We start from the raw sequence: 115,343 nt of genomic DNA on the forward strand, positions 1-115,343 counted from the left end.
GGACTTGGCGTGAACTTTTGAGGATTTGCTACACTTCGTTGAAGCTGCGCCCAAGCAAGTGAACAGTATTCCATGGAATCCTCGAGTAATCTTGGTAACAACTCTGTCCCTTTACTCTGACCCCGGCCATCACGGCCATCATCCCAACCAGAGCCATGAAAAAAGAAAACCGCGGCAGCTGCCATCCATGGCGGCTACAGCGGTAAGCTTCGATGACACCTGTTCATCGGCTTCGCCGGCGCGTCCTTTAGCCGGCAGGAGTGTTTTGGTTCGAATATCGTTCGACACCCATGCGGTGCCGATGGCGACTAGCCCAGCACCAGGCTGGCCGGCCACTGAACCTCGTCGCTCAGAAAATTCATGAGCGACTCGGCCTGCATGGGCATGGCGTAGCCAAAACCCTGCCCCCAGCGAAAACCCAGGGTCTTGAGCGTCTGCTCCTGGTCGATGGTTTCAATGCCTTCAGCGATGACCTCGAGACCCAGCCGGGACGCCAGCGCCAGTACACCTTCGAGCATGCCGAGGCGGACCTCGGATCGACCCGTGTCCTGTAGCACCAGCCGGTCGATCTTGATGGCGCTGAACGGCAGATCGCGCAGTGACGCCGCGCAGGCGTAGCCGACACCAAAGTCGTCCAGAACGACTCTCGAGCCTCGGCTGGCCAGCTTGACCAGCTGGCTCGCGCCTGGGCTTGCTGCTGAAAAGCCCTGGCGTTCGGTCAACTCAAACTCGATGTCACCGTGCTCCAGGCCGTGCTTGTTGAGCTCCGCCGTGACGTAGTCGGCCAGCGTGCAGTCCAGATTAAGCTGATTTGCTGCGAGGTTCACAGCAACACGGATGCCGGGCAGCTGACGGCCGCGTAAGGTTTTCAGGTCTTCGCAGGCTCGCGCAATCACGGCCCGTCCGAATTCGACGATCAGGTTGTGGTGCTCCAGCTCCTCGATAAACCGATCTGGATAGACCAGCTCGTCGTTGCGATCGCGAAGCCTCGCCAATGCCTCGGCGGCGACCGTACGGCCGCTGTTCAGACAGTACTGAGGCTGGTAGTGAAGCTCCATGCGGCCCTCCCTCAGCGCCGCACGGACCTCCTCAACGCTGTACCGGTTCGCACTGTCAGGCTTGGCCTGGCGGATCGGTACGACTTTGTTTGCATCTCTCATGGCTACGCTCCTTGTAGCTAGCCCGACCTATTCCTGCTCGACCCAGCTGTTGACGCTGGTGGTCTCGGTCAGGCCGTTTGCCCACAGGTAGCCATTCGCCCAGAGGTAGCCGTTGGCCCAAAGGTAGCCGTTGGCCCACAGATAGCCGTTGGCCCAGAGGTAGCCGTTGGCTTCCGCTTCGCTGTTGGCCCACAGGTAGCCGTTCGCCCAGAGATAGCCATTGGCCCAGAGGTAGCCATCCACGCCTTCGATATAGAAGTCGCCGTCTTCGTTCTGGCGAGCCAGGCCACCGAAGTGGGCGGTGCCCGCCAGATCAGCCGAGACGTCGAGGCCGACGTTGGCGCAGCCGGTTTCCGTGCTCAGGACTGCCTCGGCTGCATTCACCATGCCGCTACCCTGCTGAAAGATGCTGTACGCCAGGTCGCCGTTCGGCTCCCGCGCCGCCTGGGCGCTGGCCATCAGCCGGCACTTCACGTCGTCCGGCGAGAGGCTCGGGTCATAGTCAAGCATCAGCGCGACGACGCCTGAGACGACCGCCGCCGACTGAGACGTACCGGACATGGTGAAGTAGCCAGACTCTCCGGATCTAAACTCCGGATAGGAGGTGGCCAGGTAAGAATTGCGACCCATCTGTCCGAGCATGTGACCACCAGGCGCAACGATGTCCGGCTTCACAAAGCCTTCGTAGGTCGGGCCCGCAGCGGAAAAGCTCGCCAGCAGGTCGTCAGACCCATTATCGGGGCTGTAGTTGTCGGTCATCGCGCCGACCGTGATCACATAGGGCACGTTGCCCGGAACGCCGATAGTCATCGCATCCGGACCGTCATTGCCGGCGGAGGCCACCACCACAATGCCGGCTTCCCAGGCCGCCATCACCGCCTGGTTCAGCGGATCGTCCCAGTAGTGTGAGCGGGGCTCGGCCGAGAACGACAGGTTCAGGACGCGGATGTCGTGCGCCTGCTGGTTCTGAACGATCCAGTCGATCCCGCGAATCACGTCGGCGTAGGTGCCGGTGCCGTCGTCACCGAAGGCTTTGACCATCACCAGGTTTGACTCCGGCGCGATCCCGTTGGACCATTCGCCGTCTTCCTCGCCCGAGCCGCTGCCCATCACTGTGGCGACGTGGCTGCCATGGCCGTAGGAGTCGCTGACCACGTCCAGAGAGCCAGCCGTATCGGTGATAGCGTTGTAGCCGACCGTGACTCTTCGGCGTCCGTCCTCACCTGGGCCCCAGCGCAGTGAATCCAGCTTTTTAGTACCCGTGTCGATCATCGCCACGGTGACACCGCGACCGGTAACGCCGGAGCTGTGCAGGGCGCTGGCATCTACCACGCGTGGGGCGCCAGCTGGCTTGCCCTCGTATTCATTTCGGTCGGCGACTTCGACCTTGTTGTCGTGCATCAAACGCACGCCGGGGAAGCGGGTCTTCAGCTCCGCGATTTCCGAATCGGTCATCTCAGCGCCGACGCTCTTGATGATCCCCAACTCGTGGGTGATCTCACCGCCGACGGTGGTAACCGCGGTCACCACGTGCTCCAGCGACGCGCCCTGGACGATGACGTCGCGGGCCACCTCCGGTGCAGCCGTGGGCTGTTGGGTCATGATGATGCCAGCGGTGGCGATCCCTGCCAGGGCGGTGGCGGCCAGCGCTTTCTTGATGCTTGTGCTCAGTGATTTCATGTCAAACAGTCCGTTGTGTGAATCGATGGCCCCTATGGAGCAAGCACTGTGCCAACATGAGTTTTTGGGGAAGAGGTTTGCGAAAAACTTTTAATATCAATGCTTTAGAGAAAAGCAAATCGTCTTGCGTGCGGCCCGCCTCGCGATTTGTTGAACGCAACAATCGGGGCTACGCGAAAAAAACGGTGTGCATTCGCAAAATTTTGGTGTGGAAACGTCGTTAATAGACTTTTAGCGGTATTAACGAGGTATCGAGTAGCGTATCCTCGCTGCCCAGAAAATCGCCACCAACCGAGAATTCAAGCCTAAGCTCACGATTTATATGATCTCGCCGACCCACAGCAGCCCCACAAAACAACCAGCGAGATGGACTCCTGGGTTGTCTGCTTTGGCGCTCACTATGCTTTTCGGCGCAGGAACATCTCTCGCCAAACCCCAAAACGACGCGACCAGCGCCGTAGACGGTACGAACGTACTTCAGGGGCAGCAGGTGTGCGACGGCGCTTCGTGTACGGTGACCTACCAGGCCGGGTTCTTTACGCGCTATGCCCCGGTGACAGCGCTGGATATGGTCCAGAACGTCCCGGGATTTTCGCTGGACGACGGCGACGGCTCACGAGGCTTCGCCGGCAGCGCCGGCAATGTCTTGCTCGACGGGAAACGTGTTTCGTCTAAGAGCGAAGAGCCCTCTGACGTTCTGCTGCGCATCCCGGCCTCCCGGATCGAGCGGATCGAGGTCATCCGGGGGCAGACCGGCGGGACCGATCTACGAGGACAGACCGTCATTGCCAACGTTATTCGACGGCGGGGCGGGACGTCAGGCGCGTGGACCCTCGGCGGCAACGCGTATGAAAACGACAACGTTGGCTTTCCCTTCGGGCGCGTTTCAGCAGCGACTGAGCTAGGCCGGGCCAGCGTTAATGTCGGCCTGGAGGCAGATCACTATCTGCGCGTGCGCAACCGAGATGAGCGGGTACTCGGACCGGTCGGCGATCTGCTGGAGACCCGCGATGAGGTTTTCCGCGAGACAGGAACCCGCGGCACGTTTACGCTCCAAAGCCGGATGCCTGTCGGGGACGCAACGCTCCGCTTCAACGCCAGCTACTTCGCGTTTGACGAAGACGGCGGCGAGACATCGGTGAGAACACCTGAGGGCGGCTCAAGCTTTGTCCTGTTCCAGGGGGATACCGACGAAGGAGACACGCTCGAACTTGGCCTCGACGGCGAGCGCCCGCTGAGCGCCTCGCTCGACGGAAAAGTCATTGGCATCTACCGCCGGACCAACTTTACCGAAACGGGCTCGCTCGTCCTCCGCGATCAGAATCTCACCAACACAGCCACCTTGTTTGACTCCGTCGAAACCGAATCGATCTTGCGCCTCGAATTTGACTACGCGGGCCTGGACGGGCATCTGATTGAGGCGGCGGTTGAAGGCGCCGTCAATCGCCTGGAAAGTGAGTTTGAGCTGCGCCGCAACGTGGACGGGTCGCTGGTTCTCCAGGACGTGCCAGGCGCGGTGACGGAAATTGAGGAGGAACGGACGGATTTGACTCTATCCGACAGTTTTGCGGTGGGACCCGTGGCAGTAGATCTGATCCTGGCGGCCGAGTTTTCGACCATCACCCAAACCGGCGGCTTTGCCGATGAGCGGGATTTCACCTTCTTCAAACCCGGATTGATTCTGACCTACGCACCCACGGAAGCGCTGCAGTATCGGTTTAACGCTCAGCGCGAAATCGGTCAGCTCAACTTCAATGACTTTGCCAGCGCGGCCGATCTCGGTGACGTTGAGCTGTCGCTCGGCAACCCAGCGTTGTCTCCCGAGACCACCGTCGCGCTGCAGGCGTCGCTCGAGCGACGTTTTGGAGAGTTGGGGGTGATGACGCTGACGGCGTTTCACGACGATATCTCCGACGTGCAGGACCTGCTGCCGCTGGAGGGGGTGCTGGAGGTTCCGGGCAACATCGGCGACGGGACCCGGTCGGGATTGAACGCTACCGCAACACTGCCTCTCGACGCGGTTGGCGTATCCAACGGCCGCCTCGATCTTTCGGGAGAGTGGCAAACGTCTTCGGTTACCGATCCGCTCACCAGCGAGGATCGGCGTCTTTCTGGAGAGCGTCGCTGGCGGGCTGACATCGCCTTTCGTCAGGACCTCACGGCCCGAAAATTCGCCTGGGGCGGCGACATATCTTTTTTTGACGACGCGCCTGAATTTGGCCTGGATGAGCGCGACAACTTCCAAAACGGCGTTGACCTCGACGCGTTTATTGAAACGCGTGCCATCGGCGCGCTGCGCATACGCCTGGGTTTTGAGAATATCCTGGGAAACGGGTCGGAACGCCGGCGCGAAGTGTTCGACGGCCCCAGAAGCGACGGGGTCCGGGCCTTTACCGAGGTACGCGACGGCACCAGCCCGCGCCAGGTATTTCTGGACATCAGCGGCACCTTTTAGGGGAGTTCGGCAACCCGTTGACGCTTACTCAGCGGCGAGCGCGGCGGGCGAAAACAACACCCCAAAAAGCTGGCACCAGATCACGACGCTGCCGTAGTCACTGACGTCGACTTCGGGTGGCACCTCATAATTCTGGTTGCCGACATTACCCTTCAGCTCACCCAGACTGACGTACCCTCCGTCCTCGACGTCCGCGGCCGTCGTCGGGTTGGGGTGCTTCGCCAGATAGACATATAGCGCCGGCCCGTTGGTGGTGCGGAAATCTTCAAAACGAACGATGTGACGCTCGTCGGGCAAAGCATAAAGCTTGGCCGTTCCCTCGCCTTTGTGAATGGCGTCCGCGTCGATAAACGAACCGGTTGCAACGAGACGCGGCGTCTCCGGGGGCATCGTTTCGGCGGTAGACCGGTCGGCCATGCCGGCGGCTGCGGCCATGATGTCGTCCTTCATCGCTGTTCGCTTTTGTTCCGGCATCGACATGACGCTATCCATATCGAATGAGCCGTCCTCCAGTACAAAGGTGAGCGGCTCGTCGACCGCCTCGTCGATGAACAGCGGTGAGACAAAGAACCAGCCGGCGGCAAAGCCAGCGATTACAACAATGGCGACAACGGCATTTTTCACTATGGTTTCCTTTAGAAAGCGACGACCTGCGTGCAGCTCAGTGAATCTCAGACGGCATGGGGAAACAGGCTATTGGTGTAAGGCATAAGCGCGAGAACCAGGGTGTCAGCATACACACCCTCACGGGTTAAGCGCCCGTCTGTCAAAAGACCAAACGCGCCCCCACCCTGCTTGCTGTTGAGGGTCGAAAACACCCGGTCGTTTGCCTCACCCAGCTCCAGACCCTCGTCGATCATCGCTGCAATGGCAGGAGGCAGCGGCAGGCTCGCGCTGCGCGCCTGGCTCGACATGCCGTCCGGGCCTTCAATATGCATCCACGCAATCGCCAGGAGCTGCGCCCCGATTGTGTCGATCCCGCCCTCGAGACCCACCCAAAAATCCGCCTCAGGGCGAGCTTCCCGGGCCGCCGCTGCGCGGCCGGCCGCGCCCGCGCGGGTCTCCTCGTCGCCGATTGGTTGTTCAGCAACACCCGACGGCACGCTGACGCCGACAACCTCGATCGCAGCGTCGGGAAACAGCGCCTCAAAAGCGGCGCGCGCCGCGGCAACCTTGACCGGATTTTTGGATGCGACAATCACGCGCATATCTCGAAACTCCTTGCAGAAGCGCCGATTGTATCGCTTGACGGACAGGTCCAAAGCCAGCGAGTTAATGATGTGCAAAGATGCTGGCCATTAACCTTCGACGGTGAGGTATTCGGGGTGACAAAGCGAACCTGGCTCTGGTGGAGCAGCGGTAAAGACAGTGCTTGGACGCTGCACACCTTGAATAAGGATCCAGCGTTTCAGGTGGAAGCACTGGTCACGTCGGTCAACGCGGACGCCGATCGCGTCGCAATGCACGCGGTGCGGCGCACGCTGCTGGAGGCGCAGGGTGTTGCCCTGGATTTGCCTGTTTTGATCGCTGAGATTCCCTATCCCTGCCCGAACGGCGCCTATGAGGCAGCGGCGGCGCGGGTGATTGCCAAGGCGGAGGCTGCGGGCGTGACCCACATGGCGTTTGGTGATCTATTCCTGGAAGACATCCGCGCCTATCGGGAGAACCTGCTGGCCGAGTCGCGTATCGAGCCGATTTTCCCGCTTTGGCAACGCAACACCAAAGAACTGGCCGTCGAGATGATCGAGGGCGGACTCGACGCTTTTCTCACTTGTGTTGACCCCAAAGCACTGGACCCACAGCTGGTCGGCCGGCGCTTTGATCGCCAGCTGCTGGACGCGCTTCCGACAAGCGTTGACCCCTGCGGCGAAAACGGGGAGTTCCACACATTCGTAACCCGATCCCCAGATTTCTCTGTCGACGTGGAGGTCCGCGTCGGGGAACGGGTTGAGCGCGATGGATTCTGGTTTGCCGATCTATTGGCAACGGATGGCCAGCGATAAGACCGGCGCATTAGTTGTGCGCAGCTAGGAGCGCACCGGCAGCAGATCGGTCGCTCGGCGAGCGTAACGCTTGGCCAGCGTCGGTGAAAACCCCACAACGCAGTTGCGCCCGTCCGACTTGGCCTGATAAAGCGCGCGATCGGCGGCGTCAAAAAACGCGGCCGCGGTGGTGAAGCGATCGTCTTGCATCGAGACTACGCCGACGCTTACCGAGAGTCGCTCGCCGCGCATGTCCGCTTCGCTGACGCTGATTCGCAGCTGCTCGGCGACGTCGACTGCGGCCGCTCGATCGGCTCCGGGCATAATGACCGCAAACTCTTCGCCGCCGTAGCGGCAAACGTGATCCTGCGGCCTCGCGTTGTCCTGCAGGACCGCCCCGACCATCTTGAGCGCCTCGTCACCCCAGGCGTGGCCAAAGCGGTCGTTAAAATTCTTAAAGTGGTCGATGTCCACCATCAGCAGCGCAAGCGCCTGGCCTTGGCCGCCGGCTCGCTCAAACTCTGCCAGGAGCTTTTCATCGAAGAAGCGCCGATTTGCCAGGCTGGTCAGCGGATCGGTCAGGCTCTGGCGCTGCAGCGTGTCCACCCGGCTGGCGAGCCCGAGCGAGAGGAGCACCATTTCGATCAGCGAACCGATTTGCTGCCCGTGTTCCGTGACCACGTTATGGGGCAGCAAGCCAAAGGTCTTCAGCATGTAGGCCATGACGCCGAGCAGCAGCGCTCCCCAGGCGAGCATAAAGTAGCGCGCCGGGCGATACCCTTTCAGCAGGGTCACGGTGCCGCAGAGGATAATCTGCGAGACCACCACGACCGTGAGCCCTGACAGCGGCACAATGATCGATCGATAGGGCAAAAACGACCCGACGACGAGCACCACCGCAATCACCCCCTGAAGGTAGATCGAAACCGTGTCGAGCCGCGGCGCGTTTTCCGAAAGCCGCAGGAAAACGCGAGTAAAGTGCATGGCAAAAAACAGCGACAATGTCAGCATGACGACGAGCGACTGGTTGGCCCACCAGGGCATGTCGGGCCAGAAGTACTGAAACGCAAAACCGTTGTTGACTGCAAAATAAATGCCGTAGCTGGCCACGTACAGCAGGTAGTAAAGGAACGCTTTGTCCTTGACCGTTAGCCACATCAAAAGGTTGTACAGAACCAGCACAACAAAACCGCCGTAGTAAATCCCAAACGCCAGCTGCTGACGGCTGATCGTTGCGAGCATCGACGTCTGCTGGCTGGCGGTCAGGCTGATATTGACCGAGCCGCGAGTGTAGTACCGGAAGTAAAAATCGACCTCCGCACCAGCCGGAAGCACCACCGGGAATATGTAGTCCTTGTGCGCAATATCCCGGGAAGCAAAAGGCAGACGATCGCCGGTCTGTCGATGAATCCAGTCTCTGGATCCCTGGGAGTCCCGATACCAGAGATCCAGGTGGTCCAGCAGCGGATACGACTCGCGGAGCAACAGCGCCTGATCGATCTCGCTGTCGTTGGCAAAGCTAACCCGAACCCACCAAGCCGACGAGCTGAAGCCATAGTTGGGTGATCCGTCAACGCCCTTGAAGCGCTCGGCGTAGGATGCCGCGCTGATCTCGTCGATCGTTAGCGCCGCCTCCGTGTCCTCGAATACGCCGATGTGCGGCGTCAGATCCAGCACCTCGGAGGTCAGCGTTACGGAAATGGAGTTTGGCCGATAAGCCGCTGGAATTGCGCCTCGACTGTCTGTGTTGGCCACTGAGTCGGATGTTGGTTGGGAACCAGCTGACGGCAGAGGCTCTGGCTGCTGAGCCAGAGCCATTACAGGCAACAACAAAAGAAGCCCGATAGATTTCAGTTGCCGGACCCCCAAAGCTTCGCACCTGAATCGTTTACTTCAACACTCGATCCTACAAACAGAGGGACTTTTGTCAAATTTGTTCAAAAATTCCCGTTGCTTTCCAGACAATCTCACGCCATGGTGGGCCTGCGTGATTCATTGGGGGATGTATGCGCAAGTTGATGCTAATCGCGTCGGTGGTGACCCTGCTTACCCTAGCGGCATGGTTCACACTCTCGCGGGAGCGGGCCCAGCTGGGGCCGGCCATAAAAACCGGCGACGCCGTGACCGGCTCGCCCGACGTCGTTTCGCTGGAACAGGGTTGGACCGCGGCCACGCGTAGCTGGCTTTATTCGGCCAGCTTCGGCTCTCGGCTGATGCCATATGCCTGGATCACCGCGCTGGAGCAGGCCGCAAGCGATAAGCGATGGCTCGAGTCAACGAACGTCGAAGCGCTTGGCCTCCTGCCGCAGCAGGCGGCCGCCCACAATCCTGACGCACTGCCGGTCGGCTTCACCCGTGATGTTGACGAGCAGGGTGACGCATGGGTGGGACTCGGCTGCGCTGCCTGTCACGTTGGGGAGCTGCATTTCAGCGGCACCCGAATGCGGATCGACGGCGGCCCCGCCATGCTCAACCTCACCGCCTTTGAGCAGTCCCTGCTGGATGCGCTGGACGCCACCCTCAAACAGCCGCAGAAATTCGCACGCTTCGCCAATGCGCAGGGGCAGTCTCCAGACGTCAACGGCCCGCTTGGTACTCAGCTAAAGCGCATCAAAGAAAACCTGAGCACCCGCCATCAAATGAATCAAACCGAGGTTCAGTATGGCTTCGGTCGACTGGACGCTTTCGGTCAAATCTTTAATGCCGCCACCGTGACGTTTACCGCCCAGCCCGGCAACGGGCAACCGCCGGACGCGCCCGTCAGCTTTCCAATGCTTTGGAGCGCCCCCCATCTGGATTTGGTGCAGTGGAACGGCTCGGCACCCAACACGGCGCCCGGCCCGCTGATCCAGAACGTGACCACGGCGATCGCGGTTTATGGGAGCGTCGAGTTGGACGCACCGGCGTCGGGTCTCGCCTCGGCGCGCGGCTACCGATCCAGCGTCAACTTCGACAATCTCGGCAAGATACAAAACGACCTCTTCGAGCTGACCGCACCGGCCTGGCCTGAGGACATTCTTGGGGCCATCGATCGCCAGGCGGCAACGCGCGGCGGCGCGCTCTACGACAGCCTGTGCCAGGGATGTCACGAGCGTGTCGATCGGACTGACCCGAAGCGCAAACTGCGAGCGGTGTTAACGCCGGTGGAAGAAATCGGTACTGACCCCAAGGCTGCGGCCAATTTCATCAACGCGACGGCTGCCACCGGACCGTTACAGGGTGAACATCAGGCGGTGGTGGCAGGCGAACGGTTTGGCGAGTCGTCCAGAGCCATCCTGATGGTGGTCAACCTTGCCCTCGGCGCGACGCTCCGGCATCCGGTTGAGGCGCTGCACGCAACCCTGACCGGCTATCACGCCGTGCTCAAGGCGAAGCTGGACGACCGGCCGAATTTTTATAAGGCGCGAGCCCTCGACGGGATCTGGGCGTCACCCCCCTATCTTCATAACGGATCGGTACCGAGCCTGTACGAGCTTCTGCTGCCGGCCGAGCAGCGGAGCAAGCGGTTTTACGTGGGTTCACGCGAGTATCAACCCAAGTTTTTGGGCCTCGAAACCGATAAGAGCTTGCATAGCAGTCTGTTCGACACGGCGTTGCCGGGCAACAGCAACAGCGGCCATGAGTACGGTGCCGAGCTGACCGAAGCACAGCGGATGGATCTGCTGGAACACCTGAAGACACTGTAGGGGGAACGAATGACTGACGGACGACCAGGCGCCGTTCGCCGGCTAATCGGCAGCGTGGCGGGCCTTACGCTCGGGCGAATCATCAAGTGGGTGCTGGTGATCGGCGTGGTGCTGGGGCTAGTGGCTGGCGTTGGCTTCGCGGTGTTTGTCCTGGCGCCGGTCTCGTCCATCCCGGCCTACGAGCCGGTCGATGAGATCGTCTACCTGGGCCAGGGATGGGGTCGTGAGCGTGGCTCGCAGCCACGTCAGACCTATTACTACACGCCGCAGGGCACGAGCCTGCCTCAGGGCGAGACGGTCAATCCGCTGCGCTACCAGTGGTTCGTCAATCTCGAGCTGCCGTTCAGCCGGGAACGGTTTGCCGACCCGGACCATCTGAGGCGCTATCGATTTTTGGTCGACAGCGAGCCAACGCCGGCCAATCCGGATCTTCTGCCGGTGGGGTTCACGCGTCATTTCAGTCCGCTGCTCGGCGAGGACGTGCTCGACCTGACCTGCGCCGCATGTCACTCCGGGGAGATCCATTACGCCAAAGACGGCAAGCGCTACGCCCTGCGCATCGACGGTGGTCAGGCCATGCATGCGTTTACCGATATGAGCCGGGGAAACTTCGGTCCGGTGCTGCTGGCGTCCCTAATCGCCACCTACACCAACCCGTTTAAGTTCAGCCGTTTTGCCGAAGCGGTAATTGGCCCGAACTACCCGGAAGGCAAACGTCAGCTTCGCTCGCAGCTGAGCCGGACGATCGGCGCCTTCCTGAAACAGGGTCAGAACAACCCGCTGCGACATCTTTACCCGATGACCGAGGGATTTGGCCGCACCGATGCACTGGGACGGATTGCCAACACGGTTTTTGGCGATCACCTGGTGCCGGCCAACTACGAAGTCTCAGATGCCCCGGTGAGCTTCCCCTACGTCTGGAATATCTGGAAGTTCGACTGGGTGCAGTACACCGGATCGGTGAACCAACCGCTCGCTCGGAATGTCGGCGAAGCGCTAGGCGTTGGCGCCATGATCAATCTGACCAACAGCTACGGGAGTCCGGTTCCGGAGAAAGACCGCTTTACCAGCTCGGTGGACATCCGCGACCTGGTCAAGATCGAGCGAACCCTGCAGCAGCTGACGCCGCCTGAGTGGCCCGAGAACATCCTGGGCCCGGTCAACCAGACGTTGGCGGAAGACGGCAAAAGGCTCTTCCAGGACCTCTGCCAGCATTGCCACGGCCCTCATGTCGCCAGCCAGGCTCGACAGGAGGCGCGCGCGCCTGGCAAGCCGGGGCCGTCAACCGAGTGGCAGATTCCGGTCATTCCGGTATCGGAAATCGGAACCGATGCCGCCTCCGCGAATGGATTTGTCGAGCGTCGCTACGACCTAACCGCCGCGGGTATCACCAATCAGCAGGTGGCAAACCTGGTCGGCCCGCTGCTCGATGAGAGCCTGCGCCGGAATGGCCGCTATCGGCTACGCGAGGTGCTGGCCCGACGGGAGCAGGCCGAGCTCGCTGTAGGCGAGCTCCCAGCGCTGGTTGCGGCCTATCCGCTGCTCAAGGAGACGCCGCCCGGTGAAGTAGATCAGTTTTTCACCCAGATCGCCGCAGCGTTCGACGAGCTGTTGCCAACACCTCCTGAGACGCGTGCCGATCAGCCGCCGCCCGATACCGTCGCGTGCGAACTCGATTGCCAAACCGAGCATCTCTACTGGCTCACAACGCAGGGGCGTCAGCACGCTAACGCCACGCTTGCGGCTGTCGATACCTCTCAGGTCAGTCTGGGCCAGGGCCTCAACATCGTTGGGCTCATGATCAAAAACCGCTTTTTTGAGGCTTATGGCGTCACTGCCGAGGAGAAAGCCTGTATCCAGGGCTTCGGTATTCTGGATCTGCCCCAGGTGGTCGACGGGTACAAACCCCGCCCGCTGGAAGGTGTGTGGTCCACCCCACCCTTTTTGCACAACGGCTCGGTGCCCAGCCTGTACCACATGCTGCTGCCGCCGGAAGATCGTCCATCACGCTTCTTCGTCGGCCGGCAGGAATACGATCCGCGCCACGCCGGCTACGTCAGCGAGCCGCTGGCAGGCACCGAAGATCACGGGTTTTGGTTTGACGCGAGCCTGCCGGGCAACCGGAACCTAGGGCACGGCTTCACCGCGAGCCCCGACGTTTGGGAGGCCCACCAGCAGGACCCCGATGCCAACCCGCTGCCCGGCGGCGTGATAGGCCCACTGCTGTCGGACGAGCAGCGGTGGGCCCTGGTCGAATACCTCAAGATTCACAGGGACGAGCCGGGCACGCCGGCGGACTTTGAGCCCAAAGCCTGCGGACCCTGGCATTGACAGACGGCAACTACACCAAAGACTTTGACCAGGTGCTGCACGATGAGCAGGCCTGGCTCCGACAGCGGCGGCTAGCCGCGGGTCAACCCGAAGACGAAGAGCAGCTGGCGGTGTGTTTTTCTGGCGGGGGAATCCGCTCAGCGGTCTTCAACCTAGGCGTGCTCCAGGGATTGGAGTCGATGGGGCTGCTCAAACGGGTGGATTACCTGTCCTCCGTCTCTGGCGGTGGCTATATCGCCTCGTGTCTCACCTGGCTGCGACACCGGCTGGGACCCGAGGCGTCCGAGACCTTTTATGCGCCGCTGGCGAACGAGTCTGGAACGGTGGTCGACTGGCTTCGCAACAACGGCAGCTACCTGATCAGCCCTCGCGGTTTTTCCATCTGGACGCTGCTGGCGGCGATCCTCGCCGGCACGCTGCTGAACCTTGCGGTCATGGTCCCACCGATGCTGCTGCTGGTGACGCTGGCCGCGCAAGACTGGCTGCCGCTGAACTTTCCATCCTGGCTGCTCATTCCCGGCGGCGCGCCGCTTCAGGGCCATGACGGTTTTGCCCTGTCGCTCTATCTGGCCGGCACCGCCGCGCTCACCTATCTCTTGATGGTGCTGGCCTTCGCCGCGATAAGCGCGGCGCCATTCGCTCGGTCAGGCGTGGGTCTGGTCGACGTGCGCAGGCTGATGGGCAACCTGATGTTTGGGTCGATCGCGCTGTTTGCGGTCGGCATGGTGCCGGTGCTTCACAGCCTGGACGACCTGGCCATGCGGCACCTGAGCTCAGAGCTGGCGGCGGCGACCACCCGAAGCCTGACGTACATGATCCCGATTGTTACCGGGCTAATCACCATGATCCGCAAACAGTCCGCCAAAACCGGCAACGGCCCGGCGATTGGCCTCGGGCTATTTCTCTACGGCTGTCTGGTCCTGACCTATCATCTGGTTGCTCACGTCAACCTGCTGGACAGCCTGGTTTTCGTTTCGATGCTGGGACTCTCGGTGCTGCTGGCGCTGGGTTGTGACGTCAACCTGATCTCCATGCACCACTACTATCGAGCCCGCATGGCGCACGCCTTCATGCCGAGAACCCTGAAGGGCGACAGCAGCGAGGGTGGCGATCGCCAGGCGATGGCCTTCCGACTAGAGCAGGTGACCCCTGAGTCCGGTGGACCCTTTCATGTTCTCAACGCCAACATGAACACCACGTCATCCAAATCGGTGAAGCTGCGCGGGCGTGGCGGAGATAACTTTACGTTCTCACCGCTTTACTGCGGCGCAACCTCAACGGGCTTTCGACGCACCCCCAATTTTCTTAACGGCGCGATGGAGCTGTCGACCGCGTTGACCATCTCCGGCGCGGCGCTCGACCCGAATACCCCGGCAACCCGGGCGCGACCAATCGCGTTCCTGATGGCACTGCTGAACATTCGCCTGGGCTATTGGATCCGAAGCCCGCGAACCACCGGCCGGCGACCGCTGGCGGCGTGGCTGGCGTTTATGACCCGCGAGATGCTGGGCGTCGGGCTAAACGAAAAGGCGGGGCACTTGCACCTCTCAGATGGCGCTCATTTTGAGAACCTTGGGCTGTACGAACTGCTCCGGCGGCGCTGCCGGTTCATCATCGCTTCCGACGCCGGCTCCGACCCCAAGCTCACCATGGACGAGATGGGCAAGGCCATCCAGCGAGCCCGCGTGGATTTTCGGGCCAGCGTATCGCTGAATGTGGATGAGCTGTACGACGAAATGGACAAGCCGTTGGCGGACTGCGCCCACGCCCTGGGCAGCGTGACGTATGCGGACGGCACCACCGGCCAGATCCTTTATCTTCGACCGATGATGTGCCGGGAAATGACCGCCGACCTTTACGCCTTCTGGCGCAAAGACCCAGCATTCCCCAATGACCCGACGGCCGATCAGTTTTACGACGAAGAACACTTTGAAGCCTATCGCGAGCTGGGCCTGCAGATCATCAAGAGCGTCGGGCTCGGCGCAGGGTCCCTGGCCAACGTGCCGCTCGAGCAGCTCTTCACGAATGTCAAAGAAGGGCTGGACGTAGGGGAGACCGATTCGGAGAGCGGCACGACTTAGCGGCCCCGTCCTGCGCTTGTATCGTGTCGGCCAGGCCTCTAGCATGAATTGGGAATGTCATTCCCCGCATGAGAGGAAGCTGAGCCATGAAACATCGCCCCTCCTTTGCCCTCGCTTTACTGCTGGTCTCCTCTGCGGCGGCCGCCCAAAGCGGAATCACCAGCGGCTACGGTGCCATTGCTGATATCGGCTTTTTCGACAGCTGCGCAACGATCTGTTTACGCCCCGGCGGCCTCGACGATCAACAGGTCGACGGTGGCGAATTTTTTGAAAACGCTGCGGCGAGCCTCTTTAACAGTGGCACAGAAAACGGTTTTGGCTCAGCGACGTTTACCGGTGATGCGTTTAGCCCGCTGCTGCGGGCGCGTGCCCGCTCGACTTTGGATGACAACAACGCGGTCGACGCAATCGTGACGGCCATCCAGGGTTATACGTTTATGGGCGCGTCACCGGAGACCTTTATGGTTCTGGCTTCGCTGACCGGCACGGTCGATCAACCTGACAATCAGGCCGAAGGGGTCATCCGAGGTCGGATTGCGGTGTATGTGTATGAAAACGCTACCTTCAGCACCGACTTTGCCACCTTCATCTTTGAGGAAGTTGCGGGCGAGGGGGAGGTGCTCGATCAAGCCCAGCTGTTTCTGCTGCCGACGCTGGACCTCTCGGAAGACACGCTGGAGTTTACGCTCAATCCGGGTGATGAGGTCTACGTGTTTATGCAGCTGGAAAGTAAGAGTGAACGCGGTGCCGTTGTCGATGCGACCAACACGTTTGGCGTATCGTTTATCGCCGGTGACGCGGCGATGCTGAGCCCCACTATCGAACCACTTCCAGAGCTGGTGTTTGCCAGCGGCTTTGAAGTGGATGGCTAACGCGTGGCCGGAACCTCGGCTTTCACGCTGATCGGAATAATCGAAAACTCAAGCTCGGTGATGGAATACTGCTCGCGACCAAAACGGTCTCGACCCCAGTAGCCCTCGCTCGCCGCCGTTTGCCGAAACTGAAACAGCACACCCGCGGTGCCGTCAAACGACATTCGATTCAGGACTTCGGCCTCGGCGTTATCCAGCAGCTCGGTACCCAGCAGCCGCGACAAGCGCTCCGGCGGCAACGCCATGCCGCCGCCGTTCCGGGGTGGGCGGCTGAAGTATTCGTTGCCGACGGACCGTTGTCGCGACGCGTCGACAATCGCCTGCGGACCGCTCAGCGAAAAGCGATCACCCGCCGAAAAGACCGAGTGTTTAAGGTTCTCTCCGGCGAAGCGTTCCGTGCCCGAACTCAGCTCGGCACTCCGCGCATCCAGTACCGTGACATCCCCGTAACCGACAACCCGAGCCTCAGCCGTCGCAACATCCACAACCACCGCCGTATCCTCGTCGATCCCGATGCCCAGCCGACGTTCTGCCGGCGCCCCGGCCAGCGCGACCGCTAGCCGGCCCAGGCGGGCGCGCTCGCCGAAGTGCTGGTCGACAACCGCACGGTCCAGAAACCCCAACCCGGCATCCAGCCTCCGCGCCTCGCCGGCCTTATCTGCCCCCCGATCGAGCAACGCGGTCAGGCTGTCGCCGCCGGTGATCATCGGATCCGACATCACCGCAGCGCCCGCGCTGCTTCCGCCGATAACGGCCCCCGACGCCAAGCGCTCCAACATGGCCGTCAGCATGACCGTGGGCTGACCGTTTTGGTCGAGCAAAACCTCGGACAGCCGGCGCTGGTCCCCGCCCGTAAACCAGATACCACCCACCTCTTCCAGTCTGGCGGCTTCCTCGAGGCTGCTGCCGTTGCCTGCCCAGGTGCTCTCATCCACATCGGGCGTTGCGGGATCATCTCGCGAGGCGAGCGCGATCGGCCGCAGCCTAGCCGACGCAACGCCAAAGTCAGCGAGATCCCCAGTGAACCTTTCAGCGGCACGGACGGGTTCCGCGGACGCTGCGGCGATGACCGCAATGGTGTCGGTTTGAGGATTCGGGAGCGCATCGATAAAAGACTCGAAGACGGCGTCGTTGGTGCTGCTCAGGCCGCCACCCACAATTACCAGCGTGCCCGCCTGCGCGACAACAGCCACCGCCCCCCAGGCGACATCCGCCAGGGCGGGCAGACTTTTGACAAACAAGTTGTTGAAGCGCGTTAGCGTCATTGCGTGAGCGGCAGGACCAACCCGGTTAACGTCGAGCGCGAATCATGCGGGAAACGACGGTGGATGGAAAGATCCCGTCTCTGGGTCGTGCGCTCAGGCGGAGCCGGGGATTGAAAAGACGCGGTTCTTGCCGCTGTCTTTTCCGGCCAGCAGACACGCGTCCGCTCGATTGATGGTATGCATCGGCGGTTCGCCGGGCGCCGTCTGGGCGAGGCCGATGGTGATTGAAACCGGGGTTTCCGCCAGGTTGCCACCCGGCTGGCGATGGAGCACCGCAAGTCGGACCTGCTCCATAGCTTCGTGGGCGGCTTCCATGTCGGTCGCGCGAAACTGAATCACAAACTCTTCGCCGCCCCAGCGGGCCACCAGCGCGTTGGCGGGTGAAGCATCCCGCAAGACGTCCGCCACGTGACGCAGCACGTTGTCGCCGACCTCGTGGCCATGCAGATCGTTGACCTGCTTGAAGTTATCCGCGTCGAGCAGGGCGAAATAGCGCTGCGAGTCGGCTGCTTCCGACTCCACCTGTTTGAGAAATCCTCGACGGTTGGCGAGCTTTGTCAGATGATCCGTAGCAGCGGATTTCGCGAGCGAATGATTTGCCTCGCGCAAGGCTCGGGTCTGACGTTCGACCTCGGCCGTCAAGACCCGATTGCGACCCCGAATCCGCTGCGTATTCCAGAAGCTTAGGAGAAAAACGGTCAGCAGCAACGCACCGACCGCTGTCGCCCTGCCCGGCAGGGTCTGCCACCACGCGGGCTGCACCACAATCGGGAGCACCGTGGATTCCCGATTCCAGATGCCGTTGGCGTTAGCACCCTGAAGCTCGAAGCGATAGTCGCCCGGGGCCAGCCCCGTCAGCAGCGTCTCCGGGGCGCCGGTCGCTTCAGACCAGTCGTCATCATCACCGAGCAGGCGCCAGCGGAATCGATTGGCTGAGGGATTCCGAAAATCTGAAGCCAGATAGCGCACCCGAACGGTGGACTGGCCCGGGGTCAGAACCATGGGCTGCTGCGTCGATACCGGCTGACCGTCAATCCAGGCTCTCGTGATCGCCAGCCGCGGCGGCTGGGGATTGAGCAGCACCTGATCAGGCAGGAAACTGACGAACCCTCCGAGACCGCCAAAATAGACCCGATTACTTTTGCCGACATAGCCGGCGCGCGCAAAAAACTCTTCGACGGTCAGTCCGTCAGCGGTGGTAAACCGGGTCACATCAAGCGACGCGGGGTCGATAGCAACAACTCCACGGGTCGTTCCGGCCCAGATGCGGCCCGCCCCCTCGGCCAGACGCTGCACCGCCGTGTTGGGGAACTCGCGAATGAGATTGACCGACAAGCTCTCGCCGGTCACAGGATCAAACCGGCTTAAGCCAAAGCTGGTGGCAACCCACAAGGCCTCGTCGGTTGGCAGCAGATCATGAATCAGTCCTTCGATGGCCAGTGAGTCACGCTCAAATGACGAGATCGCGCCTTGCTGATCAATCATTGCAATCCCTGCGTCCCAAAGACCGAGCCAGGTGCGCCCGAGGCTATCCACTTCGATATCGCTGACGGCTACACCCGGGATCGGATTGACGCCGCTCCGCACCAGCTGCTCAACCTCGCCGTCCGGCCGAAACCGGAAAAGCCCGTCGGTAAACGTGCCGACATCCGTGGTCCCGTCGGGTGCCACGTTGACCGCTGTGACCATCATGCCTTTGACGGCAGCAAACTCAGGCGTGGAACTTAAAAGTCCGCTGACCGGGTCAAAACTCAGCAAACCGTCATACGTGCCCAGCAGCACGCCGTCCTCGGTCCGCGCCAGCCGATTGATCGACAGGCCTTCGCTGCCCGGGATCTGTTCCAGCGGGCTAGACCCCTGCGCTTTTCTCAGTCGCCAGAGGCCCCGTCGGGAGCCGATCAGCACGTCGTCGACATCCAGCTCGATCAGCGTATCGGCCGTATCCAGCCTGGAATCCAGCGAGAACCCGTCAAATCCCTGGGCCGTCGGAAGTGCGAGGATGACGCCAGCTTCCCGGGTGGCAATCCAGCCGACACCGGTTTCGTCAAAATAGACCCGCCGAATGTTGCGATCAGGAAAAAGGCTGAGCTCCGCACGCCCGAAGGGGGCAACACGCTGACCGTCGGCGTCGAAGGCCACCAGGCCGGCAAGCGTTCCCACCAACACGTCGCCCGACGGCGAGCGAGCCAGCGTATTGATCAGCGGCAGTCCCGTTTGCAGCACCGTGAGTTGATCATCCTGCCAGCGAAAAACCGCCTGGCTGTCAGCCACCCACAAAGACTCCCCGTCGTGGAGCACCGCGCGAGGATGCCCGGTCCAGCCGTTTTTGGGGCGCACCTCGGTGCCGCGCAGATCGAAAAGCCCTCGATCGGTTGCCGCCCAGAGCCTGCCAGACGGATCTTCGGTCAACGACCATACCCGTCCAAACCCCTCGCCATCAGGCCGAAATACCGGCTCCAGGTCGGCGCCGGAGGCGTTCTCCAAGCGATAGAGGCCGTCATCCGCGGAGCCCACCCAGATCCGACTCTCGCGGTCTTCGAACAGCACCTGGATTCGCTGGGGTGGTTTCTCCGGATTCAGCCGTTCAAAGCGACCGTCAGCGTCGAGCATACGGTTGAGACCGCCGCCCCAGGTTCCGATGAGCACGGCGCCGCTGCGGGTGGCCAGCACCTCACCAGCCGCAGAATGGGAGAGCGATGATGGGGTGGCCGGATCGTGCAGAAAGGCTTCTACCCGATAGCCGTCGTAGCGGTTGGCCCCGCCGGCCGCAAGACCGAACCACATCTGTCCCTGGCTATCTCGGGAGACGCTGTAGACGGTTGAATCCGACAGGCCATCCGCCAAGGTCAGGACGTCAAAATGAACGGCGCTGGGGCTGGACCAAACCGGCGCTTCAGCCGCGTGCGGCAGCCGCGCACCACAAACCAGCAGAAGCAGACTGGTGATTCCGAGACGAGCAGCATGTTGAAAGCGGCTGGTCGGCAATGTCGGGACGCCAGGTGGTATAAATCCAGAGTGTAGCAGCCCTTGTCCGCTGGCTATGTGAAATCAGGTGACGTCGCCAAAGATCCTTCTGGGAAGCAATCACCGCCCGAAGCCGGATTCTCGTGGGACAATAGCGCGACAGCATTAGCCGGAGGCATCCATGCAAATCCAGAAACTCATGATCGTTCTGATTCTGCTGTACCTGGCACCCGTACAGGCGCAGGAGAAAAACCAAGCCGAGGATTCAAACGGCGATCGAACCGTTGCGGTTGCCGCCAGCCAGGGCGCCCGGGACTTCCAGGCAAGCTGGGGCTATGCGCCGGCCGTTCGCACCGGAGACTATATCCATATGTCAGGCGTCATCGCCGGCCCGCCGGGCTCCGAACCGATCGGTGCTGAGGCGTTCAAAGAAAGCCTTCGACGCTCCTTTGCTGATCTGGAGACAACCCTGCAGTCGCTCGACGCATCGCTGAAGGACGTTGTAAGGATCAACAGCTATCACGTGTTTTCCAGTCCGTATTTCACCGAGGGCAAACTCGCGCACATGGCCGCGATACGTGACGTCAAACGCGAGTTCATGGGAACGGAGACCCCCGCCTGGACCGCCATCGGCGTCAGCGAACTGTTTACCGACACCGGGCTTGTGGAGCTGGAGCTCACGGTCTACGCGCCCCAATAAGGTCAGCGCGGACCAACCAAACGCTGATGGACTCCCCCTTCGTTGAGTACCGTTTGGTTGACGGTGTAGCCACCATCGTCATGGATGACGGCAAGCGAAACGCCCTCTCGCCGTCCCTGCTCCATGCGCTCCGCAAGGCCATTGACCGCGCTGAGCAAGATCGAGCGCTCATCATTCTCACGGGTCGCGAGGACGTTTTTTCGGCCGGCTTTGACCTGAAGGTGATGAGGCGTGGGGGCGCCCAAGCCCTGGGGATGCTTCGCGCCGGCTATGGCATGACCGCGCGGGTGATGTCCTATCCCTATCCGGTCATTGCCGCCTGCAGCGGCCACGCCATGGCCATGGGCGTCTTTCTGATGCTCTCCGCCGACCACGTGATCGGAAGCCGCGGCGACTTCAAGATTTCCGCCAACGAGGTTGCCCTCGGGCTGACCATGCCACGGGTGGCGGCACTCACTCTGAAACACCGCCTGACGCCAGCCGCCTATCAGCGGGCCGTCACGCTGTCGGCGTTCTTTGACGTCGAAGAGGCGCTGGTGGCGGGCTTCTTTGACCAGCTCGCCGATCCATCGGAGCTGCAGAAGGAAGCCCAGCGGGCCGCTGAGGACTATAAGGCACTCGATCCCTATGCCCATCGAAGGTCCAAACGACGTATCCGGGCCGCAACGTTGCGCAAGATCCGGCTCGGTTTGCCGCTGGATCTGCTCGACGCCGTATGGCTGGGCATCCGGGGTACACGCCCCCGCTGAATGTGTTTCGATGCAATGACGAAGGCTTGACGAGCAGTTTCTTACCGTAGCTGGAGTTGATAAAGGACGATGTGATGAACGTTTCGATTCAAAGCTATCTGCTGCTCGGACTGCTCAGCGTGCTGACGTTTTACGTAGGCGCGCTGGTCTTCGGTTCCGGCGCCGTCGCACCCCTGGTAATCCGGGTTCTGGGCGAGCAAACCGGCGGACCGCTGCTGCGGGCCTACTGGCCTCGATACCATGCATTTGCGGTCGCGGGCGGGGTCGTGATTACCATCGGGGCTGCCGTGATCAGCTTCACCGGCAGTCTGACGACAACGCTGGCGTTGGGGTATCTGATCCCTGCTGCGGTGATGACGATCCTGTTTGCGATCGGATGGCGCCTGATCCCAGCCATCAACGCCGCACGAGACAAGGGCGAAAACGCCCGCTTTGATCGGCTGCATAAGCTGGACGTCATGCTCGTCAGTGTCGGTATGCTCCTTGGTCTCGGACTGGCCGTTGCGATGCTGCTGACCTTACCCGGCCTGCTGGGCTGAGCCGCCCTCGCTCCGATGATTCGATCGCCGCAGGTTCAATCACAGGTGACGACGGTTCGGGTACTTCCGCGATTTCAGCGTTGGCCGATCGGGGCACGAGGCGGCTAGGTGCCAAAGCTGGTCGCCGATTCGCTGCCCCTTCAATGGCTGAGTTGGCTTCCCCTGCTGGTGTTTGTTCTGCCGGTGCTCGCAGTGAACCTGGCGTGGTGGATTTCCACCGAAGCCGAAGCGATCCCCGCCTGTATTCCCTATCTGCAAGGCTGCGCCAGCATCAGTGCCGCCGGGCGCGGCGAGCCGGCCATCTTCATGTTCCGCGGTGCCATGATCGCGAATGCGGTGCTGACCATGTTGTTTTGGACGCTGGCCGCCGTCTGGCTCCGCCTGCTATCGGTACCGACCAGCCTGCGGCTTCGCGCCATGACTTGGCTGGGAATCGGGGGCAGTCTGTTTCTGATTGTCTACGTGGTTTATCTCGGCAGCAGCGGTGAGGGCTACCGGCTGATGCGGCGCTACGGCATCAACTGCTACTTCGGCCTCTCCTACCTTGCCCAGCTCATCCTGGCCGGTTTCGTCTCGCGGCACGGCGAGTCCTGGGGCCTTTCACGCAGACTGTCGCGTGCCATGCTCACCTCGTGTGTGCTACTGCTGTTGATGGGCCTGGCCAGCGTGCCGGCCAAAGAATGGGCGCTTGATCGAAAGGCGCTTAGCAACATCCTCGAATGGAACCTATCTTTGCTGCTGGTCGGCTTTTATGGGCTATGCCAGCTCGCATTTCGCAAGACCGCCATCCGCGTTGACGTCCGGCTTTCCCCCGGCTCGGACTCGCCTCCCAGCCCCTGATACCCCGCAGCAATACGACCTTTTACGAATAAACGGCAGCATTCCTGGCTGCTAGTGTTGCAAGGCAGCACGCCACGCGACCTCATTCCGAAGATGAACTGCGACCTGCTGCTGGTCCCTCATCCAGGTGCCAGCTGGGTACCGCCAGGCCCATAGGCTCAACAAACCAAGCAGGATCGATAAGCAGGGCTGGCGGCTTCAGGATGCCTTGCAGAATTTTGCGCCACTCTGGCTGAGCCCATCGTATTGCCGCAGCCAAACGAGATAGTCCTCATGGGGCATGGGCTTGGCAATCAAGAAGCCCTGCGCGTAGTCGCAGCCCATGCTCGCCAGCAGGCGAAACGTTTCCGCATCCTCGACGCCCTCAGCGGTAATCGACATGTTGAAGGCATGGGCCAACTCGATCACCAGCCGAGCGATTTTTCGGACTGCCTCGTTGGAAACCATCCGCTGGACAAACATCTTGTCGAGCTTGACCTCATCGGCCGGGATGTCGCGGAAGTAGGCTAGCGAGGAGTAGCCGGTGCCGAAGTCATCCAGCGAGATCTGGACACCGAGGTCCGCCAGCTCCTTAAACTTCTGAAAGTTCTTCTCAGGGTCGGACAGCGCGGAGCTTTCCGTGATCTCGAGCAACAGGGCATCTCGCGGCACTTCCCATACGCCGAGACAGTTGCTCACCATGTCCAGGAGATCCGGGTCAGCCATCACGGTGGGTGACAGGTTGATGGCAATCGTCTGGGCGCCAAAACGATCCGGCCACTTGGCCGCCAGCTGAAGCGACACGTTGAGGGCCCACTGAGTCATGCTGTTGATCAGCCCGGTGCGCTCGCCCGCCGCAATAAATTGCTCCGGCGGAACATAGCCGCGAATGCCGCTCTTCCAGCGCCTCCGCGCCTACCGGCCGGCGGCTGCTCATTTGCACCTTCGGCTGGAAAAACATCCGCAGATCGCCAGACGCAAAGGCCGACTCCAGCTCAAATTCGAGGCTGACGGCATTGTCGTCCGACTCGTCGGCATCCGCATCTGAGAGCCGGTAGCTTTCCTCACTTTCGCGGGCTTGCCTCATGGCGCGTTCAGCGTGCGCAAACAGCCGATCAAAGTTCGAACTGTGATTTGGGCTGACCGCTATACCGGCCGAGCCTTTCACCAGCACTTTGTGGCCACATAGCTCAATCGGCGCCTCCATCATTCGGAAGAGCTTGGCGGCGGCCAGGACGGCATGGCCTTGATTCATGATGCCTGGAAGGATCAACGCAAACTGGTTGCCACCGATGCGGGCCACCAGATCACGCTTGCGAGCCGCGCCGGTAGCCAGCGACGCCACGTGGCGCAGCGCTTCATCTCCGACCTGAAAGCCAAATTGGTCGTTGATGCGATAGAAGCGGTCCAGGTCGATGATCACCAGTCCGAGCAGATGCCCCATGGTGATCGCCTGCTCACAGTGCAGTTTCAGGCGCTGCATGAAGCTGGCCCGGTCCTGTAAGCCTGTGAGCTTGTCCTCGTTCACAGGAACAGGTTCTCGGTGTCGAGACCATAGGAGCTTGGCGGCAGGCCCCGCTTGATCGTGATGGAGTCGTCGCCGGCCTCATCAAGCTCCTTCAGATCCAGCTCGACAAACTCGTCAAGCGGCTGCTTGTTGCTATCGAGCAGCAGCATCAGCTTCGGCTGAAGGCGGCGGATACCGTTGAGTGAGATCACCACACCCACCTCACCGCTGTTGAGCTCTACCAGCGTACCGGTGGGGAAAATGCCCACAGCCTGAATAAACTGTTCGACCAGCTCGCTTTGGTAATCCACCCCGCGCCACTCATACAGCAGGTTCACTGCGCTGTGGGGCGACATCGCCTTGGCGTACAGCCGCTCGCTAGTCAGCGCATCATAGGTATCCACAATGCCCGCAATGCGGCCAAACATCGGGATTTCGCGGCCCCGCAGACCTGCGGGATAGCCGTTCCCGTCAAAACGCTCGTGGTGGGTCGCAACCATCTCGATCACCTTGTCGTCAGCCGCAGAGGTTTCCGACAGGATGTCGACGCTGTGCTGCACATGACTCTGGAGCGTTTTGAGCGCACCCTCCGAAAGCTGTTCAGCATGGTTGAGCAGCTCAACGGGAATCCGGGTCTTGCCCACGTCCAGCAGCAACCCGCCGAGCGCCAGACGCTCGATCGATCCGCGATTCAAACCCAGGTGGCGGCCAAAGGTGGCGGCCCAGACCGAGGTCCCCAGCGAGTGTCGATAGGAGTAGACGTCTTTGCGTTTGAGGTCGGTCAGACAGGCAAAAGCGTCCGGACATCGCATGATCGAATCGATCATCAGCGCCACCCCCTCGGAAAGACGATCGAGATCGAGCTTTTTGCCGTGACGCAGATCTGTCATCACCTGACTGATGTTTTGGTTCAGCGAATCATAGGTTTGGGAGGCCGGACCGATTTCATCCCGGATCTCGGTCTGCTGCTCATAATCGGTGTCTCGAAGCTCTTCGATCTCCGCCACCGCCTGCGGATCGAGCTCCTGGTGGTCGTCATGAACCACAAACCGGGGGTCGGGGGCCTCGCCGCGGCTGGTGTCCACAAACACGTGCCGACAGAACTTCGTGAGCTGCTGCAGCTGATCCGGGTTTCGTACGTGGAATCCCTGCAGCGAAAACGGCGTTTCCAGCCAGGGCCGGTCGAGTCGGCTGACGAACATGCCAATACGCACGGTATTGGTTCGGATTTTGACCTCTGCCAGGTTCACGAGAGCGGGCCGTTTCTTTCCTTTAAAGAGGACCCATCGGCGGCCGAAATCAAATCTTTAGCGCAATCGATCGCGCCGGCCTACCTGACCCTTAGTTGGAAGTGACCTCAAAGCCATCGTTAAAGAGCAGCAGCAGCAGTCGCTGCCCCCAGAGCTCAAACTTGTTGTCGATACCGCCGTTGACGTTGTCATCCCCCCACCAGGTGACCAGCACACCGGCCGTGGAAGCCGCCACCGTCGGGAGCAACCCAATAAAGTTGATGTTGTCGCCGCCCATATTGCTGATCTGCGCCTGATCAGCACCGGGCGCCGGGTCAGCACCCGCTCGGAGCACTCGAAGGTAGACCTCGCGGTCCGGATCGTTTTGTACTCGCAGATTTCCGCTCCACGTTACAAAGTAGGCACCTTCACCGCTCGAATAAATCAAACCCGGCCGTCCCGCCTCGAGACATTGGCCACCTGGCTGGCAGTCGACGTTGACTCCGGATCTTGTGAAGCTGTCGACAAACGCCGAGAAGCTAATCCGAAACTTGCCCGCTCCAAGCGCATTGCCTGCTGCGTCGACCCGACGCCCGAACATCTCATACGACTCTTGAACGACGCCCTCAGCAGGGTCACTGTGGGCGAACACAATCAGGTATTCACTGAGGTCGGGATTGAAAGCAATCTCCGATCGCGCGGTGAAAAACCCCGGCGTTGCGTAGGCACGCTCAGGCGTTAGCTGGGGCGTGCCGTCGGACGAGAGGATCTGATACCGAGGGCTCTCGGTATTGTTCGCCCAAATGACGAGATACTCATTGTCCACATCGTTGTACGCGACAGTCGAGTTGAGCTTGAATCCATCGATACTGTCCACCCGAAAGGCATCCCCGATCGGGGCTCCGTCGGTAGCGTTGAACCGCCGAGCCTCGGTCGTTCGGTTGAAGACACCGTCTGTAATGCGCGTCCAAACCACAAGGAACTCGCCGTCCTGTGAGTTGAAGGCGATATCAGGGCGGACATCATTGGTGACGTTATCGTCAACCACAAAAACCGGACCGACAGGCTGCCCATCTGCGCCGATAAGGCGTCCGTAGATATCCACGCTGGCAGCGCTAAACTCCGAGTCTTGCGCGTTGTAAACCACAATATAACCGTTGCGAATCGGGTCATAGGCGAGTCGACGCTCCTGCGGCGACCCTCCAGCGGAACCGGTGCCGTCCACGCTGGTGAGTAGCACCGGATCGCCGATCGGCGACCCGAGCCGATCCAGCCGCAGCCCGTACATTTCGATTTCGTCTGAAGCGACCGGGGCCTCAGGTCGGCGCCCCAGAAAGACCACATAGAACTCATCGTTCTGCGGGTTGTAAACCATGGTCTGACGGGCGGCGAAGGCGAACGTGTCGTCAGCCGGGCCAAAGTTGGTGATTCGAAAGTCATCCGCTCCCGTTTCTCGGAGCTGTGCTGCGGCGGAAAAGCTGGTCAGTAGTGCAGCGAAAAGCAGAGCCGTGGTTCTTACGCTCATGATGGTTCCTTTGAAGGGCTTCAAAGGTCATAAGCGCAAAAGGCCGGTGAACGGGATCACCGCCCGCCGGGAAAAGGCCGAATCGGCGCTCGTTAGCCGAAATTGATCACCACTTTGCCGACGTGCTGGGCGCTGGCGAGGTACTCAAGCGCGGCGGGCGCCTCATCGAAGGAAAAGCGACGGTCAATGTGCGGACGAACGCCGTTTAGGCTGCACGCCCGCAGCAGGTCCGCGAAGTTCTTGCGGCTGCCCGCCGTGATCCCCTGGACCACAACGTTCTTAATGAGCATGGCGGTGAGCTTGGGACCCTCCGCCGGCATGCCGCCCAGGGCGCCCAGAAAGCCAAGCCGCGCGTTGGGCGCGCAGGCGGCCAGCGACTGATCCAAGGTGCTGAGCCCCACGGTTTCGACCACGATGTCAGCACCGCCGGTTTCCTCGAGGACCGCATTTTCCCAGTCGGATCGTTCGCGGTAGTTGATGGTGGTATCGGCGCCCAGCGAACGCGCCAGCTCAAGCTTTTCATTGCTCGAAGAGGTAATGACCACCTTAGCGCCATTCATCTTGGCAATTTGCAGCGACATGATGGACACACCGCCGGTGCCGAGCGTCAGGACCACATCACCCGCTTTCACCTTGCCCAGAACCTCCACCACGCGCCAGGCCGTAATGCCGGCGGCGCCCAAGGCGGCCGCGGACTCGAAACTGAGGTTGTCGGGGAGCTTCACACAGGCGCTCGCGGGAAGCCGAACCACTTCGGCCAGCCAGCCATCGGCCGAGTTACCCATGTCTGCAGCAAAGATACTTGGGTTGTACTCACCGTCGAGCCAGAGATTGAAGTGAGGCGCTGAGACACGGTCTCCGACCGAGATCCCGGCAACGTTTGCGCCTACGGCCACCACCTCGCCAGCGCCATCACCCACCGGAATCCGATCTTCCGGCTTTTTGGCGCCGTAGCGGCCTTCAAGCACCATAATGTCCCGGTAGTTCAGCGAAGCAGCCTGAGTCTTGACCAGCACCTCGCCGGGTCCCGGTTCACCGACCTCTCGACTCACGCGGCTCAATGAATCCAGGCCGGCCTGCTCGCCAACCTCAAAGGCACTTACGTTCTGGAAGACCGAATCGGCCATGGAACTACCCCAACGATTTAAATGATTGTCGAGTATAGGGGCAGCGCTGGCGAGGTGTATACCGTATTCCGCCTCCCGGCAGACCGTGACGCTAAATCAGTCCTCGAACCCATCGCTGAAGAGGATGGTCACCGGCTCGTCTGCGCCGACGAGCGTCTGCGCGGACCGCCGGATTCCATCGAAATCGAAGGGCGCCGAAGCTGAGCGCGGGACAAGCTGGGCGCTCATCGCACCGGCTGGAGAAACATGCAGATCGCCGCTTGGCGGATCGGAAAACCAGCCGGCCTCAGCGTTGGTTTGGTTGTCAGCGATGCTGGCCGACGCGCCGTTTCGCAGCGCGATGTTCGCGTCGAGCAGATTATGCTGCACCTCAACATTGGTGGTGTCTGCAAAACGCACCTCTATCGCGTTTTCGTACCGACCGCTGGTGAGCACCGTGTTGTGCAAGACGCTGGCGTTCGGGGATGCAGCGTAGATGCCCACGTCGACAGCGTAAGGCGCCGCCGGATCCCAGCGGATAAAGTTATTGCGAACGTTTCCGCCCAGGTGATCGACACCGCCGATCAAGCCCAACGAGACTCCGCGGGAGGAGTCGATGATGGTGTTTCCCTCGACCACCGTGTTGCTCGAGCCCTGCCACATCAGAATCGCCGGGCCGGCCACCGCCTGGTTCTGGCATTTGATCCCTCGAATCAGGTTGTCTCGGATCACCCACCCGTCGACGCCGATCGCATCGATGCCGTTGGTGTAGCACGAGTTCGGTGGACTGCCCTCCGGATGCACTAGCGCGCCGACGTTGTAGAAAATCTCGGAGTACTCGATGACGACATCGTCAGCGTTGCCTCCCGAGGCTTTGATGATCTGCTGGCCGGCGTCGAAAAATCGGCTGTGATACAGGCGTACGCCCGCAGCACCCTGATCACCTTGAATCGCCACGGCATGGTAATAGACGTTGCCGACACTGAGGTCGGCGATAGTGACATTCGTTGCGGTAAAAATCTGAATACCGAAAGGCACGCGGGTGTCCAGCATGCCGGCGCCGAGCAGCGTGACGTCCTCCGGATTGCCGGTGCTCCCACGCAGCTGGATGTTGCTGATGGGGCTCGCACCGAAACGACCCACGGTCAGCCGACCGTCGACGCCATTGGGGAAATTCACCGAGGCCAGATCGTAAACGCCGGGCGAAATGACAATCGCCTGGTTGCTGCCGAGGTTCCAGCAGGCGTCGGCTAACTGCTGAGCCGTTGAGACGTTGATCACCGTAAACGATGTGTCGAGCGGCGGGAGCGGCGGTGCCTGATCGGGCGTTCGGGCACTGCTGATGCTCCACATCAGCCAGGCACCCATGATGAGTAGGCGTTGCATGGCCCTGAGCTTAGCGGTCCACCAGAACCGGTTCAGTGAGCTAAGCCTTACTTTCAGACAAGCGGACCTGGCCAGCGTCTACCTGGCCCGTCTTCCCAGACAAGCAGGCGCTGAGGGCTCTAGATCAGCGGGATTTCGGGTTCCTGAAAAGCCACCCAGATCACCTGATCCTTTCGCGTCAGCGGGGCTTCATCGTCGACAAGCGGGTGGGATTTGACTGAGCTCGTTTTCATGGGCGCAACTACTGGAGTCCCAACTGATAGCAAGAAAAAAATATTGGCGTAACGGTCGTCATCGTAGGTTAACGTTGCGTGAAGTGCGCGGCTGGCGAGCTTCGCTGGGCGATGTTTTCCTCGCCTGCAGCCGAGAGGCCTAAAGTCCCGAGACTTTAGGCCGATCTTTGCGTTTGTCGGAGACTCTAAGACAGCAGGGACAAAACCATGAAGGTGGCGGGAAACAGCTTTCAGCTGGGGCAGCTCGGCATCCAGCGAGGCTTGCGGCAACTGAGGGAAGCGGCGTCAACCATCGCTCGCAACGACAGCGGAGCTATCGAGACCAATAACGCATTGATTTCGCTGATCGAAAGCCGACAGCAGGTCGAAGCGTCAGTTCGTGTGATGGAGCGAACCAATCGCGCACTCGACTTACTCATCAACCTAACCAGCTGAGCGAACGACCGGAATGGCGTCCTTTAGAAGAGCTTGTTGACCGCCTCCATCAGCGCCGTGATCGTATAGGGCTTTTTGATGATGGGCTCCTTAAGCGTGTTTTGCACGTCCTCCGGAATGAAACCGGAAACCAGCAAAATAGCAACGTCCTCCGAAAGCTCCCGGATCGCCAGCGCAACCTCCTGACCACCGAGTTCGGGCATCACCAGATCAAGCACCACGAGCTGAATATCGCTCTGGTGACTCTTGTAAATGTCCAGCGCCTCCCTGCCGTTGGCTGCCGTCAGCGTGCGATAGCCCGCCTTTTCCAACACCATCCGGGTCAGATTAACGATCTCGGCATTATCGTCGGCGATCAGCGCTACTTTCCCGTCGTTTGGCATCTTTTCTCTAGGCGGGTTGTCGTCGGTCTTCGGTTCCATGGGTGGGGTTTCGGCCAGCGGGAGAAAAACTGTAAAACAGGCGCCTTTGCCCGGCGGCGCTTCGACGTTGATCAGGCCCTTATGCTGCTCAACAATACTGTAGCAGTTCGACAAGCCGAGACCCGAACCCGTTTTGGTGCCTTTGGTCGTAAAAAACGGATCGAAGATTCGCGGCAGGACATCCGGTTCAATGCCGGTACCGTTATCCTTGATAGAGACCGACACATAATCGCCGGGTAGCAAATTGGGTCGCCCCTCAAGCGCTCGGCGATCGAGCGTCGTACGACATGTGGTGATCGATACACGGCCCGCACCCTGGATGGCATCGCGGGCGTTGAAACACAAATTCAGCAGTGCCTGCTCGAGCTGCGATTTATCAATGCAGATGGGTAGCGGCTCGTTGGCCAACTCGATCGTCAGCTCAACCGACGCCGGGAGCGTACGAATCAGGAGCTCGTTCAGTTCAACCACGTATTCATTGATGTCGAACACTTCGGGACGCGACGCATCTTGACGGCTGAGGGTAGCCAGCTTGTCCGTCAAACCAACGGCGCGTTTCGCCACGTTGCGAATCTGTTCGAGCAATTCGCGATGTTGCGCATCGCCACCATCGTCGAGCAGCGCGAAGTCGATATTGCCGAGGATGACCTGCAGCAAATTGTTGAAGTCGTGGGTAATGCCTCCGGCCAGTTCGCCCATGGCACGCATCTTCTGCGAGTGAGAAATGCTCTGTTCGAGCTGTTTGATGTCGGTGACGTCTCTCCCGACGGCCGTAATGGCCTGCAGGTTACCCACGTCGTCAAAGATGCCTCGATTCGACCAGGCAACCCAGCGCCAGCCCGCTTTGGTCATCGCTCGCTGCTCGTGGTATGAGGTATGAGGTGGGTCGGCTAAGCTTGCGAGCGACCGGCGGGTGAGCTCACGATCGTCTTCGTGCACCAGCGGCATAAAGCTCGAACCCAGCAGTTCATCCTCGGACTTACCAAAGACCTCGCAGTAGCTCGGGCTGATGTACTGAAACTCACCTTTCGGATTGACCTTGACGACCATGTCGGTCTGGTTTTCGACCAGCAGTCGATACTTGTCCTCGTTCTCCTCGATCTTGGCTTGCTTCAGCAGCGCACTGCGCATGACCAAAGCCAGCATCATGCTGAAAACAACACCTATCATGGCCCAGATTTCGTCGAACATGCTGTGCCTGGTGTCGAGGTAAGACTGAAGCGGTGCCAGCTGAAACTGCCACGGCCGACCAACAACCTCTACCGCCAGGCTCTGGCTGAATGGACTCGGCGCCTTGGCCTCTTCGTCGCGCTGCTCATAGAACACCGTCCCGGCATCCGTGAAGCTGAACCGAAAGTTCTCCCGCAAACGCCCCTCGGGCAGACAGGAACTCATCAACGATTCGACGCGAAAAACACCGTCAACAAATCCTAGCTGTTGGTTGTCGACGCTCAGAATCTGCTGATAGAGCACAAATCCGAGCCCAGACTGCAGCAGCTCAATCATGTCGGTTCGCGTCATCTGGCCGGAAGCTGCGGCAGCCGTGATCGCTTGGACAACAGAACGGTTGGCGTTTTTTGAGAGGTCGGCGTTGAGCGCCGGTCGATTGCTTTCAACTGGATGAATCACGCGGATGATGCCGGCCGTATCCACATAATTGAGCGCCTGAATGCCGGAGTAGAGCGGCATCAGCGAACTCGCGCGCGTTTCCCACATTTCTCGAACCACGTCGGCCGACTGCCAGGGATAGCTAGCTAGCGTCCGAACCAGGCCGGCACGGGCATCAAAGCACGCCTCCAGCCGGATCTTTAGCTGTTCCGCCGTGATGCGCGTCTCCAGTGCAATCCGTTCCCGATCGCTGGCACGGCTGGCTAGGATAAGCCATGCCATCAGCGCCAGACTGGCAACCAGAAACAAGGACGGTAACCAGTTGTAACGCTGCTTCCAGACCAGTGCAGCCACTACTCCCCCTGGGCTCTCGCGTCTCTGATTCATTGTAACGCGAAGCAACTCGAAGAAGATGACGTCACTGCAAGAGGTGACGGAAATTGCTATATTGGATCGTGAGTTGGCAAGAGAAGCCGCTCTTGCCGCTTGTTTCGAGACTTGTTCTCGAGGAGGGCATTATGAGTTATCGCCTTACCGCCGTGCTTCTGGCTACGGCACTTTCTTTCCCCGCACTGGCTGACTTCGACGCCGGGCTAACGGCCTACCGTGTCAAAGATTTTGACACCGCCTATCAGGCATTCCACCAGGCTGCTATCCAAGGTGATGAAACCGCTCAGTTCAACATCGGGGTGATGTACTTTCGCGGTCATGGAGTCACCAAGGACCTCGTCAAGGCTTACAGCTGGATCGAACTGTCTATCCAGCGGGGCAACCTTGACAACATTCGGGCCCTGAGCGCATTGACCGTCAAACTCACTCCCGACCAGATCCAGGCTGCGCACGAACTCAGCGCAGAGCTGGCCGCGGAGCACGGGCTGCGTTATACGCCGCCCGGCTTGAGCGAGGAAGAGATCGCTATCGCCAATCGCTAGCGCGCCTCGGCGCCAGCGTTGGCTGATGTTTCGCTGGCAGCAGTGCTGGCAGGGACCTTCTGTGTCATTGTCAGGGATCTTTGCGACCAGTCCGCCAACGGCATAAGCCCACTACAGGCTAGTTGGGCGCGGGCTGCGCCTCGGCACCAAAAATCTGCTTCATCAGCGGCGTCATTCGACGGGGGCCCATCATGGCGGTGGTTGTCATCAGCCCCGACATCATGGCGCCGGTAACGCCACACGTGAGAATATCCTGGCCCGTGAGCCACAGGCCTTTGATGGGGGTTTGCGGCCGGAGCCAGTCTTGCTTGAGTCGTTCGCTGCTGTGCGCAAGCCCATAGAGCTCCCCCTTCTGATAGCCAGCGAACCAGTTGGTGGATAGCGGCGTGGAGACCTCGTAGTAGTCCACCTTGCCCTTGAGGTGCGGGAGCTTGTCATACAGGTGAGCCATCAGCCGTTCCCCCAGCGCGGCCTTGAAGGTCTCGTAGTCCTCACCGCGCTTGCCCCAGGTCTTTTCCTCCCACTGAGCGAACCACTCATAAGGCGCCGGCGCGACAATCTCGATGGTCGACGTACCGGGATGGCGGCTCGCATAGTCCGGGTCTTTCGCTGACGGAAACGAGATATAGACCACCGGAAACTCAGCTTCGCGGTCGGCCACAAAACGCTCGACATCCGCATCGTAGTCGTTGCTCGGATAGATCCAGAAATTGGTTTTGGGGAGCTTGAGCTCCTCCGCACTTCCCTTAAGCCCGATATAAACCCCCAGATGGGCGAAACTCGGGGAAACGCTGTCAAGTTTCCGGTCATAGCCCATCCCTGCCGCAACGTCCGGGTTGAGCAAATGAGCAAACGTATTGAGAACGCCGGCTGAGGAGATCACGGTGGAACACTCGATCACATGGCCATCGGCCATGCGCACACCGGAGACGTGCTGCCCCGACACCACAATCTCATCGACCCTCGCATAGGTAAATACCTCGCCGCCGCCCGCCTGAATACGCGGAATGACGGACTCGGCAATCCGCCACGAGCCGCCGACCGGATAAAACCCGCCATACAGGTAGTGGCGCGCGATCATTGCGTGCACCATAAACGCCGACTGTTTTGGCGGCAGACCCATGTCCCCCCACTGGCCGCACAGAGTGGCGATCAGATCGGGGTTCTCCGTGAGCTCCGACAACACCTCGTAGGTATTGCGAAACATCACCGACGGAGTTTTCCATTTCAGCAAAGGTGAAGCCAGGGTCTTTTGCCAGGGCGCCAGCATCCGCCCCATGGTGAAAGCCGACAGGCCGCTTCCAACCTGACGCAGGAGCGCCAGGTAGCGATCGATGGCGTCGACCTCCTCAGGAAACTGTTCGATGAGATTATCGCGAAAGGCCTCCCGTCCCGCCTTGGCGCAGAACACCTTATCGCCGACAAAAAATCGATCGTATTCTTCATCCATCGGCGCCCACTGGAGGGTTCCGCTGCTGAGAAAATCAAACATCTTCCGGGTACGGGTCGGTGCGCCGACGTCACCGATATAGTGAACGCCGACGTCCCATTCGTAACCGTTGCGCTCGTAAGAATGTGTATAGCCGCCAGCGGTGTAGTGCTGTTCGAGCACGCAAACTCGCTGACCCAGCTCGCTCAACAGGGCGGCGACAGTTAGCCCGCCCATGCCGGACCCGATAACCACAGCGTCATAGCGATCAGCAAGGCGGGTTGGACGGTAACGGCGGCCGATTCGTAGGGTTGAGGGTTTCATCTTTTCGGAGGGTCCAAGCGGTATCACGGGTTTAACGGGTTGGTCCAGTCTGCCTGATCTGGTCCATCGGTGACCAGTGCTTACGGCCCGGGCGCCCTGCCCTCAAAGCCCGTTGATGGGCAGCTTCAGCATCAGATTCCCGCCGACGTCGGTCGGGATCTCGCCGGCCCGCATGTTCACCTGCAGCGAGGGAATAATCAGTCGAGGCACGTTGAGCTTCGCATCGCGCTCAGTCCTCAAATGAATAAACGCTTCGCGCGTCCTGCCGCCACCGACGTGGATATTTCGCGCCTTCTGTTCGGCCACCGTCGTTTCCCAGCTGACCTCTCGTCCGTTTGGGCCGTAGTCATGGCAGATAAACAGCCGCATCTCATCGGGGAGCGCCAGCACCTTTTGGATGCTGTCGTAGAGCTCGCCGGCATCGCCGCCCGGAAAGTCCGCTCGCGCTGAGCCGCTGTCGGGCATGAACAGCGTGTCGCCGACAAATGCGGCGTTACCGATAACGTGCACCATACAGGCGGGCGTATGGCCTGGCGTCGCCATGGCGAGACCCTGGAGGCTGCCGACTTGATAGGTATCGCCATCGCTGAACAATGCGTCGAACTGCGAGCCGTCTCGCCTGAAATCATTTCCTTCATGGAAGACTTCGCCAAAGGTATGCTGAATTTCAATGATCTTTCCACTGATCCCAATTTTCCCGCCCAGCCTGGTCTTCAGGTAGGGAGCAGCGCTGAGATGATCGGCGTGGACATGGGTCTCGATAATCCAGTCCAGTTCCAGCCCCTGCCGCTCAATATCGCGGATAAGAGCATCGGCATGATCGAAGCTTAGGCGTCCCGATTCAAAGTCAAAGTCCGCGACGCTGTCGATGATCGCGCACCGCTTTGTGGCAGGGTCCGTAATCAGGTAGGTGACGGTATGGGTAGCTTCATCAAAAATGCCCGTGACCTGCGGACGGCACTTCGTGTCAACGGGGTAATTGATCTGAAGGTTCCTTTGGCTTGCGGGTCGGCCAGAAAAGGCGCCAGCAGAAGGCAGGAGCCTCGGACGATCGAGGTAAGCGGAGGCCGAAAGACGGCGGGGCTGGCACCCCGCCGACTCGGGCAAAACAAGCGGGTTAGCCTTCCAGTCTGGCTGCGATGGTCTGTCGGGACTTGCCTAGCGATGCGGCAAGCTCTTCAGTCAGGAGATCAAACGCCGTCCGCTGGGCGTTGCGATCCGCGGCGCGGAGCTTTTCACCCTTGGCGTCCAACATGGACAGACTCTTATAGACGTCGGCAAGCTTAAAAGGATCACAGCTTTCCAACGCTTTTTCATTTTTGCGGGCGCGCGATTTCCACTGTTTGTCGACGCGCGGCTTGCCCTTGGATAGATGCGTCAGCACCTTGCGGGCTTCGGATTCGGAAATCATGGGTCTGGAGTGCTGCTCAAGCTCGTCGCGCCGGACAATCATGGTGAGTTGGTCGCGTTTGAAGAAGACCCTAACGAAGTTTTTGGCAGTTTGACCCCAGATTTTTGCTCGTTTCAGCGACTGCAGCCGGCCGACGCCGTGCTGCTTGTGAATGATGATCTCGTTTTGTTCAGAAATAGCTGCGCTCCCGGTCGGATTTATTAGGGAACTCAATAGCTTACACGATTTCGACACAATTGTAAAAAGCCTGAGAACAGCCGTGGAAAAACGGTCGATAAAACCGGTGCTTATCGCCTACAGCTAGCCCTAATTCCAGCATTTGGACCAAGGGCGCTGACGTCAAAGGAACTTCGAGGCAATACATGGGCGGAAAAAGTGCCGCGGCAGCAAACCACCGCTATGTTATCGTCCGCCCAATCGTGTCGTTCGCAGCGCCAAAAGCTCACCTTTCCCGCCTGGCCAGGCTGGCGTTTGTCGGACTAGTCGTGACATCCTGCGCAGCACAAAATCCCGCCGAAGTGGTGTCCGATCGGTCCGACGTGAACCCAACGAGCGGCTGGAGCATCACGTACAGCGAGCCTCGAGCCCCCTGCGCTAAGCGTAATCGGACCCGCAACGCCTACTTCGGCGACCTGCATATTCATACGGCATTCTCCTACGACGCCCGGCCGATCGGCACCGAAACCACACCCGATGACGCCTATCGTTTTGCCAGGGGAGAACCGATTCCGATTCCGCCCTACGACGATCAAGGCAACCCGGCAGGATTCCAGCGGCTGAGGGTGCCGCTGGACTTTGCGGCGGTCACGGATCATTCGGAGTTCTTTGGCGATATGAAGCTGTGTTTCGACGAGGAAAGCCCCGTCTACGACCAGCCGGTCTGCCACCTGTTTCGCGTGGGAGAAGCGACGGGCATGCGCCCTTTCGCGCGCATCGTCAATATGCCTGAACCGAGCCGCATGGTTGAGATCTGCGGGGAAGACGGCAAAGGCTGCAACGCCGCCGGCAGGGAGCTATGGCGCCAAACCGTAGAGATGGCTGACGCCGCCTACGACCGAACGTCGGCCTGTACCTTCACCAGTTTTGTCGCCTATGAATACACCGGCACACCCAGCGCGAACAATCTTCATCGCAACGTGATTTTCCGCAACAGCCAGGTCCCTGCGCAGCCGATCTCCTATATCGAAGCGCCTTCGGATCAAGGGCTTTGGCAGCAGCTCAACCAACGTTGCCTCAAGGAAATCGACGCCTGTGACGTGCTCGCGATCCCGCACAATTCGAACCTCAGCGCCGGCGCCATGTTTCCGTCGTACGTCGGCAACTTCGAATCGGTGGAGACAGCGCGGGACAAAGCTCGCCTGCGCAACGCCATGGAACCGGTGATGGAAGTGTTCCAGCACAAGGGCAACTCGGAATGCTTCAACGGGTTGCCCGATATTCTCGGTGCGCCGGACGAGCTTTGCGAGATGGAGCAGGTGCTGAAACTCGGGCGGGAAAATCCGACGGGCCGCGTTGCGCCGATCGTCGATTTCTGCGAGGACCAGGAAATCGGTCAGCGCGGCTTTATGCGGGTCGGCTGCATCTCAAAGAACGACTTTTACCGCAGCGTTTTGCTGACCGGTATGCAGGATAAAGCGGTAATCGGCATCAACACCTACAAGCTCGGCGTGATCGCGTCGACCGACACACACATGTCGCTGTCCGGCGATACCGCTGAAGCCAGCTGGTCAGGGCATCTGGCCCCGGAGGTAGAGCTGACCGACCGACTGACCCAGGTCGATTTTTTTGTGCGCAGCCTCGACGCCAATCCCGGCGGGCTGGCGGGAGTCTGGGCGGTCGAAAACTCCCGGGACGCCATCTTCGACGCCCTGCGCCGGCGTGAGGTGTTCGGCACCACCGGCAGCCGAATCAGACCCCGGCTGTTTGGCGGCTGGGAGTTTGACGCGGACAGCTGCGAGCTCGCTGACCGGGCGGCACGTGGATACAGGTATGGCGTGCCGATGGGCAGCGACCTGCCGCCGGGACCCAAAGGGTCAGCACCGAGGCTGCTCGTCTATGGCTTTCACGACCCGAACAGCGCACTCCTGCAAAAACTGCAGGTGATCAAAGGCTGGGTAGACGGCGAGCAGCGTTCTCGCTACGCGGTCATCGACGTAGTCGGCCCGCCCACCCACTCAGGGCCCAGCGGAGAGATTGACCTTGAAACAGGCGAATGGCGCGGCCCGGGATCAGAGAGCCTGTGTACGGTTTTTGTTGACCCCAACTTCGATCCGGCGCTTCCGGCCTACTATTACCTGCGAGCGGTTGAGGTGCCTACGCTGCGCTGGAGCTGGCGGGCGTGTGTCGCGCTCCCCGAGAGCCAGCGCCCAGACGAATGCCGTAACGCTGCGCCGAAGACCATTCAGGAGATGGCCTGGACGTCGCCGATCTGGTACCTGCCGCCGCCTGAGCAGTGATGGGGAGCGCGGGTCCACCGAATCACCTGGCCTGCCTGACCACCGGCAAGCTGGTCCAAGTGGCCAATGTACCGGCCCACCCCGCTGCCGGTGCTGATCATCCAGCGAACATCATCCCGATTGCCGAAGCGCAGCTTGCGCGGCACGCCAGTGCTGTACGTGAACTCGGAATCGTCGAGACCTAAACAGCGTCCTCAAAGTTGAATCCGCGTTAGCGGAGCTGCTCTCATCGCGTTTGTCCGCTAGAAGTCGGCAAAGACCTTAGGAGTCTACGTACACCCGGTAAATAAACGACCCGGAAAGGTTCTGCGGGGATCTGGCACCCTGCTCCTACCACTCCGGTGATCGCACGAAGCCACCGTTGCGGCAAACTGCGGTGCTGGAAAGGGTCTACGACCAAAGTCGAGCATTCAGCGGGTGGCGCTTTTGCTAGATTGCGGTCCTGGGGTTCTAAATCACTATACGGAGGGGTCCTGATGGAGGAATCGCAAAGAAAAGCCTACTGGCAGGCCAACATCAGGCTGGTGCTCGTGCTGCTAGCCGTCTGGTTTGTCGTTTCCTATGGGTTCGGGATCCTGTTCAAGGAAGCCCTGGACGCCATCGATCTATTTGGTTTCAAGCTCGGCTTCTGGTGGGCCCAGCAGGGCTCCATCTACGTGTTTCTGCTGCTCATCGCCGTGTACGCCTGGCAGATGAACCGGCTGGATCGCCAGTTCGACGTACACGAGGACTAAGCCCATGACTCTGCAAACCATGACTTACATCGCCGTTGGCTTAAGCTTCGCGCTGTACATCGGTATTGCCATCTGGTCCCGCGCCGGCTCGACGCGAGACTTCTACGTCGCCGGCAAAGGCGTCCACCCGGTCGCCAACGGGATGGCCACCGCCGCCGACTGGATGTCTGCCGCGTCGTTCATCTCGATGGCAGGCCTGATTGCATTCCTCGGCTACGGCGGCTCGGTGTACCTGATGGGCTGGACCGGCGGTTACGTGCTGCTCGCGCTGCTCCTTGCGCCCTACCTGCGAAAGTTCGGCAAGTTCACGGTGCCGGAGTTCATCGGGGAGCGCTACTACTCCAAGGCCGCGACCATCGTCGCGGTGATCTGCCTGATCTTCATCTCCTTTACCTATGTCGCCGGCCAGATGCGCGGCGTTGGCATTGTGTTCTCACGGTTCCTGGAGGTAGATCTGGTCGACGGGCTGCTGATCGGTATGGGCATCGTGTTCTTCTACGCCGTGCTGGGCGGGATGAAAGGCATCACCTATACCCAGGTAGCCCAGTATTGCGTGCTGATTTTTGCCTATACCGTGCCGGCGGTGTTTATTTCGCTTCAGATGACCGGCAACCCGATTCCCCAGCTGGCCTTCGGCAGCGAGCTGACCGGTGAAGGTGTCGCCCTGCTGGTGAAGCTGGACCAGGTCGTGCAGGAGCTGGGCTTCAATGCCTACACGCTGGGAAATAAATCGACCATCGATATCTTTGCCATCACGCTGGCTCTGATGGTGGGTACCGCCGGCCTGCCTCACGTGATCGTCCGCTTCTTTACCGTGCCCAAGGTGCGGGACGCGCGGCGTTCGGCATTTTGGGCGCTGGGCTTCATCGCCCTCCTGTACACCGTCGCACCGGCCGTCGGATCCATGGCCCGGCTCAACCTGATCGATACGGTGCAGCCCGGCGCCATCGGCGCCCCGGAAGCCAACCTGATTTACGAGGAGCGTCCGCAGTGGTTCAAGACCTGGGAAAAAACCGGCCTGCTGTCTTTTGAAGACAAGAACGGCGACGGTCGCATCCAGTACTACAACGACGCCAACCCCGAGTTCACCGCCACGGCGGAAAGCTACGGCTGGCAGGGCAACGAACTAAACGTTGACCGAGACATTATGGTGCTGGCCAATCCGGAGATTGCCAACCTGCCGAACTGGGTGATTGCGCTGGTGGCCGCTGGCGGCATTGCCGCCGCGCTGTCCACGGCAGCAGGTCTGCTGCTGGTCATCTCCGCCAGCGTCTCACACGACCTGTGCAAGGGCATGATTGCGCCCAACCTGAGCGATCGGTCAGAGCTGATGATCGGGCGAATCGCTGCCGGCGTTGCCGTCTGCATCGCAGGCTACCTAGGCGCCAATCCACCAGGCTTTGTGAGTCAGGTGGTCGCCTTTGCCTTCGGGCTCGCGGCGGCCTCCCTGTTCCCGGTGATTCTGATGGGCATCTTCAGCAAGCGAATCAATCGGGAGGGCGCGATTGCCGGTATGGTCACGGGCCTCGTGTTTACCGCGGGCTACATCATCTACTTCAAGGGTGTGTTCATGGATCCGATCGGCATCAACACCGCAGAGCACTGGCTGTTCGGAATCTCTCCCGAAGGCATTGGTGCGGTTGGCATGGCGCTCAACTTTATCGTGGCCACGGTGGTCAGTCGCATTACCTCAGCGCCGCCAGAAGCCGTGCAGGCCCTGGTGGAAGACATTCGCGTGCCTCGCGGGGCCGGCGTCGCCACGGCTCACTCGCGCTGCGGGTCTGCCACAGACCATGAAGCCAACCCACGCGCCCGCCTGCAGGTTGATCCCGCAGGCGGGCGCCGCCTTTAGGACGCGGCTGTCGCCCGGCGCGCGGCCCTGTGGCACAGTCTTTAGGGTTGCTACCGACAGGATCATTCGGTGAACGAACTACAGGATATTCAAGACTTTCTTTCCTCCTGCTCGCCGTTCAACGTTTTGCCCGACAGCGAACTCGAGAGCCTTTGTCGCAGCATCGAAATCAGCTACGAACCCGGCAATTCGGTGGTCTTGCCCATCAGTGCGGAGAACTCCGAACTCCATCTCATCCGGCGCGGCGCTGTTGCGCTGCTGGACGCCAACAACCAGCTCATCAGCAAACGGGGCGAGCGGGAGGTGTATGGATACCCCTCGATGCTGACCGGTACACCCACGCGGCTGCTCGCGCGGACGGCTGAAGACTCGCTGATCTATCACATCCCCGAAAAGAACTTCCATCAGCTGCGGCGCGAGTTTCCAGCGTTCGATCGATTTTTCTCCGCGGCGCTGACCGAGCGGGTCAGCGACGCATGCCTGCCCGAGGGTGCCGGCCAGGGCCTGATGGCCAGCCGCGTGGACCGGCTGATGAACAGCCCGCCCGTGACCGTTCATTGTGACCTGAGCGTGCAGGATACGGCGGGGGTGATGGCCGAGAAGGGCGTGTCCAGCGTTATGGTGATCGGCGACAGCCTGGCTGAGCTCCTGGGTATCTTTACCGACCGGGATATGCGGCGGCGAGTCGTCGCCGCCAGACAGGAACTCTCCCAGCCTGTTTCCCAGTTTATGACGCCCGAGCCAGTGACGGTCGACGCTGATGATCCGGCGCTGGAAGCCCTGCTGACCATGAACGATTCCGGCATTCACCATCTGCCGGTTCTCCGCGATGGTGAGCTGGGCGGCGTCATCACCCTGACGGATCTCTACTGCGCGCTCAACAATCACCCGATTTACCTGAGCGCCAGCATTCGACGCCAGCCCGACGCAGCGTCGGTAGCGGAAGTCAGCCAGCGGCGCTTCGATCTGCTCGGCCAGCTGATCTCCATGGGCATGAGCGCCCGGGCGATCGGCAACATGATGACGTCTGTCACCGATGCCGCCACCCACCGCCTGGTCGCTCTCGCGGAAGCGGCGCTCGGCGCACCGCCCCTACCCTATGCCTGGGTTTGTTTTGGCTCCCAGGCCAGGCGTGAACAAACCGGGCGCACCGACCAGGACAACGGGATCATCATGGCTCGCGAGCCAAACACCGAGGAGGCAGAGTATTTTCGACAGCTCGGGGAAATGGTGTGTGACCACCTGAACGACTGCGGCTTTGTGCATTGCCCTGGGGAGATCATGGCCAGCAACCCCCAATGGCGGCTGTCGCTCAACGGCTGGCAGCAGCAGTTCGCCGAATGGATCGACGCGCCGGATCCCAAACCCTTGATGTATGCCTCCATCTTTTTCGACCAGCGTGCCGTGTGCGGCGAAACGTCGCTGGTAGAGGAACTGTCGGCGTTCATCTTTGAACGAACAGGCGGCAACAGCATCTTCCTGCGCTTCATGGCCGAAAACGCCCTGAGCCAGCGGCCGCCGCTGGGGTTTTTTCGACGCTTTGTCCTGGAGCAGGACGGTGAGCATGGCGAAACCGGGCTCAACCTGAAGCTACGGGGTGTTGTCCCTATTATCAGCCTGGCCCGGATGCGCGCCTTGGAAGAGGGTATCGCGGCGCCCGAGACCTGGGAACGGCTGCGCGACCTGGATGAGCAGGCGAACGAGTCCGTCGCCAGCCTGCGCGACGCCATGGACGTCATTGGCCAGGCCCGGCTGCGCCATCAGCTTTCGCAATGGGAAACCGGCGAAGCGGTCAGCAACTGGGTCAACCCGGACGAGCTGTCGTCGCTGGCTCGTCGCAACCTCAAAGCCGCTTTCACCATCGTGGCTGACGCCCAGGCCGCCATGGCCAGGCGTTACCGGCTGGAATAGCGGGTGTTTTCAGCGCTGTCTCTTCGGATGCGTCGCCGCCGCTATCGACGCTTGGTTTCCGATTCGCCCCTCACCCATTTGTGGAGCACCACCCGCTGCGATGTCGACTATGAGAGCGTTCTAAGCCTCGATTTGGAAACGACAGGCCTGGACCCGAAGAACGACGACATCGTCAGCATGGGCTGGGTTGCACTGGAGCGAGGACGGATTCGATTGAGCACCGCCAGTCATCTCCTGATCCGATCGAGCGCGCCCATCGCGCCGAGCGCAACCATTCACGGGATCCGCGAGATGGATCGCCAGCAGGGTATTGACGCCACTGACGGCCTCGCGCAGCTGCTCGACGCCATGCACAACAGGACGCTGCTGGTCCACGGCGCGCGACTCGATATCGGCGTACTTGATCGCTATTGTCGCGCCGCTTACGGCGCGCCGCTGCTGATGCCCGTGATCGACACGCTCGCCCTGGCACAGCAGCGAGCTGCCAGAGCCAGCCAACCACCCGCGCAGGGTGCGCTTCGGCTGATGAGTCTGCGGAAGCAACACGGCCTACCTGACGCAACCAGCCACAACGCGCTGGGTGATGCGCTGGCAACCGCAGAGCTCGCGCTGGCGATGCTGCCGGAGCTTCGCCAGACGAGTTGAGCATTTGACGATGCGAGCACGAGGCTCCGCTGTGTTTGTTGTGGTCTATCTCAGGACAACCCGATCTCGTTCCTTCTTTCGTATCGCCTTGGCCTCAGCGGCCATCTCGGAGAGGACTCTTTTCCAGTTGATAAACCGCATCGCCTTGCTGCGTTCCGAGAGTCCAAACGCAATGCCCTTTTTGATGCGGTAGTACCGTTTACCCACGCGATTGGATCCGAGAGATTTGAGGAGAGGAACATCGGGCATGGCCGGATCGAACAACGTTAACCGAAACCTTCTCGGGTACCCGTTGACATCTTCTACCCAGCATTTTGCTTCGATACGGTATCCCTCATAACGGCCATCGATCTTTAGATCAGGATCGGAGGTGTTAAGCGTGTCGATCACTTCGACAGGCTCTTTGAGCGTAGCGGCCAGCGGCTCCATGATTTTGAGCCATTTGCCGCGCGTCTTTTTCTCTCGGCGCGTTTGCCCCCACCAATAAAGCAGCCCCAGACCGCCGCCTGCCAACAGCACTTCAAAGAAGCTCATTTCTTCCATCAATGAAAGATAGCAGAGCGTCTTGCTATTCATCGGAAAATTCGAAGATTAGAAATCGCTAAACCCGAATTGAAGGTGAGTGATATATCGGAAAAACTGTACGAAAAAGACGGTAACGAAAATCGCGATACGAGGGATGAGAATCGCGCGTCGGGCCAACGACTAAAACAGGCTCGGCGGACGGAATGAGGAATAAACCAGAGGAAACGAGATGTTCACCAAAACCATCAAGCGAGCGGCAGCAGGGCTGCTGCTCTCAAGCATAGCCTTTTCCGTAGGCGCCACTAGCAAGCTTCCCGTTTTTCAAACACCCGACCTGAAAAACTTTGCGGAAGCTGCCCTGGACATGAAGAACGGCCGATATGACTCCGCCATGACCAACCTCCGGGATTCGGCACGCTTCGGAAACAAAACAGCTCAGTATTCGATCGGCATGATGTATATCTACGGCACCGGCGTCGAGCGAAACTGGTCGCGGGGACATGCGTGGCTAAAGCTTTCCGCCAGTCACGCAGAACCAGACTATGTCAGTGCGCGCGATCAGGTCTTTGAACAGCTGGACGAGGCTGAGAAAACCACCACGGAAGATATTCATCGAGAACTGGCTACTATTTTCGGCGACTCGGCGGCCTTGGAGCGCCGGGAAAACTGGGTACGCAAGCAGCGTCGAACGGTAACTGGCTCAAGAGTAGGCAGCACCGCGGCTGTACAGGTTGAGGTCAGCGACCACCGCGGCTATACCTGGCCGGTGCCTGGCCCGGTTTATTTCGAAATGCTCGAAGAAAGTTACGTGTTGGACTTTCGTACTCGCATGGGCGAAGTTACCTACGGCGAGCTAAACCTCATCGAGGCCAGCAACGCCAGCGAAAAGTCTCAGCTTCCCTAAGCTCCACCGAGTCTCGCGTACACGCTACGGCCGGCCTTTGGCCGGCCAACAGTGGCTGGGCGCTCAAAAATGATCGGGCGGTTTCGGTTCTCAGGCCCCACACGCAAATCGCGTGTCGCGCTACCTGGCCTTCACCTGCCCCGTAGTGCTTGCTGAGTCGACACACTGATCGATTTCGGTTTCCTCAGCATTACGCTGACTCTGAATTTCCAGATCGATCAGGCGCAGCTCAGACTCAAAGCCGATGTTGAGCAGCGAATTAAGTACCTTCTTCTGATAGTCAGTCAGGTCGCCACGCAGCTCCAGCTCCCGGATACAGATCGCGAAGTAGCGTTTCAGGCCCTGGTCGAGCTCAGCGATGGTGCGCTTGCGGCTCCGTTCGCGAATCGTCGCCGTCTTCTCGCGGGCTTCCGCGTTGGCCCGGCGATTTTCTGCGTCCAGGTGATCAACGTAACGGTCAATCGCGAAGCGACTCGCGCCGTAAACGGCGATCGCAATGCCCGCCGGCGGGAATACCGCAGCGCCGGAAGAAATGGACGCTCCGAACAGCCCGACGCCGGCCGCGTTCACCACGCCGTCGGCAATCACCACACCGTCGATAGGCTCGGTGCGGTTGGCCGTGTCGTAAAGATACTTGCCGGCCCCGACCAACGCGAGCGGGCCGAGGCCCGGTGCGCCGGCGGCATCCAGCAAACCGCCACCGGCAATGATGGCATCCAGGCCAGTGGACAACGCCTTGGACTCAAGACCCGAGGGGTCGACGAGGCTTACCGGGTTGTTGCCGACGAAACCGTAAAGGTTGGAGTCACGGCCGGAGATTCCGAGCGGATCGGGTGAGGTGAAGCGCCCGGTGACCGGGTCCAGCCAACGGGCGCGGAATTGGTACAGGCCGCTCTGCGCATCGAGCGGTCTGCCCTGGAACAGGAATGGATTCGTGACGGCAGCCACATTCTGGGTAAGATTGCCGAAGCTGTCGTAGCGATAGTCGTTCACCACGGAACCCGTTGCGCTGGTGACGGCGAGCACCGAGCCAACGTAGTCACCGTGATAGTAGTAACTCTGGCCATCGCGCTGCATGCTGAGCGGCCGGTCTAACGCGTCGGAGAACTCGTAGCGCGCCAGGAGCATCCCACTCCCGTCGTACTCCAGGCGTCGGTTGCCGCCGTCGTAAATGAAGTAGCGCTGAACGCCGTCCTGATTGACGCCGAAGAGCCGGCTCAGGCCATCGTACTGATAGGTGGTCACCGCCCCATCGGTGGCCGTGTGGCTGAGGAGCTGGTCGAGCGCGTTCCAGACAAACGTTTCGCTGTAGGAGCTTCCGAGCTCGGTGCGGCTGACCAGCCGACCGACCTCATCGTAGCCGTAGCTGAACGTACCGTCAGCGGTCAGCCGGTTGCCAGCCTCGGTGGTGTAGGCGACCGAGAGGTGTGAGGCGACGCGATTTCCCTCAGGGTCATACTGATAGGCCTCGCCGTCGCTGGTGGCGATCACCTGTCGTTTGGCGTCATAGGTGTACGTCACGGGGCTGCCGTTCAGTGCTCGGCTCGCGACGTCACCGCTGCCGTTGTAGGTGTACTCCAGGTCGATAAACGGCGTCCCGGGAAGGCCGTGAGTCATTCGATCCAGCCGACCGGTGATTGCGTTGTAGCTGGCATTGACCTCAACGCCATTCGGATACCGAACCTGCGTGGTGCGGCCGTAGCTATCGTGGCTAAAGCCGATTACCGGGCCGGCTGCCGTGGTGAGCTGCTCGATCAGACCCGACGGGCTGCGTTGATAGCCTGAAGCGGCGCCCGTACTTTCAGCAAGGCCGGTGCGATAGCCGAGCCGGTTATGAGCGTAGGTGAAAGTCACTTCAGGCTGCGCACCTCCCGGCCCGGTCACTGCGCTCGACATTTTGCCGTCAGGGCCATAGGTGAAAACCAGTTCGGAATCGCTGTCCTCGGCACTCAGCAGGTTGCCGACACCGTCGTAGCTGTAGCTGATCGTATCGCCGCCAGTGCTGATGCTCTCCAGGCGCATCGTTGGGGTGTAGGTGTAGTCGACGACAGCGCCGCCGGGCCGCGTTCGGCGCACCATATTGTTCAGCGCGTCATATTCAAACAGCTCGGTCTCGCCCGCCGCATCCCTGATCTCAGTGCGGCGACCTAGATCATCGTAGGTAAAAAGGGTTTCGTTGCCGCTACCGTCAGCAATTGACGTCAACCGCCCGCTGACGTCGTAACGGTAGCTTTGGATGTTGCCGAGCTGATCGATTGTTCGCACCAGTTGTCCGGCAACGTCGTACTCGTTGTCGACCCGGCCACCGGTTCCCTCGATGGCGCTGAGCAGGCGACCACCAGGCGTGTACGTAAAGCTCCGGGTGCCGATGCTCGGCGAGCGTACCTGCGAAACCCGTCCCAGGCTGTCGTAGTCATATTCCCAGCTCTCGCCGCTTTCGTTTTCGCGCCGGATCACGTTCCCGCGGTCATCGTAGTCGCGACGCCGCGTGTTGCCTGCCCGGTCGGTGGCGGTCAGCTCCCGGTCGCGGCTATCGTAGGTGAATAGCTGGACGGCCTCCTCGGCCTGACCCACCGCTGCGGTGGTCGTGGTGATATTGCCGGCCGAGTCGCGAACGTAGCTGATCACCGTGCCGTCCCCGTTGGTGATGCTGGCCACGTTGCCCATCGCGTCGTAGGTGTAGTCCACGGTGTGAGTGTTGGCGTCGGTGAAGGTTTGCAGTCGACCCTGCGCGTCGTAGACGAAGGTCTGCTCGTTTCCGCCCTGATCCGTCAGGCGCGTTGCGCGTCCACCAGCGTCGCGTTCGATCAGCGTTTCGTTGCCGTTGGCGTCGATAATTCGCACGGGCTCGCTGACCATCGGGTCGTACTCGAACAGGGTGGTTCGCTCCAGCGGCATGCCGGACGCTTCGGTCAGCCGGACGAGATTTCCGTTGTCGTCATAGCTCTGCACTGTCTCCACGCCGTCGGGCGTGATCTCTCGTGTCAGATAGCCACGGGCATTGTAGAACCGTTCGGTGCGCAGCATCGTGACCCCACCCTTGCCCGCTGCGGCCTGGCTAACCTTGGCGGGCAGGCTGCTGAGATCGAACGGCTCCTCAAGGGCCTTGATGCGCAGGCAGCGGTCGGCCTCCAGCTCCTGACGACGCAGGTCCGCATCGGTCAAGATTGCGCGCGTCCCGCCGGGCGTGCCAAAGCCAGCGCTGAGCAGCTCGGAGGTCAACGGCTGCAGCGTGTGCGCTGAACCGTCCGGCTGGGAGATGCGCTGCAAAGCGCCAAAGGGGTCGTAGCCGAAGTCCGTTCGGTTGCCCAGCTCGTCCACGGCGGCCGTCATGCGGTGCCTCGAGTCATATTCGAAGCTGCGGTTCGAGCCGTCGGGGTAGTCGATGCTGATCAGGTCGCCGTTGGCGTCGTGAGTCAGGTCGGTTCGACGGCCCGCCGGATCGGTGATCGAATCCATCCGCCCGCCAGGCCCGCCATAGGTGAGTGAGGTACCGCCGCCGTTGGGGTCGGTTACCGACGTCAGCTGGTTCTGGCCGTTGTAGCCATAGCTGGTGACCCCGCCGTCGTCGTCGGTTCGCGAGGTGATATACCCGTCAGCGTTGTAGCTGTTGTGCGCGCCCGTCGGGAAAAAGCGGGTGAACGTACCGTCCATGTTGTCCTGCAGACTCACCGGATTGTTAGGGTTAGCCCGAAAACCCATCACTTCGGGGCCAGGTACAGCCGGGTACAGCAGCAGCGCTTCCTGATGCATCCCGGCAAGGTCCGGCGCACCATCGCCGTTGTAGTCGATCGCCACGACACCGCGCACGTCGAACGCGCTCCCGGGAAACGCGGTCGGGATGAAATTGCCGCTGCCGTCATTGCGCAGCGTCGCAAAGTGCTCGTCGTCATCGCAGCCGACAAACAGATCCAGATCGCCATCGCCGTCCATATCCGTGGCGTCGATACCAATCACCTGATCGCAGGTGGGCGTCTCGAGCTGGCCGCCAAAGGTCCCGTCACCGGCGCCCAGCAGCACCCGGACCGGGTCGTTGATCACCGTATTGGTGGACGTAAAGCCGGCCGCGATGTCCAGGATGCCGTCGTTGTTGAAGTCGGCCAGGAACGCGTCCTTGGGCGATTCACCGGAGGCCGGGGCGTTAAACGTGGACATCATTTCGCCCGTGATACCGCCCAGTCCGTCGCCGAAATAGACCCATACCTCGTCGCGGAAGTTGGTCGCCACGACGTCGATGTGCCCGTCACCATTCACGTCGCCGAGCATCATCTCTTCCGGCAGGTCGTTGCTGCTGGTTTGGAACGAAGCGCCGGCGATAAACGGATTGCCGCCCTGTTCCACAACGCCAGGCTGAGGCGCCGCGTTAAGCAGCAGCTCGACCCGGCTGTCCGAACCGTTGATGCGTCGATACACCACAAGGTCGTCCAGCATGTCGTGGTTCAGGTCGCCGGAGGCGAGCTGGCGAGCGTTGGGAGCCGGCACGTTGACGCGGGTGGAGAGCAGATCGCCACCGCCGTCGTTCAGGTAGAGCGCAACGTTCGCGCTGCTCGGATCGGTGCCGCGGATCAGGTCCACGTCGCCGTCGCCGTCGAAGTCGCCGCCGGCCAGCTCGCCGACCGTGCCCACCGTGTTAAACCGGGTCCGGTCAAAACCGCTGCCGGTATTGAGGTACATGTCGATGCTGGTTCGGTTCACGATCGCTAGATCCGTGACGCCGTCGTCATTGAAGTCGGCTTTGACAAACTCCTCCTCGGCGTTGTTGCCGCCCAGCGTGAGCACGGTCTGGAAGGGGAAAAAGTTGCCGTTGCCCTCACCGGGAACCACCGCAAGGTGGTCAGCGCCGCTCTGGCGACCCACAACCACCAGGTCGAGCGCGGCGTCGCCGGTGAACTCGCCAACCGCCAGTCCGCCGGCCACGGGGACAGTAAAGGGATTGAATGTCTCCGGAAATCCACCGCTCCCGTTGTTCATGAGCGAGATCGCCGCGTTGCTGCCCTGGAGCGACACCAGCACGTCGGGGTGGGTGTCGGCATCCAGGTCCGCAACCTCAATCCGAAAGGAGTTGCCCAGGCCCAGCATTTCGCTGTTGAACTGGCTGAACCCGCCGCTGCCATCGTTGACCATCGTCACCACGGTGTCGGTGCTGGTGTCGAGCAGCACCAGATCCGCGTGACCATCGCGATTGATATCCCCGGCCTCGATATCGACCGGCCGGTCGGTGGGGTTGTAATACGTCGGTGGCCCAAAGCCGCCGCTGCCGTCGCCAAAGTAGACGCCAACGCTGCTGCTCGCATCGCCGATAAAGACCACGGCCAGGTCGGGATTGGTGTCACCATTGAAGTCGCCAGAGATGCCGTCTCGGGTGTTGCTCCCGACCGATAGCGTCAGCGGAGGCAGCCAGCCGGCACCCGTATCGGACAGCACCACGTCGTAGTTGGTGTCGGGATTGACGTAGGTGTTGTTGTGGTTGGGATACGCGATGTCGGAGCGACCGTCTTTGTTGAAGTCCGCCACGAGCACTTCACGCGCATTGCGGATCCCGGTGCCGGTGATACTGAGCGGCGTCTGGAACGTTCCGTCACCATTGTTCAGATGCAGATCAACCCGATTGCCGACCGTCACCAGATCATGGGTGGGGCCGGCATCAAAAAACCCGCCGGCCATATTGCTTGGGATGTTTCCCGGCCCGGTGTCGAAACGGATCTGGCTGAACTCACCGGTGCCGTCGCCTAAGAAAACCGTGATGTGCTCATCGGTATTGACCGAGCTCGAGAACCCGGTGTTTGCAACGGCGATATCGAGGTTGCCGCTGCCGTCAAAGTCGGCCACCACCGGATCGCTGTGCCCCTTCGGGAAGTTGACGGGAAAGATATTGAGCGCAATCTGCCCGCCGAACCGACCCGTACCGGCGCGCTGGGCGCGATAGACAAAGCTGGAGGCATTGCCGTCGACCAGCACCGCGGAGCCGTCTTCAGCGAAGTGCAACCGCTCGTGACCCAGCAGCCCCCAGCCCGCACCAAAGTCGCTGCTCATGCGATTGACCAGGGGCACCCGACCGGTCCGGGTTGCGGTGACGCCGCTGGACTGGAAGCGACCGGTCAACCGGTATTCGTATTCATGCAGCCCGGTCGGCAGCGTTGCAAAGTCGATCTGTCCTGCGGTTCGAAACTCCTCGCCGGGGCCCGGCAGGCCCTTGCCGTAAGCCTTATTGGCCGTAGATGAGCCGGTACTGGTAGCGCCGCTCACGCCGCCAACCCGCACCTGGCTCTGCACCGACGCCGGCGCACTGCGGGGAACGTCTGAGGTCGATACCAGCGTGGTCAGCCCCGACGCGGCGGTGGAGTTGTAGCGAATGTCGTAGGCGGTGCGCCCGTTGTCGGTTCGATACGACACCAGCTCGGCGTCATAGGGCAGCTCACCGGAAATCACGTCCGGCGCCAGCCTGGCTAGCAGCCGAAACTTGCTGCAGTAGTCGCAGTCCTTGTCCTCCGGCACCTCCAACCCGGTCAGCCTGGCCAGCGGCCCGTGCCAATCGGCGGCGATTACGCCGCCGGAGATGGTGCGGATCTCGTTCCCGTTCACCTGCCCCTGGCCGACGACAGCAAACTGGCCCAGGCTCGGATCCAGCGACCAGATGTCGACCTCAACGCCGTTTGGCAGACCGTCAGTATTGGGGAAAAAAATGGGTACCGGCTCATCAAAATACACGCCGACAGGCTGGATCGTGATCAGCGTTCCAAAGCCGAGCTCCTCGGGAAGCGCCGCCGGCGCAACCGCGTCCGGCACCAGAGAAATCGACATCTCGCCGGTGTAGTCCGATCCGTCGGGCGACTTCGCCGTATTGGGCGGAATCTCGATGCGGATTCCCAGCGTATCGTTACGCACTACGGTCGTGCTGTTCGGGTCGACCGTGGTGAGACTTTCCGCCGCAACGCGAGGCAGAAAGAAAGGACGGTCAAACTCATTAATTACATCCGGAATCAGGCTGATAGCCTCCCGGAAACCGGCGTAGGGTGCACCGTCGGGCGCTAGATTGGCCGTGGCCGTGGCAATGTCGAGCAGCACCAGCCCAGACGGTACGTTGGCCAGCGTAAAGCGGCCGTCCGGACCGGTGGTGTCAGAAACCCCGCTGTCCAAGATGGAGACCACAGCGCCCTCCACGGCCCGCTCGGTCCCGTCGGCGGTAAAGTCAGTCGTGTCGAGCACGCGCCCCGTGATGGTCGTCACTTCGCCCATCGGCATCTGCACCGAAAGCGTGACAGCCTCGGTATCCATCGCCTTGCCGTCCGTCACCGCAAAGGTCACGGGAAAATCCGCGACCTGGGCTTCGGTGGGTCGAAAACGCAGCTCGCCGGACATGCCGTCGTAGGATGCACCCGACGGCAGCGGCGCGGCGGAAAACAGCAGCGCGTCGCCGGCATTGGCGTCCGTGGCGGTCGTGGTGAGTCGAAGCTCGCGGCCGAGCAGCACGGTTTGGGTACCGATCATCGACAGTACCGGCGGCTGATTAAGGGCCGTGATCGGCGTGCTGACGGGCGAGGACAGATTGCCGGCCCGGTCGATCGCCACTAGCTCCAGCACATCCCCTTGGCTGCCCACCACCTGGGTCAGGAAACTCCCGCTGACGCTGCTGGGTATCACCTGAATAGCGCTTGACGCGGTGTTGGTGATCCGGACCTGCGCCCCGGCTTCGACCGCACCAACCAGCCCCTCGGTACGCGCGGAACCGCCATCCGGCGGCGTTATGTCAACCCGCAGCAAATCGACTGCGGCCGGAGGCACCGTGTCCAGAGTGAGGAACACCAGCACAGAAATCTCTCCTCCACCCTGCAGCGTGGCCCTGAATTCAAAAGTGTTGTCACCCTCAGTCAATGACACGGGGACGGTGAAGCCACCGGCGTTGATGCTGACCGGCGCACCGTCGAGGGTCAGCGTGAGCACATCACCGGTCACGGTGCCCTCCAGAACAACATTCGGGGTGTTGACGAACGCCCCGTTCAAGGGAGCCAGGAGATCAACGGCCAGCGCCTCGAAGCTGTCGAAAAACACCAGATCAAGATCACCCTTGGCGGCCAGCGCAAGGATGGCGTCGGAGCGCTCCAGGAACAGTTCGACCGAGTGGTCTCGGGGCGAGAAGCGAAACACCTGACCATTGAGGCAACCGAGCAGTAGCTCGTTGCCCAGTGCGGTGATTGATCGGACCCGGCCGCAGCCGAGCTCGAACGCGTCGAAGCGTATGACCTCATCACCCCGGTGATCCAGGGCGACCAGTCCGTCGCCGGCCAGCCAAAGCAGGGAGCCAAGAACGGCAAAGTCTCGGAAGGCAAACGTCGTTCCCAACGGCCGTTCGCCGAGGACCTCACCGGCGCGATCGAGTAGGTAAAGCGTGCCATCGGCCGCATCGGTCACCATGACAAGATCGTCGGAAGCCAGCAGGCCGCGTGGCAGCCGGATCGCGTTCGGCAGGCCGATCCGGTGAAGCACCTGACCGCCGTCGCTCAGAACGGTGATCTCTCGGCTTGCCCAATGACCAAAGTAGCGGTGCGTCCCGTCAACAGCCGCGGTGTCTGGGACCGGATAGTGAAACCACGGCTGACTTTCCCCAGCAACCGACCGCTTGGCGGCCAATCCGTCTTCGGTGGGGCGCAGCGTGAGCGTTTCCTGAGCGACCGGAGTCACCACCAGCAGCGTCTCGGCGGACCGATCAGGCGGCTTAGCCAGTCCTTGTGCTCGCGCCTCCGGCGCCAGCAATAAAGAAACAAACAGCCAGACTGCCGCGGCCGAGCTCAACGGTATGCGAGCCATCGCCCTATCCTCCCAGCGGGTTTCCTCATAGTGTCATGCGCAAGACCTGAGGTTTTTGCGCCAGGAGCTGGATGGAGAGGCGTATCGTCGGCGCTAACGCCTAAACCTTGTCTGGAGAATTGGGCCGAACCCGGACGTCATCGGCCGCCCCGTCACCGGGGCGCCGATCGCGAAAAGCCGCTGTCTGGGGCCCGAGACCCCCAGTTCTTGTACCGTCGATTTAAGGCGCCGCTAGTACCGTCAGCTAGGGCCTCAAGACCGGCCTACTCGAAGCCGTCAGCAAAAACCGCGTCGAAGATCGGTCCGCCAAGCTGGAACGTGAGCTCGTTGTTGCTTTCGTCTTTCTCCGTCAGCAGTCCTGCGGGATCAACCACTGCACGGAACACCTGTTTGCTGGCGGTGCCCAGATTCCCGTTGAAAGTGACGATTCGGGTTTCGCCGGCCGCCAGGTTCATCACGTCCTGGACCAGAATCTGCCCGTCATTTTGGAATATCTCAAGTGACAGGCTATCGATGGTGAAGTCCCCGCTGTTGCTGACCGAAACCGCCAGCTCGTAGTCCTGGTTTGGCAAAACGTTTCCAGGCGTCAGGTCGATCAGAGAGACGGTCGCATCGATGCCCAGCGGGTGTTCCAGATAGGCCAGATCGCTGGCGCCCTCCGTCGGCACATTTTCTGCCGTGAAGGTACCGGTGCCCGGGGTGGTCACCTCAACGTCTTCGAGCGTTACGGCCGTTTTAATGTAGGCGAGGTTGAGCGAACCGTCGGCGGCAAAGGCGGCGACCACCGGACCCTCGATGTCCGAATCGTCCTGCAGGGCCTGCGCCTGACCCCATTGGTCGGCGACCTGATCGAAGATGAGGTAGCCCGCGTTCAGGCCGTCACCCTGCGAGAATGGCCACACAATGGCCAGGTTCCCGTTGGCGTCGGACACGAGCTCAAAGCTCTGGAAACCCACGTCGCCACTGCCTGGTCGAATCGTGACCACATCAGCGATATCGACGCTGTCCCGCAGCCAGACCAGGTCACCATCACGAACCCAAACGAGATGCCGCGACCCGCTGCTGTCATACGCTAACGCCGGCGCGGTATCGGATGTGGTGTCGTTCGTGATGCGCTGCGGCGCGGCCCATGACAGACCGTCGAAGGTCGTGAGAAATAGCTCCGCCTCGGCGGCGTTGAAGCCCGACGATCCGGTTGACCGAATGAATGCGGCGGAAGCCACGTTGGCGTCACGCTGAGCAACCGTCGTTTGGGTAAGTGCGGTTAGCCCCGATGCAATGGACTGCGGTGCACTCCAGCTTGAACCGCTCCAGGTTGCGTAACTGAGCGCAACCGGATTGGCGGCATCCCCGAGCAGGTTTCCGCCCGAATGATTTTTCCAAATGGCGAGAACTGAACCATCGTTACCGGAAGCAATATTGGCCGCATGGTCCATGTCGGTGTTGCTGGTGACGGCAACCGGTGTCGACCAACTCGTGCCATTCCAAACACTCGAGACAAGCTCCAAACTCTGGGCAAACGCCAGATCGAACTCGGTAATTGGGTCCAAGGAGGACAACTCGGACCGCTCCCACAGCGCGATGCCGTTTCCGACACCATCAAAGGCTACCTGCGGCGCAAACTCCGGCTGCGTGTCGTCAACAATCTGGACGGGCGCCTGCCAGGAGGCTCCGTCATAGAACAGCGAGCGAATCTCCGTACCTCGACCGGCAGGATCCGCCGGATCGTCGTGCACATAAACCAGCAGGCGACGACCATCGCCGGTGGTGCTCAAGGACAGTCGGGTTCTTGGGAACGTGCTGCTGACCAGGGTGGTTTCGACGTCACCAGAACTGACCGTCGTTTTGCCGGGGGAAACGGCAAAGGTTGCATAGTCAGGCTGTGCCAGGTGTTTCCTCGGCAGCAACCGCCAGTTGGCGGGCGCCAACACGGCCTTGTTCGCCATGTCCGACACCGTACACCCGCCCGGGATGGTGCAGTTTACGGCCTGAACAAAGACGTCACCAAAGCCGTAAATGTCGAACTGAACCTGCGCCACGAGCAGGATGCCCGCCCTGTCGAAGTTGGGCTCGGGCACCTTTGCCATGACAAACGGCTCGCCGCCACCAAACACCGTGATGTCGACGTTTTCGAGCGGCCGCACGTGCAGCGAAGCGTTGGTGGGCAGACCGATACGGCCCGTACCCGAGTCAAACTGCAGCGCCCCGCCGGTGCGAGGCCTAAAGGTGGCGGTGAATTTGCCGCGACCGCCGATCTTGCCGCTAATCAGCACGGTGTCCAACACCCCTTCGATGTAGTCGCCAATCAGCGGAATGCTGGTCAGGACAGAGACGCCAGGAAAGATCTCCAGCAGCCGCTGCTCACGGGTGATCGAACCGGTGATGTCAATGCCGAACGTGGTGGCAAGCAGATCCAGACTCCTGCCGCACAGAAACTGAACCTGACCCTCGCCAAATACGGTTCCGACAATCTCAAACGCCGCAACCGCCAGACCGGTGGTACCGGCAAGCCCCACCGTGCCTAAACCCGAGGAGGCGGCCAGGACGTTAGCTTCGGCAAAGGTCGGCAGAATGCCGAGTTCCTGCCCACCAAAATAGGGAACAAACGACGGGATTGGAACGGTGGCAACAAATGGCGGCTCGGGATATTTGAAAGAATAGGCATAGTTCACAACCGGCGGCATCACCATGCTCGCGAAGTTGGAATCCACGCCCGGGATATTCTGAATGGCCCACTCGACCCAAGCCGGAAACGGGAAGGCGGTGGTGGATTCGGATACCGGCTCAGAAAGAAAGCCATCCTGCTCCGCCTCTACCACCAGGCTGTTGTTGTCACAGCCGAAGCCGGTCATGAGATCCGAGCCCATGTTGTAGATTGTCATGGCGCCGCTTGCCGTACCGGGCACAACGGTATCGTCTCCGTTGAGATCAAACGTCACCGAACCAAACGGTGCCTCGCCATTTCCGGCCAGGATTGGACCATTCCAGTCCACCTGAGCCTGGATGGTGTTGGACGCCACCGGCCCGTTCAGAAAAAAATGATCCTCGAGGGTCAAACTCGGATTCAGTTCGACAACGGGCCGAACGTCCGGCTCGGCATCCTCGGTCGCTTCATTATTGGTTTCGGATCGCTCCTCTATGGAATCAAAAGGGTCAACGGTAATGACAATCTCGTTGCCGGCGGCAAAGCCGTCGCCGGCCTGAAGCGCCGAGGTGACGTCGTAGGTGAAGTCGATCTGCGTTGACTGCTGCGGCCCAAGGTCGGGTAGATTGAAATCGGCAAAGAAACTACCGCCGGTGTCGGTGGCGGTTGCGACAACGCCGGTGGCATCCTGCCCGCCGTCAGCGATGTTAGTGATCGTTGCCGTGACCATCGGGATCGTGAAGACGGTTCCGTTCTTGGCCAGACTCTGCACGTCGATCATCAGGTCGGTGACCGTCAGATCGGGTCGATCGTCGATCGTAATCGTGGCACTGGTAATGCTGCCCAGCTCGGCACCGCCTGTGGGATTGGAGATCGTCAAAAGAAAGTCTTCGGGGCCCTCAACCTGCATGTCAGGCAGAATCGGGATCGTGACCACCTGGGGCGAGCTGTCGCCATCCATCCAGGTGGCCGTTCCGCTGGTGAACGTATAGTCGAGGCCAGACGCCGCACCGTCGGTAACGATATCGGTTCGGAAGTCGACGGTGACCTCGCCGATGCTGCCCTGGATCCGCACCAGGTTGATATCGATACTGCCCGCGGTTTCGTCAACGTCGTAGGTGGCATTCTCAATTCGGATAGCGCCGTTGCCGTCGCAGTTGGTCACGCATTGCGCTTCCCAGAACCAGCTACAGGGCTCCGAGCAGATACCTCCGGTGAAAACGGATCCTGTGCAAGACTGCTCCGGTTCAAGCTCGTAGCGAAAATTGAAGTTCACGTTGCCACGGGCAACGTTGATGGGAAGGTCGACCGGCTGGTTGCTGCCAAAATCAAAGCTGAGACCTTCGAGGCTGCCCGATCCGTTGACGTTGCTAAAGAACGCCTCGCCGTTGAGGCCGCCACCCGGCGTATCGTCGGAGAAAGAAAACTGGTAGCCGTCGCTAGAGGGAAAAATCTCAAACTGTTCGGAGGCGTTGGCGTTCCCCGTGATCAGCCCGCCGGTAAAACACTGCAGCTCGTTGCCAGCGGAAAGGGTGGCGCCATTGGCCGTAACCTGAAGGTTGACCATGGTCGCGGCGCCCTGCGCGTCGGTCTGAACGCTGAACGCGATGGTTTCGCCCGGCGGGCCTTTGGCACCTTCCCGCGCACCGTCTTTGGCAAAGGTGTCGCGGATCAGCGTCCCTTCCCAAGTAGAGGTGGTGTTGGGTACGAGCTTGGCGTCTTCGCCAAACGAAGGTTGGTCAGCTTTCGCCGACGGGGGCTGGCCCTGACTGGTGCCCATGGCCGCCACAATGACTATGAAAGCGCCTAAGAACGATCTGGTTCCCACACGCGACCCCTTGCGGCTCTTTAATGACCGCTTCTGCTTAAGTTGTTGATCCAGTGTAGCCGCTGGCAGAGGCCTGTCCAGCCGCCGCCCGATCGCCACAGCAAGCGAAGTCGACAGCCCGCGGCCGGCCGGCCGTCATTTTGAATATTCAACGACTAGACGAAAAGAGCCGCCTCGCGGATCTAGTGGATGGTTGCGAATCGGTTGTGCGACACCCGCGCCATTGGTCTAAAGAAAACGACCGTCTGGCTCTTGGCATCGCGCGTTGGGCAGCAGGATTTCCATGCGGCTAGCGAGGAGAAAAGACCGTGTTCACTGGCGATTCTCCGGGTTGTTCACACCTACCAAACAACCATTTAACGATTTGGTAATCTCCTCTTCATGTTTGCGTAAAGCGTCCACACGCTTTGTCCGCAAAAGGATCACTTTTTTGACCCTAGCGTAGCGCCTCCACTCAACATGGAGGCAGCTCCCATGAAACCTCGTATTTTCCTTGCCGGTCTGGCCCTGTGCGTCGGCGGTTTGGCCAACGCACAACAGGCTCGCGTCAACGTTGGCCATCTGGCGCCGTTCGACGCCGACATCGCCGGCACCGCTGTTTCGGTCAACGTGAACGGCGGTGAAGTCGCCAGCGGCGTCACCTTTAACCAATTTTCTGGCTACCTAGACGTTGCCCCAGGCAACACTACGGTCGACGTGTTTGCCCCGCCCGGCGGCATGATGGCTGCCATCACCGACAGCTTCGACCTGGTCGCTGACACCGACTACACGGTGCTGGCCCTCGGCGACGGCACCAACCAGGGTCTATCGCTACTGGCACTGCAAGACGATAACTCCGTACCGGCAGCGGGCTTCGCTCGGCTGCGTATCGTCCACGCCGCGCCGTTCGCCGACACGCTCCCGGGTACCGCCGTTTCGATCCGCTTCGACGACGGCACGCTGGTCGGGACACTTTCAAACGTTGAGTTCGGCGGCGACTCGGGGTACCTGGATCTGGCCGCGGGCGAGTACGACCTGCAGGTAGCATCACCTGACGGCACCCAGACGTTCATCAACATCGCGCCTGTCACGCTGAATGACGGCGACGTGGTCACCGTCTTCGCCGTCGGCGACATCACCAACCAGCCGCTGGGCGCCACCGCTGCCTTCGGCGATGGATCATTTGCGCCGCTCCCGCTCGAGTCGCGGGTGAACGTCGGCCACCTGGCCCCGTTTGACGCGATGCTGTCCGGGACCGAGGTATCCGTCAGCGTCAACGGCACCGAGGTTGCGCCGAGCGTGACGTTCAACCAGTTTTCGGACTATCTGCCGGTCGTCGAAGGCAGTAATCAAGTCGACGTTTTTGCACCGCCCGGCGCAATGATGGCGGCTATTTCCGAAACGTTTGATCTCGCTGCAGCGACCGACTTTACGGTGCTTGCGATTGGTGACGGCACCAATCAGCCGCTCGAGCTGCTGCCGCTGGAAGACGAAAACTCGGCACCCTCAGCCGGCAACGCCAAAATCCGCGTCGTGCACGCTGCACCCTTCGCGGCCGAGATCGCGGATACCGCCGTATCGATCCGCCTCGACAGCGGCGCGATCGTCAACAGTCTTGCCAGCGTGCTGTACAGCGAGGACTCGGGATTCTTCGAACTGCCCGCCGGCGATTACGATCTTCAGGTTGCCTCCCCCGACGGCACCCAGGCATTTATCAATCTCGCGCCGATCACGCTGGCTGACGGCGATATCGTGACGGTCTTTGCCGTTGGTGATGGCGCCAACCAGGCCCTTGGCGCTACGGCTTTCTTCGCTAACGGCACGTTTGCCAGCCTGCCGCTGGAGCCCACCGCCCGAGTCAACGTGGGTCACCTTGCGCCGTTTGCGCGCGACATCGCCGGAACTGCCGTGTCGGTGAATTTGAACGATGCGGAAGTCGCAACCGGCGTTGTGTTCCAACAGTTCTCCGGGTACCTCCCGGTAGACGCCGTGAGCACCGACGTCGACATCTTTGCCCCGCCGGGCTCGGGCGGAGCGCCGGCCATCAGCGGAACCGCAAACCTGCTCGAAGACATCGATTACACGGTGCTGGCTATCGGCGACGGTACGAACCAGGCGCTCGATCTACTGGTGCTGACCGACGAGAACACGCCGCCAACCGCCGGTAACGCCAAGGTACGGGTGGTTCACGCGGCACCGTTTGCCGCTACCGGTCCTGCAACCGCGGTTTCCATTCGCCTGGACGACGGCACGGTCGTTGAGAATCTCACCAGCGTTGAATATGGCGCCGACTCGGGCTTCTTCGAGCTGACAGCCGGCGAGTACGACCTTCAGGTTGCGTCTCCGGACGGCACGCAGACGTTCATCGACCTGCAGCCGGTGACGCTGGCTGACGGTGACGTCGTCACTATCTTTGCGGTCGGTGACGGCGCAAACCGTCCTCTGGGCGCTGTCGCGTTCTTCGCCAATGGCCAGTTCGCGACGCTGCCGCTGGCGCCGGTGTTCGCCAACGGCTTCGAAACTGCGCGGGTCAACGTGGGGCATCTGGCACCTTTCGCCAACACCCTGCCCGGCACCGCGGTTTCGGTGGAGGTGAACGGCACCGAAGTTATCCCGAACGTTGAGTTCAACGTGTTCTCGGGCTATCTCGGAGTGGTCCCCGGCGAAACCACCGTCGACGTGCTGGCGCCGCCGGCCACGCCGCCCGCCGCCATCACCACCACCACCACACTCGATCCAGCGACCGACTACACCGTACTCGCTCTCGGAGATGGCCCCAATCAGATGCTGACCCTGCTGCCGCTGATTGACGACAACCAGCCGCCCGCCGCCGGGAACGTCAAAATCCGCGTTGTGCACGCCGCACCTTTCAGCGACACGCTGGCTGGCACCGCCGTGTCGATCCGCTTGGATGACGGCACCGTGGTGAACGGGTTAGGAAACGTCGAGTTTCTCGGCGAGTCGGGTTTCTTCCAGCTGCCGGCGGACGAGTACGACCTTCAGATCGCTTCGCCTGACGGCACCCAGACGTTTATCGACCTGGCCCCGGTGGATCTGCCCGCCGGCACCATCGTGACGATCTTTGCGGTCGGAGACGGGGCTAACCAGGATCTGGGCGCCACCGCGTTCTTCCCGGACGGCACCTTCTCCGCCCTGCCGCTCGAGTAAGCGAGCAGCAGGTATTGAGTCAGCCGGGAGCATCGCTCTCGGCTGACTCTGACACCGGCGCTTTGCGGTAGCGAGTCGGGGTTGTTCCCACCACCTTTTTGAACGTCCGAGTAAAAGCGAGATCCGATTCATAGCCCACGCGGCCGGCGATTTCATAGATCGGGAGCTGCGACTCACTCAGCAGTTCCTTCGCCTTGTCGATCCGCAATCGCGTCAGATAGTCGAACATCGGTCGGCCCACAAGCGCCTTAAAGCGCCTGGCGAAGGCGGTCCGCGACAGCCCGATTTCCTCTGCCAGGCCTTCTAGCGTCCACGATTTGGCTGGGCTTTCGTGCAGCATACGCAGCGCCGGCCCGATCTGGCGATCATCCAGGGCTTCGAGCAGCGGCCGCTGCTGCTTTCGGCCAAAGTCGATACGGACCATTTCAATCAGCAGGACCTCCGTGAGCTTGTCCACAATCAGCTCTGAGCCAGGGTCCTGGGACAGGTATTCAGCGGCAAGCTGATCCAAGGTCGTGCGAAGCCACGGATGGCAGAGCACCTCCTCGTCTCTCACGATGGTCAGAGACGGAAAGACGTCACCCAACAGCCCGCCGCGATCGCGCAAAAACTCGCAATAGCCACATAGCAACAGCGTACCGGCATTGGCTACCGGCGCTGCTCCGGGCGGCTCGCTAAGCAGCTCATGGTGAAGACCGGGCTCGACAAACACCAGATCGCCGGGCCCGAGCTGCTGAAGGGAATCATCCGCGCGTATCCAGCACTCTCCGCGTCGCACGACGTGAAACGAGGCGGCTGACGGCTCGTCAAACTCCAACGTCCAGGGCGCGTCCAGCCGGTCGCAGAAATAGACACTGCCTCGCACCCTCATCGACCGAAGAATGTCGCTCAGCACCTCCATCAGCAGCTGACCCCGTCGTTCAAATTATGTGTACGATTAGTGCCAAAAAAGAACATCAACAGTCATAGATAGTGCCTTTTGAGCTCGGTATCGTAGCACTCATTGGTTAACAACGAGGAGCTGGACCATGAACCGAGTGGAAATCTATACCAAAAGCTGGTGCCCCTACTGCGCACGGGCGAAAGCGGACCTTCAGCGCAGAGGCGTGGCTTACGAGGAAATTGACGTTACCGACGATGAGGTGCGCGAAGCCGAAATGGTGAAACGGGCGGGCCGGACTTCGGTGCCGCAGATATTTATTGGCGGCAGGCATCTGGGCGGCAGCGACGACCTGCGAGCAGCTGACCGGTCGGGCGAGCTCGATCACCAGCTGTCACAACAAGGAGAAACGGCATGATTACCAGACGCGTCGACGTGGCGGTCATCGGCGCAGGCTCAGCGGGCCTGCGCGCTTACCGGGCCGCAAAGAAGGAAACCGCGAACGTGGTGCTTATCGAGGGTGGTCCGTACGGCACCACCTGTGCCCGGGTGGGATGTATGCCGAGCAAGCTGCTGATCGCGGCGGCCGAGGCCGCGCACGGCGCTGCGGAGGCTCATCGGTTCGGCATCGACGTTGAGGGGATTGAAGTAAACGGCCGCGCGGTGATGGATCGCGTCCGTCGGGAGCGCGATCGCTTTGTCGGGTTTGTTGTTGAAGGCACCGAGAAGATTCCCGGTGAAGACCGAATTCGCGGCTACGCCCAGTTTGTCGATGATCACGAGCTCATCGTGGACGACCACACGTCCATCATCGCCGACCGAGTGGTTATTGCGACCGGCTCGCGACCGGCCTACCCGAGCCGCTGGAACGAATTGGGTGACCGTTTGATCGTCAATGACGACATCTTCGACTGGGAAGATCTGCCCAGCTCGGTGGCTGTCTTCGGGCCTGGCGTCATCGGACTGGAACTTGGCCAGGCGCTCGCCCGGCTGGGCGTACAAGTCAGGCTCTTTGGGCTCGGCGGAAAGGTCGGCCCGTTGTCGGACGAACGCGTCATGGCGGCGGCACGCGAAGCCATGCAATCGGAGTTTCTGTTGGATCCGAATGCCAACGTCAGTCGTCTGGAGCGGACCGAAGAAGGGGTTGCCATCGACTACGAAGACCAGGACGGCGTAGTCCAGACGGCTCTCGTCGACTTTGTCATCGCGGCCACCGGTAGAACGCCCAATGTCGACAAGTTAAAGCTGGAAAACACCAGCCTGCCCCTGGATGAGCGTGGCGTGCCGGTGTTTGACGAGAACACCATGCAGATCGGCCGGTCGCACGTCTTTATCGCCGGTGATGTGGACAACGACCGTCCGCTGCTGCACGAAGCGGCTGACGAAGGCGACATTGCTGGGCGAAACGCTGGGCGATTCCCAGCGGTTGAACCGGGCGCGCGCCGCTCACCGCTGGCGGTGGTCTTCTCAGACCCGCAGATCGCGATGGTCGGCGCGCGCTTAGCCGACCTGGATGAACGAGACGTGGCCGTCGGCGAGGTGTCTTTCGAAGACCAGGGCCGCGCTCGGGTCATGCTCAAGAACCAGGGGCTGCTGCGAGTGTATGCCGACTGCCGCACCGGCCGCTTTCTGGGTGCCGAAATGGTGGGACCGGGTGCGGAGCACATCGGTCACCTGCTGGCCTGGGCTCATCAAGCAGGCCTCACCATCACCGAGATGCTGGAGATGCCTTTCTATCATCCGGTGATTGAGGAAGGCCTTCGAACCGCGCTTCGCGAAGCTCAGAAAGGCGTCGGGCACTGTCTGCGGGTCGCCGCCTAGCGTGACGAACCAGGGCGCCGGGCAAAACCCGGCGCCTCTACCTGGCCGTTCCCGATTGCGGTGTTGTCCCTGCCGCTATACTGGCGGCGCCATGACCGAATCACGCCATGACGCCTGACACCATTTCTGCACGCATCAAACATGCCCGCGTTGTCGCCGGCCTGTCGCCCCAGGAGATGCGTGAAAAGCTTCGCGGCCTCGGACTCAAATACAGCCAGGGCGGCTGGCACCGCGTCGAAAATACCGAACCTACCAACCCCAATCTCCAGCTGATCAAAGCGATCAGTCGCGTCACCGGCGTGTCCCCTGGCTGGCTGCTGTTCGGCGAAGGTGATGCGATGGTGGCCGACACCGGGGTTGCGATCCGCCGGCAGGTGATCGACGCCATTGAGGTGATGGGATCGACGCTTCGGATGACCAAACGCCAAACCGACAGTTTCAACCGGCTGATTCAGTCACTACGCAACAGCAGCTGAATCTTTTTTCACTTCATCTGAACTTTTTTTCATTTCAGCTGTTGACACGGCTCATAGCCGGCGTAGAATCCGCCGCCATGATTTCCATATTTACCCATAAACGCGCCGAAAGCGCGGCCAGTAATCGCGTGCTTCGCGATGCGGCCGGCGCTACCTGCATGCCCCTGCGGCACAAGCAGATTTCGCTGCGTTATGACCAGCCCATGAGGCTGGAAACGATGCGGTAGCCTTCCGAACAACGGGTTGGAAGGCTGCGCAAGCAGAACCTTCCGACCAGTGAGCGAAAGGCCCTGGTTGGTTCTGCCCTCCAGGGTTTTTTTGTGCCCGGAGGAAGGCTCTTTGACAATTAGACGAATACCATCAGCGGCTTACGCCGTTGATAAATAACACTTTTTGTGGCGAAAGCCGCGATAGGGTGTTGGCGCGTAGTTCAGCCAGTGACGACGCCCGGATCTGACCCGGGAGACGCAGGTGCAAATCCTGCCGCGCCCTCCATTTTTGTCGTGTCGCGCCCCGCGACACGCGGACGGCCTGGCGTCGACAGCCGCGTAACCGCGGTCAAAGGCGGGCTCCTGCAGCCCGCCGCCCGAAGCTTCGGGTCAATCCAGGCAGGCTCGGTCTCCCAAGTTGTCGGCGCGAACGGCAATAGCGATCAAGCAGAGCGCGGAAGTAGTTTGGCTCACGCACCGGGATGCCGGGAATGCGGGTCAACGAAAGATCAGGTGGTGCTGGAACCCGCGCATACCGCCCTGCGTCCCGCGAGAGAAAACGAGTAGTGCGTGCGTGCGAGCCGTTGCGGGCGAGTGCGTAAGTGCAGAAGCTGAAAGGATGCGGTCTGGCGCCGCAGTCTCCGGCTTCAGGTCGTCATTCCGGCAGGAGAGCGACCAATCATGCCGTGTTGTATTTCTGAAGAAGCAACGCGATTGCCCCCGGCGCAGGTCAGCGGGCGAAACGCTTTACACCGACAGTGGCTTAACTCTGGCCCCGAGAGGGGAAGCTGGAGATCCGTCATGCCGATGGGTTTGGTGATCCTTGATCGCCGAGTAGGTGTAGGGGACGAGTGACTCGCCGCACTCCAAAAAGGCAGCCACCACCATCGACGCAGGCGCGTGGACAAGAGCGGTAACCGATACCTCGGGTACGCCGCTCGAACGGATGGTGAACCAGCGGATCAGCAAGGCTTAGTCTCAGCCGGTGATGCGCGTAGCGAATTTCTTCGCAGTTTTTCCTGCGGTACTGGCCTAACGGATAAGGCACCCGGCTGTCGACCGGGGAGATGTGGGTTCGAGTCCGGCGTACCGCGCCAGGGGTCTTTGGCAGAACGGTTATGCAGCGGACTCTTAATCCGCACCACGAAGGTTCGACTCCTTCAGGGCCCACCAAATTCACGGTCAGCGTTTCGCAGACCCAGTCCGCAGCGTTGGCATCTCTTTTGACTAAACATATGGAGGCTCCCATGGGCATTCAAATGACCATCAACAAAGGTCGTGTCCCAGTCCACGTCTGGACCCGGGATATCGACTCCAAGGCGATCGATCAGCTGACCAATATTGCGCAGCTGCCGTTCGTCAAAGGCCACGTGGCGGCGATGCCCGATGTTCACGTCGGTCTGGGGGCCACCGTCGGTTCGGTGATCCCCACCGTTAAGGCGATCATTCCCGCCAGCGTGGGCGTGGACATCGGCTGCGGCATGATGGCAGCGCGGCTGACGCTGCCGGCCCATCAGCTGCCGGACAGCCTCGGCGCGGTTCGAAGCGCGATCGAGGCCAAGGTGCCGGTGGGCTTCAACCTGCACAGCCTGGAAAACGCCTGCAGCGACGGGGTGAAAAAGGTGAAGGACGGTCACGACCGGATCACCGAAAAGCACCCCAAGCTGGCGGAACGGGCCCGGCGCGGCAAGCCGTGGAAGTGGGCCCGGCAGATCGGCACTCTGGGCGGCGGCAATCACTTCATCGAGCTGTGCCTGGATCAGGATCAGCAGGTGTGGGTGATGTTGCACTCAGGCTCCCGGGGCGTGGGCAACGAGATCGGCCGCTACTTCATTTCTATGGCCAAGGAAGAAATGCTGCGCAAGGACGTGCGGCTGCCGGACAAGGACCTGGCGTACCTGGAAGAAGGATCACAGAGCTTCAGCGACTATGTTGAGGCGGTGGACTGGGCGCAGGACTACGCGATGGAAAACCGGCGACAGATGATGCGTCTGGTACTGGAAGCGCTGGCAGAGCAGCTGCCGGAGTTTTTGGTTACTGACCACGCTATCAACTGCCACCACAACTACATCGCTCGGGAAGTGCATTTCGGTGAACACGTTTACGTGACGCGGAAGGGCGCAATCCGGGCAGGGAAAGACGAACTGGGAATCATCCCCGGCTCCATGGGGGCCCGGTCGTACATTGTCCGCGGTAAAGGCAACGGCGAGTCGTTCCACTCCTGCGCCCACGGTGCGGGACGGAAGATGTCTCGTACGGAAGCCAAGCGGCGGTTCACCCGGGCCGACCTGATCGATCAGACGAAGGGCGTTGAATGCCGGAAGGACAAGGGCGTGATTGACGAAGCGCCCGGTGCTTACAAGGACATCGACGCCGTGATGAGCAATCAGGAAGACCTGGTGGAAGTGGTCCACACCCTGAAGCAGGTGGTCTGCGTTAAAGGCTGACCCGCAGCCGTAACCCTGGGGGCGGGAGAAACCCGCCCCCTCTTCAGCAACTAGGAGAGGCCTATGAACAGCCCGACAAGCAAGGCGCCCGCCGGCCGCGCCCCCCAAGGCCTGCGATCTCTGCAACCGTTGAAACCAGACTCTCGATGGAGAACATCATGGACAAAAGACTCGTCCAAGAGTTTGTGCAATGTGAGGCCGGACGCCGCCGCTGCTTCAGCTACTTCAAGGGCCGCTATGCGCTCCTGCTGCTGAAACACGTGCTCGGCCGCGGCCGCAGCATCGCTGAACTCCGTTTATCCCCGTTTCATCAGCTTCTCCAGAAGCCTGCCGTCAAAACAGTCCTGAAATGGGCCGGCGGCGGCCTGCTAACGCCGGAGCTGCTGGATTTTGCCTGGCAGGACCCGGTGCTGGACTTCGTGGTGTCATTCAGCCACTTCAGCGGCTGGTGCCAAACCAGTCGGCGCGGCGCCAACCTGGTGATTCAGCTGAACTTCAGCCGAAGCCAGCAGCGCCGCTACGAGCGGCTGATGCGCCCCCAGGAACATGGTGCGCTGCAGCTATGGGGCCACCCCGTTGACCGGGTTTCGCGGGAGACGCTGGCGTGGGTCAGAGTTGACCTCGACCTGGACGATGAGGAAGCGCTCATCGAAGAGGTGCAGGGTGACTGGCTGCGTGAGGTAGATTCGCTCTTGCGCGCCTACCGCAACGCCGCCGAAGACGACCCGGTGTATCTCGGATTTCACACGACGGTGGGCGCCCTGCGTCGCTATCACGCGGCGCTGAAGCCCTATCGTCAGCTGTGGGACGAGGCTGCGCTGGCTGCGGCGCTGGAGTATCTGCTGGGCGATCTCGGTATTCGCCGGGTTTTCTACCATCAGTTCAAAACCGGCTGTGAGCTGAAACGGATCGATCGACATGACGCGCCGCCCATGTCGCTTTACACCGACCTGCCGCGTCGATTCTGCATGCAGGCCACCGACAAGGGGCCGCAGTTTCTGATGCGGCAGCGCAAGCTGAGGCGGCGACTCGCGGGTGCTTCTGCACCCATCTTTTTTCAATTGAGCCCTTAGGGTTTCACCGGAGCGTTCTCGCGAACGTCTCGGATGAATCACCGATGGCTAAGGAGGAAACATGCCTGGTAATCCGATCGCCAGAAACCCCCTCCTGCGTAAAGGTGGTGCCCATCAGCGCGCTCGCTCCAGCGAGCGCCAGATCTATGGCTCCATCCTTCGCAGCGCGGTGGATGAATGGTTTAAAGATTATGCCGAGCGGTCTCGCGGCCGCTCGAAACGTTAACGGAGGGGCGGTGCGCCGCCCTTCCCTCTGATCATTTGCTGACCCAAATCAATCAGCGGACTGGGTTCTAAGCGCCCAGCCGGTGCCCCGGGCTTTGCCTGGCGGGTATATCGAGCGACACGGGGAGCAGGTGAAGGTTCCTGTACCTAAGCGGATGAGGCCCTCCGGCTTTGCCGGAGGTGTATGCAGGTTCGAATCCTGTCTGGAACTCCATGGATAGCTCAGTTGGTAGAGCAGTCGACTCATAATCGATGGGCCGCGGGTTCGATTCCCGCTCCACTGCCTCCTGAACGAGGCCATTAACGCAAGAAACGGGCTTTTGCCCAGGGACCCCTTCCCCGCCTGATCCGGTTTCCGCAGCTTCGGCCGCGGCCGCCGGTGAGGGCAGCAGCACAGACGTTCTGTCGACTGCCGCTGAACTCGTTGCTCAGAAAACGTAAGGCTTTGGTCTTCCGGCTCGCCCCGCGAAACCGAGGACCAGCGCCGCGCGTTGACGACGGCGAGTACAAGCAGTTCGCCACGGCTGGGCTGCGGGAAGGGGACTTTTTGTGTCCCGCAAGGGACGCTCCATGCCAATCCCAAAGGAGGAACCAATCATGATGGGATTGAACAAGGTTGTGATCGCGGACTACGAACGCGGTCTGAAGTACACCAATCGTCGGCTGACGGCGGTACTGGCTCCGGGCGTATACCGCTGGCTGAATCGGCCGAACCGGAAGGTCGAGGTCCAGGTGGTAGATGTCACCACGGGTCGGCTGCAGCTTCCCCGAATCGAATATCTGGTGCGCAATGCGCCGGAGGCCGTGGCGGCACAATTTGAGGTGGTTGCCATCGGGCCGCAGGAGCTGGGCCTGGTCTACCTCAACGGCCGGCTAAATGGCCTGCTGCAGCCGGGCGCCGTCCAGGTTTTTTGGAAGGACGCGGCTGATCTGCGGGTCGAGCGGGTGGACCTGTCGGATTCACTCGAGGTAGACCCGAAGCGAGTCCAGGAAGTGCTGCGAAGCGGCATGCCTACGGACGAGAAGCGGACGCTCTACCTTCGGCAGGTCGCTGACCATGAGGCGGGCCTGCTGCTGATCGACGGCCGGTTCGAGCGGCTGCTGGAGCCCGGCCTGCACGGCTTCTGGGCGGCCACCAGGCCTGTCACTGTAGAGCTGGTGGACCTGCGGCTGCAGGCTCTGGAGGTCAGCGGACAGGAGATGCTGACCAAGGACAAGGTGTCGCTGCGGATTAACCTGGCGGCCGGCTACCGGGTGACCGATCCGGTGAAGGCTCGGGCAGGTTCCGCCGACGTGGTCGATCAGCTCTACCGGACTCTGCAGTTTGGCCTGCGCCAGGCGGTGGGTGGCCGGGACCTGGAACGCCTGCTGGGCCAGAAGGGTGAGCTCGATGATGAGGTGTTCGCCTACGCGGCCGCTCAGGTGGAAGGCCTGGGCCTGAGCCTGGAGGCGGTGGGCGTCAAGGACATCATCCTGCCCGGTGACATGAAGGCCATCCTCAACCAGGTGGTGGAGGCACAGAAGGTTTCTGAAGCTAACGTGATTCGTCGGCGGGAGGAAACCGCGGCTACACGTAGCCTGCTCAACACCGCCAAGCTGATGGACGACAACCCCACCCTCCTGCGTCTGAAGGAACTGGAGATACTGGAGAAGGTCACCGAAAAGATCGACCAGATCACCGTTTTCGGCGGCCTGGAAGGCGTCCTCAACGAGCTGGTCAAAATTGGAGGCCAGCGATGACCGGGTCCAATACGACCCGGCTGGGGTTTGACCCCGCTTAGCCGGCTGCGGTTTTCCGCAGCCGGTTTTTTTTGGCTAATTTTTCGCTTCGCCGGCCAATCGCTCCGCCCGGCGGGCCAGCTTCTCCACCAGGTTGAAGCCGACGTCGGGGCGCGACCACGGGCAGACCGCAATGCAGATGGCGCAGCCCGAGGTTTCCGCAAAAAAGGGAATACATTCGTCGAAGTCGACGTACCACTTCTCGGTGCCCCGCACGGTTTGTTTATCCGGCTTGATCGCGATCGGCGGGCAGGCATTCTCGCAGACCTTGCAGCGGCTGCAGAAATCGTCTATCCCAAATTCACGCTGGGGCGTCGGCGCAAACGGCGCGTCGGTCAGCACCGCGCCCAGCCGAAACGCTGAACCAAACTCTGGATTGATAATCGACCCGTGTTTGCCCAGCTCACCAAACCCGCACTCGATCGCGGGCGGGATCATCAGGATCTTGCCGACCATCGGGCCGGTGACCGCCTCAGCCTGCCATCCCTGACTACGGATCCAGGCAGCCACTTTCTTGGCAACCTTCGCGGCCCGCAGGTACTGGCGCGTCACGTCTTTTCCACCCCGCAGCTCGGGCACGTGGCGCAGTTCCTCGAAGTCATGCTGCACACCCAGCATCACCACGTTGGGCAGATCGTTCTGCTCGTGTTCGTACACCCACTCTGGGCGCATCCGCGCCACGCCGGTCATCTCGCAGTCGCCAGCCTCGATGAACTGCTTTAACTCAGCCGTCCAGTCATCGGGAGACCGGGAAATCCTTTCCGGAGCCACCGGCGGCAGCGGTGATTCCACCGCCTCCTTGCGCCGGGTGCGCAGGTCGACCATCTCGTCGTCCGGTTGCTCGTGCTGGTAGAACCAGAGCTGCGCCCGACCGAAACTTACGGCTTCCATATCCGGAGCCCACCACACCATCGCCGGCGGACGGTGATGGGTTTCGCCTAAGCCATTGACCGGATTCCCGCGATAGTCGCCGAGCAGCGCCAGAAATTCGGGATCAGGGCTATAGGGTCGATAGGGATTTTTTGGCATGTGACACTCTCCCGCAGGCGTCTGTTGCCGCGCGAACCCCCTCCTTGAGCGGCACTCGCCGGCGTACCCCAGCCCCACGATGAACCGATCAGCACCTTCGTTCAAGTCGTTCCGACGAGCCAAGATCGCTCAAAACACGAGTCTCCGCCGTTAATCCTTGGCCCAAAACACCCGAGGGTGTCGACAGAAACAGGAAAAATCCGGCAAGGTGTTTTAGGCTTTTGGTATTCGATTCAAATCCGGACCTGCCTGTGGCCGACCTGCAAAGCACAACACGCCTGCTTGAACGCTATCGCGACGGTGAGCAGGCGGCCCGTGATGCGTTGGTTGAGCGTTACCTTCCAATCCTCCGGCGCTGGGCCCACGGCCGGTTGCCCGAGCGCACCCGGGATACCACCGACACGGACGACCTGGTACAGGTCACCTTCATGCGGGCGATCAAGAGCCTGGACCGATTTGAGTCTGAACGGCCGGGAGCCTTCCTGGCTTACCTGCGGACCATCTTTATGAATCTGGTGCGCGACGAGGTGCGGCGCCGCGCGGCCCGCCCAAACACCGAGCCCATGACCCGATCCCTGCCGGCACAGCAAAGCTCGCAAGTGGAAAAGGCCGTGGGCCATGAGGTGATGGAGGCCTACGAGCGAGGGCTGGGCAAGCTGCCGGAAAACAAGCGTATTGCCGTGATCATGCGCGTGGAGTTCGGCATGAGCTTCGACCAGGTGGCCGAGGAGCTGGAAATGGCGAGCGCCAACGCGGCCCGCATGATGGTGACGCGCGCGCTGGAGAAGCTGGCCACCTATCTGCCGGAAGATACCGGCGTCAATTCGTGACCACGGAAGGCGAGGAAGGCCCTAGCGAGAAACAGCAGCAGCTGATGTCGCTGATCACCGAGGCGTTTCGTGGCGCCTCGACGCAGCCGGAGCGAGAGCCCGGACTGTTCCAATGGCGCCACCTCGAGGTCATGGAGAAGATCGGCGAAGGTGGCTTTGGCGAAGTTTACCGGGCCTATGATTCGCAGCTCCGGCGCGACGTTGCCCTAAAGCTCAACCGCGGCAGTGACGCCGACCGGCTGGCTCGGGAGGGGGTGATGGCGGAGGCTCGGCGCATGGCGAGGCTGCGCCATCCGAACATCCTCGCCGTCCATGGGGCCGATGAAGCTGACGGCCGCATGGGCATCTGGTTCGATCTGCTGCATGGCGAAACCCTCGAACAACGATGTGAAACCCAGACTCGACTCGAACCTACTGAGGTGCTCGCGCTCGCTCTGCCGATCGCCTCCGCGCTAAGTCTGATCCACACCCGGGGACTGGTGCATGGCGACGTCAAGCCGGCCAACATCATGGTGCTGGATGACGGTGCGCCCATGCTGATGGATTTCGGCGCCGCCACCGAACCGCTTCGGCCGCAGCTGCAAACGGCCGGTTCGCCCCTGCTGATGGCGCCCGAGCAATTCACCGGCGCATCAGCCTCGCCGGCCTCGGATGTGTATGCCCTGGGCGCAACGCTTTATCGTCTGCTGGCAGGCCGGTATCCGCTGACGGCAAATTCTTTTGATGAGCTTGCCGACCTGCACGACTCAGCGACAAGACCTGAACTAACAGACCTGCCCAGAGCTTGGCGCCCGCTGCTCGCAAGGCAGCTGGATCGGGACCCCGCCAACCGACTTAACGCGTTGCAGGTCGAAAGCCGTTTACGATTTATCGCCGAGGCGCCGCAGCGGCGCCGGCGAAGGGCCGCGCTTTCGACGGTGATCGGGTCGCTGGTGGTCGCGACTACCGTCGCCGTGATCGCCGCGCGCGTCCAGTCGCAAAGCCAGCAGCGCACGGAGGCGGTCAAAAATACGCTGGTAGAGGCGATCCAAACGGTTTCGCCCATGCGCAGCAGCAGTCCTGGCACCATCCAGAATCTTTATCAGAATCTTCTGAGCCTGGCCGAAACCCGACTCGAGCAGTTTCCGCGGGGTCAGGCGGACATGATGCTGTCAGCGGCGGAGGCGCTGGCGGGCTTTGGCGATACCGAAAAGGCGATTGCCGGGGCTAAGCGAGGTGTAGAACTGCTGGAAGCGCAGCCAGATACGAGCCCACACTCGCTGGCCACCGCATACAACATGCTGGCAACGGCCTACAACCAGGCGGAAGACTACAGCGCTTCGCTTGCCATATCGCAAAAGACGCTCGCGGTTCTTGAGGGGCAGGACTTTAAGACGGCGCCGGAGCTAACGCTGGTTGCGCACAACAAGATCTACTTTGCGCTGGACGGATTGGGACGTTGGCGAGAAGCGCTATCCGCGCAGCGAGCGCTGTTGTCTGCCCGGAAAGATCTCTACGGCGAGGACAGCATGCGCATGGCCGTCGACCACCATAATCTGGCCACAACGCTGATCAATGTCGGCGATTATGCGGAGGCGGTTGGACACTCACAGCGCGCCGTCGAAATCCTAAGGGCAAACGGCCACGCCGAATCAGCGCGCATGGGGATTGCGCTCGGCGCGCTGGGCCGAGGCCAGCTGAGCCAGGGTGACCTTGCGGCGGCCGCCGAAACTCAAGCCCGCGCCCATGCGCTCCTGGAGAGCTTCTTTGGCCCGGATCACCGACGGGTCCTGGGGCTCGAGATTCTCAAGGCCCGAATCGATATCGCCCAAGGCGAGAAAGATCCGAGCATCAACAGGCTGAAGGAACTTGAGAACGCTGAGGCGCTGACTGAACTAGACCGTTTTCAGCTGCGACGCGTGCTGGCGGATGCCGCTGCGGACAACCAGCAGTGGGCTGAGGCAATAGCCTACTGGGATAGAGCGCTGGCGGAGCTGCCCGACGCGGAACGCCCTATCCGACAGGTTCTGGTTTCCGCACGTGCCTATGCAGCCTTTCGGGCAGGCATGACCGAGACGTCACCGTTGCCCGAGCTGAATAGCGCGCTTGCGGCGCTCACCGATCAAGGTCTTGACAGCGTCTGGGGCACCGAGCGCCTGCGTAGCTGGGTCGACACACTGCCCTAGCGGATGGCAGCCTCTTTGAGCTGCTGGTCCATGGTTTCGAGCTGCTCGAACCAGGACTCGGGTGTGTCCTCGTTGGCCAGGTAGGCACGTCTCGCCAAACCGGCATGATGCTGCGCCTTTGAAACCTCTCCAAGCTGCTGACGCGCCAGCGCCACCTTGTAATGAAATCGCCCGGTGTAAAGATGCTCTTCGCCGTAGGCCTCTGGCGCCATATCGGCGGCGGCCTGGAGTTCAACCACCGCCTCGGCCAAGCGCTTGGCGTTCAGCATCAAACTACCGTAATTGTGGCGAAGCACGAGCGTCTCAGGATGTTCCACACCAAGGTTTCCTGCGATCATCCGATAAGCCTCCCCGGACGCCTCGACTGCTTTATCCAGGTCCCCCAGCAGCTCATAGGTCTGGGCCAGATTTCCCAGCGCGATTGCCAGGTCGGGATGCGCGTCACTGATTTCCCGATGCAGCTCGATGCTTTTCTCGTAGGCCTCAACCGACTTCGAATAGCTCTCCTGATAGTCGTAAACGACCGCCAGATTGTTGTAGAGCACGGCATGATTCAGCGGATCGATCGTGACACCCTGCGCGATCAGCGTCTGCGCCTCAAGCCCTAGATCAACCGCCTCGTCATAGCGCTCGAGATTGGGCAGCAGCCCCGTCAGTCCAATCAGCGTGTCCATATAAACGGTCCGACCGAGCGTCGATGAATCCTTCGCAGCGAGAGCTTTGGCCTTCTCAAAGGCCGTTCGGGCATTCTCAAAATCACCCTCATTCCAAAGAATCGTACCCAGCTGCGCGTGCGCTTTGGCCTCGTTGCGAGGTGGGCCATGCACTTGAAAGTGCGCGAGTGCGAGCTGCAGCTGCTCCCGTGCCGCTTCCACCTTAGCCTGGCCGGAAAGCGCGATCCCGATCGTGTAGCGCAAGTCCGCCTGGAGTGCTGGCTGTCCGGCAAAATCCGAATCGATGCTTGGAATCGATCTCAGCACCGCGTCGGCAACGGTCGTTTCGCCGCCGCTTTGGAACGGATCTGATGTCGATATCATGTCCAGCAGAAACGACTTCGCCGCCTCGGCGCGATCAGCCTCTTGCCGGGCCATGCGCGCACTCTGGGTCACGCTAATTAGCGCACCCGACAGCGCGATGATGACCACCGCAACCGCAATCGACACCGTCCGATGGCGCTGAAGAAACTTGCCGGCTCGATACAGGCGGGATGCGCCACGCGCGTTGACCGGGTGTCCTGACAGGTAGCGCTCAATGTCCCGCGACAAGGAGCCGGCCGAGCGATAGCGCCGATCGGGCTCCTTGCTCAGGGCCGTCATCACGATCCGATCGATGTCTCCCCGAAGCTGACGCTTGAGTTCGCCGGCGGTGGTGAGACCCAGCGGCGGAGCTGATCGACGTTTAGAAACCCGCTCGCTGGGGTCAGCAGGAATGGTATGGCAAACCGTACGCTCCACCTCGGCGGGCGTGAGCGTTGAAATTTGGTAGGGGCGAACGCCAGTCAGCATCTCGTAAAGCATGACGCCCAGCGAATAAACGTCGGTGGCCTGGCTCACGTTCTCACCCAGCACCTGCTCGGGGCTGGCGTACTCAGGCGTCAACGCCTGAAACCGGGTCAACGTCTTGCCGTCGGGCAGGCCAAAGGCGCCAGGATCGATAACTTTGGCGATGCCGAAATCGATCACTCGAGGTTCGCCGTCTTCGTCAACCAGCACGTTTCCGGGCTTGATGTCCCGATGGATGATGCCTCGATCGTGCGCTACCTCCAGCGCGTCGCAGACTTTTTGCAGCAGCGCCAGGCGGCTGGGGACATCGAGCTTCTGTTGAGCACAGTAGGCGGTGATCGATTGGCCTCGAATCAGCTCCATGGCGACGTAGGGAAGACCGCTGTCGGTGGTGCCACCGTCGATCAGTCGCGCGATGCCCGGGTGCTCGAGGGTTGCCAGGATCTGCCGCTCTGCGTGGAAGCGCGCCAGCATTGGCCCGGACATGCGCTGGGTCTCGAAGACCTTTACCGCCACCTCCTGCTCAAACTCTCCGTCAGCCCGCCGGGCACGAAACACACGCCCCGCGCCACCGGCACCAATTTCCTCGAGCAGTTCGAACGAGCCAGCGCGATCTCCGGGGCCGGCCAACACGTTGGGCAGCACCGGCTGATCCAACAGGCTGTCCTTAACCTGGTCAGCAGCCAGCAGCTTAAGCACCAGCGCCAGGAGCTCTGGTTGCTCCTGGCATTCGGCCGCGAGCCAGCGATAGCGGTCGGCCTCCGGCTGCTCCAGGCTTTCGTTGAACAGAGCCAGCGCCCGGCGCTGGGTGTCTTGTGACGTAGCTGTTTCCAACGGTCTGGTCCGCGTTGGTTAGCCCTCAGTTTAAGCGAAGCGCCAAAGCGTGTCCGTCCCGCAATCGGCGACGATAAAAATCTGCGGCGGTGGATTTCTTATGTGTCGCTACGCGAGCCCGTACTGCCGGTTCAAGGAAGCGCTTTACCGTTTCATCGCCGCCATTGCCGATTCGTCGCGTCAGCCTGTCGTGAGCCAAAAGTCTGTGCACACTAGTTGCCGTATCCACAACCAATAGGCAGCAACCGCATGGCAATTTCTTCTTTTGCACGCTACACCTTCGTTCTCGGACTCAGCGTTGGTCTCTGGTCTTCGCCGATGTCTGTGGCTGCCGAAACCACCGGGGCCAATCCGCTCCGCATCGAAATCGTCAATATCGAAAGCGCTAAGGGAGCGCTCCGCCTGCAGATCCTCGACAGCAAGGCCGCTTTTGGTGGATCCGGCGGTTCGGTGGCGGCGTTCATCGTGCCGGCGGTTGAGGGCTCCGTTGAACTGAGCCTAAATTCGCTCCCGGCAGGCGAGTACGCCATTCGCGTCATGCAGGACACGGACGGTGACGGCGAGCTGGGGACCAACGCGATTGGGATGCCCAACGAGCCCTGGGGCATCTCCAACGACGCGGTGGGCCAGTTTGGGCCGCCCAGCTGGTCGGACGCCAAATTTTCGCTACCCGAAACAACGCAGCAAACGATCACGCTCCGCTAATGAATCGGCGCGACTTTCTCTCACGCCTGGCGACCGCATCAGCGGCGACAACTTTGGGCTTGCGAAGCGCCAACGCGCTGGCGGCCGATTCCTGGTTCACCGATTACCACAACGCCGCGGAGCGGGCGCCCTGGCTCCTGGCGTATCGCAGCGTCGAGCGGGAATCATTCGCGGCGGAGGTCGCGGTTGAGGGACAGTGGCCGAAATTATTGAACGGCGTTCTTTACCGCAACGGCCCTGCACAGCACGATATCGGCAACTACCGCTACCGCCATTGGTTCGATGGAGACGGCTTGGTTCAGCGTTTCGAGGTGACCGAAGGCAAGCTCCGTCACGCGGGCCAGATGGTGCAGACCGCCAAGCGTCGCCGGGAGCAATCACTAGGGCGAGCGGCGCTACCCGCGTTTGGTTCCTCGCCACCCAACGGTGTTGGCGTGGCGAGGGCTGACGATCTGAATCCGGCCAACATCAGCATGCTGTGGCATCACCAGCGTTTGATGGCGCTATGGGAGGCGGGGTCTCCGCACGAGATCGAGCCGACAGACCTGTCGACCCGTGGCCTTCACCACTTTTCCCAAGAGACCGCTGGCCTGCCCTTTTCCGCGCATCCCAAGGTCGAGCCTGACGGCACGCTGTGGAACTTTGGGTATGCAAGCGGCAGCGGTCGCATCGTCCTTTGGCATCTCAACCGGCGCGGTGAGGTGGAAAACCTGAAGGCGCTCTCGGTCGGTCCAACCGGCATGCCGCACGACTTTGTGGTCACCGAGCGCTATATCGTGCTGCTGTTGGCGCCGGTGCACCGAAAGGAGGGAGAGGCGACCCATCGCGGCTTTCTGGGCCTGCATCGCTGGCACCCGGATCTGCCGTCGCGGGTGCTGGTGGTCGACAAACACCGCCTTGAGCTAGTCCGCGAACTGGAGCTGCCCGCCCAGTGGATCTTTCATTTCGGCAATGGGTTTGATGATGGGAACGGCGTGCTCCGTTTTGATGCTGCTCGCCACGGCAATCCGAACGTGATGTTCAACACGCTCAGCGACGTCATGCGCGGGCGATGGACGCCCAGCGAACACGCCCGCTGGTTTGAGTACAGGCTGGACCTGAACACGGGGCGGGCCAGCGAGACGCTCGTCCTTGGGCCATCGCTGGGCGTCGAGTTCCCCACGGTTCACGGCAGTGAGGTTGGCAGACCCCACGAGCGCGTTGTGATGTTGAGTGGCGACGCCAGCCGGACGAGCCAGCCCGGCGACCTGAACCAGGTGAGCTGCTGGAACCGGAACGCGGATAGGCTAGATACCTATCGCTATCCCGCTGACCATATGGTCGAGGAGCATCTGCTGGTCAGCGATCCAGCGGCCAAGCAGGGCCAGGGTGGCTGGATTGTCGGCACGGCGCTGGATTGCGCGAAGCAGGCGACGCGCCTCAGCGTTTTTGCCGCCGACCGGCTGGCGGATGGGCCGCTGGCGCAGGCGACCCTGCCCTACGCGCTGCCGCTGGGCCTTCACGGCACTTTTGTTCCCAAGACAAGCAGCGGTTAACGTTAGCCGGATGAATCGTTCGATGAAACTCGGCCGGCCCGCGACCACCGAGGCTGTGAGCACGGCTCAGCGCGCTGCCCGCTTTCTGAGAACCGGCGTTTACTGCGTGGCGGTTGCCGCACTGCTTGCGTATCTCGGCATCAGCGATTTTTCTGCAGCGCTGCTGGTGTCGTTTTGCGTGGGTTTTTCCATCACTGCAGCATTTACCCTCCTGCAGACTCGACTGGAACAGATGCTAGGCCCCTGGCTGAGCGCGGCCTCGCTGATTGTGGTCGGCGTTGTGTCGGGACTGATGATTTCAGGCGCATTGCGGTATGGGGATCCGCTGATTCTGATCGTCGCCAATCCGGGGACGCTGCTGCTGTGTCTGGCCCTCGGCATCGGCGGCTATCTGGTTGTCGGTACGCGGGGGCGACTGCTGCAGAGCCGGGTCCGTATCGCCGAGCTCGAGCGCACCCAGGCCCAGCAGGCTCAGCAGCTCGCCGAAAACCAGCTGAAGCTGCTCCAGGCCCAAATCGAGCCCCACTTTTTGTTTAACACGCTGGGCAATATTCAGGGTCTGATCGATTCTGACCCCGCCACGGCACAGCACCTGGTGGAAAAGCTCACCGCCTTGCTGCGGCGCAGCCTGACCCAAACGCGAACGAAGCTGATCAGCCTGCGGCAGGAGAGCGAGCTGGTCCGCGACTACCTGGCTATCCAGGTGATTCGCATGGGTGGCCGTCTGACTTTTGAAATCGAGCTAGCGCCGGATGTTGAGGGACTCTCGATACCCCCACTGCTGCTTCAGCCGCTGGTGGAAAACGCGATTACCCACGGGATTGAACCTCGTAAAGGCCCTGGCCACGTCTCGGTGATCGCACGTCGCGATCGTGGATCGCTGCAGCTTCGGGTGGTGGACAACGGTGTGGGCCTGACGCCGACCGGCAGCCCTGCATCGGGCACCGGGACGGCATTGGCGAACATTCGCGCGAGACTGCAGGCCCTCTATGACGGCGACGCAACGCTCCGCCTGCTCGAAAACCCGCCGGCTGGCGTTTGCGCAGAGCTGCGACTGCCTGTCGATTTGCCGGAGAACTCTTAGGGATGGCATGTGTGGTAGTCGCTGACGACGAGCCGCACGTTCGGCGACGCCTCATCAGTCTGCTGTCATCGGTGTGGCAGGACCATGGGCACGGCGGGCTCGAGGTGGTCGGCGAAGCCGAGGACGGCGAGCAGGCGGTAGAAATGATCCAGCGGTTTCAGCCGGATATCGCCTTCCTCGATATCCGGATGCCCGAGCTGTCGGGGCTAGAGGCGGCGCGGCGCCTGGCCGACCAGCCGACGCCTTGCGGAACCCTGCTCGTTTTTGTCACGGCCTTCGACGATCACGCGATCGAGGCATTCGAGGCCAGCGCCGTCGACTACCTGCTCAAACCGGTTGCGCGCCAGCGGCTCACCCAAACCGTACAACGGCTCTCCGAGCACCTGAGCAGCGGCAACACGAACAGGACACCTGCCGCAGAGTCAACGGCGGCTGACCCGATTGGCGATCTCCTTAAGCGTATCGATGAACTGCAAAGTGCTCGGTCCGCGCCGCCGACGCTGAAATGGCTGCGGGCATCTCGCGGCGACGAGGTCGAACTGGTTGCGGTAGACGACGTGATTTATTTCCAGGCAGGCCAAAAATACGTGGCGGCGGTCACGGCGGAGAAAGAACATCTGCTGCGCATCAGCCTCAAGGAGCTTGTCGGGCAGCTCGATCGGGAGAAGTTTTGGCAGATTCACCGGGCGATTATCGTCAACGTCAGCCAGATCAAAAGTGCGCGACGAGACCTGCGAGGCCGGTACGTCCTTCAACTCCACGACCGAAAAGAAACGCTCCGCAGCAGCCTGGCCTATGCTGACCTTTTTCGCTCCATGTAGTCCAAATTATGAAATGAAACGTTGCGCAGCTTGCCGTTCCTCGGGCTCGCTCACTATAGTTTGAGGCGTCGCAAAGCGGAGGTCCGCTCGTGTGACTCTGGACTTTTTGAAACCGACAGATCGCTTACGCTGCAATCAGAGGCCGCCATGAAAATTGCCATTCCCGATTTGATTTCAAACTCCTATTTCCCGGCGGCGGCCGCCGTGGAACTGGGCTTTTTCCAAGAGGAAGGGCTCGACATGGAGCTGGAGCTGATTTTTCCTTTCGATCGCACGCTAGAGGTGATGCGGGACGGTGGCGTCGATTTCGTCGGCGGATCAGCCCACAGCGTACCGCACGCGTTTCCAAGCTGGCAGGGTGCCAAAGTGCTGGCATCACTTGCTCAGGGCATGTACTGGTTTTTGATCATGCGTTCAGATCTCAACGCCACCCACGGCGACATATCCTGCGTCAAAGGCCGCACGATCGGCGCCGCACCGCTGGTGGATCTTGGACTCAAGCAGCTGCTGATCGAGTCGGGTATTGACCTGGAGGCCGATGAGGTGAACATTGCGCCGGTACCCGGTGCGTTTCTTGGCGACAGCAAGAACTTCGGCGTTGCCGCGGCCAAAGCGCTGGAAGCGAGCCTGATCGACGGCTTCTGGGCCAACGGCATGGGGGCGGAAGTCGCCATCCGGCACGGCGCGGGCACGATGGTGATCGACGCCCGGCGCGGAGACGGACCCCCGAACGCGTTCAACTACACGATGCCCGCGCTGATCACGACCGATAAACTGATTGAAGAGCAGCCCGATGCTGCCCGAGCCGCAATCCGCGCGATCAAGAAGACGCATGCGGCGCTAAAAGAAGATGTCACCTTGGCAACCGAAGTTGGGCGCAGGCTCTTTCCCGAGGAAGAAGCCGCGCTGATCGCCGACGTGGTCACCCGCGACCTTCCTTACTACGACGTCGCTGTGTCCGAGGAATTTGTTTTCGGGATGAGCGCTTTCTCCCAGGCCCAGGGGTTGATGACTGACAACGTCCCCTATGACCGGGTGATCAACGTGGACCTCACGACGGAATGGGCCTGAGTAGGGATTACTGAATCGACAGGGAGTAGCGGTAGCCCTCGATCATAGCGGCGCGCATCAGGTAAGCCTTGCGCTTAACCGGGTGGCCAGCAGTTGCACGCAGCTCCTCGTAGAATTGCTGCCGCACCTGTGGATCCTTTTGCTCGATGTTCTTTTTGTTTTCGATAGTCTGGCGCTGCAGATATTCACTGGCCACCGTTCGGCGCTGACGGTCATACAGATCCAGCAACGACTCGTCGCCGCCTTCGTGATAGATCTGCCGGAGCTTATCGGCCAGGTTGAACACGTCATGAAACCCGAAGTTCATGCCCATGCCACCCAAGGGGTTATTGATGTGGGCAGCGTCACCGGCCAGCAGCAGGCGGCCATCCCGGTAACGGCTGGCGACACGCTGGTGAACCGCATAAAGATTTCGATGAAAGATTTCATACGGGCCGTCTTTCGCATGAAACCCCTGGATTCGTTGCTGCACCGCAGCCTCGTCGAACAGCGCTTCCTCAGTCGCGTCTGGCTCTGCGGGGAATAGAATTCGCCACATGCCGCTTTGGTTTACTCCGGGAACGCGGAACAGGGCGCACCATTCCTCCGGGTCAGCGATGTAGTTGGTCCGGGCGTAGCCGAAAGCGCCGAAATCAAACGGAGTGCTCAGCACCAGGAATCGCTCACCGTACTGAAAGCCGGTGAAATCCACATTCATGGACTTTCGCACCTGACTGCGACCGCCGTCGCAGCCAACAAGGTAACGACCGCGCAACTCAACTGCCCCGTCCGGTGTTTGCGCGGTCGCTGTAACGCCACCACCATCCTGCGCGACGCTGACGAGCGTGTGCTGACGCCGCAGCTTGTCGCTGTGTTCAAGGCCGAGATACTCGTTGATGAGCCGGCACACCTTGTGCTGCTCCAACATCAGGCGGTAGGGAAAGTCCGTTTCATCGTTCAGCGTGCTGAGGTCAAACTCAGCCACGACGCCCTGACGCCGGTCGCGGAATTGAAAGGAACTGACGATGCTGCCTTCGCTTTGCAGCAGGTCTATCAGTCCAACACTTCGAAATAGTTCCAGACTCGGCGGGTGGATGGTGCCCGCGCGAGGATCCTCAAAAATGTGGTCACCCGCCTCGAGCATCACATAAGGGATGGCGTGGTGCTCCAAGGTGGCGGCCAGCGTGTACCCAACAGGGCCTCCGCCCACAACGATGACACGGTTATCCAAGATTTAGGCCGATGTTCCGTACTCGAGAGGTCTTCGCAGCGACGCTCAGTCGCTTTTCGCCGTCGCCTCAATCAGGTAAGCGATGAGGTCAGCGCGATCCTCCGGCGCCCCAACGCCGGCGAAGATCATTCGATTGCCCGGAAGGAACTCGCTTGGCGAGGCCAGCCATTCATCCACCCTCTCCGCGTTCCAGACGATACCGGACTCAACCAGCTGCTCGGAATATTCAAAACCCTCGGCCGTCGCGGCGGCCTTGCCAAACAAACCGTAGAGGTTGGGTCCAACCTTGTTCGGTCCACCCTCTTCCAGGCTGTGGCAGGCACGGCACTGCAGGAACTGCAGCCGGCCGCGCTTGGCGTTTGCCGCCGCCAGCCGACCGTCCATCGTCGTGCTGGCTGATGGATCAGCCGGCTGGGCGTCAGCGTCTTCGGCAGGCTGAGCCGCGCAGCCAAAAAAGGTTACCGCGGAAGTCCAAAGCGCAATTCGGATCAGGCCAGCCAGGCCGCGCCGGCTTGAACGTGAGGTGTTGTCAGTCATCGATCGGGTTCTCCAGTGTCGCCAGGCTCAGACGGTTCGACTCTTGATCTCGACCGCCAGATCGATCGCCTTGCGAATTCGCGTATAGGTGCCGCAGCGGCAAATATTTGTCATGGCCCGTGTAACTTCCGCATCGTCGGGGTTCGGATTGCGCTCGAGAAGCTGAGCCGCAGTCATGATCATGCCAGACTGGCAGTAGCCGCACTGCGGCACCTGCACTTCAAGCCATGCCTCCTGAACGGGATGTAGCGCATCGTCCTCGCCAGCCAGGCCCTCGATGGTGGTGACGCTTTTTCCCGCCACCGCGGACAGGGGCAGAACGCAGGAGCGGACCGCCTCGCCGTCAAGATGGACGGTGCAGGCCCCACATTGGGCGATTCCGCAACCAAACTTAGTGCCGGTGAGTTTCAGCCGATCGCGCAGAGCCCACAGCAAAGGCATATCTTCGGGTGCGTCAACGCTTACCTCAGATCGATTAACGGTAAAACGGATCATGTGGTCTGACCCCCAGCGTTCTCGTGTTGTGGTTTCGTCGTCATGTGGCGACCGTCAGGCCCGAATCGACAATAGGCAGCTGCCGAATTCGCCGGCCGGACGCCGCAAAGATGGCGTTGACCAGCGCCGGAGCGACAGCGGGCACCGCTGCCTCGCCAACACCGCCCACGGGCTCCCCGCTCGAAATCAGGTGCACATCAATGTCGGGGACTTCGCTCAGGCGAATGAACCGGTAGTCGTGGAAGTTGCTTTGTTCAACCCGGCCATCTGCGATAGTGACCTTGCTGAAAAGTGCGGCTGACAAGCCGTCGGTGATACCACCCTCCATCTGTGCCAGTACCGTATCGGGATCGAGGGCAAAGCCGCAGTCGTGTACGCACGTGACCCGGTCGACGCTGAGCCGGTTGTCCTCGACGCTGACTTTGATGACCTGGGCGTTAAACGATCCAAACCCCGAGGAAAACGCAATCCCCATGCCTTCGGTCGACTTGAGCTGCCCGTCCCAGCCGGCCTCAGCCGCGGCTTTCTCCAGCACCACGCGGGCGCGGGCATTGTCGCCCAGCAGGTCCAGGCGATAGCGCAGCGGGTCTTGCCCGGCGCGGTGGGCCAGCTCGTCGATGACGCTCTCGCCGATAAAGCCGTTGTGCGACAGCGACACCGAGCGCCAAAATCCGATCGGTACATGGGTCTCAATTTCGGCCAGTTCGATCAGGGTATTGGGAATCCCGTAAAGCGAGTTGATCGCACCGCGCATCAAGATCGGGTCCGGGATGCGCAGCGGCCTGCGCTGAAAGGTCATGACCGAGGGACCGGCAATGCGGGTGCGGATCGCCGCCGGCTTGCCGGACTGATCCAGAGTCGCCCGCGACCGGGCTGCCACCACGGGGCGATAAAAGTCGTGCTGCACGTCCTCTTCCCTCGACCAGACCAGGGTCACCGGGCGGCCTTGGGTTTGCAGGGCTATCTGAACTGCCTGGCGCACAAAGTCGAGCTCCCACTTGCGCCCGAAACCGCCGCCGCAAAAGGTCCCCTGCAGCGACACCTGCTCGAGCGGTAGCCCGGTGAGCTCGGCGGCCAAGGCCCGGGCCGCACCCTGCTGCTGGTGCGGTGCCCAGATCCGGCACTGCTGGTCTTTCACCTGAGCCGTAGCGGTCATCGGCTCCATGCACACGTGCGCGAGAAACGGCAGCGCGTAGTCCATCGTGACCACATCGGTGCTCTGATCGATCACCGAGGCGGCGTCGCCTTTGGCGCCCGGGAAAGGCCGGGCGGGCTCACCGTCTAACGCGGCCTGGAGGGTCGCCGCAATGCTTGACGAACTCCAGCTCTCGTTAGGCTCAGACTCGAACTCAAGCTCAAGCGCCTTGAGCGCCCGGTCCGCTTCCCAAACTGAAGCGGCGGCCACCGCAACGCCGTTTTCCAGCTCGATCACCTTGAACACGCCGGAAGGGAGTCCACCCTCGGGCTGCCTGACCGTTTTGAGGCGACCGCCGAACACCGGCGAGGTGCGAATGCTGGCGTATAGCTGATCCGGTAAACGTACGTCTGCACCAAACTCAGCTCGCCCGGTGACCTTCGCCAGCAGGTCCTTACGAGGCACCGTTCTGCCAAGCAGCTTGAAGTCCTCTGACGACTTGAGAAGCGGGTTTTCCGGAACCGGTACAGCTGCCGCAGCCGCTGCAAGTTCTCCGTAGCTGAGCGTCCGGCCAGTCGCGCCGTGAAGTATCTGACTGTTGCTTGCGGTCAGGGTAGCTGCGGGCACCTGCCAGCGGGCCGCAGCGGCGTTGATCAACATATCCCGGGCCGCAGCGCCGGTTTTTCGCAGCGCGTCGAAGTAACCCATGACCGCGTCGGAGCCCCCGGTGGACTGACGCATTTTTTTGCGCGGATTCCCGAATCGCTTGTCGGCGGTGGCGAGCCGGACGACAACCCGTTCCCAGTCCGCCTCCAGCTCCTCAGCGACGATTTTGGGGAGCGTTGTGTAGACGCCCTGGCCGAGCTCAGCTCCCGGAACGACGATGGAAATCTCGCCGTCTTTGGCAATCTGAATATAGGCGCTGAGCTCAGCGTGTTCGTCGTCTAAGGCGGCGGCACGGCCGGCGGGTGCCAGCACACCCAGCAGCAGACCGCCCGTAGCCGCGCCCGCTGACCGCAGGAATCCCCGGCGACTGAGCTCGACCCCGGTCAGTAACGTGTAGCCGTCACTTTGTTGCTTTTCTGCGTACATTCGCCGTTTGCTCCGGTTATCCAGGCAGGTCATAGTCGCAGCAGCGTCGCCACCGCGGTCCGTTCAGCGGCTTCCATGGCAGCCTCCATGCCGCGGTTGGATACCGCCGTATGTTCGCCGCAGAAGCGCAGGCGGCCATAGTTTTTGGAAAATGCCGGTAGAAAGCTGTGCAGCTGACCCGGCCGCCACTCGGTCCAACTGCCCCCGGCATACGGATCCATGTTCCAGCTTTTGAAGGCTGCGGCCTTGAGCTTGCCAGCCGCGGCCGGTCTCAGCTTCTCATATTCTTTGACCACCAGCTCGCGAGCCGCAGCCTCACCCAGCCGATCCAGACGCTGCGCGACAAAACCCCTGGCCCGGGCCACGAGGCCGGTAATTTCGGTGCTGTCGCCAAACTGGCGCAGCGCGCGTACGTCTCCCAGCGCGGTATCGGTCCACATCGCCGGGTCGAGGCCGTCGTCCTCCCAGAAATTTCTCTCGGGCTGCAGAATAATCTTCGTGATCATCATTGCGGGCAGCACCTTGATCGCCTCGGATAATACCGGCGGCAGGACCGGGTCGAACGCAACCCAGCGCAACGGAGCTACCGGCAGTGCACATACAACCTCTTTTGCCAAATGACGCTCACCGTTGTCGGTCAGCACTTCGACACCTGACGCTGTTTGATTGACTCGGACAACCCGCCGATCGGTCAGCACCTCGCCCGGCAGCTTGCTGGCCATGGCCTCAGGTAAGCGCTGATTTCCGCCCTTGACCTTGGCCGCCAGCGTCCCAAGCTGGCGCTGCCTCGCATCCCAGGTGACTCGGAAAAACCAGGTGAGGATGGAACAGTCATGCGCCGAGGTTCCGCGACCGATGTTGGTTTCATAGTTCTGGGCGATGGTCGCTGGGCTCCAGCCGAGCGATTCGAGAAACGCATAGACCGACCGATCAAAACTGCCGCTTTCGGGCTGCAGCCAGTCCTCGAGTTTTGCCAGCGGATTGTTGGCGCGGACCGTTTTTTCAAAAATCTTGCGGCCCGGGAATTCGCCTTTTGACCCCGCAGGCAACAGATTGCGAGGATCTTCGGGCCACCGCTCCCGCGGAATGATTTTTCCGCCCAGCGCAATTTCGGGTTTCGACAGACCACGGCGCGGCGCGTGATCGATCAGTTTAAGACCCAGGTCCCGGACCGCTGAGAGGACCCTCCCGTACCCGCCAAGAATGCTGTCGCCCCCGGCTTCGGGTGCCCCGGGAAGTTCAGAGAAGCTCTCCAGACGGCCGCCGAGTCGACCCTGGGCCTCCAGGACGGTCACACGGGCACCCTCGCCTGCGAGCAGCGAGGCGGTATGCAGGCCGGACAGGCCCGCGCCGATGACTATCACGTCGCCAGTGGTCGAGGCGCGAACCGCGTTAGACCAGCCGGCCGCGGGCAGCATGCTCCCAGCTAAGGCGGCCTGCAGCACTCTTCGGCGACTGATCGGTCTTGCCATCTTCGGTGTCCCCGCGGATGAAACAAAGGCAGAGTGTAAGCGCTGTCGCTGCGGCCACCGATGTCGTCGGCAGGCTTGTCCACAATGTGAAACATAGCCAGGATTTTTGGGCGGATCCCGGCAAACTGCGTCCACACTCTGCGCCGTGCAACCGGAGTCTGAATCGGCAACGCCGCCCGCGCCAGCTAGACACTCCGTTCACGGTCGATCGTACTACGGTGCCGATACGGAAGCGCCAGATCGCATCGGCGCTGCTCCCAAGTGGGTAATTCTGTCGCCAGCATCGGCCACCCGATCGGCCGCACAAACGAGGAAACCGCGAGGATGACTATGAACCAATCCGATCTCGTTTCACCCGATCGTCGCAGCCTGCTTAGCGCCGCTGGCATGGGGATGGCAGCAGGAATCAGCGGAACATGGTCGGAGCCTCTGGCCGCCGCGGGACTCGAAGACTCGCCGGACCTGCAGGATCCCTGGATGCGGGAACCGGAGCGGGCGTTCAGGAATTTCCTGCGGGTGCAGGGCGACCTCACAGGGCTGATTGCGCCTCAGTGGTGGCGCGGCGCCTACCTCGCCATCTATCCCGACCGCAATCCCGAATTGCTGTTTCGTATGGAAGGGTGCGAGATGAAGCGGATCGTCGACCTCGGCGGTGGAAGGTACGAGTTCCAGTATCAGATTTTTACATCCATGAAAGACCCGGTAACCAACGAGACCCTGAACGGCAAGCGCTGGCGAAATCCACTCACGGGCGACGAGCTTACCGTTGAGCCGAACATCTCAGCCGCTAACCGGATCGTCTCACTCTCTGATCGGGGCATCGTTGAGACCCGCGAAGGTAAAGATTTTGAGGCGGTGATTCACTCATTTTGGACGGCCCAGGGGCCGTTCGCCATGCACAGCGGCTTCAAAGACCGCCCCAGCAAGCGGCCCGTGCCGCTGCAGGCCTACGCGACCAGCTTTTTCGACCGCGCGGCGGCAGCAGATTTTGAAGCGCCACGGCTGGACGTTCGGTTCGCGACCAATTTTATTGCGCCCTTTCAGCGCTGGATGGAAATGCCACAGGAAGCGGGTCACGCCGTTTGGCACGCGTCCGGCCACAAGGCAAAGGACGTGGCAAGCCTGCCGGAGAGCTATATGAAAGAATTAACGGCCTACAAACCTGAAATAACCAACTGGATTGGCAAGGACGGCAAGGCATGACCGCTTTGACCTCAGCGCAGCAGGGGCCCGACAGTCCGGCCACTACCGAGGCGCAGCCGGCCTCGAACGTCAAGCTGGAGCGGCCAGCGCCCTGGTACACGATGATGGGATTTGCGTTTGGCACCTTTCCCGACAGCATCAAAAACTTCGCCTGGGACCTGTTTGTCCTGTTTCTCTACACGCAGGTTCTCGGTCTGTCTGGGACGCTCACCGGGCTGGCCCTGCTGATCGCGCTCTGCTTCGACGCGGTGTCCGACCCCTACGTCGGCTTTCTTTCCGACCGGGCCCGCAATCTCCGCTTTGGTCGTCGTCATACATTTATGCTGTTGGCCACGGTTCCGTTCGGGCTCTGCTTCTACTTCCTGTTTGTGCCGCCGGCCGGACTGGGGCAGTGGGGGCTGTTTGCCTGGCTGGTCGTATTTGCGATCTTGAGCCGCTTGACCATTACGTTGTTTGCGGTGCCGGTCAAAGCGGTCGGAGCTGAGCTCAGCCGGGACGTTTCGGTTCGGCCCAAGATTATTGGGATCGGCACGATTGGTCTGACGGTAGCGCGCATCAGCCTGCCCCTACTCGCGTTTGGCTTTTTCTTTCTGGAAAGCGAAGAATATTCGCGCGGACAGCTGAATCCAGCGAACTACCCGCCCTTCGCCATCACTTTCGCCCTGGCTGCCGTGGTCTGCATGCTGATCAGCGTGGCGACGACCATAAAGCCGGTACTGGAGATCGAGCGCCTCGAGCCTCCAACACCGAGACCTCGCGTCGGGCCGCTGGAAGGGGTCAAGGCCGTCATTTCCGCGATGACCGTGACGCCCAACGTGCGTTGGTCGCTGGTGCTGGCCATCGTGGTGTTCTTTTCCATCGTCTCGATAGCGATCCTTAAAATCCACCTGGTGACTTACCTCTGGCAAACGCCGCCGGATCTGACCAAGTGGATTATCTCGGCCCAGTACATCGGCACCGGAGTCGGCGCGGTGATTTTGCCCTTCGTGGTCAAAACCGTGAACCGCAAACTGTGTATCGGAGCCGGCATGGTCGGTTTCACCACGCTGTCGGCGGTTGCTGTGCTGCTGCCGGTCTGGGGCTTCCTGCCTCCACCCGGCACGCGCGAGTTGGGCCAGGTTCTGATCGGCATCTTTACGGTTGCCGGTCTGCTGCTCGGCATATACTTTGTCGCGATCGGTTCCCTTTCGGCTGACGTTGCGGACGAGCATGAGGCCAATACCGGGAAACGCCAGCAGGCGTTGATCAGCGGCTTCGGCATGTTCGCCATCAAAGCCGCCGGCGCTTTAATGACGCTGGTAACCGGCATCTATCTCGACCTCATTGCGTTCCCCAAAGGAGCACCGGTTGGCGAGGTACCGCTGGAGAAAGTGCACGCTTTGGGATATTTCTCTGCCGGCTTTTGCCTGCTGGGCGCCCTCCTGGTAATGGGGGTCGTCTCCCGATTTGACGTGTCCATCACCAAACAACGAGAAATCAATCAGCGCCTACAGCGCATGATGAAAGCCGAGACGAAAGAGTCTGCGGCCGCCGCCGCAAGCCAATAGGCAGGAGCCACTATGTTAGTCATCTCACAACAAGCCTGGGTCACCTCTGACACAGACACCCTCGCCCACCATGTTGAGCACCTCGTTTCGCTGGTTCGCCGGCGCCAGCTCGAGCCCGTCGAGGAACTGCTCGTGCTGCTGCCACACGGCACCGTAGAAGCTGAACCCGTCGCGGCTGACCAGCTCTGGTCGGCACTCGGATCGATTGCCTCGGTACAGGGCGTGATGCTCGCCGGTTCAGCGGTTGTCGGCAGCAGCGAGGAGACGTCGACCGTCGGCTTCCTGCTGTCCGCCAACGGAGAACCGCTGCTGACAACGGCCAAGGTCTCGCCAGACCTGGTTACCGGCATCAGCGACAACGCGACCTCAGCGCTGGGACAGCCGGCTGAATTCAAAACCGCCGTAACGGGTTTCGGGCAGGTGGGCATTCTGCCGGGCGAGGACATTCTCTCGCCGCATCTGACGCGGGCGCTGGTCTGGGCCGGCGCTGAAATCATCCTCAATCCCGTCGCCGAAGTCAGCGATCACCTTTTTCCAGGTCGTGAGACCGCTCGGGTTGCCAGAGCCTGGGAAAATACGGCGTTTGTTGCCGTGGCCAGTGCTACCGGCGGCGCTCTGGGTTCACCGGCCTGCAGCCGACTCGTCGACTTCAACGGCTACAGCACCGTAGCCGAGGGTGATGCCGATATTTTTATTCCCGATCTGGACATCGAGCGACTCCGCCGGCGGCGTAGCGCGATTGTTGCGGTGCAGCCGCTTCATCTACGCGCGAACCTGTACGCCGATGGATATGACAAACTGATTGCGGCCCGACCGGAGCCGCTGGGAAAGCCGCCGAAGAATCGAGTCGAGTGGATTGCGGAAGGCCAGCGACGAAAGGCGCTAACGCCCCCGTCGGATAAGCCTGGACGCATCGAGCAATACGACGTGCTGCTGACCCAAACCGTCAGCAAAATTATCCAGCGCACCGACGACGCGGTGGCGCTGCGCCGCGAGAACACCGAGCATGCGATGACGCTCGCCGGGCGCATGGCGGTCAGCCCCGGTATCAAGCTGGTGGTGATGGGTGAGTTCTTTATGCACGGCCAGGGCGGCCACGGCTTTCGTTCACCGGTGACGCTGCAGCGCCTGGCGATCCGCTATCCGGGTCCGGAACTGGAGCTGCTGCAGGATTTTGCACTCAAGCACAAAACTTATGTTTGTGGCTCAACCTTCGAAATCGACGACAAGCTGCCCGGGCATGTCTTCAATTCGGCGTTCATCCTCAACGACACCGGCCAGCTCATCCACCGCTACCGGAAAATCCAGTGTGCCGACGTCTGGGGATCGCTGCCCGACACCACTCCGAGCAGCATCTACGAACGCTACCTGGACACCTACGGCTATGACTTCCTATTCCCGATCGCCGACACGCCGATCGGCCGGCTGGGCACCATGGTGTGCTTCGATCAGGCGCACCCCGAAATCGCCAGAATGCTGACCAAGTATGGTGCGGAGATCATTGTTCACCCGTCCTCGGAAGGCCACGGCAGCGGCCGCGACGGTTGGGACGCCGCGCGCGCAACGCGCGCGTTCGAAAATACTGCCTACGTGGTATCAGCTATGCCCGGCGGCGAATACTTCAACCCGAGCAGCGGTGCCCTGCCTACAACGCAGATGCGCGGCCACTCCCGCATCATCAACTTCGACGGCAAAGTGCTGGGCGTTGCGGACGGCCCCGGTGCCTGCATCCTGACCGGCACCATCGACCTGAAGGCGCTGCGGCGGGCCAGGGCCAACGCGATGACCAATCTGCCCCTGTGGGACGACCCGGAGGTCTATGCCCACGCCTACGCGGGAGACGTGGGCTTACCCAACAACCTTTGGGGTGATGATCCGATGGAAAACCCCTATGTCGGCCTCGGGCCCCTCAAAGAGCGGATCAAGAGTTTCTACGAGCGCGGCATCTTTGTTCGCCCCGCCGGCATGGACGGGGACGCGGTTCCACCTTCGAGCAAGGTTTATGGCCCCGCCCTCAAGCCGAAGGCCAAACCCAAAGAGTCGACCCGACTGGCGGACCAGGAAAGGCTGGACGGCGAGTCGATTCAGATCTAGCGACCCGCTGAAAGTCGCCCTGCTGCCCCGCGGCGACTATCCATCCACCGCCTGTCCCGGAACGTCTGCGGATGAGGCTTCGAAGCTCAAGCCGATACGCTGCGCGGTCTCGCGCAGCATCGGCAGCACCTGCTGACGCTCAGACGAACGGGTCACGGCCTTGCGGACAAAGCGCACGCTGAGGCTAGCCAGGATCTGGCCGCGCGCAAAGACCGGCACGGCAATTGCGCCCCACTTGATGGCGTGATGCTGCACCCGGCTGGTATCGAAACCGAGCTCGCGGATCTTCATGAGCTGCTGTGAAACGCCCGAGGTATTCCGAGCGCGAAAATCATCCGGGTTGCGAGATTTTTGCAAAATCTGAATCAGCATGTTGCGCTGCTCTCCCGAGCAGTGGGCGAGGTAGACCCGGCCCGTAGCGGTCGAGAGCAGGCCAACGCGCCGGCCCGCCAGCGATCGGCGAACCACCAGGGGGCTTTCGGGATCGGTCGTTTCGCGCAACACCATCGAGGGCCCCGACAGTGTGGCGATAGCAATTGGCCAGCGCAGCTCAGCACCAAGCTTCCGCATATGAGGTTTGGCGCAGACCGAAACCCAGGTCTCCTGTTCAAACCCGCAGCTTAGAGCAAGCGCCCGCTCGGCGGGCCGATACATATTGGAGTTGGGGTCGTTGAGCACCACCCCGGCGACGCAAAGCGTCTGGAGCAAGCGGTAGCAGGTCGGCCGAGGCAGCTCAAGCGCGTCAGCAAGCTCAGAGTTGCGAGCTTCCCCCAGCGCGTTCAGCTTCTCGAGCACAGCGATCGCTTTGAGGGTGGTTTTGCTGACTCTGACTTTTTCCGTCAACGCGGCTTCGCCTGAATTCCGAGTGCGGTCCAGCAAACAGTGCCACGAAGGCGCCAGCGGTGCCAGCGAACCAAACCTTGCTTCCTCAGCCGTTGCCTGCGGTTGCCGCTGTCTGGGTCGTCGGTGCAGCGATGCTCAAGCGGTGGGTTAGCGCCAGGAGCAGAAGCAGACACACGCCCGAAGCGGTCAGCGCCACTGCTGTGCCGGCAGAGCGAGCAACCGCCCCCCACAGCAGGCCGCCGCCCGCGAGACACGCAGTGCCAACGGCAAATACGAACGAAAGACCTCGACCACGCAGTGCTTGATCAAGCTGAAGCTGGGCGGCCACCATGATGCTGTTGGAGCAAAACATCCAGCTTGCGCCGATAACCGCGAGAAGCGGCCCAGACTGCGTCGGGCTGTCTGAAGCACCAAACATCATCATGCCCAGCGCACAAACGAATAGCCCGGTTGAAAGCCGCCTATTAAGACGCTGATGACCGAACCTGCTGATGAGCACCAGTCCAAGGAGAGAGCCAACCCCAAAGCATGCGTACATCAACCCGTAGGTACGGCTGTCGCTGAATTGAACGGCCATCAGTGCCGGCACTGCGGCCGAGCAGGCAAAAAATGAACCGAGTCGAATGAGGATATTACGTTTCCAGCGCGTTATCGCAGCAAACATCAGTCCTTCTTTGACTGCGCCCAGAAATTCCTGGCGAATGTTGTCGGGCAGCTGACGCGCGGGCTGATACCTCAACTGCAGAAACAGCAGCACGATCAGCACCATCAGCACCGTGTTCAATGCCAACACGGTGCTCACACCAATGGTCGCGATCAAAAGGCCGGCCAGGGCCGGCCCAAGGATCCGCGAACTCGTTTGCGCCATGCTGTTGAGGCTGACGGCGGCCGGAATTTGTTGGCTTTCCACCAGATCTGGGATCAGCGTAGCCACGCCAGGCATTCGTAGAGCCTGCCCCATGGCAACCAGTGGCAAAAAGGTCAGCAGCAGCAGCGGGGTCATCCGTCCGCTCACGGTTACCGCCAGCAGCAGAGCAAGGCTTACCGCAAGCCAGACATGGGTCCAAACCATCACGCGCCGTCGGTCGGCAAGGTCGGTCAGCACGCCGGCGGGAATTACCAGCAGCACAATCGGCAGCTGCAGCGCCGTATAGACCGAAGCCACCAGCAGCGGATCAGCGTCTGTCATGACGCGCATCTGCCACGCGCACACAACCTCCGTCATCCAGAACGCCATTAGCGACAGACCGTTGGCTACCCACAGCGCACTGAAGCCTGGACTGCGCAGGGGCGTGAGGAAGCCAGGGGGTGTGCTTGTCTCGTTCACGGGCGCACAAGCTAGACCATATAGCGCCGCTGCTTCGCACATCACACAAGGGAATGCCACAAAGTGAAACAGGCGCATGGCGATGGGAAGTCACATAGTGAAACGGCGGTAACCTTACTTGTGAGCGTGAGAAAGCCACTGCTACGCTGACTCGCTCCAATCATCGATTTTATTTTCGGGCGCGCAGCGCATCATAAACGGAGGCTTTATCCGGATGAAAACAATATCTTGCTTGACGCCGATCACAACGCTGGCTCTGGGAATTGCCCTGGCGCTGCCGGTCAGCCAACCGGTCATTGCGCAGGACGAAGACAGCCTGCTTGAGGAGATCACGGTGACTGCGCGCCGGCGTGACGAGTCCCTGCTGGACATACCGTTGACGGTCTCTGCCTTCACGGCGGACGCGATCGAGAAGGCGGGCTTTAATACGATCAATGATCTGATCACGGCCGTTCCTGGCGTTACATACGAAAGCTTCGAGGCCGAGGGTCGAGGCGAGTCGGCTAGCTTCCGCGGCGTTTCGACAAACACCGGCGACCCAACGTTGCAGAATTCGTCGAAATTCATCGATGGGGTCTATGTATCGGGATCGCTCTACACCGTCTTGCTGGACGACCTGGAGCGCGTGGAGGTCATCAAAGGACCCCAGAGTGCGCTCTTCGGCCGCGCCACCTTTTCCGGCGCCATCAACTACATTACCAAGAAGCCTACGAACGAACTCCGAGGTAATCTCCGTGCCTCGGTCGCCGAACAAAGTCGGTACCAGGTCAGCGGCACGGTCTCCGGACCGATCGTCGAGGACACGCTGTTCTTCCGCGCCAGCGCCGGTACGTTCAGCCAGGGCAGTCCCTATAACAACATCACCAACGGGGATGAGATGGGTGAGCAGGACATTGATTCCTTTTCCGGAGCCCTGCGATGGACCCCCAACGAAAACCTGACCGCTGACCTCACGCTGATGTACGCTGACGCATTCTTCGGCGAGGCAGCTCGCGCCACCACGCCGCTGAACATGGGTGAATTGGACTTTCCCCTGGACTCGGTCATCGGCGGAAACGTTGACCAGCTCAACAACCCCGGCCTCGATTCCGAAACTTTTCGAGCGAACCTGGCCGTCAACTACCAGCTGGATAACGGCTACAACCTCGACTTCATCGCCGGCACCGGTAAAGAGGAAACGACGAACGAAACCGACGGCAACTACGATCCGAACGTCGTCAGCTTTCTGTCGTTCCTGTGTAATGCCGGTCCTTTTGTCGGCCCGGACTGCAGCATCTTCCAAACCGTCGTGGACCGCGAGCTGCAATCCGACTTTCTCGAGTTCCGGGTGACTTCACCGGATGAGGGTCCGCTGCGCTGGCTGGCCGGCATCTCTTACTTCGACGAAGACTTCGACCAGGCGCGGCTGCGAAACTTCCGGCTGCCGCCCGAGTTTAAAAATTCCAATAACTTCTCGGTTTTCGGCTCGGTTTCGTATGACTTCACCGACCAGTGGACCCTGTCACTGGATGCCCGATTCCAGCAGGAAGATATTGAAGTTTCCGTACCGGAGACCGGCCTGAATCAGCAGGATGACTTCGATTCATTCCTGCCTCGTTTGCTCGCGGAGTATCAGCACAGCGAAGACACGTTGTTCTACTTCAGCGCTGCCAAAGGGAACAAGCCCGGCACCTTCAACCCCTCAGCGCCGCCAGAGTTTTTGACCGTGGATGAAGAGGAGATGTGGAGCTATGAGCTGGGCGCCAAGATGTCCGGCATGGACGGCCGGCTCAACTTCCAGGGCGCCTTCTACTACATCGACTGGACCGATCAGACTTTCCGCTTCAATGACCCCGATCCGCAGTTCGGGAGCTATTTTATCAACGCCGGTGAGACTGAGGTCGTGGGCCTGGATCTGTCGCTGGTTGCCAGCCTGACGGAAAACCTGAGCGCCACGCTCGCCTACAGCTGGATCGACGCGGAGTTTCAGGTGTTTGAATCGCTCAACGCGGTTGACGTGATCGGCACCGCCGACGTGTCCGGTAACCAGACCCCACGAACCGCGGAAAACTCCGCTTTTGCCTCGCTGCAGTATTCGGCGCCGCTCAACGCATTTGGCAGCAACACCGAGTGGTTCGCCCGGGGTGACGTGAGCTATCGGGACGAAATGTTTATCGACGAGATCAACCTTGAAACGATTGAAGCGCGGACCCTGGTGAACCTGCGGGCCGGCATCGACACCGGCAAGGTGCGATTCACCGTTTTTGTTGAGAACGCCACCGACCAGGATGCCCCAACCTCCGGCTTCCGCTTCGGTCAGGTCGCCCTCGTCGGCCTGCCGATGCCGAGACAGGTTGGCGCAACGGTGACGGTGGCGTTCTAAATATACGCCACGAAACTTCGCCGGCTTCACCGTTGCCGCTGCAGCCGCAGCGGTGCGGCCGACACACTCATAACGGATAGACCGATGACCCAAGTCGCAACCCAGATTCCCACCGACGATACGCAGCCCATGCTACCGGCCGTTAAGCGTTTCATCAGCCAGCTTCGCGACCTGCACGCCAATGAGCCCGATGAGGCGATTCGCTGGAGCGCAGCCGCAGAGCGTTTGCAAGAGCTTCTGGCGGATCCAGAAGTGAAAGCCCACGCCCGAAACTGGCCCACCAGCCCAGCCAAGCTCGGCCTGGAAGGGAAACACGCCAACCTGATCTTTTATCAGGATCCTGACTATGGCTTTGTGATCAACGGTTTGATCAAAAAACCAGCGGCCAAAACCACCATCCACGACCATGGCAGGTCCTGGACCCTCTACGGTGTGCTCGACGGAACCGAGTCGGTGCTTCGATTTCGCCGCACCGATGGGGGGGCGCCCGGCGATCTGCCCCAACGTGCGGAAGTGGAGGCCACCGAAACCGTCCATGTCGGCGAGGGTCACGTGGACTGTATTGCACCTTGGGAAATCCACGCCGAATACAATGACGACAAAGCAACGTCGACCGCTGTGATCGTGCGCAGCCAGAAGAGCGGTACCTTCATCCAGAATATCTTCTATCAGAAGGATAACTCGGTGGAGCAGTACCACGGCCCGGAGCAGATTCCCTATAACTTCGGCTGAACGCCGAGGCCGCTGCAGGAGTCAATACCGGAGTCTTTGACCTTGTCTGAACGCGTCTTTCCTCTACCCGGCCCGTTCAAGATCCATCGAATTGTCGAGATGGAGGGGGCGTTCTTGCAGCCAGGAACCCTCTTCCCGGACGCGACACCCGAGGCCGTAAAGGCCACAGAAACCGCCCAAAACCCCAAACTCTACGACCCGATCAGCGATCGGCTTGTCATGTCTTTCCAGATGTTTGTGGTACAGACGCCAAGCAGCACCATCCTGATCGACGGCAGCGTCGGCAACGACAAAGAGCGGCCCCGCAACCCACCGTGGCATCGACTCAACGGCCCGTTTCTCGCTGACCTCGCAACGCTAGGGCTAAAGCCGGACGATATCGACATGGTGATCTGCACCCATCTTCATGCGGACCACGTCGGCTGGAATACACGGCTGGAAAACGGTAGCTGGGTGCCGACTTTCCCCAAGGCTCGCTATGTGTTTGTGCAAAGCGAGGCGTCCTACTGGCGCCAGGTGCTGGCGGAAAATCCACCTGACCTGGTGAATCACGGATCCTGGGGCGACAGCGTTGAACCCATTTTCCAGGCGAATCAGGCCACGGAAGTACCGGGCGACTATGAGGTCGAGGAAGGCGTACGACTGGTCAGCGCACCCGGCCACACGCCGGGCAACGCGGTGGTCAGGCTGGAGCAAGACGGCGAGCGGGCCTACGTGACCGGCGATGTCATCCATCACCCGATTCAGGTTGAGCAGCCCCGCTGGTCATCCTGTTTCTGTTCGGACCCTGAGCAGGCGTCGCAGACACGAGTGGCCATGCTCGACACGATCGCCGATGAGGAGGCGTGGCTGCTGCCCGCGCATTTCCCAACTCCGACCGCTACGCAGATTCGACGGGGCAACGCGGGCTTTCAGATGGTACAAGGGTACTGAGACCGCGGTGCCCGACCGCAACAAAGTGTTATGACAACGAATGACGAAGGGTTTTACCAGCCATGAGCACAGGAATCAGCCGACGAGGATTTATTAAGGCAGGCGTCGCCGCGGGACTGACGACCCGGATCGCCGGCGCAAGCACGTTGAAGTCCAAGCCGGACGTTATCGTCATCGGCACCGGGCTGTCGGGACTCAATGCAGCCAGCCTGCTCGAAGAGATGGGCGCCAAGACCCTTTGCCTGGAAGCGCGCCAGCGGCCCGGCGGACGGCTGTTCAGTCATCCGACCGTCACCGGCAACCCCGAATGGGGTGGCGACTCTATCCTCGGCGGCTACGCCCGCATGCAGGACACCGCCCGGCGCCTGGGGATCAAGCTGATCGACCACCAGGGACGGCGCGAGCTGTCGCCGGAGGCACACAGCGACCCCAAGCGTGTGGAGCTGGCGCTGGGCGGCAAGCTCATCTCCCGGGATGAGTGGCCCAATCATCCGCTGAACGCGATGCCTGAAGGCGCGCGGAATCGCTTTCCTGGCCGGGGTTTTTTCCAGGGCGAGATCGGCAAACAGAACCCGCTGGCGTCTTTTGCCGACTGGATGAAACCCCAGAGCGCGAAATATGACCGCTCCGCCTACGAGTTCTTTAAAGAGCAAGGCTGGAGTGATGCAGCCATCGAACTCAACTACAACACCAACGTTCAATACGGCACCTCAGCCCACGACGTTTCGATGCTCATGTGGTTCTTTGTGCAGGCCTGGTTCAAGCTGCAGGGTGACGTCGCCCGCGTCGCCTACAAAGTCGACGGGGGAAATCAACGCTTCCCCGAGACGATGGCCAACGCGCTCGATGGCGGCGTTCATTACGATAAACAGGTGGTCGGCATTCGCTCCGGCAAGACCGAGGCTGAGGTTCACTGCCATGACGGCAGCGTCTACAAGGCGGGACGGGTGGTTTGCTCAATGCCCATACCGACCATGCGCTGGGTTAAGTTTGATCCGCTGCTGCCGCCGGCGAAAGCAAAAGCCATCCGCACCGTACAGGTTCAGCGAATCACTAAGGTGGTGATGGTGCCCAAAAAGCCGTTCTGGGAAGAGGACGGACTTAGCCCGGCGATGTGGACCGACACGGAGGCCGGCGAGGTGCGGGCGCTGCGCGAAGGCGAGGATTCGAACGACGTCACCTGCCTGATGGCCTGGGGACGCGGACACCTGGCAGATCGACTTGATACCTATGGTGATGAAGTGGCGATGCAGCGGGTGATGGCAGCCTACGAAAAGCTCCGCCCTGCGGCCAAAGGACAGCTTGAGCTGGCCGGCATCAAGTCCTGGCAGTCTGATCCCTTTGCCGGCGGCGACTGGGCGATCTGGGGGCCGGGCCAGGTTACCGAAAGCCTGCCGGCGCTCATCGAACCCGCCGGCCGGGTCCATTTCTGCGGCGAGCATACGGCGACCAGCAATCGAGGCATGGAAGGCGCCATGGAGTCCGGCGAGCGTGCGGCCTTCGAGGTGGCGAAGCTGCTCTCATGAGCTCGGAGAATCCTCGGCGGCCAGCCCGCCACTTGGGCAACGCTGGACCGCGAAGGCGCTGATGGCGGCAACGCCTCTCAAGAGCGTCTATCGGCCGACGCATGACGAAGCCGCCCGGCAGCGCTTCGTCGGCGCGCTGAAAGGCTATCTTAACGGCCCGCTGGAGTCGCGTCTGGCCGAGCACTACGACCGCGTCATCAAACCGGCTTATGTCGAAAAGCATGGCCGGAAGCCGCAAGACCGGAACGAGGGCACCGAGGCCTTCGCCGACGATCATCTTTTTCAGCTTTGGGGCAGCTCGGTCTTTGCCTCGCAGGACTTGATGTGGGAATCGCTCAACCAGACCTGCAGCCGGCTGCTGCCCGAGTTTGAGGCGCGCCGTCATGCGCTGGCTGGCCGGGTAACACGGGGCTCGCTCGAGCTGGATGACGCGCTCGTCCCTCCAGACCCGATTCGCCAAGTGGAGATTCACCGCCAACCTGGCGGCTATTTCGGCCGACCCGGCGATACCAGCCTGCGCCAGGGCATGGACTATCTCGGCACCGGTGAACTGTACATGGCGGCCAAGGGGATCTCCGAAGTCGGACGAGCCGGTGAACCCGGCATGGGGCGCTTTTTGCTCGGCGCCATGCAGCGACGATTTCCCGAGCTTGAGCCTGCGAAGATCCTCGATCTGGGCTGCGGTGCCGGTATCCAGACCATCGCTTACCGGGAAGCATTTCCCGAGGCGGAGCTCTGGGGCGTCGATCTGTCCGCCCCGTTTCTAAAGTTTGCTCACGTATGGGCGGAGGATCAGGGGCTGGCGATTCACTACCGTCAGGCCGACGCCCGGGATACGGGTTTCCCCGACGCCAGCTTCGACCTGATCATCACCCATATCCTCTTTCATGAAACCTGGCATGACGTGCTGCCGGGGATCATGCGCGAGGCCCACCGTCTGCTCAAACCCGGCGGCCTGTTTTTTAACGGAGATACGCCCTACCAGCCGGCGCGACTGTCGATCCCCAAGCAAGTCACCAACCACTGGCAGGTGGTGAACAACGGTGAGCCCTTCTGGACCGGCTATGCCGACACCGACATGCGGCAGGCGCTCATCCACGGCGGCTTTCAGCCTGACCAGGTGTTTGCCGAATACGAGCCGCTTGGGACCGGCGAGACCTACGTCTTTGGCGGGATCAAAGGCTGATGGCGTTAGAAGATGACCGACCATTTCAGCTCCCGCGTCCCGAGCAGCTGGAAGCGCTATCACCGGATCAAGTCGTCGCGGTTGTATTGCGCCTGGCGATGGAGCTGAGCGTGCTTCGAGACCGTCTCAGAACGCACGAGCAGCTGCTGGCCGAGCATAACCTGCTGTCGCCTGAATCCGTTGATGGCTATTCGCCCTCCAGGGAAGAGGCGGCGGCACGCATGGATGCGGGTCGCAAACTGATCGAACAAATCATTGGCGACCTGAGCAGCTAACGGATAATGAGCAGCAATCCCGGCAAAGGACCGACTCGTGAGTAGGCAGGTATTTTACGGCTGGTACGTGCTCGGCGGACTGTTTATGGTCTACGCCGTATCCAACGGCATTGCCAACTTTACCTTACCGCTGCTCTATCCGTCGCTCATGGAGGAGTTTGGCTGGAATCAGGCGGAGATCACGCGACCGGCCGCGATCAAGTTCATGTTTGCCTCAGCCTATAATCTGGCGGTGGGTTTTCTGCTCGATCGCTACTCGCCGCGTCCACTGATGGCTGCCGGCGCCGTGATCATGGCGACCGGCCTAGCGTCCATGATCTTCATGGATTCGCTAGCCTATTTCACGGGTGCTTACCTCCTGCTCGCCTTCGGTTTGGCTCTTTGCGGCCTCGTGCCGTGTATGGTCACTGTCAGCCGATGGTTCACAGTCTATCGGGGCCGAGCTGTAGGCATCCTGCTCATGGCGTCCAGCGCCGGCGGCGCAGTGCTGCCGCTGGTGATCCGCGGCCAGCTGTCGGAGGAAGACTGGCAGGCGGCGCTGCTGACGCTATCGATTATCGGTTTCGTCGGCCTGCTGCTGCCGGTGCTGTGGCCGGTGCGCACCCGGCCCTCTGACCTGAGCACGACACCCGACGGTCTGGCCACGGCTGATGGCAACCCGCAACAGAGTGAACCGGTCGGCATCTTTGGCGGCGCCTCGCTGGCGACCGTCGCCCGTATGCCGGTTTTTTACCTGCTGCTGATCGCAACGGGCATCCTGTGGTTCTGCATCACAGGCGTACTGCAACACCAGGCGCTGTACCTGGGACGCGACAACGGTCTTGACGGCGGCACTCTGGCGCTTGTGTTCAGCGTATTTTTCTGGTGTTCCATAGTCGGGAAATTCGCCTTTGGCTGGCTAAGCGATCATTTCGCCAAGGTGAACATTATGCTGCTCGCGGTGGTTAACCTGATGGTTGGCCTGATGATTCTTCGGTTTATCGAATCCGCTGACCTCAAGCTCGTTTACGTGTATGCCGCGGTGTATGGCATCGGCTTTTCGGGTGCGTTCACCATGATCCAGCTCATGATCGCTGAGCTGTTTTCCGGCCCCACCTACGGCCGTATCCTGGGCATCTACGTGGCGGTCGACACCATTGCTGCTGGAATCGGCATCGCTGTCATCGGCGAAATCCGCGTGGCGTTCGACAGCTACCTCCCCGCGATTAACCTACTGCTTGCTCTGGTGGCGGTCGCCTTTACATGCGTTCTTCTGGTCAAACGCCTTAGCACGCAACGCCAGGCGGAGCTCGTCGAGGAGCCGCTGTCTAAATCGGCTTAGCTCACCTAAGTGAGGCCAGAGCCATGCGACAGGGTCAGCGAGATTTACCGTGTCCCTTTACTCTGATCCTATCCCTTCGGTGCCGACACGCCGGGGGCAACGATGCGAAAAAGGTCCGCTGTCAGCCGTGTTCTCGTGCTGTAAATCACGCTGCGGCCGCCGTCCGTCAGCTCGAGGTTCGCCGACTCACGGAGAACGGGTTGCTCCAGCTCCTGCAGACGCTGGAGCTCGTTGTCGCGCCATGACACCAGCGATTGCCGACCGTCATCGTCCAGGACAACGGCAAACACCGTGGCATCCCGAATCAGCCAGTTGCCCCAGTGGTGTGGCGCCAGCGTAACGGGTAGGGGCGACAGCGTGGTGCCCTGACTCAAGGTGAGTGCGCCCCCACCCAATTGACTGAAAACCACCGCCGGGTCGCCGTCCTCCTGTTCGAAAACCTGCGCATAGAAGCCGCCGCTCACGCTGATCTGTTGGCTGCTGCGGGATTCAAGATCTTCCAGCCAGACCTCCCAGCGGCCGGTGCGATCCGACGCCACCAGCAGTTTTTGGTCGGAGTAGTACACCGGCACGCGATTGTTGCCTGGCAAATCCACCCGTGTGATTTCACCGGAGTCGACGTCGATCAGCACGACGGCGCTAGCCCCGTCCGAACGACGTTCCGCAACAAGCGTTCGGCAGTCGGGCGACCATTTCGGTGTCTCAACACTACCGGCGGAAAACGCGGTGAGCGGAGTCGACGATTCCAAGACCTCGTCGGGCCTTGAGGTCTGCTGAGTCAGCCAGAGCTGCGGCCGACCACTGCGTGTCGACACAAACGCCAGCCGACGCCCATCGCGACACTGCGCCGGATTATAGTCGTACCTCGTCGACGAATAGCGCGTCGCAACCTCTCCGCTTTCCAGCGAAAGCTCCACCAGGTTGGCCTCCGCCCGCCACCACTCAAAGACGAGCTCGTTGCCAGCCAGCGCCGGTGAACGCACGATGCCTTCCGAGACGGTCGCCCAACGGGTTCCCGGGCCCGCGCTGCCATAACGCCAAAGCCCCGCCCCGCCGGCGTCGGCACGGGCAACCACCAGTTCGGTATCGTCGACGAACGCCAAGCCGGTGACCTCCACCGCCGACGCCTCCACGGGGCTTGGGGCGTCCTGCGGCTGATCGAGGTCCTGGACCAGCACGGAGCCAATGCCGGGCGTGATGTAGGTGGACAGCGAAGAGGGTGTGCCGGCCCGGAAGAAAGCGAGATAGCGACCCGACGGCGAGAGCGCCGGGTAAAGGTCACCCACGCTGCCGACCGGCGGCGCGCTCAGCCGCTGCCAGCCGCTGCCGTCTGTCGCGGACCGGTACAGCGCGAAGGGCGCACCTGGCTCCGGTCTGTCCGACCAGATCACTGCTTGGCTGTCGTTCGACCAAACCATGCTGCCGTCGTTGCGAGCGACACACTGCCGCAGCAGCATGTCGCTACCGGAAGGCACGGAACGAAGCCGAATTTCGCAGCTTGGCTCCAGCTGTTGGTACAGGAGCCAGTTGCCGTCGGGAGAGGGAACGCCACCCTCGACGCCAGGCCCGGCGACACGGTTGCTTGAACCGGGTTTCGTCAGCTGCAATTCACACAGAAATGAGGCGCTGTTTTCCTGGCAGGTGTAGAAAAGCCCATCACCGGCCGCCGCCTTCTTGGGGTGCAGCTCAAAACCCAGCGCCGTGGTGACGGGCTTGGACGCGGCGCTGATCTCCAAAGGTGGGGGCATCGGTGTCTCGAGCCAGCGAAGAAGCAAGGTCAATCCAGCCACTAAGGCGGCAGCCAGCAACATCGCAGGACCGAGCCGCCAGCGAAACTCCTTCAACGCCGCGCTCTCCGTATCGGCCGCGACCGGATCGGGCTCCAGCAGGCGATAGCCACCTTTGCGCACGGTCTCGATAAAAGTCTCATCGGGCGCCAGCCGCCGAAAAGCGGAGCGAAGATCGAAGATGACGCGGTTCAACGCATCATCCCCCACAACGGCACCCCGCCAGACCTGTCGAAAGAGCTTCTCTCGACTGACCACCTGCCCGCGGCCTTGCCACAACACGTCGAGTACCTGGCAGGCCCGCGGCTCGAGCGCTTCAAATCGGTCTCCCAGCACGAGCTTATGCCCTGCGAGATCCGCGATGACCGGGCCGATGGTGCGGGGTTCGTTCACTGAGGCGTCTCTGACGATTGGCGCCGGCGGACAGTCGATGTCAGCAGAATCACCTTTCCCAAGGTAATCCCAAGGCGTTCCCAAGGCTTCGGGAAGCCCGCCAGGCTACGGTGCTGACTGACTTTTTTCTCAGCAAGGCGCCCCGGAGGTTGTTCTGAAATCATCTAGTGCAAACGCCGCCCTAGTTTGGCTGGCGATCCTGGTCAGCTTGGGTTCGCCCGACCCAACCGAAGCCGAAACGAGTCGAACCATCATCAACGCCCATGTTATCGGGCCCGGAGGGCAGACGGCAAAATCGAACGTGGTGATCCAAGACGGTGTCATCGCGGCGGTGGTCCCCAGCACCGAAGCGGACGTCCAGGTGACAGGTCGCGTGATCGACGGCAAAAACGGGTATCTGATCCCCGGGCTCATCGATACCCATGTGCACCTGGACCATCCACAGCTGTTGTCAGTTTTTCCGGCGTGGGGCGTTACAACGGTCGTCAATATGCGAGGCCGGCCCTCTCATCTCGCGCTTCGCCAGCGGCCAACCCCCACGATCACCGCCGATTTTGTCTCCGCTGGCGACTACATCGATGGCAACCCGCCAAACATGCTGCCCATGAGCTTTGTGGAGACGCCCGAGGACGCGGCAACCTTGGTGCGTCATCAGATCCGCCAGGGCTTCGATTTCGTAAAGATCTATTCAGAGCTAAGTCGGCCGCAGTTTCAGGCGATTTGTCAGGCTGCCAAGGAGCTGGGGGTCGCGGTGGCTGGCCACATTCCGGACAGCGTCGGGCTGGACGACCTCAAAGAGTGCCCTTTGGTCAATATTGCGCACGGCGAACAGCTGGAAAAAATTATCGATAGCTATGACGACACCTCGCTCGAGAATCTGGCCCGAGAGCTTCGATCCTCCAACCAGACGGTGACCGCCAACGGCGCGCTGATGATCGCCATGTCGAATCAGCCGGAGGCACTGGATGAGCTGCTGGCGCAGCCCTACAAGCCCTTGCTTCACCCCTCCCTGCTGCAGGCCTGGCGACCCGGTTTCAACCGCTACCAGCGCCGTGACCAGGCCTGGGTTGGCCGGATCAGGGCCGCCAACGAGCGGCTTGCAAAGGCGTTACCCTTCCTATCGCAGGCGCAGGTGCTGGTGGCCGGAACCGATACGCCGGTGGCCGGAGCATGGCCCGGCCAGTCACTCCATGAGGAGTTGATCTGGCTGACCGGTAAGGGAATCAGCCGGGCAGCAGCCCTGGACGCGGCAACGGTTCATGCCGGCAGGCTGGTCGAGCGCCTGTCTCCGGCTCGGGTTCCGGTGGGTCAGGTTCGTCCGGATTTTCAGGCAGATCTGGTTCTTCTCGAACGCAATCCGCTGGAGGATCTCAGCAATCTCGGATCCGTCAGCGGCATCATGCTCAACGGCCGTTGGTTCACACGCGGCGAAATTGACGAGCACCTCGAGAAAATCCGCTCGCGCAATCGCGACCTTGCGCCGATGGTCAGTCAGTTTGAACGGGGCCTGTTTGCGAATGATCCACAGGCCATGGACGAGGCCCAGCAAACCAGCGGCGGCGACCAGCTTCTTGCTCAGTACCCCGCCTTTTTCATCGCCCGCGGGTGGCTGCTCGACTCCCGCAAGGAGCTGCGGCTCAGAGCGCTGGATCTTTTCCGACGCTACGCCATCATGTATCCGGACGTGCACAGCGCGCACTTCATGTTGGGCGAAGCGCTGGCAAGCCAAGGTGATCTGCAGGGCGCCAAGGCCGCCTGGCAAAAAAGTCTCGAGCTGCACCCGTGGTACCCGCCAGCGCGTGCCAGATTAAAATTGGAATAGCGATTCCTAAGCAGCAGGTTTGGTCTTATTCTTAGCTGCCCGCAATAAAGGGTAACCCGGGTAGTGAACCACCGACTCCATGAAAACCCATAGAAGCCCCGTCTCTGGGGCGAGACTTTCCCCTGCAGCACTTTCAGCGGCCAGGCTCACTCTCGTGGGTTTGCCCTCATGATTCGATTGCTCAAGTTCAGCGACATTGTCGAGTCGCCCCTCTTCCAGGTGGGGCTTGTTGTGTTTTGGTTGCTGTCGGCCACTGCCATCAACGCCCAAACGCCGGAGCCGCGCGAAGATGCAGCCCAGGAAGCCATCAGGCTGTTCAAGCTTGAGGGAAGCGAGAACATCGATACGGAAGGCCTACCGGTCACCGATAGGGACATTGGGGCGGCGGCGACCGTTCGCGATGATCTCCAACGTCAGCAGGCAGAAGTGCGGAAACAGACTCAGGCTATCTATGCCAGGGCCAAAGCTGAAAACCGGGCCTTTACCGCCGCAGAAAAGAGACTGCTGCAGGCGCTTTCGCTTGAGGACAAGCGGCTGACTGAACAGCTGATAACCAGCGCTGAGCCTTCACAACGTGACGAATCGGCTGCGCGTCGTCAGGAACTGGCGCTGGAGATCGGCGCAGCGCTCGGACTTACCCACACGTTAAAGGTGATGAGCGATGCGGCCCTGGGTAAAGCGCTCGAAGTGCTGGAGGACACCAACGCGCCGCGGGCCGAAGTGTGGCGGGCAGAAGCCCAGCAGCGCCTCGGGCCAACCCAAATCGCCATCTACGGCGGCGCGCAGAGCCGGCTCGATGACCTGGAGACGGTCCGAGCGTGGCTGGACACCTCGACCGGCCAAGCGATCAGCAGCGCCGCTCTCGGATGGCGAGATCGATTGCCCAGCAAACCCTTACCGGTCGAGCTTGAGCCCGCGAGATCAACACGCTACTTCGCCATTGCCAGCAGCGCCAGCTGGGGACAGTTTCTCTTCAGCACCCAGGGTTTTTTTGTCCATTTACCGGTGGTCGCCGATCAATACGGCATGACCAAACGCGAGTTGGCCGAATTGTGGACAGACGGTGTTGGCTACAGCCGCCGCGCCTTCGAACCCTTTGTGGCCCAGGCGATATTGCCTTACGTGTTCGGCGACGTGGATGAAGCCACGCTGGATGACTACATCGAGTTGTTGCAGTCCACCCCAGCACAACGGGTGTTTGCGCAGCTCAGCCGATCGGGCAGCCGCACCTCGTATGCGCTGCTCGAAGCCACTCTGCTTGTGCTGCAGGATTATGCACCAGCGCTAACGGAACCAGACCCAGCACAACCGCCTGACGAGGGCTGACACAACCGAGTGTCGAGCTACGCCTGTTCCCCGGGCAAACGCTGGATCTTGAGAACCGTCGCCCGTTTGCGATCCGCTTTGATCACCCGGATTTCGTAACCCTGCCAGCTGATGGTCTCCCCGATCTTGGGGATTCGCTCCAGCGTCTCGGTAACCAGCCCGCTGATGGTTGTCACGTCATCCTCAGGCTCCCAGGGAATGTTGAGCGCCAGGGAGATGGTGCGCAGATCGACCGTGCCGCGGGTGGTGAGGGACCCGTCATCGTTTTCCAGCAGATCTTTGGTGGGGCGATCGCTTTCGTCGCGAATGTCGCCGACAATTTCCTCCAGCACGTCCTCCAGCGTCGCCAGACCCTGGATGTCACCATATTCATCCACGACCATTGCGAGGTGGCGATGGCTGGTTTGGAAGGTCCTTAGCAGCTTCGGCAGCGGGAGCGTCTCCGGCACGATCAGCGTGTCGTGTTTCAGCTGCTCCCAGTCGACGCGTTGGTCCTCGTTGGCCAGCAGCCAGTATTGCAGCTCTTTGACGAAGATCACGCTGTTGATGTCCTGAAGTTTGCCGCTGGGTGAAAAGGGAAAGCGGCTGTGCCCCGTCTCCCGCGCCAGCGTGATCGCCTCCTCCCGGCTCATCGTGCCGGTAAGGTACTGGATCTCCGTTCGCGGCAGCATAACGTCGTGGGCCTGCAGCTGCTGCAGCTGGGTGGCACCGACGATCATGCCGGCGGTTCGCGGGCCGACCACACCCTCGCTCATACCAAGAAACGCCAGCAGCCGAATTTCTTCCGGTGAGGTCACCGGCGTCTCTTCACTCCGGCGCAGGGAGCGGGAGATGCGCTCACTCAGATAAACCAGCGGACGCAGCACGATGGTCAGCCAGTGAATGCCGTAGGCCACCGGGGTAGCCAGCGTCTGCGCATAACTCACGCCGAGCGTCTTCGGAATGATCTCGGTAAAGAGCAATACGGCCAGGGTGAACAAGATCGAAAACAGCCACAGCGTACTGGCATCGAACACGTTGCTGTAGCTGGCGCCGGCGACCGCCGCGCCCACGGTGTGCGCTGCGGTATTGAGGATCAGGATCGCCGCAATCGGCACGTCCATATTGGCTTTGAAGTCTGCCAGCAGAGTGCCTGCCCGCCGGCCGCTGCGGGCCAGTACCTCAACCTGTGGGCGGGTCACCGACAGGAGGACAGATTCAAAGATCGAACAAAGAAACGAGGCGACCAGAACAACGCTGACCGCGGTAATGAACAGAAGCATGTGGCCTCCGAGGCTGAGCAGACGCCTACAGTTTACTTGGGACGCGAAGTGCGGAGGAGGCCGGCAACCGCGATGGCGTCGGTCAGGAGGTACCGCCGCCCTGAGGCATCTCCGGCCCAAGGACCGGGCGGTCCCAGTCCTGTTGCGGTTCATCCTTTCGCCAGCTCAACACCGAGATGGTAAGAGCCGGCAGCATGGTGAGCGAAACGACGGCAGCGCCCAGAATGCCGAACAGGACGATAACTCCCACGCCGCGATAGAGCTCCGTGCCGGCACCGGGAATAAACACGAGCGGCGACAGGCCGCAGATGGTGGTCAGCGTCGACATGGCGATCGGCCTAAGGCGGGCTGAGATCGCCTCACGGACCGCTTCCAGCGCCGTAGCGCCGTGCTCCTTTATCTGCGTGATGGCCCGATCGACGATCAAAATCGGGTTGTTGACCACCGTACCCATCAGAATCAGAAATCCGAGCATGGAGATCATGTCAAAGGGCTGCTGCACCCCGGCAAAGCCCAGGCCCTTCAGTGCGGCACCCACGAGGTTCAAAAGCGCCAGCCCGACAATGCCCCCCGCAATACCAAGCGGTATGGTCGTCAGAATCAGCAGCGGATAGCCCCAGTGCTTGAAGATCGCCACCAGGAGCAGAAAGACAATCACCAGCGCTACGGGCAGGTTGGCCGCCAGTGCGGCTTTGGTTGCGTCCAGCTGGTCGCTGGCGCCGGAGATATCGATGGTGACGTTGACGGGGAGCCGCCCACTTTCCCGCAGCGCGCCGACCACGTCACGCCGTACGATCTCCACACCCTCCTCCAGCGCGATTGACGATGGCGGTATGACGTTCAGCGTAACCGTGCGTTGCCCGTTGATCCGGCGGATGGTGTCGGTGTCGACCGTCTCGCGAATCAACGCGAGCGCTGACAGCGGCAGGATGCTGCCTTGAGGAGTGTAGATGGGCATGCCGCCGAGGCTGTCGACGTCCACCTCACCGCCGGTGGTGCCGTACAGGTAGATGTCGATCTTGTTGTCCGACTCAAAATATTCATCGACAAACGCACCGTCGGTGAGTGCGGCCACCGTGTAGCCAAGATCATTGGCCGCCAGGCCAAGCTCAGCGGCCCGACTCCAGTCGGGCTGAACTTCAAGCAACGGCTGTGACAGGGCAAGAGAAGACGGGCTCGACTGGATGCGAGGATTGCCCAGGACTTCCTCAGCACGCCGAGACGTGGCCAAAGCCGCCTCGTAAATCACCTCCAGACTGGGTCCCGAGATATCCAGATTGATGCTGCGCGTTCCGCCATCGTTGCTGGAGATAATCGAGCCGCGAGCCGCAAACGCACGCATGCCGGGATAGCGCCGATAGCGCTGGGTAATGGCGTCCATGAGCGCGTTGATATCACTCGACCGCACCGGCTCGGAGATGATCCGAAGCCGATCCGCCGCCACACCAAAATTCAGATAGCGCAACGCCGGCACCTCGGCCTCACCGGCGTCAAAACGCTTCGGGTCGTCGTCGACAAACTGTAAGAAATAGGTCTGAAGCTCCTCGCCGATCGCCGCCATGGTGTCCAGGTTGTAGCCTGGGGGCGGGCTCATGACGGCAAACACCTTGGGCTCCTCCCCCTCCGGCAGGTATTCGGCGGGTGGCGTGAGCCAGAAAATCACCGCCAGGCTGACCGTAACGGTGAGACCGATGGTTGCCCGGCGCCGACCCGGCGAGACGAGCAGGCTATCGATCGCCCGCAGCAGCCGTGCCTTAAACGCGCCGTCTTCCGCGCGGCGATTGTCTGTGCCAAACGATAGCCGGGCGCTGGCCACCGGGACGAGGGCGATGGCCACCAGCATTGAAGCCAGGATCGAGGCCGCGATCGCAATCGCCACATCGGAATAAAGCTGACCGGCCTCCTCCTGAATGAACAGCACCGGGAGGAAGACCAAAATGGTTGTCAGCGTGGACGCCAGGACCGCGGTCCACACGCTGCGCACACCTTCGACCGCGGCCCGAAACCGGCTTAGTCCCTGCCGGCGCTTAAGCTCGATGGCCTCAATGACCACGATGCTGTTGTCGAGCGTCATGCCGATAGCAAAGGCCACGCCGGCCAGCGAAATGACGTTGATGGTCCGACCCGCAGCCAGCAATCCGATAAACGCGGCAATGGTACAAAGCGGGATTCCCAACACACCGACCGCCGTGGCCCGAGCGGACCGCAGAAATAGATACATCACCGCCGTTGCAAACAGCGCTCCCAGCGCCAGGTTGAACCAGACGTTTCGGATCGACGCTTCGACATAGCCGGCGTCCTCAGCCATCAACCGCATGAACATGCCGTTGGGCCTGAGCAGGTCCCGGTTGACCTGTTCGACGGCCTCTAGCATCGCGTACTTGATATCGATGACGTTGGAGCCCGCTTCACGGTTGATCGCCGTGAACAGGATCGGGTCCGCGTTGTAGAAAGCCAAGGACCGAACCTCGGAGTGGTTCAGCTGTACCTCGGCGACGTCCCGCAGGCGAATGAGGGCGTCACCCTGGCGGGCGACAATGAGCTCCTTGAGCGATGTCACCGAGTCAAACCGACCGACGGTCCGCAGCAGGTACCGGCGCTTGCCGCTTTCTACCTCGCCGCCCGACACGTCGCGATTGCGAGACCGGATCGCGTCGCGGATGTCAGCGATGGTGAGCTGCCGATCGGCCAGCCGCACGGGATCCAGCCTGACGTGAATCTGGCGCTCCGCGCCGCCCTGGATCTGCACCTGCGACACGCCGGGCACGCCGGACAAGCGGGTTCGGACGTTGTCCAGCACAAAATCCCGCATCATGTTGAGGTCGATCTTTCGCGGGTTACCCGGCAGCGGCGAGATGCCGAAATACATGAACGAATTGGCGGAGTAACTGTTGGCAAACACCCTCGGTTCGTCGACGTTCTCCGGATAAGAAGGCACCTGGTTGAGCGCGTTGTTCACCTCGATCAGCGTTTGGGTCAGGTCGACGCCAAACGGGAAATCCAGTTCGATCACCGCACTGCCGCTGGCCGCTGACGACTCGAGGCGCTGCAGATTGGGTAACGTCCGCAGGTATTCCTCCTGTTCGACCAGGATCTCTTTTTCGACGTCCTGGGGCGTTGCGCCCGGCCAGGCGGTCTGGATGGAGACGGTGCGCACCTCCAGATCGGGGATCATCTGCACCGGCACGCGAAAGGCCGCCAGGATCCCGAGCACCGATACGATCAGCGCTACGACCGTGGTCAGGATGCCGTTGCGGACGAGTGCTTCAAACATGACTGATCGCCCAGCTGACCAACTGACTGATCACGTTGAGCTTCCGTTAACCAAAGATACCGTCTGGCCTTCGAGCAGCGTTTCATTGCCTCGCGTCACGACAACCTCATCGCCGGTCAGGCCCTCGGTGATCTCCACCATGCCGTCAAACTCAAGGCCCGTTCTAACGCGCTGCTCGCGAACGGTGTTCTGCTCGCCGTCTGGCTCGACCACCCATACGGTGACCCGGCCATCGGGGAAGCGAAGGATGGCGTCCCGGGAAACGGCCAGCCCTTGCTGACCCGTGCTGACCGCCAGGCGCCCGCGCGCGGACATACCGGGCGTGACGTGAAGCGGCTTTTCGGCCTGCAGCGAAGCGGCCGGAACCCGAACGAGAAAGGTCCGGGCGGTCGCGTCTTTGATCGGGACAATGGTCTTGACCTCACCCGTCAGACGGTCACCCGGCAACGCGTCCAGCGTGATTTCGATACCCGCGCCGTCCACCAGCGCGGCGTAATAATCCTGCCCGACCTGAAAATCGAAGCGCAGGTTTTCGGTCGCCACCAGCTCCAGCAACCCATCACCCGGGTTGATCCATTCGCCGAGCTCGGCAAGGCGCTGGCTGACTACCCCAGCGAACGGGGCGGCGACGGTATGGCGTTTCAGCAGCGCCTGCTGTTCGCTCGCCGCGGCTAGCGCCGCGGTCAGAGTCGCCTGGTCCGCCATCACTTCCGCCTCCAGCGACTCAATTTCGGTGCGCGCAATCCCGCGCTCTGCGCCGACCTCGCGGGCCTGCTTGAACCGACGCTTGGCGTCGGCGAGCTCCGCCTCCCGCAGCGCCACCTGCGCGAGCACCCGATCCAACGCGAGCTGCGCGAGCTCCGAATCGAGCACGAGGAGCGGATCACCGCGGAGTACCCGGTCACCCTCTTCGATGTCGAGCTGGGCGACCAGGCCGGCCACCGCCGTTGACAAAATCGCCGTACGTGGAGACGTGACCGTCCCGTTGACGTTGATCTGGCGAACGATACTGCGGCTTTCGACCCGCGATACCTCAACGGGGATTTGCGCAAACGCGTCCCAGGCAAGGCAGCAGCTCAGAGCCATGAGGGCGGCGAGACGGGGCAAGTTCATAAGGACTCTCGGTCGAGCCCGATTGACCGTCAATCGGACAACGCTCCATTTTAGTGGGAAATCCGGCCGCTTGGCAGCGCCATTGTGCCGGGTTGATCGGCCAGCAAGACAAACTGCAACAAATCGCTCATCGTGGCGCCATCTCCTTGTCTCAGGAGGGTTCTATAATTCCGTGGACAACATTGGCAGCGTATCTTAAGACATCAGCCTTCTTCGCCTCGTATCGCTGGCGCAGAGTTCACTTTCCGACCAACAAAGGCTTTTACGTGCGATCGATCTCTCGCCGAAATCTTGTTACTCAGGTTTTGC

81 protein-coding genes, 3 tRNA genes and 1 pseudogene (1 of these 85 running past the window's edge) are annotated in these 115,343 nt (G+C 61.2%); 50 read left to right on the plus strand and 35 right to left on the minus strand.

The window, feature by feature from the left end:
- The 3 genes from AAF358_01720 to AAF358_01730 all read right to left on the minus strand — a co-directional run.
- On the minus strand, positions 1-185 hold a 185-nt coding region (locus AAF358_01720), incomplete at its 3' end, for a hypothetical protein (GenBank protein ID MEM7704238.1).
- Between the two features lie 123 nt (positions 186-308).
- Positions 309-1,160 carry an EAL domain-containing protein gene (locus AAF358_01725; protein MEM7704239.1) on the minus strand — a complete coding sequence of 284 codons (852 nt, stop codon included), beginning with the start codon at positions 1,158-1,160 and terminating at the stop codon, positions 309-311.
- A 27-nt stretch (positions 1,161-1,187) separates the two neighbouring features.
- Positions 1,188-2,840, minus strand: coding sequence for a S8 family peptidase (locus AAF358_01730; GenBank protein MEM7704240.1), 1,653 nt, complete (start codon positions 2,838-2,840; stop codon positions 1,188-1,190).
- Positions 2,841-3,240: 400 nt separating this feature from the next.
- Between AAF358_01730 and AAF358_01735 the strand changes: the two genes are divergently transcribed.
- Positions 3,241-5,295: a TonB-dependent receptor gene (locus AAF358_01735; GenBank protein ID MEM7704241.1), complete on the plus strand. Its 2,055-nt coding sequence runs from the start codon at positions 3,241-3,243 to the stop codon at positions 5,293-5,295.
- 24 nt (positions 5,296-5,319) lie between these two features.
- Here the strand turns inward: AAF358_01735 and AAF358_01740 are convergent, their stop codons facing one another.
- Both AAF358_01740 and yjjX read right to left on the minus strand, forming a co-directional pair.
- Entirely contained in the window at positions 5,320-5,919 is a 600-nt protein-coding gene (locus AAF358_01740) for a DM13 domain-containing protein (protein MEM7704242.1), read from the minus strand.
- 47 nt (positions 5,920-5,966) lie between these two features.
- Positions 5,967-6,581 carry an inosine/xanthosine triphosphatase gene (gene yjjX, locus AAF358_01745; GenBank protein MEM7704243.1) on the minus strand — a complete coding sequence of 205 codons (615 nt, stop codon included), beginning with the start codon at positions 6,579-6,581 and terminating at the stop codon, positions 5,967-5,969.
- 39 nt (positions 6,582-6,620) lie between these two features.
- Here yjjX and AAF358_01750 point away from each other — a divergent pair, with 39 nt between their 5' ends.
- On the plus strand, positions 6,621-7,298 hold the full coding sequence (locus AAF358_01750) for an ATP-binding protein (GenBank protein ID MEM7704244.1): 678 nt from the start codon (positions 6,621-6,623) through the stop codon (positions 7,296-7,298).
- Positions 7,299-7,322: 24 nt separating this feature from the next.
- On the opposite strand, the gene AAF358_01755 is transcribed toward AAF358_01750, so the two are convergent.
- Entirely contained in the window at positions 7,323-9,032 is a 1,710-nt protein-coding gene (locus AAF358_01755) for a 7TM diverse intracellular signaling domain-containing protein (protein MEM7704245.1), read from the minus strand.
- A gap of 251 nt (positions 9,033-9,283) precedes the next feature.
- On the opposite strand from AAF358_01755, the gene AAF358_01760 reads away from it, so the two are divergent.
- The 4 genes from AAF358_01760 (at position 9,284) to AAF358_01775 (ending at position 16,247) form a co-directional block, all read left to right on the plus strand.
- Complete coding sequence (locus tag AAF358_01760) at positions 9,284-10,963, plus strand: di-heme-cytochrome C peroxidase (GenBank protein MEM7704246.1); 1,680 nt, start codon at positions 9,284-9,286, stop codon at positions 10,961-10,963.
- A gap of 9 nt (positions 10,964-10,972) precedes the next feature.
- On the plus strand, positions 10,973-13,294 hold the full coding sequence (locus AAF358_01765; protein MEM7704247.1) for a di-heme-cytochrome C peroxidase: 2,322 nt from the start codon (positions 10,973-10,975) through the stop codon (positions 13,292-13,294).
- On the plus strand, positions 13,291-15,375 hold the full coding sequence (locus AAF358_01770) for a patatin-like phospholipase family protein (GenBank protein MEM7704248.1): 2,085 nt from the start codon (positions 13,291-13,293) through the stop codon (positions 15,373-15,375). The genes AAF358_01765 and AAF358_01770 overlap by 4 nt, the downstream gene beginning before the upstream one ends.
- Before the next feature lie 86 nt (positions 15,376-15,461).
- On the plus strand, positions 15,462-16,247 hold the full coding sequence (locus AAF358_01775; GenBank protein MEM7704249.1) for a hypothetical protein: 786 nt from the start codon (positions 15,462-15,464) through the stop codon (positions 16,245-16,247).
- On the opposite strand, the gene AAF358_01780 is transcribed toward AAF358_01775, so the two are convergent.
- Together AAF358_01780 and AAF358_01785 are read right to left on the minus strand one after the other, a co-directional pair.
- Positions 16,244-17,512, minus strand: a complete 1,269-nt coding sequence (locus AAF358_01780) for a cyanophycinase (protein MEM7704250.1) — start codon at positions 17,510-17,512, stop codon at positions 16,244-16,246. The genes AAF358_01775 and AAF358_01780 overlap by 4 nt on opposite strands.
- A 93-nt stretch (positions 17,513-17,605) precedes the next feature.
- Positions 17,606-20,497 carry a diguanylate cyclase gene (locus AAF358_01785; protein MEM7704251.1) on the minus strand — a complete coding sequence of 964 codons (2,892 nt, stop codon included), beginning with the start codon at positions 20,495-20,497 and terminating at the stop codon, positions 17,606-17,608.
- A 160-nt stretch (positions 20,498-20,657) separates the two neighbouring features.
- On the opposite strand from AAF358_01785, the gene AAF358_01790 reads away from it, so the two are divergent.
- From AAF358_01790 to AAF358_01805, 4 genes are all read left to right on the plus strand, one after another.
- Positions 20,658-21,176: a Rid family hydrolase gene (locus AAF358_01790; protein ID MEM7704252.1), complete on the plus strand. Its 519-nt coding sequence runs from the start codon at positions 20,658-20,660 to the stop codon at positions 21,174-21,176.
- Positions 21,177-21,202: 26 nt separating this feature from the next.
- The gene (locus AAF358_01795) at positions 21,203-21,925 is read left to right on the plus strand and encodes a crotonase/enoyl-CoA hydratase family protein (protein MEM7704253.1); all 723 of its coding nucleotides are present in this window, start codon (positions 21,203-21,205) and stop codon (positions 21,923-21,925) included.
- 74 nt (positions 21,926-21,999) lie between these two features.
- Entirely contained in the window at positions 22,000-22,464 is a 465-nt protein-coding gene (locus AAF358_01800; GenBank protein MEM7704254.1) for a DUF4149 domain-containing protein, read from the plus strand.
- Between the two features lie 108 nt (positions 22,465-22,572).
- Positions 22,573-23,304 carry a hypothetical protein gene (locus AAF358_01805; protein MEM7704255.1) on the plus strand — a complete coding sequence of 244 codons (732 nt, stop codon included), beginning with the start codon at positions 22,573-22,575 and terminating at the stop codon, positions 23,302-23,304.
- A 198-nt stretch (positions 23,305-23,502) separates the two neighbouring features.
- On the opposite strand, the gene AAF358_01810 is transcribed toward AAF358_01805, so the two are convergent.
- The 6 genes and pseudogenes from AAF358_01810 to AAF358_01835 form a co-directional block, all read right to left on the minus strand.
- Complete coding sequence (locus AAF358_01810; GenBank protein ID MEM7704256.1) at positions 23,503-24,174, minus strand: EAL domain-containing protein; 672 nt, start codon at positions 24,172-24,174, stop codon at positions 23,503-23,505.
- Between the two features lie 181 nt (positions 24,175-24,355).
- A pseudogene (locus tag AAF358_01815) lies at positions 24,356-24,811 on the minus strand (GGDEF domain-containing protein).
- Complete coding sequence (locus tag AAF358_01820; GenBank protein ID MEM7704257.1) at positions 24,808-26,040, minus strand: HD-GYP domain-containing protein; 1,233 nt, start codon at positions 26,038-26,040, stop codon at positions 24,808-24,810. The pseudogene AAF358_01815 and the gene AAF358_01820 overlap by 4 nt, the downstream one beginning before the upstream one ends.
- 91 nt (positions 26,041-26,131) lie before the next feature.
- Positions 26,132-27,544, minus strand: coding sequence for a hypothetical protein (locus tag AAF358_01825; GenBank protein ID MEM7704258.1), 1,413 nt, complete (start codon positions 27,542-27,544; stop codon positions 26,132-26,134).
- A 92-nt stretch (positions 27,545-27,636) separates the two neighbouring features.
- Positions 27,637-28,671, minus strand: coding sequence for an NAD(P)-dependent alcohol dehydrogenase (locus tag AAF358_01830; protein ID MEM7704259.1), 1,035 nt, complete (start codon positions 28,669-28,671; stop codon positions 27,637-27,639).
- 96 nt (positions 28,672-28,767) lie between these two features.
- Positions 28,768-30,036 carry a right-handed parallel beta-helix repeat-containing protein gene (locus AAF358_01835; GenBank protein ID MEM7704260.1) on the minus strand — a complete coding sequence of 423 codons (1,269 nt, stop codon included), beginning with the start codon at positions 30,034-30,036 and terminating at the stop codon, positions 28,768-28,770.
- Between the two features lie 440 nt (positions 30,037-30,476).
- On the opposite strand from AAF358_01835, the gene AAF358_01840 reads away from it, so the two are divergent.
- The gene (locus AAF358_01840) at positions 30,477-30,704 is read left to right on the plus strand and encodes a hypothetical protein (protein ID MEM7704261.1); all 228 of its coding nucleotides are present in this window, start codon (positions 30,477-30,479) and stop codon (positions 30,702-30,704) included.
- A gap of 23 nt (positions 30,705-30,727) precedes the next feature.
- Here the strand turns inward: AAF358_01840 and AAF358_01845 are convergent, their stop codons facing one another.
- Positions 30,728-33,088, minus strand: coding sequence for an ATP-binding protein (locus AAF358_01845; protein ID MEM7704262.1), 2,361 nt, complete (start codon positions 33,086-33,088; stop codon positions 30,728-30,730).
- Positions 33,089-33,252: 164 nt separating this feature from the next.
- Between AAF358_01845 and AAF358_01850 the strand changes: the two genes are divergently transcribed.
- Positions 33,253-33,666, plus strand: a complete 414-nt coding sequence (locus AAF358_01850) for a hypothetical protein (protein MEM7704263.1) — start codon at positions 33,253-33,255, stop codon at positions 33,664-33,666.
- Between the two features lie 118 nt (positions 33,667-33,784).
- On the opposite strand, the gene AAF358_01855 is transcribed toward AAF358_01850, so the two are convergent.
- The 3 genes from AAF358_01855 to AAF358_01865 form a co-directional block, all read right to left on the minus strand.
- Positions 33,785-35,419, minus strand: coding sequence for an NAD(P)/FAD-dependent oxidoreductase (locus tag AAF358_01855; protein ID MEM7704264.1), 1,635 nt, complete (start codon positions 35,417-35,419; stop codon positions 33,785-33,787).
- A 102-nt stretch (positions 35,420-35,521) separates the two neighbouring features.
- Complete coding sequence (locus tag AAF358_01860) at positions 35,522-36,403, minus strand: MBL fold metallo-hydrolase (protein ID MEM7704265.1); 882 nt, start codon at positions 36,401-36,403, stop codon at positions 35,522-35,524.
- A 133-nt stretch (positions 36,404-36,536) separates the two neighbouring features.
- Positions 36,537-37,043 (minus strand): hypothetical protein, encoded by a 507-nt coding sequence (locus tag AAF358_01865; GenBank protein ID MEM7704266.1) that lies wholly within the window; start codon positions 37,041-37,043, stop codon positions 36,537-36,539.
- A 149-nt stretch (positions 37,044-37,192) separates the two neighbouring features.
- Here AAF358_01865 and AAF358_01870 point away from each other — a divergent pair, with 149 nt between their 5' ends.
- From AAF358_01870 to AAF358_01895, 6 genes are all read left to right on the plus strand, one after another.
- Positions 37,193-39,286, plus strand: coding sequence for a DUF3604 domain-containing protein (locus AAF358_01870; GenBank protein MEM7704267.1), 2,094 nt, complete (start codon positions 37,193-37,195; stop codon positions 39,284-39,286).
- Positions 39,286-39,471: a hypothetical protein gene (locus tag AAF358_01875; GenBank protein MEM7704268.1), complete on the plus strand. Its 186-nt coding sequence runs from the start codon at positions 39,286-39,288 to the stop codon at positions 39,469-39,471. The genes AAF358_01870 and AAF358_01875 overlap by 1 nt, the downstream gene beginning before the upstream one ends.
- A 291-nt stretch (positions 39,472-39,762) precedes the next feature.
- Positions 39,763-40,020: a DUF4212 domain-containing protein gene (locus AAF358_01880; GenBank protein ID MEM7704269.1), complete on the plus strand. Its 258-nt coding sequence runs from the start codon at positions 39,763-39,765 to the stop codon at positions 40,018-40,020.
- A 4-nt stretch (positions 40,021-40,024) separates the two neighbouring features.
- Positions 40,025-41,872: a sodium:solute symporter family protein gene (locus AAF358_01885; GenBank protein ID MEM7704270.1), complete on the plus strand. Its 1,848-nt coding sequence runs from the start codon at positions 40,025-40,027 to the stop codon at positions 41,870-41,872.
- A 69-nt stretch (positions 41,873-41,941) separates the two neighbouring features.
- Entirely contained in the window at positions 41,942-43,783 is a 1,842-nt protein-coding gene (locus AAF358_01890; GenBank protein MEM7704271.1) for a DUF294 nucleotidyltransferase-like domain-containing protein, read from the plus strand.
- 3 nt (positions 43,784-43,786) lie between these two features.
- Positions 43,787-44,428, plus strand: a complete 642-nt coding sequence (locus AAF358_01895) for a 3'-5' exonuclease (GenBank protein ID MEM7704272.1) — start codon at positions 43,787-43,789, stop codon at positions 44,426-44,428.
- A gap of 45 nt (positions 44,429-44,473) precedes the next feature.
- Here the strand turns inward: AAF358_01895 and AAF358_01900 are convergent, their stop codons facing one another.
- Complete coding sequence (locus tag AAF358_01900; protein MEM7704273.1) at positions 44,474-45,004, minus strand: hypothetical protein; 531 nt, start codon at positions 45,002-45,004, stop codon at positions 44,474-44,476.
- 178 nt (positions 45,005-45,182) lie between these two features.
- Here AAF358_01900 and AAF358_01905 point away from each other — a divergent pair, with 178 nt between their 5' ends.
- A complete protein-coding gene (locus AAF358_01905; protein MEM7704274.1) occupies positions 45,183-45,857 on the plus strand; it encodes a hypothetical protein in 675 nt (224 codons plus the stop codon).
- Between the two features lie 120 nt (positions 45,858-45,977).
- On the opposite strand, the gene AAF358_01910 is transcribed toward AAF358_01905, so the two are convergent.
- Together AAF358_01910 and AAF358_01915 are read right to left on the minus strand one after the other, a co-directional pair.
- Complete coding sequence (locus tag AAF358_01910; protein ID MEM7704275.1) at positions 45,978-54,662, minus strand: FG-GAP-like repeat-containing protein; 8,685 nt, start codon at positions 54,660-54,662, stop codon at positions 45,978-45,980.
- Positions 54,663-54,925: 263 nt separating this feature from the next.
- Positions 54,926-59,134: a CARDB domain-containing protein gene (locus tag AAF358_01915; GenBank protein MEM7704276.1), complete on the minus strand. Its 4,209-nt coding sequence runs from the start codon at positions 59,132-59,134 to the stop codon at positions 54,926-54,928.
- A gap of 474 nt (positions 59,135-59,608) precedes the next feature.
- On the opposite strand from AAF358_01915, the gene AAF358_01920 reads away from it, so the two are divergent.
- Positions 59,609-62,281: a DUF4397 domain-containing protein gene (locus AAF358_01920; protein ID MEM7704277.1), complete on the plus strand. Its 2,673-nt coding sequence runs from the start codon at positions 59,609-59,611 to the stop codon at positions 62,279-62,281.
- Positions 62,282-62,300: 19 nt separating this feature from the next.
- On the opposite strand, the gene AAF358_01925 is transcribed toward AAF358_01920, so the two are convergent.
- Entirely contained in the window at positions 62,301-63,182 is an 882-nt protein-coding gene (locus tag AAF358_01925; protein ID MEM7704278.1) for an AraC family transcriptional regulator, read from the minus strand.
- 127 nt (positions 63,183-63,309) lie between these two features.
- Between AAF358_01925 and grxC the strand changes: the two genes are divergently transcribed.
- The 10 genes from grxC (at position 63,310) to AAF358_01975 (ending at position 71,152) form a co-directional block, all read left to right on the plus strand.
- Positions 63,310-63,579 carry a glutaredoxin 3 gene (gene grxC / locus AAF358_01930; GenBank protein MEM7704279.1) on the plus strand — a complete coding sequence of 90 codons (270 nt, stop codon included), beginning with the start codon at positions 63,310-63,312 and terminating at the stop codon, positions 63,577-63,579.
- Positions 63,576-64,982 (plus strand): dihydrolipoyl dehydrogenase, encoded by a 1,407-nt coding sequence (locus tag AAF358_01935; protein ID MEM7704280.1) that lies wholly within the window; start codon positions 63,576-63,578, stop codon positions 64,980-64,982. Before grxC ends, AAF358_01935 begins: the two co-directional genes overlap by 4 nt.
- A gap of 107 nt (positions 64,983-65,089) precedes the next feature.
- Positions 65,090-65,458: a hypothetical protein gene (locus AAF358_01940; protein ID MEM7704281.1), complete on the plus strand. Its 369-nt coding sequence runs from the start codon at positions 65,090-65,092 to the stop codon at positions 65,456-65,458.
- Between the two features lie 77 nt (positions 65,459-65,535).
- Positions 65,536-65,685, plus strand: coding sequence for a hypothetical protein (locus AAF358_01945; protein MEM7704282.1), 150 nt, complete (start codon positions 65,536-65,538; stop codon positions 65,683-65,685).
- Between the two features lie 1,003 nt (positions 65,686-66,688).
- Positions 66,689-66,764: transfer RNA gene (locus tag AAF358_01950), tRNA-Asp, on the plus strand.
- Position 66,765: 1 nt separating this feature from the next.
- A tRNA-Lys gene (locus AAF358_01955) sits at positions 66,766-66,840 on the plus strand.
- 74 nt (positions 66,841-66,914) lie between these two features.
- The gene (locus tag AAF358_01960) at positions 66,915-68,114 is read left to right on the plus strand and encodes an RtcB family protein (GenBank protein MEM7704283.1); all 1,200 of its coding nucleotides are present in this window, start codon (positions 66,915-66,917) and stop codon (positions 68,112-68,114) included.
- 158 nt (positions 68,115-68,272) lie between these two features.
- Positions 68,273-69,187 (plus strand): hypothetical protein, encoded by a 915-nt coding sequence (locus AAF358_01965; protein ID MEM7704284.1) that lies wholly within the window; start codon positions 68,273-68,275, stop codon positions 69,185-69,187.
- A 440-nt stretch (positions 69,188-69,627) separates the two neighbouring features.
- Positions 69,628-69,692, plus strand: a tRNA-Met gene (locus tag AAF358_01970).
- 317 nt (positions 69,693-70,009) lie between these two features.
- Positions 70,010-71,152 carry a slipin family protein gene (locus tag AAF358_01975; protein ID MEM7704285.1) on the plus strand — a complete coding sequence of 381 codons (1,143 nt, stop codon included), beginning with the start codon at positions 70,010-70,012 and terminating at the stop codon, positions 71,150-71,152.
- 75 nt (positions 71,153-71,227) lie between these two features.
- Here the strand turns inward: AAF358_01975 and AAF358_01980 are convergent, their stop codons facing one another.
- Positions 71,228-72,220 carry a 4Fe-4S dicluster domain-containing protein gene (locus AAF358_01980; protein MEM7704286.1) on the minus strand — a complete coding sequence of 331 codons (993 nt, stop codon included), beginning with the start codon at positions 72,218-72,220 and terminating at the stop codon, positions 71,228-71,230.
- 251 nt (positions 72,221-72,471) lie between these two features.
- Between AAF358_01980 and AAF358_01985 the strand changes: the two genes are divergently transcribed.
- Both AAF358_01985 and AAF358_01990 read left to right on the plus strand, forming a co-directional pair.
- Positions 72,472-73,050, plus strand: coding sequence for a sigma-70 family RNA polymerase sigma factor (locus AAF358_01985; protein ID MEM7704287.1), 579 nt, complete (start codon positions 72,472-72,474; stop codon positions 73,048-73,050).
- The gene (locus AAF358_01990; protein ID MEM7704288.1) at positions 73,047-75,215 is read left to right on the plus strand and encodes a serine/threonine-protein kinase; all 2,169 of its coding nucleotides are present in this window, start codon (positions 73,047-73,049) and stop codon (positions 75,213-75,215) included. Before AAF358_01985 ends, AAF358_01990 begins: the two co-directional genes overlap by 4 nt.
- On the opposite strand, the gene AAF358_01995 is transcribed toward AAF358_01990, so the two are convergent.
- Complete coding sequence (locus AAF358_01995) at positions 75,212-77,551, minus strand: protein kinase (protein ID MEM7704289.1); 2,340 nt, start codon at positions 77,549-77,551, stop codon at positions 75,212-75,214. The two genes, AAF358_01990 and AAF358_01995, sit on opposite strands and share 4 nt — an antisense overlap.
- Positions 77,552-77,800: 249 nt before the next feature.
- On the opposite strand from AAF358_01995, the gene AAF358_02000 reads away from it, so the two are divergent.
- The 5 genes from AAF358_02000 to AAF358_02020 all read left to right on the plus strand — a co-directional run bounded on the left by AAF358_02000 (position 77,801) and on the right by AAF358_02020 (position 82,767).
- Positions 77,801-78,256: a DUF2141 domain-containing protein gene (locus AAF358_02000; protein ID MEM7704290.1), complete on the plus strand. Its 456-nt coding sequence runs from the start codon at positions 77,801-77,803 to the stop codon at positions 78,254-78,256.
- Positions 78,256-79,791: a carotenoid oxygenase family protein gene (locus tag AAF358_02005; protein MEM7704291.1), complete on the plus strand. Its 1,536-nt coding sequence runs from the start codon at positions 78,256-78,258 to the stop codon at positions 79,789-79,791. Before AAF358_02000 ends, AAF358_02005 begins: the two co-directional genes overlap by 1 nt.
- Positions 79,792-79,813: 22 nt before the next feature.
- Positions 79,814-80,875 (plus strand): histidine kinase, encoded by a 1,062-nt coding sequence (locus AAF358_02010; protein ID MEM7704292.1) that lies wholly within the window; start codon positions 79,814-79,816, stop codon positions 80,873-80,875.
- Between the two features lie 2 nt (positions 80,876-80,877).
- Entirely contained in the window at positions 80,878-81,696 is an 819-nt protein-coding gene (locus AAF358_02015) for a LytTR family DNA-binding domain-containing protein (protein MEM7704293.1), read from the plus strand.
- 147 nt (positions 81,697-81,843) lie between these two features.
- Positions 81,844-82,767: an ABC transporter substrate-binding protein gene (locus AAF358_02020; GenBank protein MEM7704294.1), complete on the plus strand. Its 924-nt coding sequence runs from the start codon at positions 81,844-81,846 to the stop codon at positions 82,765-82,767.
- Between the two features lie 7 nt (positions 82,768-82,774).
- Here AAF358_02020 and AAF358_02025 read toward each other — a convergent pair whose 3' ends face one another.
- Genes AAF358_02025 through AAF358_02045 form a run of 5 tightly spaced genes read right to left on the minus strand, consistent with a single transcriptional unit; the run spans position 82,775 to position 88,708 of the window.
- Positions 82,775-83,977 (minus strand): FAD-dependent monooxygenase, encoded by a 1,203-nt coding sequence (locus AAF358_02025; protein ID MEM7704295.1) that lies wholly within the window; start codon positions 83,975-83,977, stop codon positions 82,775-82,777.
- 45 nt (positions 83,978-84,022) lie between these two features.
- Positions 84,023-84,514 carry a cytochrome c family protein gene (locus AAF358_02030; protein MEM7704296.1) on the minus strand — a complete coding sequence of 164 codons (492 nt, stop codon included), beginning with the start codon at positions 84,512-84,514 and terminating at the stop codon, positions 84,023-84,025.
- Between the two features lie 27 nt (positions 84,515-84,541).
- A complete protein-coding gene (locus tag AAF358_02035; GenBank protein MEM7704297.1) occupies positions 84,542-85,009 on the minus strand; it encodes a (2Fe-2S)-binding protein in 468 nt (155 codons plus the stop codon).
- A gap of 40 nt (positions 85,010-85,049) precedes the next feature.
- Positions 85,050-87,236 carry a molybdopterin cofactor-binding domain-containing protein gene (locus AAF358_02040; GenBank protein MEM7704298.1) on the minus strand — a complete coding sequence of 729 codons (2,187 nt, stop codon included), beginning with the start codon at positions 87,234-87,236 and terminating at the stop codon, positions 85,050-85,052.
- A gap of 29 nt (positions 87,237-87,265) precedes the next feature.
- Entirely contained in the window at positions 87,266-88,708 is a 1,443-nt protein-coding gene (locus tag AAF358_02045) for an NAD(P)/FAD-dependent oxidoreductase (GenBank protein MEM7704299.1), read from the minus strand.
- 324 nt (positions 88,709-89,032) lie between these two features.
- On the opposite strand from AAF358_02045, the gene AAF358_02050 reads away from it, so the two are divergent.
- The 3 genes from AAF358_02050 to AAF358_02060 are packed head-to-tail and all read left to right on the plus strand — an operon-like array spanning position 89,033 to position 93,552.
- Positions 89,033-89,911 (plus strand): DUF1838 family protein, encoded by an 879-nt coding sequence (locus AAF358_02050; GenBank protein ID MEM7704300.1) that lies wholly within the window; start codon positions 89,033-89,035, stop codon positions 89,909-89,911.
- Positions 89,908-91,458: an MFS transporter gene (locus AAF358_02055; GenBank protein MEM7704301.1), complete on the plus strand. Its 1,551-nt coding sequence runs from the start codon at positions 89,908-89,910 to the stop codon at positions 91,456-91,458. Before AAF358_02050 ends, AAF358_02055 begins: the two co-directional genes overlap by 4 nt.
- Before the next feature lie 12 nt (positions 91,459-91,470).
- Positions 91,471-93,552 (plus strand): nitrilase-related carbon-nitrogen hydrolase, encoded by a 2,082-nt coding sequence (locus AAF358_02060; protein MEM7704302.1) that lies wholly within the window; start codon positions 91,471-91,473, stop codon positions 93,550-93,552.
- A gap of 36 nt (positions 93,553-93,588) precedes the next feature.
- Here the strand turns inward: AAF358_02060 and AAF358_02065 are convergent, their stop codons facing one another.
- Positions 93,589-94,395, minus strand: coding sequence for an IclR family transcriptional regulator C-terminal domain-containing protein (locus AAF358_02065; protein MEM7704303.1), 807 nt, complete (start codon positions 94,393-94,395; stop codon positions 93,589-93,591).
- A gap of 85 nt (positions 94,396-94,480) precedes the next feature.
- The gene (locus tag AAF358_02070) at positions 94,481-95,722 is read right to left on the minus strand and encodes an MFS transporter (GenBank protein ID MEM7704304.1); all 1,242 of its coding nucleotides are present in this window, start codon (positions 95,720-95,722) and stop codon (positions 94,481-94,483) included.
- A 214-nt stretch (positions 95,723-95,936) separates the two neighbouring features.
- Between AAF358_02070 and AAF358_02075 the strand changes: the two genes are divergently transcribed.
- From AAF358_02075 to AAF358_02105, 7 genes are all read left to right on the plus strand, one after another.
- Entirely contained in the window at positions 95,937-98,084 is a 2,148-nt protein-coding gene (locus tag AAF358_02075; GenBank protein ID MEM7704305.1) for a TonB-dependent receptor, read from the plus strand.
- Between the two features lie 84 nt (positions 98,085-98,168).
- A complete protein-coding gene (locus AAF358_02080; GenBank protein ID MEM7704306.1) occupies positions 98,169-98,816 on the plus strand; it encodes a hypothetical protein in 648 nt (215 codons plus the stop codon).
- Between the two features lie 42 nt (positions 98,817-98,858).
- The gene (locus AAF358_02085; GenBank protein ID MEM7704307.1) at positions 98,859-99,749 is read left to right on the plus strand and encodes an MBL fold metallo-hydrolase; all 891 of its coding nucleotides are present in this window, start codon (positions 98,859-98,861) and stop codon (positions 99,747-99,749) included.
- 62 nt (positions 99,750-99,811) lie between these two features.
- Complete coding sequence (locus tag AAF358_02090) at positions 99,812-101,275, plus strand: NAD(P)/FAD-dependent oxidoreductase (protein MEM7704308.1); 1,464 nt, start codon at positions 99,812-99,814, stop codon at positions 101,273-101,275.
- Between the two features lie 61 nt (positions 101,276-101,336).
- Positions 101,337-102,461, plus strand: coding sequence for a class I SAM-dependent methyltransferase (locus AAF358_02095; protein MEM7704309.1), 1,125 nt, complete (start codon positions 101,337-101,339; stop codon positions 102,459-102,461).
- Entirely contained in the window at positions 102,461-102,736 is a 276-nt protein-coding gene (locus AAF358_02100; GenBank protein MEM7704310.1) for a hypothetical protein, read from the plus strand. Before AAF358_02095 ends, AAF358_02100 begins: the two co-directional genes overlap by 1 nt.
- A gap of 37 nt (positions 102,737-102,773) precedes the next feature.
- The gene (locus tag AAF358_02105) at positions 102,774-104,057 is read left to right on the plus strand and encodes an MFS transporter (GenBank protein MEM7704311.1); all 1,284 of its coding nucleotides are present in this window, start codon (positions 102,774-102,776) and stop codon (positions 104,055-104,057) included.
- Between the two features lie 68 nt (positions 104,058-104,125).
- On the opposite strand, the gene AAF358_02110 is transcribed toward AAF358_02105, so the two are convergent.
- The gene (locus AAF358_02110) at positions 104,126-106,237 is read right to left on the minus strand and encodes a winged helix-turn-helix domain-containing protein (GenBank protein ID MEM7704312.1); all 2,112 of its coding nucleotides are present in this window, start codon (positions 106,235-106,237) and stop codon (positions 104,126-104,128) included.
- A 208-nt stretch (positions 106,238-106,445) separates the two neighbouring features.
- On the opposite strand from AAF358_02110, the gene AAF358_02115 reads away from it, so the two are divergent.
- Together AAF358_02115 and AAF358_02120 are read left to right on the plus strand one after the other, a co-directional pair.
- Positions 106,446-108,059, plus strand: coding sequence for a tetratricopeptide repeat protein (locus tag AAF358_02115; GenBank protein MEM7704313.1), 1,614 nt, complete (start codon positions 106,446-106,448; stop codon positions 108,057-108,059).
- A 168-nt stretch (positions 108,060-108,227) separates the two neighbouring features.
- Complete coding sequence (locus tag AAF358_02120) at positions 108,228-109,385, plus strand: hypothetical protein (GenBank protein ID MEM7704314.1); 1,158 nt, start codon at positions 108,228-108,230, stop codon at positions 109,383-109,385.
- A gap of 17 nt (positions 109,386-109,402) precedes the next feature.
- Here the strand turns inward: AAF358_02120 and AAF358_02125 are convergent, their stop codons facing one another.
- The 3 genes from AAF358_02125 to AAF358_02135 form a co-directional block, all read right to left on the minus strand.
- Positions 109,403-110,647: a hemolysin family protein gene (locus AAF358_02125; protein MEM7704315.1), complete on the minus strand. Its 1,245-nt coding sequence runs from the start codon at positions 110,645-110,647 to the stop codon at positions 109,403-109,405.
- A gap of 82 nt (positions 110,648-110,729) precedes the next feature.
- Positions 110,730-113,921 carry an efflux RND transporter permease subunit gene (locus tag AAF358_02130; protein MEM7704316.1) on the minus strand — a complete coding sequence of 1,064 codons (3,192 nt, stop codon included), beginning with the start codon at positions 113,919-113,921 and terminating at the stop codon, positions 110,730-110,732.
- A gap of 30 nt (positions 113,922-113,951) precedes the next feature.
- Entirely contained in the window at positions 113,952-115,034 is a 1,083-nt protein-coding gene (locus AAF358_02135) for an efflux RND transporter periplasmic adaptor subunit (protein ID MEM7704317.1), read from the minus strand.
- A 266-nt stretch (positions 115,035-115,300) separates the two neighbouring features.
- On the opposite strand from AAF358_02135, the gene AAF358_02140 reads away from it, so the two are divergent.
- Positions 115,301-115,343, plus strand: partial view of an alkaline phosphatase D family protein gene (locus AAF358_02140; protein ID MEM7704318.1) — the 5' portion only. The gene runs 1,778 nt beyond the window's last position; 43 of the gene's 1,821 nt are visible here — the first part of the coding sequence; it begins with the start codon at positions 115,301-115,303; its stop codon lies beyond the right edge, outside the window.

This window comes from Pseudomonadota bacterium (genome assembly GCA_039033415.1).
Classification (GTDB): Bacteria; Pseudomonadota; Gammaproteobacteria; order Xanthomonadales; family SZUA-38; genus JANQOZ01.

Bases quoted from the DNA above. Each gene is read 5' to 3' on its own strand.
- AAF358_02100 (MEM7704310.1), top strand. From the start codon at position 102,461: ATGGCGTTAGAAGATGACCGACCATTTCAGCTCCCGCGTCCCGAGCAG.
- AAF358_01965 (MEM7704284.1), top strand. From the start codon at position 68,273: ATGGACAAAAGACTCGTCCAAGAGTTTGTGCAATGTGAGGCCGGACGC.
- AAF358_01780 (MEM7704250.1), bottom strand. From the start codon at position 17,512: ATGACGCTAACGCGCTTCAACAACTTGTTTGTCAAAAGTCTGCCCGCC.
- AAF358_01940 (MEM7704281.1), top strand. From the start codon at position 65,090: ATGACGCCTGACACCATTTCTGCACGCATCAAACATGCCCGCGTTGTC.
- AAF358_01905 (MEM7704274.1), top strand. From the start codon at position 45,183: ATGTTCACCAAAACCATCAAGCGAGCGGCAGCAGGGCTGCTGCTCTCA.
- AAF358_02020 (MEM7704294.1), top strand. From the start codon at position 81,844: ATGAAAATTGCCATTCCCGATTTGATTTCAAACTCCTATTTCCCGGCG.
- AAF358_02030 (MEM7704296.1), bottom strand. From the start codon at position 84,514: ATGACTGACAACACCTCACGTTCAAGCCGGCGCGGCCTGGCTGGCCTG.
- AAF358_01825 (MEM7704258.1), bottom strand. From the start codon at position 27,544: ATGAGCGTAAGAACCACGGCTCTGCTTTTCGCTGCACTACTGACCAGC.
- AAF358_02125 (MEM7704315.1), bottom strand. From the start codon at position 110,647: ATGCTTCTGTTCATTACCGCGGTCAGCGTTGTTCTGGTCGCCTCGTTT.
- AAF358_02130 (MEM7704316.1), bottom strand. From the start codon at position 113,921: ATGTTTGAAGCACTCGTCCGCAACGGCATCCTGACCACGGTCGTAGCG.
- AAF358_01855 (MEM7704264.1), bottom strand. From the start codon at position 35,419: ATGAAACCCTCAACCCTACGAATCGGCCGCCGTTACCGTCCAACCCGC.
- AAF358_01730 (MEM7704240.1), bottom strand. From the start codon at position 2,840: ATGAAATCACTGAGCACAAGCATCAAGAAAGCGCTGGCCGCCACCGCC.
- AAF358_02120 (MEM7704314.1), top strand. From the start codon at position 108,228: ATGATTCGATTGCTCAAGTTCAGCGACATTGTCGAGTCGCCCCTCTTC.
- AAF358_01790 (MEM7704252.1), top strand. From the start codon at position 20,658: ATGCAAATCCAGAAACTCATGATCGTTCTGATTCTGCTGTACCTGGCA.
- AAF358_01840 (MEM7704261.1), top strand. From the start codon at position 30,477: ATGAAGGTGGCGGGAAACAGCTTTCAGCTGGGGCAGCTCGGCATCCAG.
- AAF358_01850 (MEM7704263.1), top strand. From the start codon at position 33,253: ATGAGTTATCGCCTTACCGCCGTGCTTCTGGCTACGGCACTTTCTTTC.
- AAF358_01795 (MEM7704253.1), top strand. From the start codon at position 21,203: ATGGACTCCCCCTTCGTTGAGTACCGTTTGGTTGACGGTGTAGCCACC.
- AAF358_02135 (MEM7704317.1), bottom strand. From the start codon at position 115,034: ATGAACTTGCCCCGTCTCGCCGCCCTCATGGCTCTGAGCTGCTGCCTT.
- AAF358_02050 (MEM7704300.1), top strand. From the start codon at position 89,033: ATGACTATGAACCAATCCGATCTCGTTTCACCCGATCGTCGCAGCCTG.
- AAF358_02000 (MEM7704290.1), top strand. From the start codon at position 77,801: ATGGCAATTTCTTCTTTTGCACGCTACACCTTCGTTCTCGGACTCAGC.
- AAF358_01800 (MEM7704254.1), top strand. From the start codon at position 22,000: ATGAACGTTTCGATTCAAAGCTATCTGCTGCTCGGACTGCTCAGCGTG.
- AAF358_01960 (MEM7704283.1), top strand. From the start codon at position 66,915: ATGGGCATTCAAATGACCATCAACAAAGGTCGTGTCCCAGTCCACGTC.
- AAF358_01935 (MEM7704280.1), top strand. From the start codon at position 63,576: ATGATTACCAGACGCGTCGACGTGGCGGTCATCGGCGCAGGCTCAGCG.
- AAF358_01980 (MEM7704286.1), bottom strand. From the start codon at position 72,220: ATGCCAAAAAATCCCTATCGACCCTATAGCCCTGATCCCGAATTTCTG.
- AAF358_02015 (MEM7704293.1), top strand. From the start codon at position 80,878: ATGGCATGTGTGGTAGTCGCTGACGACGAGCCGCACGTTCGGCGACGC.
- AAF358_01880 (MEM7704269.1), top strand. From the start codon at position 39,763: ATGGAGGAATCGCAAAGAAAAGCCTACTGGCAGGCCAACATCAGGCTG.
- AAF358_01910 (MEM7704275.1), bottom strand. From the start codon at position 54,662: ATGGCTCGCATACCGTTGAGCTCGGCCGCGGCAGTCTGGCTGTTTGTT.
- AAF358_02095 (MEM7704309.1), top strand. From the start codon at position 101,337: ATGGCGGCAACGCCTCTCAAGAGCGTCTATCGGCCGACGCATGACGAA.
- AAF358_01900 (MEM7704273.1), bottom strand. From the start codon at position 45,004: ATGAATAGCAAGACGCTCTGCTATCTTTCATTGATGGAAGAAATGAGC.
- AAF358_02055 (MEM7704301.1), top strand. From the start codon at position 89,908: ATGACCGCTTTGACCTCAGCGCAGCAGGGGCCCGACAGTCCGGCCACT.
- AAF358_01945 (MEM7704282.1), top strand. From the start codon at position 65,536: ATGATTTCCATATTTACCCATAAACGCGCCGAAAGCGCGGCCAGTAAT.
- AAF358_02045 (MEM7704299.1), bottom strand. From the start codon at position 88,708: ATGGCAAGACCGATCAGTCGCCGAAGAGTGCTGCAGGCCGCCTTAGCT.
- AAF358_01920 (MEM7704277.1), top strand. From the start codon at position 59,609: ATGAAACCTCGTATTTTCCTTGCCGGTCTGGCCCTGTGCGTCGGCGGT.
- AAF358_01870 (MEM7704267.1), top strand. From the start codon at position 37,193: ATGGGCGGAAAAAGTGCCGCGGCAGCAAACCACCGCTATGTTATCGTC.
- AAF358_02075 (MEM7704305.1), top strand. From the start codon at position 95,937: ATGAAAACAATATCTTGCTTGACGCCGATCACAACGCTGGCTCTGGGA.
- grxC (MEM7704279.1), top strand. From the start codon at position 63,310: ATGAACCGAGTGGAAATCTATACCAAAAGCTGGTGCCCCTACTGCGCA.
- AAF358_01765 (MEM7704247.1), top strand. From the start codon at position 10,973: ATGACTGACGGACGACCAGGCGCCGTTCGCCGGCTAATCGGCAGCGTG.
- AAF358_01835 (MEM7704260.1), bottom strand. From the start codon at position 30,036: ATGCAACGCCTACTCATCATGGGTGCCTGGCTGATGTGGAGCATCAGC.
- AAF358_02060 (MEM7704302.1), top strand. From the start codon at position 91,471: ATGTTAGTCATCTCACAACAAGCCTGGGTCACCTCTGACACAGACACC.
- AAF358_01830 (MEM7704259.1), bottom strand. From the start codon at position 28,671: ATGGCCGATTCGGTCTTCCAGAACGTAAGTGCCTTTGAGGTTGGCGAG.
- AAF358_01775 (MEM7704249.1), top strand. From the start codon at position 15,462: ATGAAACATCGCCCCTCCTTTGCCCTCGCTTTACTGCTGGTCTCCTCT.
- AAF358_01975 (MEM7704285.1), top strand. From the start codon at position 70,010: ATGATGGGATTGAACAAGGTTGTGATCGCGGACTACGAACGCGGTCTG.
- AAF358_02010 (MEM7704292.1), top strand. From the start codon at position 79,814: ATGAAACTCGGCCGGCCCGCGACCACCGAGGCTGTGAGCACGGCTCAG.
- AAF358_01735 (MEM7704241.1), top strand. From the start codon at position 3,241: ATGCTTTTCGGCGCAGGAACATCTCTCGCCAAACCCCAAAACGACGCG.
- AAF358_02080 (MEM7704306.1), top strand. From the start codon at position 98,169: ATGACCCAAGTCGCAACCCAGATTCCCACCGACGATACGCAGCCCATG.
- AAF358_01725 (MEM7704239.1), bottom strand. From the start codon at position 1,160: ATGAGAGATGCAAACAAAGTCGTACCGATCCGCCAGGCCAAGCCTGAC.
- AAF358_01760 (MEM7704246.1), top strand. From the start codon at position 9,284: ATGCGCAAGTTGATGCTAATCGCGTCGGTGGTGACCCTGCTTACCCTA.
- AAF358_01885 (MEM7704270.1), top strand. From the start codon at position 40,025: ATGACTCTGCAAACCATGACTTACATCGCCGTTGGCTTAAGCTTCGCG.
- AAF358_01875 (MEM7704268.1), top strand. From the start codon at position 39,286: ATGGGGAGCGCGGGTCCACCGAATCACCTGGCCTGCCTGACCACCGGC.
- AAF358_02005 (MEM7704291.1), top strand. From the start codon at position 78,256: ATGAATCGGCGCGACTTTCTCTCACGCCTGGCGACCGCATCAGCGGCG.
- AAF358_02035 (MEM7704297.1), bottom strand. From the start codon at position 85,009: ATGATCCGTTTTACCGTTAATCGATCTGAGGTAAGCGTTGACGCACCC.
- AAF358_02040 (MEM7704298.1), bottom strand. From the start codon at position 87,236: ATGTACGCAGAAAAGCAACAAAGTGACGGCTACACGTTACTGACCGGG.
- AAF358_01925 (MEM7704278.1), bottom strand. From the start codon at position 63,182: ATGGAGGTGCTGAGCGACATTCTTCGGTCGATGAGGGTGCGAGGCAGT.
- AAF358_02090 (MEM7704308.1), top strand. From the start codon at position 99,812: ATGAGCACAGGAATCAGCCGACGAGGATTTATTAAGGCAGGCGTCGCC.